This is a genomic window from Mesorhizobium sp. LSJC285A00 (assembly GCF_000503155.1).
GTDB lineage: Bacteria > Pseudomonadota > Alphaproteobacteria > Rhizobiales > Rhizobiaceae > Mesorhizobium.
On record NZ_AYVK01000009.1, the window covers coordinates 109,870 to 215,084 of the forward strand.

At 59.2% G+C, this 105,215-nt stretch carries 87 protein-coding genes, 4 tRNA genes and 6 pseudogenes (1 of these 97 running past the window's edge); 47 read left to right on the top strand and 50 right to left on the bottom strand.

Annotated features, from left to right (window positions below; translation table 11 throughout):
* The 5 genes from X726_RS158445 to X726_RS158425 form a co-directional block, all read left to right on the top strand.
* Nucleotides 1-778, top strand: partial view of an ROK family transcriptional regulator gene (locus tag X726_RS158445; RefSeq protein WP_023669141.1) — the 3' portion only. It extends 389 nt beyond the left edge of the window; 778 of the gene's 1,167 nt are visible here — the last part of the coding sequence; the start codon falls outside the window, past its left edge; its stop codon occupies nucleotides 776-778.
* Nucleotides 775-1,539, top strand: a complete 765-nt coding sequence (locus tag X726_RS158440; protein ID WP_023669142.1) for an ATP-binding cassette domain-containing protein — start codon at nucleotides 775-777, stop codon at nucleotides 1,537-1,539. Before X726_RS158445 ends, X726_RS158440 begins: the two co-directional genes overlap by 4 nt.
* A gap of 41 nt (nucleotides 1,540-1,580) precedes the next feature.
* The gene (locus X726_RS158435) at nucleotides 1,581-2,621 is read left to right on the top strand and encodes a sugar ABC transporter substrate-binding protein (RefSeq protein ID WP_023669143.1); all 1,041 of its coding nucleotides are present in this window, start codon (nucleotides 1,581-1,583) and stop codon (nucleotides 2,619-2,621) included.
* A 149-nt stretch (nucleotides 2,622-2,770) separates the two neighbouring features.
* Complete coding sequence (locus X726_RS158430) at nucleotides 2,771-3,766, top strand: ABC transporter permease (RefSeq protein WP_023669144.1); 996 nt, start codon at nucleotides 2,771-2,773, stop codon at nucleotides 3,764-3,766.
* Between the two features lie 47 nt (nucleotides 3,767-3,813).
* Nucleotides 3,814-4,584, top strand: a complete 771-nt coding sequence (locus tag X726_RS158425) for an SDR family NAD(P)-dependent oxidoreductase (RefSeq protein ID WP_023669145.1) — start codon at nucleotides 3,814-3,816, stop codon at nucleotides 4,582-4,584.
* Here X726_RS158425 and X726_RS158420 read toward each other — a convergent pair whose 3' ends face one another.
* Nucleotides 4,585-5,406: a M15 family metallopeptidase gene (locus tag X726_RS158420; protein ID WP_023669146.1), complete on the bottom strand. Its 822-nt coding sequence runs from the start codon at nucleotides 5,404-5,406 to the stop codon at nucleotides 4,585-4,587.
* Nucleotides 5,407-5,493: 87 nt separating this feature from the next.
* Between X726_RS158420 and X726_RS158415 the strand changes: the two genes are divergently transcribed.
* On the top strand, nucleotides 5,494-6,045 hold the full coding sequence (locus tag X726_RS158415; protein WP_031214786.1) for a hypothetical protein: 552 nt from the start codon (nucleotides 5,494-5,496) through the stop codon (nucleotides 6,043-6,045).
* A gap of 59 nt (nucleotides 6,046-6,104) precedes the next feature.
* Here X726_RS158415 and X726_RS158410 read toward each other — a convergent pair.
* Nucleotides 6,105-6,180, bottom strand: a tRNA-Val gene (locus tag X726_RS158410).
* Nucleotides 6,181-6,398: 218 nt separating this feature from the next.
* Between X726_RS158410 and X726_RS158405 the strand changes: the two genes are divergently transcribed.
* Nucleotides 6,399-6,475, top strand: a tRNA-Asp gene (locus X726_RS158405).
* Between the two features lie 45 nt (nucleotides 6,476-6,520).
* On the opposite strand, the gene X726_RS158400 is transcribed toward X726_RS158405, so the two are convergent.
* From X726_RS158400 to X726_RS158390, 4 genes are all read right to left on the bottom strand, one after another.
* The gene (locus X726_RS158400) at nucleotides 6,521-7,708 is read right to left on the bottom strand and encodes a hypothetical protein (protein ID WP_050588517.1); all 1,188 of its coding nucleotides are present in this window, start codon (nucleotides 7,706-7,708) and stop codon (nucleotides 6,521-6,523) included.
* Entirely contained in the window at nucleotides 7,701-7,991 is a 291-nt protein-coding gene (locus tag X726_RS0134840; protein ID WP_050588518.1) for a hypothetical protein, read from the bottom strand. Before X726_RS0134840 ends, X726_RS158400 begins: the two co-directional genes overlap by 8 nt.
* A gap of 463 nt (nucleotides 7,992-8,454) precedes the next feature.
* A complete protein-coding gene (locus X726_RS158395; protein WP_023704336.1) occupies nucleotides 8,455-9,570 on the bottom strand; it encodes a redoxin family protein in 1,116 nt (371 codons plus the stop codon).
* A 105-nt stretch (nucleotides 9,571-9,675) separates the two neighbouring features.
* Entirely contained in the window at nucleotides 9,676-9,951 is a 276-nt protein-coding gene (locus X726_RS158390; RefSeq protein WP_023669154.1) for a hypothetical protein, read from the bottom strand.
* Between the two features lie 87 nt (nucleotides 9,952-10,038).
* Between X726_RS158390 and X726_RS1000000170400 the strand changes: the two genes are divergently transcribed.
* On the top strand, nucleotides 10,039-10,224 hold the full coding sequence (locus X726_RS1000000170400) for a hypothetical protein (protein ID WP_156940624.1): 186 nt from the start codon (nucleotides 10,039-10,041) through the stop codon (nucleotides 10,222-10,224).
* 130 nt (nucleotides 10,225-10,354) lie between these two features.
* Here X726_RS1000000170400 and X726_RS1000000170405 read toward each other — a convergent pair whose 3' ends face one another.
* Nucleotides 10,355-10,501 carry a hypothetical protein gene (locus tag X726_RS1000000170405; protein ID WP_023669155.1) on the bottom strand — a complete coding sequence of 49 codons (147 nt, stop codon included), beginning with the start codon at nucleotides 10,499-10,501 and terminating at the stop codon, nucleotides 10,355-10,357.
* 473 nt (nucleotides 10,502-10,974) lie between these two features.
* Complete coding sequence (locus X726_RS158385) at nucleotides 10,975-11,892, bottom strand: LysR family transcriptional regulator (RefSeq protein WP_023669156.1); 918 nt, start codon at nucleotides 11,890-11,892, stop codon at nucleotides 10,975-10,977.
* Nucleotides 11,893-12,162: 270 nt separating this feature from the next.
* Here X726_RS158385 and X726_RS158380 point away from each other — a divergent pair, with 270 nt between their 5' ends.
* From X726_RS158380 to X726_RS158365, 4 genes are all read left to right on the top strand, one after another.
* Entirely contained in the window at nucleotides 12,163-12,822 is a 660-nt protein-coding gene (locus tag X726_RS158380) for an ABC transporter permease subunit (protein WP_023669157.1), read from the top strand.
* Nucleotides 12,823-12,835: 13 nt separating this feature from the next.
* Nucleotides 12,836-13,588: an ABC transporter permease subunit gene (locus tag X726_RS158375; protein WP_023669158.1), complete on the top strand. Its 753-nt coding sequence runs from the start codon at nucleotides 12,836-12,838 to the stop codon at nucleotides 13,586-13,588.
* 52 nt (nucleotides 13,589-13,640) lie between these two features.
* A complete protein-coding gene (locus X726_RS158370) occupies nucleotides 13,641-14,489 on the top strand; it encodes a transporter substrate-binding domain-containing protein (protein WP_023669159.1) in 849 nt (282 codons plus the stop codon).
* 74 nt (nucleotides 14,490-14,563) lie between these two features.
* Nucleotides 14,564-15,817, top strand: a complete 1,254-nt coding sequence (locus X726_RS158365) for a CapA family protein (protein WP_023669160.1) — start codon at nucleotides 14,564-14,566, stop codon at nucleotides 15,815-15,817.
* Nucleotides 15,818-15,833: 16 nt separating this feature from the next.
* Here X726_RS158365 and X726_RS0134850 read toward each other — a convergent pair whose 3' ends face one another.
* Nucleotides 15,834-16,346, bottom strand: coding sequence for a helix-turn-helix transcriptional regulator (locus tag X726_RS0134850; protein WP_245272089.1), 513 nt, complete (start codon nucleotides 16,344-16,346; stop codon nucleotides 15,834-15,836).
* 165 nt (nucleotides 16,347-16,511) lie between these two features.
* Between X726_RS0134850 and X726_RS158360 the strand changes: the two genes are divergently transcribed.
* Both X726_RS158360 and X726_RS1000000168685 read left to right on the top strand, forming a co-directional pair.
* Nucleotides 16,512-16,748, top strand: coding sequence for a helix-turn-helix domain-containing protein (locus X726_RS158360; RefSeq protein ID WP_023669162.1), 237 nt, complete (start codon nucleotides 16,512-16,514; stop codon nucleotides 16,746-16,748).
* A 249-nt stretch (nucleotides 16,749-16,997) separates the two neighbouring features.
* On the top strand, nucleotides 16,998-17,237 hold the full coding sequence (locus X726_RS1000000168685; protein ID WP_245265603.1) for a helix-turn-helix transcriptional regulator: 240 nt from the start codon (nucleotides 16,998-17,000) through the stop codon (nucleotides 17,235-17,237).
* A 233-nt stretch (nucleotides 17,238-17,470) separates the two neighbouring features.
* Here X726_RS1000000168685 and qatC read toward each other — a convergent pair whose 3' ends face one another.
* From qatC to X726_RS158350, 3 genes are all read right to left on the bottom strand, one after another.
* Nucleotides 17,471-18,502, bottom strand: coding sequence for a Qat anti-phage system QueC-like protein QatC (gene qatC / locus X726_RS158355; protein ID WP_023669164.1), 1,032 nt, complete (start codon nucleotides 18,500-18,502; stop codon nucleotides 17,471-17,473).
* Nucleotides 18,499-19,257: a Qat anti-phage system associated protein QatB gene (qatB, locus tag X726_RS1000000172360; protein WP_348626751.1), complete on the bottom strand. Its 759-nt coding sequence runs from the start codon at nucleotides 19,255-19,257 to the stop codon at nucleotides 18,499-18,501. Before qatB ends, qatC begins: the two co-directional genes overlap by 4 nt.
* Before the next feature lie 138 nt (nucleotides 19,258-19,395).
* Nucleotides 19,396-21,276: a P-loop NTPase fold protein gene (locus X726_RS158350; RefSeq protein ID WP_023669166.1), complete on the bottom strand. Its 1,881-nt coding sequence runs from the start codon at nucleotides 21,274-21,276 to the stop codon at nucleotides 19,396-19,398.
* Nucleotides 21,277-21,509: 233 nt separating this feature from the next.
* Between X726_RS158350 and X726_RS158345 the strand changes: the two genes are divergently transcribed.
* The 3 genes from X726_RS158345 to X726_RS158340 all read left to right on the top strand — a co-directional run bounded on the left by X726_RS158345 (nucleotide 21,510) and on the right by X726_RS158340 (nucleotide 28,382).
* On the top strand, nucleotides 21,510-22,091 hold the full coding sequence (locus X726_RS158345) for a hypothetical protein (protein WP_023669167.1): 582 nt from the start codon (nucleotides 21,510-21,512) through the stop codon (nucleotides 22,089-22,091).
* A gap of 227 nt (nucleotides 22,092-22,318) precedes the next feature.
* The gene (locus X726_RS21440) at nucleotides 22,319-26,875 is read left to right on the top strand and encodes a hypothetical protein (RefSeq protein WP_023669168.1); all 4,557 of its coding nucleotides are present in this window, start codon (nucleotides 22,319-22,321) and stop codon (nucleotides 26,873-26,875) included.
* 361 nt (nucleotides 26,876-27,236) lie between these two features.
* Complete coding sequence (locus X726_RS158340; RefSeq protein ID WP_156940626.1) at nucleotides 27,237-28,382, top strand: hypothetical protein; 1,146 nt, start codon at nucleotides 27,237-27,239, stop codon at nucleotides 28,380-28,382.
* Nucleotides 28,383-28,438: 56 nt separating this feature from the next.
* On the opposite strand, the gene X726_RS158335 is transcribed toward X726_RS158340, so the two are convergent.
* The 4 genes from X726_RS158335 to X726_RS1000000167995 all read right to left on the bottom strand — a co-directional run bounded on the left by X726_RS158335 (nucleotide 28,439) and on the right by X726_RS1000000167995 (nucleotide 31,114).
* A tRNA-OTHER gene (locus tag X726_RS158335) sits at nucleotides 28,439-28,534 on the bottom strand.
* Between the two features lie 528 nt (nucleotides 28,535-29,062).
* A tRNA-Arg gene (locus tag X726_RS1000000170410) sits at nucleotides 29,063-29,159 on the bottom strand.
* 33 nt (nucleotides 29,160-29,192) lie between these two features.
* Entirely contained in the window at nucleotides 29,193-30,455 is a 1,263-nt protein-coding gene (locus X726_RS158330; protein WP_023669171.1) for a hypothetical protein, read from the bottom strand.
* A gap of 344 nt (nucleotides 30,456-30,799) precedes the next feature.
* A complete protein-coding gene (locus X726_RS1000000167995) occupies nucleotides 30,800-31,114 on the bottom strand; it encodes a hypothetical protein (RefSeq protein ID WP_023669173.1) in 315 nt (104 codons plus the stop codon).
* Between the two features lie 759 nt (nucleotides 31,115-31,873).
* Between X726_RS1000000167995 and X726_RS1000000168695 the strand changes: the two genes are divergently transcribed.
* Nucleotides 31,874-32,002, top strand: coding sequence for a KTSC domain-containing protein (locus X726_RS1000000168695; protein WP_081731574.1), 129 nt, complete (start codon nucleotides 31,874-31,876; stop codon nucleotides 32,000-32,002).
* Nucleotides 32,003-32,395: 393 nt separating this feature from the next.
* Here the strand turns inward: X726_RS1000000168695 and X726_RS1000000168700 are convergent.
* From X726_RS1000000168700 to X726_RS1000000171555, 3 genes and pseudogenes are all read right to left on the bottom strand, one after another.
* A pseudogene (locus X726_RS1000000168700) lies at nucleotides 32,396-32,648 on the bottom strand (heavy metal translocating P-type ATPase); the annotation flags it as partial.
* A gap of 152 nt (nucleotides 32,649-32,800) precedes the next feature.
* Entirely contained in the window at nucleotides 32,801-33,256 is a 456-nt protein-coding gene (locus X726_RS158320; RefSeq protein ID WP_023669176.1) for a VOC family protein, read from the bottom strand.
* Between the two features lie 365 nt (nucleotides 33,257-33,621).
* Nucleotides 33,622-33,812 (bottom strand): annotated as a pseudogene (locus X726_RS1000000171555) (enoyl-CoA hydratase/isomerase family protein); the annotation flags it as partial.
* Between the two features lie 354 nt (nucleotides 33,813-34,166).
* On the opposite strand from X726_RS1000000171555, the gene X726_RS158310 reads away from it, so the two are divergent.
* Nucleotides 34,167-34,538 carry a hypothetical protein gene (locus X726_RS158310; RefSeq protein WP_023669178.1) on the top strand — a complete coding sequence of 124 codons (372 nt, stop codon included), beginning with the start codon at nucleotides 34,167-34,169 and terminating at the stop codon, nucleotides 34,536-34,538.
* Between the two features lie 83 nt (nucleotides 34,539-34,621).
* Nucleotides 34,622-35,137, top strand: coding sequence for a hypothetical protein (locus X726_RS158305; protein ID WP_023669179.1), 516 nt, complete (start codon nucleotides 34,622-34,624; stop codon nucleotides 35,135-35,137).
* Nucleotides 35,138-35,181: 44 nt separating this feature from the next.
* Here the strand turns inward: X726_RS158305 and X726_RS158300 are convergent, their stop codons facing one another.
* The 7 genes and pseudogenes from X726_RS158300 to X726_RS158275 all read right to left on the bottom strand — a co-directional run bounded on the left by X726_RS158300 (nucleotide 35,182) and on the right by X726_RS158275 (nucleotide 39,980).
* Entirely contained in the window at nucleotides 35,182-36,060 is an 879-nt protein-coding gene (locus X726_RS158300) for a DUF4198 domain-containing protein (RefSeq protein ID WP_050589071.1), read from the bottom strand.
* Nucleotides 36,061-36,069: 9 nt separating this feature from the next.
* Complete coding sequence (locus tag X726_RS158295; protein WP_023669181.1) at nucleotides 36,070-36,555, bottom strand: hypothetical protein; 486 nt, start codon at nucleotides 36,553-36,555, stop codon at nucleotides 36,070-36,072.
* Nucleotides 36,552-37,139, bottom strand: a complete 588-nt coding sequence (locus X726_RS158290) for a HupE/UreJ family protein (protein WP_023669182.1) — start codon at nucleotides 37,137-37,139, stop codon at nucleotides 36,552-36,554. The genes X726_RS158295 and X726_RS158290 overlap by 4 nt, the downstream gene beginning before the upstream one ends.
* Nucleotides 37,140-37,168: 29 nt before the next feature.
* Nucleotides 37,169-38,293: a hypothetical protein gene (locus X726_RS158285; protein ID WP_023669183.1), complete on the bottom strand. Its 1,125-nt coding sequence runs from the start codon at nucleotides 38,291-38,293 to the stop codon at nucleotides 37,169-37,171.
* Between the two features lie 232 nt (nucleotides 38,294-38,525).
* Nucleotides 38,526-38,748 (bottom strand): annotated as a pseudogene (locus X726_RS1000000171560) (enoyl-CoA hydratase-related protein); the annotation flags it as partial.
* 259 nt (nucleotides 38,749-39,007) lie between these two features.
* On the bottom strand, nucleotides 39,008-39,244 hold the full coding sequence (locus X726_RS158280) for a 4-oxalocrotonate tautomerase family protein (protein WP_023669184.1): 237 nt from the start codon (nucleotides 39,242-39,244) through the stop codon (nucleotides 39,008-39,010).
* Between the two features lie 25 nt (nucleotides 39,245-39,269).
* Complete coding sequence (locus tag X726_RS158275; RefSeq protein ID WP_023669185.1) at nucleotides 39,270-39,980, bottom strand: SDR family oxidoreductase; 711 nt, start codon at nucleotides 39,978-39,980, stop codon at nucleotides 39,270-39,272.
* Between the two features lie 391 nt (nucleotides 39,981-40,371).
* Here X726_RS158275 and X726_RS1000000168000 point away from each other — a divergent pair, with 391 nt between their 5' ends.
* A complete protein-coding gene (locus X726_RS1000000168000; protein ID WP_023669186.1) occupies nucleotides 40,372-41,004 on the top strand; it encodes a sensor histidine kinase in 633 nt (210 codons plus the stop codon).
* Nucleotides 41,005-41,258: 254 nt separating this feature from the next.
* Here the strand turns inward: X726_RS1000000168000 and X726_RS158270 are convergent, their stop codons facing one another.
* On the bottom strand, nucleotides 41,259-41,774 hold the full coding sequence (locus tag X726_RS158270; protein ID WP_023669187.1) for a DNA starvation/stationary phase protection protein: 516 nt from the start codon (nucleotides 41,772-41,774) through the stop codon (nucleotides 41,259-41,261).
* A gap of 538 nt (nucleotides 41,775-42,312) precedes the next feature.
* Here X726_RS158270 and X726_RS01000000166795 point away from each other — a divergent pair.
* The 9 genes and pseudogenes from X726_RS01000000166795 to ugpC all read left to right on the top strand — a co-directional run bounded on the left by X726_RS01000000166795 (nucleotide 42,313) and on the right by ugpC (nucleotide 53,039).
* Nucleotides 42,313-43,939 (top strand): annotated as a pseudogene (locus X726_RS01000000166795) (ABC transporter ATP-binding protein/permease).
* Between the two features lie 324 nt (nucleotides 43,940-44,263).
* Nucleotides 44,264-45,103 (top strand): enoyl-CoA hydratase/isomerase family protein, encoded by an 840-nt coding sequence (locus tag X726_RS0134880; protein ID WP_023698538.1) that lies wholly within the window; start codon nucleotides 44,264-44,266, stop codon nucleotides 45,101-45,103.
* Between the two features lie 47 nt (nucleotides 45,104-45,150).
* On the top strand, nucleotides 45,151-45,543 hold the full coding sequence (locus tag X726_RS158265) for a heme-binding protein (protein ID WP_023669188.1): 393 nt from the start codon (nucleotides 45,151-45,153) through the stop codon (nucleotides 45,541-45,543).
* Nucleotides 45,544-45,707: 164 nt separating this feature from the next.
* Nucleotides 45,708-46,724: a LacI family DNA-binding transcriptional regulator gene (locus tag X726_RS158260; RefSeq protein ID WP_023669189.1), complete on the top strand. Its 1,017-nt coding sequence runs from the start codon at nucleotides 45,708-45,710 to the stop codon at nucleotides 46,722-46,724.
* 36 nt (nucleotides 46,725-46,760) lie between these two features.
* Nucleotides 46,761-48,080: an extracellular solute-binding protein gene (locus X726_RS158255; RefSeq protein ID WP_023706328.1), complete on the top strand. Its 1,320-nt coding sequence runs from the start codon at nucleotides 46,761-46,763 to the stop codon at nucleotides 48,078-48,080.
* Nucleotides 48,081-48,127: 47 nt separating this feature from the next.
* Nucleotides 48,128-48,973 carry a sugar ABC transporter permease gene (locus X726_RS158250; RefSeq protein WP_023669191.1) on the top strand — a complete coding sequence of 282 codons (846 nt, stop codon included), beginning with the start codon at nucleotides 48,128-48,130 and terminating at the stop codon, nucleotides 48,971-48,973.
* The gene (locus X726_RS158245; protein ID WP_023669192.1) at nucleotides 48,970-49,803 is read left to right on the top strand and encodes a carbohydrate ABC transporter permease; all 834 of its coding nucleotides are present in this window, start codon (nucleotides 48,970-48,972) and stop codon (nucleotides 49,801-49,803) included. Before X726_RS158250 ends, X726_RS158245 begins: the two co-directional genes overlap by 4 nt.
* 30 nt (nucleotides 49,804-49,833) lie before the next feature.
* The gene (locus X726_RS158240; RefSeq protein WP_023669193.1) at nucleotides 49,834-51,942 is read left to right on the top strand and encodes an ADP-ribosylglycohydrolase family protein; all 2,109 of its coding nucleotides are present in this window, start codon (nucleotides 49,834-49,836) and stop codon (nucleotides 51,940-51,942) included.
* Nucleotides 51,942-53,039 (top strand): sn-glycerol-3-phosphate ABC transporter ATP-binding protein UgpC, encoded by a 1,098-nt coding sequence (gene ugpC, locus X726_RS158235; RefSeq protein WP_023669194.1) that lies wholly within the window; start codon nucleotides 51,942-51,944, stop codon nucleotides 53,037-53,039. The genes X726_RS158240 and ugpC overlap by 1 nt, the downstream gene beginning before the upstream one ends.
* Here the strand turns inward: ugpC and X726_RS158230 are convergent.
* A complete protein-coding gene (locus tag X726_RS158230; RefSeq protein WP_023669195.1) occupies nucleotides 53,014-54,090 on the bottom strand; it encodes a tellurite resistance protein TehA in 1,077 nt (358 codons plus the stop codon). The two genes, ugpC and X726_RS158230, sit on opposite strands and share 26 nt — an antisense overlap.
* A 77-nt stretch (nucleotides 54,091-54,167) precedes the next feature.
* Nucleotides 54,168-54,893: an ATP-binding protein gene (locus X726_RS158225; RefSeq protein ID WP_023669196.1), complete on the bottom strand. Its 726-nt coding sequence runs from the start codon at nucleotides 54,891-54,893 to the stop codon at nucleotides 54,168-54,170.
* Between the two features lie 572 nt (nucleotides 54,894-55,465).
* Here X726_RS158225 and X726_RS158220 point away from each other — a divergent pair.
* The gene (locus X726_RS158220; protein WP_023669197.1) at nucleotides 55,466-57,229 is read left to right on the top strand and encodes an MOSC and FAD-binding oxidoreductase domain-containing protein; all 1,764 of its coding nucleotides are present in this window, start codon (nucleotides 55,466-55,468) and stop codon (nucleotides 57,227-57,229) included.
* 56 nt (nucleotides 57,230-57,285) lie between these two features.
* Here the strand turns inward: X726_RS158220 and X726_RS158215 are convergent, their stop codons facing one another.
* The 3 genes from X726_RS158215 to X726_RS158205 form a co-directional block, all read right to left on the bottom strand.
* Complete coding sequence (locus X726_RS158215) at nucleotides 57,286-58,347, bottom strand: alpha/beta hydrolase (protein WP_023698541.1); 1,062 nt, start codon at nucleotides 58,345-58,347, stop codon at nucleotides 57,286-57,288.
* Between the two features lie 129 nt (nucleotides 58,348-58,476).
* Nucleotides 58,477-59,769 carry an epoxide hydrolase gene (locus tag X726_RS158210; protein ID WP_023669199.1) on the bottom strand — a complete coding sequence of 431 codons (1,293 nt, stop codon included), beginning with the start codon at nucleotides 59,767-59,769 and terminating at the stop codon, nucleotides 58,477-58,479.
* Between the two features lie 219 nt (nucleotides 59,770-59,988).
* Complete coding sequence (locus tag X726_RS158205) at nucleotides 59,989-60,636, bottom strand: VOC family protein (protein ID WP_023669200.1); 648 nt, start codon at nucleotides 60,634-60,636, stop codon at nucleotides 59,989-59,991.
* A 635-nt stretch (nucleotides 60,637-61,271) separates the two neighbouring features.
* Between X726_RS158205 and X726_RS158200 the strand changes: the two genes are divergently transcribed.
* The 4 genes from X726_RS158200 to X726_RS158185 all read left to right on the top strand — a co-directional run bounded on the left by X726_RS158200 (nucleotide 61,272) and on the right by X726_RS158185 (nucleotide 66,948).
* Nucleotides 61,272-61,565, top strand: a complete 294-nt coding sequence (locus tag X726_RS158200) for a hypothetical protein (protein WP_023669202.1) — start codon at nucleotides 61,272-61,274, stop codon at nucleotides 61,563-61,565.
* 1,299 nt (nucleotides 61,566-62,864) lie between these two features.
* Nucleotides 62,865-63,938: an MBL fold metallo-hydrolase gene (locus X726_RS158195; protein ID WP_023669203.1), complete on the top strand. Its 1,074-nt coding sequence runs from the start codon at nucleotides 62,865-62,867 to the stop codon at nucleotides 63,936-63,938.
* Nucleotides 63,939-64,210: 272 nt separating this feature from the next.
* Entirely contained in the window at nucleotides 64,211-65,353 is a 1,143-nt protein-coding gene (locus X726_RS158190) for an HlyD family secretion protein (protein ID WP_245272090.1), read from the top strand.
* The gene (locus X726_RS158185; RefSeq protein WP_023669205.1) at nucleotides 65,350-66,948 is read left to right on the top strand and encodes an MFS transporter; all 1,599 of its coding nucleotides are present in this window, start codon (nucleotides 65,350-65,352) and stop codon (nucleotides 66,946-66,948) included. The genes X726_RS158190 and X726_RS158185 overlap by 4 nt, the downstream gene beginning before the upstream one ends.
* Before the next feature lie 515 nt (nucleotides 66,949-67,463).
* Here X726_RS158185 and X726_RS0134885 read toward each other — a convergent pair.
* The 7 genes from X726_RS0134885 to X726_RS1000000170420 all read right to left on the bottom strand — a co-directional run bounded on the left by X726_RS0134885 (nucleotide 67,464) and on the right by X726_RS1000000170420 (nucleotide 74,745).
* A complete protein-coding gene (locus X726_RS0134885; RefSeq protein WP_023669207.1) occupies nucleotides 67,464-68,267 on the bottom strand; it encodes an aquaporin in 804 nt (267 codons plus the stop codon).
* Nucleotides 68,268-68,360: 93 nt separating this feature from the next.
* Nucleotides 68,361-69,767 carry a class II fumarate hydratase gene (gene fumC / locus X726_RS158180; protein WP_023669208.1) on the bottom strand — a complete coding sequence of 469 codons (1,407 nt, stop codon included), beginning with the start codon at nucleotides 69,765-69,767 and terminating at the stop codon, nucleotides 68,361-68,363.
* 53 nt (nucleotides 69,768-69,820) lie between these two features.
* Complete coding sequence (locus X726_RS158175; RefSeq protein WP_084624951.1) at nucleotides 69,821-70,783, bottom strand: enoyl-CoA hydratase/isomerase family protein; 963 nt, start codon at nucleotides 70,781-70,783, stop codon at nucleotides 69,821-69,823.
* 292 nt (nucleotides 70,784-71,075) lie between these two features.
* On the bottom strand, nucleotides 71,076-71,744 hold the full coding sequence (locus X726_RS158170; protein WP_023669210.1) for a response regulator: 669 nt from the start codon (nucleotides 71,742-71,744) through the stop codon (nucleotides 71,076-71,078).
* Nucleotides 71,745-71,786: 42 nt separating this feature from the next.
* Nucleotides 71,787-72,161: a response regulator gene (locus X726_RS158165; protein WP_023669211.1), complete on the bottom strand. Its 375-nt coding sequence runs from the start codon at nucleotides 72,159-72,161 to the stop codon at nucleotides 71,787-71,789.
* Nucleotides 72,158-74,596 carry a PAS domain-containing protein gene (locus tag X726_RS158160; protein WP_156940629.1) on the bottom strand — a complete coding sequence of 813 codons (2,439 nt, stop codon included), beginning with the start codon at nucleotides 74,594-74,596 and terminating at the stop codon, nucleotides 72,158-72,160. The genes X726_RS158165 and X726_RS158160 overlap by 4 nt, the downstream gene beginning before the upstream one ends.
* On the bottom strand, nucleotides 74,593-74,745 hold the full coding sequence (locus X726_RS1000000170420) for a hypothetical protein (protein ID WP_023669213.1): 153 nt from the start codon (nucleotides 74,743-74,745) through the stop codon (nucleotides 74,593-74,595). The genes X726_RS158160 and X726_RS1000000170420 overlap by 4 nt, the downstream gene beginning before the upstream one ends.
* 433 nt (nucleotides 74,746-75,178) lie before the next feature.
* Here X726_RS1000000170420 and X726_RS158155 point away from each other — a divergent pair, with 433 nt between their 5' ends.
* Together X726_RS158155 and X726_RS158150 are read left to right on the top strand one after the other, a co-directional pair.
* A complete protein-coding gene (locus tag X726_RS158155) occupies nucleotides 75,179-75,775 on the top strand; it encodes a redoxin domain-containing protein (protein WP_023669214.1) in 597 nt (198 codons plus the stop codon).
* Between the two features lie 94 nt (nucleotides 75,776-75,869).
* Nucleotides 75,870-76,250: a nuclear transport factor 2 family protein gene (locus tag X726_RS158150; protein ID WP_023669215.1), complete on the top strand. Its 381-nt coding sequence runs from the start codon at nucleotides 75,870-75,872 to the stop codon at nucleotides 76,248-76,250.
* A 99-nt stretch (nucleotides 76,251-76,349) separates the two neighbouring features.
* On the opposite strand, the gene X726_RS1000000171565 is transcribed toward X726_RS158150, so the two are convergent.
* The 5 genes from X726_RS1000000171565 to X726_RS158125 form a co-directional block, all read right to left on the bottom strand.
* Nucleotides 76,350-76,598, bottom strand: coding sequence for a hypothetical protein (locus X726_RS1000000171565; RefSeq protein ID WP_245272091.1), 249 nt, complete (start codon nucleotides 76,596-76,598; stop codon nucleotides 76,350-76,352).
* Nucleotides 76,599-77,157: 559 nt separating this feature from the next.
* The gene (locus X726_RS158145) at nucleotides 77,158-77,523 is read right to left on the bottom strand and encodes a response regulator (protein ID WP_023669218.1); all 366 of its coding nucleotides are present in this window, start codon (nucleotides 77,521-77,523) and stop codon (nucleotides 77,158-77,160) included.
* 42 nt (nucleotides 77,524-77,565) lie between these two features.
* Nucleotides 77,566-80,337 (bottom strand): PAS domain-containing protein, encoded by a 2,772-nt coding sequence (locus X726_RS158140; RefSeq protein ID WP_023698553.1) that lies wholly within the window; start codon nucleotides 80,335-80,337, stop codon nucleotides 77,566-77,568.
* Nucleotides 80,338-81,457: 1,120 nt separating this feature from the next.
* Nucleotides 81,458-82,756 carry an epoxide hydrolase family protein gene (locus tag X726_RS158130; RefSeq protein ID WP_023669221.1) on the bottom strand — a complete coding sequence of 433 codons (1,299 nt, stop codon included), beginning with the start codon at nucleotides 82,754-82,756 and terminating at the stop codon, nucleotides 81,458-81,460.
* Between the two features lie 695 nt (nucleotides 82,757-83,451).
* Nucleotides 83,452-88,920 (bottom strand): trifunctional serine/threonine-protein kinase/ATP-binding protein/sensor histidine kinase, encoded by a 5,469-nt coding sequence (locus tag X726_RS158125; RefSeq protein WP_032995840.1) that lies wholly within the window; start codon nucleotides 88,918-88,920, stop codon nucleotides 83,452-83,454.
* A 489-nt stretch (nucleotides 88,921-89,409) separates the two neighbouring features.
* Here X726_RS158125 and X726_RS1000000171570 point away from each other — a divergent pair.
* The 7 genes and pseudogenes from X726_RS1000000171570 to X726_RS158105 form a co-directional block, all read left to right on the top strand.
* A pseudogene (locus X726_RS1000000171570) lies at nucleotides 89,410-89,496 on the top strand (quinol oxidase); the annotation flags it as partial.
* A 518-nt stretch (nucleotides 89,497-90,014) separates the two neighbouring features.
* Nucleotides 90,015-90,275, top strand: coding sequence for a hypothetical protein (locus tag X726_RS1000000170425; RefSeq protein WP_023669224.1), 261 nt, complete (start codon nucleotides 90,015-90,017; stop codon nucleotides 90,273-90,275).
* A 1,835-nt stretch (nucleotides 90,276-92,110) separates the two neighbouring features.
* Nucleotides 92,111-92,410: a DUF1236 domain-containing protein gene (locus X726_RS158110; RefSeq protein WP_023669226.1), complete on the top strand. Its 300-nt coding sequence runs from the start codon at nucleotides 92,111-92,113 to the stop codon at nucleotides 92,408-92,410.
* A 324-nt stretch (nucleotides 92,411-92,734) separates the two neighbouring features.
* Nucleotides 92,735-93,028: a helix-turn-helix transcriptional regulator gene (locus X726_RS1000000168730; protein WP_084630682.1), complete on the top strand. Its 294-nt coding sequence runs from the start codon at nucleotides 92,735-92,737 to the stop codon at nucleotides 93,026-93,028.
* A 352-nt stretch (nucleotides 93,029-93,380) separates the two neighbouring features.
* Nucleotides 93,381-94,712, top strand: a complete 1,332-nt coding sequence (locus X726_RS0134895) for an adenylate cyclase (RefSeq protein WP_245272092.1) — start codon at nucleotides 93,381-93,383, stop codon at nucleotides 94,710-94,712.
* Between the two features lie 281 nt (nucleotides 94,713-94,993).
* Complete coding sequence (locus tag X726_RS1000000172235) at nucleotides 94,994-95,827, top strand: thermonuclease family protein (RefSeq protein WP_280940452.1); 834 nt, start codon at nucleotides 94,994-94,996, stop codon at nucleotides 95,825-95,827.
* 239 nt (nucleotides 95,828-96,066) lie between these two features.
* Entirely contained in the window at nucleotides 96,067-96,759 is a 693-nt protein-coding gene (locus X726_RS158105; protein WP_023669228.1) for an SOS response-associated peptidase, read from the top strand.
* A gap of 202 nt (nucleotides 96,760-96,961) precedes the next feature.
* Here the strand turns inward: X726_RS158105 and X726_RS158100 are convergent, their stop codons facing one another.
* Together X726_RS158100 and X726_RS158095 are read right to left on the bottom strand one after the other, a co-directional pair.
* The gene (locus tag X726_RS158100; protein WP_245272093.1) at nucleotides 96,962-97,804 is read right to left on the bottom strand and encodes a plasmid partitioning protein RepB C-terminal domain-containing protein; all 843 of its coding nucleotides are present in this window, start codon (nucleotides 97,802-97,804) and stop codon (nucleotides 96,962-96,964) included.
* Nucleotides 97,798-99,363 carry a recombinase family protein gene (locus tag X726_RS158095; RefSeq protein WP_348626753.1) on the bottom strand — a complete coding sequence of 522 codons (1,566 nt, stop codon included), beginning with the start codon at nucleotides 99,361-99,363 and terminating at the stop codon, nucleotides 97,798-97,800. The genes X726_RS158100 and X726_RS158095 overlap by 7 nt, the downstream gene beginning before the upstream one ends.
* A 152-nt stretch (nucleotides 99,364-99,515) precedes the next feature.
* Between X726_RS158095 and X726_RS158090 the strand changes: the two genes are divergently transcribed.
* The 3 genes from X726_RS158090 to X726_RS1000000170430 all read left to right on the top strand — a co-directional run bounded on the left by X726_RS158090 (nucleotide 99,516) and on the right by X726_RS1000000170430 (nucleotide 101,134).
* The gene (locus tag X726_RS158090; protein WP_023669231.1) at nucleotides 99,516-99,917 is read left to right on the top strand and encodes a type II toxin-antitoxin system HicB family antitoxin; all 402 of its coding nucleotides are present in this window, start codon (nucleotides 99,516-99,518) and stop codon (nucleotides 99,915-99,917) included.
* 199 nt (nucleotides 99,918-100,116) lie between these two features.
* The gene (locus X726_RS158085; protein ID WP_023669232.1) at nucleotides 100,117-100,434 is read left to right on the top strand and encodes a YMGG-like glycine zipper-containing protein; all 318 of its coding nucleotides are present in this window, start codon (nucleotides 100,117-100,119) and stop codon (nucleotides 100,432-100,434) included.
* A 532-nt stretch (nucleotides 100,435-100,966) separates the two neighbouring features.
* Nucleotides 100,967-101,134 (top strand): hypothetical protein, encoded by a 168-nt coding sequence (locus X726_RS1000000170430; protein WP_023669234.1) that lies wholly within the window; start codon nucleotides 100,967-100,969, stop codon nucleotides 101,132-101,134.
* 217 nt (nucleotides 101,135-101,351) lie between these two features.
* Here X726_RS1000000170430 and X726_RS1000000171585 read toward each other — a convergent pair whose 3' ends face one another.
* The 4 genes and pseudogenes from X726_RS1000000171585 to X726_RS158065 all read right to left on the bottom strand — a co-directional run bounded on the left by X726_RS1000000171585 (nucleotide 101,352) and on the right by X726_RS158065 (nucleotide 104,498).
* On the bottom strand, nucleotides 101,352-101,537 hold the full coding sequence (locus tag X726_RS1000000171585; protein ID WP_348626754.1) for a YhjD/YihY/BrkB family envelope integrity protein: 186 nt from the start codon (nucleotides 101,535-101,537) through the stop codon (nucleotides 101,352-101,354).
* A 73-nt stretch (nucleotides 101,538-101,610) separates the two neighbouring features.
* Nucleotides 101,611-101,928: pseudogene (locus tag X726_RS1000000171590) on the bottom strand (YhjD/YihY/BrkB family envelope integrity protein); the annotation flags it as partial.
* A gap of 230 nt (nucleotides 101,929-102,158) precedes the next feature.
* Complete coding sequence (locus X726_RS158075) at nucleotides 102,159-102,368, bottom strand: hypothetical protein (protein ID WP_023669236.1); 210 nt, start codon at nucleotides 102,366-102,368, stop codon at nucleotides 102,159-102,161.
* A gap of 1,380 nt (nucleotides 102,369-103,748) precedes the next feature.
* On the bottom strand, nucleotides 103,749-104,498 hold the full coding sequence (locus tag X726_RS158065) for a hypothetical protein (RefSeq protein ID WP_023669239.1): 750 nt from the start codon (nucleotides 104,496-104,498) through the stop codon (nucleotides 103,749-103,751).
* Between the last annotated feature and the right edge of the window lie 717 nt (nucleotides 104,499-105,215).

The window sequence follows — 105,215 nt, forward strand, 5'->3', positions numbered from 1 at the left end:
CGAGTTGACTGCGCTGCGGCCCGGCGGGCGCGTGCTCGGCATCGGCATGGCGCTGCCTGGACCGTTCGGCGTGGAGTCGATGAGCTTCGTCGGCCCGACGACCATGGCCGGCTGGAAGGATGTCGCGCTGCCGGAACGGCTGGCGGCGTCGACCGGGCTGCCGGCCTTCTTCGAAACCGACATGGCGGCGGCGGCCATGGGCGAACGGCTTTACGGTCTTGGCTCCGGTTATTCCGAATACTACTACCTCTATTTCGGCGTCGGCCTCGGCGGCGTCATCGTGCATGACGGCGCGGTGATGCGCGGCGCCTGGGGCAATGCCGGCGAAATCGGACACATCCCTGCCGTTCCCAGTGGCGAGCCTTGCCCATGCGGTAACAGCGGCTGCCTCGAACGGTATCTCTCGCTCGAAGCACGTCGCCGCCGCAACATCAGCGACGCCGCCTGGGTGGCCGAGATCGCGCCGATCTTCCGCAACGCCATCGTCACCATCGAGAATGTGTTCGACCCGGAAACCGTCATCCTCGGCGGGCTTGCGCCCACCGACCTGCTCGAAAAGCTGGTCGGCGCGGCGGGACAGCTTCCCAATTCGGTCTCGGCGCGGCGCGACCGCAAGACACCGCGCGTGACGGTGGCGACCGGCGGCAAGCATTCGGTGCTGCGCGGCGCTGCCGCATTAGCCGTTTCGGGCGTGCTGTCGCCGCGCTTCGGCCAGATGTTCATTGCCGAGCGCGAGCGCCGGTCCGACCTCATGCACAGCAAGGGAGTGGCGGCATGACCGAACCGCTGCTGGTACTCGAAAACGTCACCAAGAATTACGGCGCCATTCATGCGCTGAGGGGCATCAGCTTCTCGATCGGCAAGGGCGAAGTCGTGGCGCTGCTCGGCGACAACGGCGCCGGCAAGTCGACACTGGTCAAGATCATCGCCGGCGGCCTCGAGCCGAGCTCCGGCCGCATGCTGTTCGAGGGCAAGGAATTCCTGGCGAAAACGCCGGCCGAGGCCAAGGCTGCCGGCATCGAGACCGTCTACCAGGACCTGTCGCTCTGCACCAATGTCGACGTCGTCGCCAATTTCTTCATGGGCCGCGAAATCACCCGCAAGGTTCTCGGTGTCCCCATCCTCGACGAGCGCGCCATGGAGGCCGTGGTCGGCAAGGCGCTGGCAAGTGCGGGCACCCGCATCCCGTCGCTGCGCACCAATGTCGAGCATCTCTCGGGCGGCCAGCGCCAGGCCATCGAGCTCAACCGCTTCGTGCACTGGGGCGGCAAGCTGGTGCTGCTTGACGAGCCGTTCGCGGCACTCGGCGTCGAGCAGACCAGGCGCGGTCTCGAGATGATCCGCCAGGTGGCCAACCAGGGCATCGGCGTCGTCATCATCACCCACATCATGCAACAGGCTTTCCAGGTCGCCGACCGGATCGTGGTGATCCGGCAAGGCGTCGTGGCCGGCGATGTCGCACGCAACAAAACAAGTCCCGATGCGGTGATCAACATGATCACCGGTGAGACGCTTGCCGGTGCCGGACCGGCAGGTTGAGGGACAAAAGAGGGGTCCGGTATAAAAGAGGAGCGAACGACATGAAGCGAATACTGGTTCTTGTCTTCGGTATCCTGGCACTGGCTCTTGCCTCGCTCACGCCGGCAATGTCCCAGACCAAGGGCACCGTCTATTATATGGTCCCGACCCTGCTCGATGAATTCCAGACCGGCTCGGTGAGCGCGCTGGAGCTGTTCCTCAAGCAGGTCGGCTATGAGGTGAAAACACTCAACGCCGACAACAAGACCGACGCGCAGCAATCGCAGATGAACGACGTCATTGCGCTGAAGCCGGCGGCGATCATCCTGGCCGCCGTCGATTTCAACGCGCTGAAGCCGTCCATCGAAGCGGCGCGTGCGGCCGGCATCCCGGTGGTCGAGTTCGACCGCCAGATCACCTCGACCCCGTCCGATTTCACCTCGGTGGCGGGCACGGTCGAGATCGGCTACGTCGCCGCCGAGCAGGCGCAAAAGCTTCTGACCGCCAAGAACGGTTCTGTGAAGGGCAAGATCCTGCAGGTGCTCGGCGATCCCGGCGATCCCTACACGCTCGACATCCAGAAGGGTTTCGAGGAGAAGTTGAAGGCGTTTCCTGACGTCAAGATCATCTCGCTGCCGGCCATGCAATGGGAAGCCAGCAACGCCGGCACGATCGTTGCCGACCAGATGCTCGCCAACCCCGACATCGACCTGATCTTCAGCCATGCCGCGCACCTGTCGGTCGCAGCCGTCGCCTCGCTCGAGGCCGCCGGCAAGAAGCCGGGCGACGTCATGCTGATGAGCTCGAACGGCGCTCCGGTCGGTCTCGACCTGATCCGCAAGGGCTGGCTCAATGTCGAAGTCGAGCAGCCGCTCTACGCGCAGGCCGCAGCCGTCGCCATGTTCATGGACAAGATCGCCGGCAAGCAGGAAATCAAGCCCGGCGAGTATGACGTGCTCGGCTTGAAGTCGACCGTGACCAGGGAAGCCTGGGGCCCCAACATCAAGATCCCGGGTGCCGCCATCACCAAGGACAACGTCGACAATCCGGCCTTCTGGGGCAACCAGAAGCCGCCGACGGACACGATCAAGTCGGTCGAATAGTCGCTTAGCGAAGCGCTCCGGGCCATCGCGGCCCGGAGCCTGACCTTCCGCAACGCCGCGTCCGATAGGGACGCCTTGGCGAACTTAAATCCGCGCCTGTCCCGACGAAATCAAGGTGATTTCGCGGGGGGCGCCAACCGGATCAGCCCATGAACCCGCGCACCCGCAAAGCCCTGGAGTTCGTCCTCGACAACCTCGTCTGGTTCATGCTGATCTTTGTGCTGGTTGTCTTTTCGATCTTCGTCCCGAACTATTTCCAGCTCGGCATCTTTGCCAACATCATCGAGGCCTCGAGCGTTCTCGGCGTGATGTCGATCGGCCTGTCGCTGGTCATCATTGCCGGCCATATGGACCTGTCGGTGGAATCGGTGGCCGCGCTCAGCGCCATGGCGGTCGGCATCCTGTTCTGCTCGTCGGGCATCGGCATGGGCATACAGCTCAATCCGCAGTGGCTGATGGTTCCGGTTTCGCTGCTCGTTGCGCTCGCCGTCGGCGGCCTCATCGGCGCCTTCAACGGCTATCTCGTGGTCAAGGTGAAGATGAGCGCCTTCATCATCACGCTGGCGTCCTACATCTGGGTGCGCGGCCTGGTGCTTGTGATTTCCGGCGGCCGCTCGGCACAGGATCTGGCGCCGGCCATCCGCTGGTTCGGCATCCAGCGGCTGGCCGGCCTGCCGCTGACCGCCTGGATCGCTGTCGCCTGTTTCGCCCTGTTCTCGCTGATCATGGCCAAGACGCCGTTCGGCCGCCACCTCGTGATGATCGGCGGCAACGAGACCGCGACCTTCCGCGCCGGCATCCGCGTCAACCGCAATCTGATCATCGCCTTCGTGCTTGCCGGCGCCATTGCCGGGCTCGCCGGCTGGCTGCTCGCCATCCGCACCTCGGGCGCCACCGCCAATCTCGGCACCGGGCTGCTGTTCAACGCCTTTGCCGCCGTCGTCATCGGCGGCGTCAGCCTGAAAGGCGGTGTCGGCACCTTGCCCGGCGTCTATGCCGGCGTGCTGCTGCTCTCCTCCATCAACACGGCGATCAATCTGATGGGCCTGCCGGCCAATTTCACCCAGGTGATCCATGGCCTGCTGGTGCTCGCCGCCGTGCTGCTCGACGCCTTCAAGCAAACCATTCGTCAAAGACTGGCATAGGAGAACGACCCGCATGACAGGAGAGTTGGCATGACAGGAGAGCTGGCATGACCGGACGGCTGCAAGACAAGGTCGCGCTTATCGTCGGTAGCGCGCGCGGCATCGGCAAGGGCATTGCGCAGCGCTTCGCCGAGGAAGGCGCAAGGCTGGTCCTGGCCGACAGCGAGGCCCAGGCCGGTCAAGCGACCGCCAACGAGCTCGGCGCTGCCTTCATCCGCACCGACATCTCGCAAATAGTTGATGCAGAAGCCGCGGTAGCGCTGGCGTTGAGCCGCCATGGCCGCCTCGACATCGTCGTGCAGAATGCCGGCATCTATCCCTGGCAGCTCATCGAAAATACCAGCCCGGACGATTGGGACCGGGTGATGGCGGTCAATCTGCGCGGCACGTTCAACGCCACGCTGGCAGCGCTGGCGCCGATGAAGGCGCAGCATTACGGGCGCATGCTCTACACCTCGTCGATCACCGGTCCGCACGTCACCAGCCCCGGCCACGGCCACTATGCCGCCAGCAAGGCCGGCATCAACGGCTTCATCCGCTCGGCGGCGCTGGAATTTTCGGGCTACGGCATCACCGTCAACGGCGTCGAGCCCGGCAACATCCTGACCGAAGCGATCGAGCTGCATCGCGGCGCCGCCTACATCAAGAACATGGAGGATTCGATCCCGCTCGGACGCCTCGGCAGTCCGCGCGACGTCGCCAACGCCTTCCTGTTCCTCGCCTCTGACGATGCCAGCTACATCACCGGCACCACCATCGTCGTCGACGGCGGCCAGTTGCTGCCCGAAGGCAAGGATTTCCGGCTGCTGCCGCCGTGATCAGCCGGATTTCTTGTACAGCAGCAACTCAGGCCGGTACTCGAAGTGCATGGTGTCGTAGTGATACCAGCGCCCGCCCCAGATGAAGCCGTTTTTCTCGAACAATTCCACGATTTCCAGCGGAATCCGGTTCTTGAAGGGAATGTGGGCCTTCGGGTTGGTTTTGTTCCTGTTGTTGTACCAATAGTCGGAGAAGCCGACATTGATATCGAAGGCCGCTCCGAACGAGTGAACGCTCAACCGGTCGGTGCCGGCGATCGGCCGCCAGACAAAGCCGCCGCCGGGCTTGAGCCCGTAACGGCTCAGCTCCGCGGGCATCGCCTCAAGCGCAGCGGAGACCTTGCCCAGCCGGTCGTTGATGCCGAAAACCCTGGTGACCTGCACGGTCTTCTTGCCGAGCTTCGGCAACCATTTGACGTTGGCGACGTGCTTGCCCACCTCGGCGGCACTTGCCCCGTAGAGCTTCTCGAAGAAAGGTTCATTGCGGATACGGCCGGGATCGAAATCCTCCGCCGGGACCAGCGCGCCCTCGGCTGCTCTGGGATAGACGTAGCGAAACATGTCTTCGATGTCGGGGCTCTCCAGCAGCGCGTCGGCGTCGCGCGCCTTGCCGTCGTTCCACACCATGGTGGTGCCGTCGGTCCAGGTCAGGACATTGCCCGAAATGGTGAAAAGGCCGGGATAGGCCTTGAGCAAGGCTGCCTTGGCCGCCGGCTGGTCGACGCCGTCGCCCACATTCCCCGCATAGGCGAAGCGCCCAATACCAGAGATTGCCAATGCCAATAGCAGCTGTAACATCAGCCGCCGTGGATGGTCGATCATTGTGCTGCCTCCGCGAGGGCTTTCATTCATCGTGCATTTAACAAGGCAGCTGTACCATGCTGGTCGAATCGAACGGGAGACAAAATCATGTCAAAAACCTTCACTGCTTTGATCCGGATGACGTTTACATTCATTTGCCTGGTCGGCCTGGCCTCGTCAGTTTCTATCCTTTTCCCCGCCACCGCGTCGGCCCAGCGCATGCAGAAATGCGCCGATGAAGGCGGCACGTGCCGCCTGCCCTACCCCTCGGAAGTGGTCTACGGCGCGCGCGGCCAGACCACCTCCCGCTTCTTCGATCGTCGTTCCGTGCCTTGCTCGAATCGCGTCTTCGGCGACCCGGCGCCCGGCCGCGACAAGGCCTGCTATATCGTGAAGCGCGGCGGCGGTAACGACTATGGCGACAACGATGACGACGACGACAATTACGGCGATGATGATTACGGCCAGGGCCGCGGCAGATGGGTGGCCTGCGCCCGAGAGAATCAGTTCTGTGATTTCCGTGGCCGCCAAGTGGTCAGATACGGAGCGCGCGGTCGGTTCACGCAAGGCGTTTTCAGGAACGGCGTGCGCTGCGGCAACGATGCCTTTGACGAGGATCCCGCTCCCCGTGCGAAGAAGACCTGCTACATCAGGAAGTAGACTGGTGCCGGCATGAAAGGGGGGTGCGGCTTTGAGGCCGCGCCCGGAATCCGGGATCTTGGTGGGCGATGACGGGCTCGAACCGCCGACATCTTCGGTGTAAACGAAGCGCTCTACCAACTGAGCTAATCGCCCGCTCCGGCCGGACCTTTAAGCGGTCGCAACCGGCTTCGCAAGGCCAAATGAACAGCTGCGAGCTTAGCCGCACAGTGGTTTTCGCGGGCAAAGTGCCGCCCGTCAAAAAACCTTCTCCTGTTTGCGTTTATGCTGTCCAGCTGCGCTTGACACCCGGTGGCGAACCCCTTATCCACCGCCCCAACGACGAACACGGCTGACACGTGCTCGTCCAATGCGCGGGTGTAGCTCAGTTGGTTAGAGTGCCGGCCTGTCACGCCGGAGGTCGCGGGTTCGAGCCCCGTCACTCGCGCCATTAATTTCAAGGGGTTAGCTACCGCCCCTTGAAAAGTTTCAACTCTCATTCTGCGGAGAGTTTCAACTTTCTGTATTCGTTCCGTTCCAGGCCAAGCAGCTTTCTGCCCTTGCGGCGGCTGGCGTCAGCTGAGCGGACGGCGGCCAGATTGACCGGCATATAGGTCTTCTGCAGCGCCTTGTTCCCGTCGATCGAATTGCCCATCTTGGCCGAGATTGCCTCGACCGACGCGCCTCCGGCATTTGCCTCGACCGCGCCGGAACGCCGCATGTCCATCAGCCGCCGCTTCTCCGATGTCCCGAACACCAGCGTGCGCAGATCGGCAAAGTCGTCGACCAGAGAATCCTTGGTGTAAGGCACGCCGGCGCGCGGCCGGCCGCCCTTCGGGCCCGGCGCGAAACCGCGCGAGCGAAAGATCGGCGCATCGTCAAGCAGGGTGACGCCTAGTGATTCGACATAGGCCAGCACCAGGCGCTGCGTGCGTGACGACAGCGTGCCGAAAGCCGCCTCGCCACTCTTGCTGCGTGCAATCAGAAAACCCCATTCCTGTGCTGTCTGCATTGCCTGCGCCGGTGTGAGCGTGCGTACGTCGACGGGTGAGAAGCTCGTGTCCCACGCAACGGCGATGACGCAGGCCAGTCCGCGGTAGCCGGCGCGCCAGGCGCCCTTGACCATGCGCACCGCCTCGCCTGCCGTCCAGGTCTGGTGGCGCGGTGGTGGCGTCTGGCGGCGGATCGCCTGCGATGGGTCGGAGCCGGGCGGGCATAGCTTCATGCCGGCCATGACATTATAGAGCGAACGCCACGTCTTTACGGCACGGTAGGCGATGTCGACACCTTTGACCCGGAGCAGACGGCCATACCAGTCGTCGAGCAGCTCGAGGGTGATGTCGGCTGGCGGCAGGTCGGCGAAGTACGGCTCGATGAAGGTCCAGCCGCGTTCCCAATCCTCGCGGGTGCGCGGTGGCTTGCGCTTCCATGCATCCATGCGGCGATAGCGTGCAAAGGCGTCTCCGATGGAATCCTTTGGCCATACATGCAGGCGCGACGGCTCCCTGCCCTTGCGGAGTTCCTGCCAGCGGTCTTCCCACTCCCTGGCTATCGTCCAAGCCTCAGGCCCGTCGATTCCACAGGAAATGCATCTGAAGCCAGCTTCGACCATCTTCGGCGTCGGCAGCCAGTAGCCGTACCTGCCCTTACGGATGACGTAGTGCTTCAACTTGATCTTACCCAAGGGTCGCCAGCCTCGCTCTTGCAATGTCAATGCTAGACTGCCCGCCGGATCCCGATCCTGCAAGACCCGAGCGTCGATCGAGCCAGGAGTCGATCGCAACCAGGTCGTAGTTGCCGGTAATTGGGCAGGACTTGGGAAAGCCTTGATCCTGCAACGAGGGCAGCAATTCCATGAATTCCCGCAGCGTCAGGTGCAGATAACGCGCCGCCTTGATCGCCGGTACCAGCCGCGGTTGCACCGGGAAGCGGATAGATGACGGTTGTAGTGTGTGGGTTTGGCTCATGACACCACAACTCTATTCACCATCCATCGGGCAGGGGATGGGCGCCTTGTCGCATAGCATGCGATTTTCCTACTCCGTGATCTCGTTATTCCTGCATCGAAGGTGAACGAGGCTTAGAATAGCGGCCTTTCTCCCCCATGCCTATTCATCCAATTCTTAATCGCAGAATCGGCAGCCACAGGGCGAGAATACTTATAATCGGCGGCTTCGGAGCCGCTACGCCCGGGCGCCACAGGCGGCATATTCGCGGCACCAGCTTTCCTGATGCTCTGCCCTAAATATCGCGGATAAGGTTATGGTTGAATGAGCCAGCGTTAGCTTTGACGCCTCTAGACAGCTGTTATTCAAGATGATGAAAAGAAGGAATTTCCGCGCCCAATTGAGAGAATGGAGCGTCCACTGGTAATCCCGCTTTTGCTCGGCTCGATCAAGGAGGTCGCGGGGATCGGCGACAGCTTGGTAATCAGCCAAACGTGAAGCAGAATACCTCGACGCCGGGGCCAAAAAATTCGATGTCGAATTGGCGATCTACGATCGGCCCTAGTTGTCGGATAAGCTGGAACAGGCGTTGTTCGCTTACCGTTCCGTTGCCGTGTTCATCAACGTCAAGTCCGTGAGATCCGCCTGGTGGGTGACCATCGACAAGGACGCGGAACTCTACGGACGATCCCGGCGATGCCGGCCCCATAACAAGATGCAGATCGCGGGCGTGAAAGCGGTACGTTATGCGGCCATTGGCCCTTTTCGCCGACACGCCGTCGCTTCCCATGATCCAGTCGCCCGTAAGCGCCCATTCGTTCGGGCGCAACTGTGCCGGCGCTTCGAAGAGATGCGGCTTGTTGCGAATTACTCCGCCAAGGGACGCAAAGCCTTGGGTACGTTCATAGCCAACATAATTTTCCCGAGACTTCAGGTTGGCTTTGTCGGCTGCGGCTTCGAGGCCGCGCGCATCGACCGACACCAGATCACTGCCTCCGACCTCGTTGCCACCCTCTGCCAGCAATCGCTGAATGATCTTCTCGGACTCGTTGTAGGATCCTTCACCGAAATGCTGATCACGCACTCGCCCTTGAGCATCGATGAAATAGAATGCCGGCCAGAAGTTGTTGTTGAAAGCGCTCCAGATCGCTCCCTTGCTGTCGACGGCGACGGGATAGTCGACCCCCAGCGCTTTCACCTCTCGGCGGACGTTGTCGATGTTCTTCTCAAACCGGAACTCCGGCGAGTGGACGCCGATCACGACCAACCCCTGGTTTCGGTATTTTTCCGACCAAGCGCGGAGATAGGGCTGTGCGCGCATCCAGTTGATACAGGTGTAAGTCCAGAAACTGACAAGGACGACTTTTCCACGGAGTGCCGTCGGCGTCAGTGGTGGCGAATTGAGCCACTCTTCGGCTTGCGTGATTGACGCCAACTCCGATTGGCCGGCAAACCAGCCGAAAATCGAGCCCTGGACGGATGAGCCCTGCGATCCTTTGGAACTCATCGATAGTCCCATAGCGTCGGCCCCAAAACTGCCATTCGGCAGCCCAATCGAAGTGATGAGTAGGAACGAGGCCAACAAGAGGTTCGTCTTCATGCGCGAACTCCCTCCATGGTTTGATTGTGGTCTTCCGCGCGGAAAATTGATGGCGGGCTTGCCCGCCATCATTTTAGGCGCCGTTCGCGGGGGCAATGACGGGGACTATTTCATCCCGCCGAGGGCATTCACGTTGGCGCAGAACTCGGCGTAGGGCTTGCTCATCGCCGCGTCGTTGCATTCGCGCATGATCATTTCGCGCATGGGCTTCGGCTTGGCCATGAAGACCGCCTTGAACTCAGGCATAGGCTTCAGGGCCTTCATCGAGGCGTCAGTGTAGAATGGCCCGATGTTGTCGACGACGTCGAGTGCGCCGGCGAGGGCTGTGCTGCCGACACAAAAAAGTGCAAATGCACCGAGACCAATCGCTTTGATGTTCATGGTGTAGACCTCTCTTGTTTTCGCCATCGTCCCAATGACGATGGGCGTCCAAAGGTACATCTGACGAGGGTCAGAAGTGATATGGAGATGACCTACGCAATCTTTTGGATGCTATTGCACGTTGGTATCGGCAATACTTTTGTACCGACGCCCACCTCGCCGCCCGATTGCCGTCCCGAATGGAACGCCGCGCAATTCCCAGCGCTCCATCGACGTTTTGTCGATCAGCCGCCAATGCCCGAGGCAGGTGCCGGCATTGGCGATAATGCCTGAAACCCGCTGGTGTACCTCGTGCGCAATCGATGCGGTCAGAGCAGCACAGGCTCATGATCCGAGTAGTGCGTGCAGTTCGGATCGGACTTTCTCCAGCGCCCTGGCTGCACTCACAGCCGGGGTCATTTCTTCACCCGAGGATCATGCCCGCAGCGGGAACCAAGATCCACAATCCGAACAGCGGAATGAGTATCCACCGCGCCTGATTGACGCTGACTTCGTTCTTCGTTTTGATGATTGCTGCGACACGTGAATTGCTAAGCCCTTGATCGCGCATGGCATATCTCCTGTGTTGAATGCGCTAGTAATCGACTGACGGCGGCCGCAAATCCATTGAACGATAGTGTCGGCAATACTTATGTGCTGGTCTACGAATAAGTGAAGAGTATCGCTGCCAAGAGAATACCTCAGATGCAGTCGGTGATCCTCGGGTGGCCCGCAGGCTCCGATCCTAATCGGTCCTATCTCTTGTTCCTCGAGCCAATATCCAAAGAAATCCAATAAGTGAGGACCTCGCGGGCAAGCAGGAGCAACAGGGCAGCCTTAATCGCCGCCATTTTCCAACACCTGCTGGCGTTCCTTTGTAATCGCGCCGTTATCAGGTGGTCCTGACAGACGTCACCGTTCAAGCGCGCCTAACCAGAAGCCAGGCGGTAAGCTCCGGCGGACACGTCACCATCTCCAGCAGTGAAAAGGACCCCGGGGAAGCCGGAGACGCAGTATCGCAGGCCACCATCCCTCACGAGATATTCACCCTCTCGTAGTCGGCATATTCGAAAACGCAGCGATTGTGGCCTCGAGAGATACATTCAACGCGTTGGAAAAGGTCCTGCCCCTCTGCCAAATCGCAACGTAGTGATAGAGCGCGGACGGTTCTACTGGCCTTACTCCCAGCTGAAACGCCGCGTACTCACGCGCGATGATCTCGTTTGTGATCGAAATGCCCAGGCCAGCCGAGACGTATCCGGCTTCGTGACCGTTGCAATCGAATTCCACCAGTATGTCTGGCTCAACGCCGGCGAAGCGCAAGGCGTTGAAGTTCATTTGATGAGCGGCGAACTGGGGATCGATATCGACGATCGTCTCGCCTGCCAGGTCTTGCGCCTCGATACAGGTCTGTTTCGAAAAGCGGTGGTCGGGATGGAAGATGCATACGTTGCGAGCCGACCCAAGCGGCGCCCACTCAAACAGACGTGGATCCAGCGGCAGTCTCGAGATGCCGAGATCGGCACGGCCGGCCAGGATGTGTTCGCCGATCTGCTCGTAGCTTCCAGAAATCGACCGGACATTCGAAGCGGTCTTTGAGTGGATGATCGCCACGACCTTGGGCAAGGTCACGAAACCGAAAACAGAAGGCGCGGCAATCGCGATCCGTTGCTTTTCCTCGTTCTTCATTGCGAAGATCGACGCTTCCAGCCGATCCAGGGACGTCAGGGCAAGTTCCACGTTTCGCAGGAGTTCCCAGGCTTCCTGCAAGGGGACGATGCGGTTGGCTGATCGCTTGAACAGTGTGATGCCGAGCGTGGTCTCGAGCTGCTTCACATGTTGACTGACGGCCGGCTGGCTTATCCCGAGCGCAACCGCTGCTCGCCGTGTCGAACCGGCCCGCAACACTTCCCGGAAGACCTTCAACTGACGGAGCTTGAGGTCGCTCTGCAGAAGCTCCATCCCCGCGCACCTTTCCCTGACAACGCTACCCGGGAAGCGGATCACGCCAACCTAGGAGCAACGAACCGCCTTAGTATATAACGGTTGGTTATAGATTAAATAATAAAAATTATAGATTGAGTGTGTAATTTCAAGCGCTAGAATTAGCCAACACCCTAAATTAACTCCAGATTACAAATATAACAATCCGCAACCTTGGGTTATACGACTTGGTCTGAGTGACAAAGGCCGGCGTAACCTTCGGTAATTGCGAGTCGAGGAAAGCGCCCCATGGGTGGTTTTACTACTCAGTTTGTTGTCGCACTCACCGTGACCATCAGCCTGGCCCTAGTCAGCGGCTGCCTGGGTACGGCATTTGGCTTGTTTTTGGCGATTTCGAAGGGCACGGCAAAACCGCGCCTCAACGCGGTCGTGACCGCCTACACCACAGTCGTCCGGGGTGTACCAGAACTTCTGATTATCCTGCTCATCTACTTCGGCGGAACCACGCTCGCCAGCAAGATCGCCGGCCGGTATGTCGAGGTGAACGCATTCACCGCAGGCGTTGTCGCGCTCTCGGTCGTTTTCAGCGGTTATGCGACCGAAGTGTTTCGCGGAGCGATCGCGGCGGTGCCAGCGGGTCAAACCGAAGCGGCAAAGTCGCTTGGCCTGAACGCCTGGCAACGCTGGATGTTCGTCATCGGACCTCAAATGCTGCGGCTGGCGCTGCCTGCCTACGGCAATCTATGGATCTCGCTCTTCAAGGATACCGCACTGGTTTCGATCGTCGGCCTGACCGACATCATGCGCGTTGCGTATGTGGGGGCCGGATCCTTGCGCGCACCGTTGACCTTCTACCTTGCGGCCTCCGCTCTCTATCTCTCGCTGACCACCGTCACGCTGCTTTCGATCCGGCTGGCTGAGCGGCGCTATCCGGCACTCGGCCGGTAGGAGGGAGCGACCCATGAACCTCGGCTTGATGTTCGACGCAATGGTTGTCCTGCCTTCGGGCGTTGGTCTCACATTGACCCTGACGGTCCTGTCGCTGACGGCCGGATTTCTTCTGTCCGTGCCGCTGGCCTTCATGCGCGCTTTCGGACGCCCCGGCCTCTCGCTCTCGGTGCTCTCATACACCTATGTGATCCGCGGAACGCCGATGCTTGTTCAGCTCTTCTTGCTCTATTACGGCCTCGCTCAGATCGAGGGGGTGCGGGCCAGCATCTTCTGGGTCATCCTGCGGGATCCTTTCTGGTGCGCCCTTCTGACATTTTCGCTGAACAGCGCGGCACACACCACCGAGATCCTGTGCCGTGGTCTCCAGTCCGTGCCTAAGGGTGTCACCGAGGCGGCCACGTCTCTCGGCTTGAAACGCTTCCAGATCGCTCGCCTGGTCACCTTCCCGATCGCTTTCAGGATATCGCTCCCGGCCTACGGCAACGAGATCGTCGGGATGATCAAGGGTTCGTCCCTTGCGAGCACCGTAACGCTGCTCGAGATCACCGGCATGGCGAGACAGATGGTGTCGACCACGTTCGCGCCGTACGAGATCTTCATCGTCGCCGGAGCGATCTACCTATCGCTCACCTCGATCGCCGTAAAAGCGATCCAGCTTCTGGAGCGATGGCTTTCGACCGACGGCCATCCGGTGCATCGACGAAAGCAGCGCTTGCGCCCGGCCTTGCCTGATCACGAGATCACGATGCCACCCCTGCCCTGACGCCGCGGCTTTTGAACTGCCCTTCCCATCCAAACCAACGAAGAGGTGCATCATGCGCATACCCGTAGCTATTGCCGTTTCTATCGCGTCCCTGATGTCGGTATTCCCGGCCGGCGCGCAAAGCCAGCGCGTCATTTCGATCGCCTCCGAAGGTGCTTCGCCGCCTTGGGACTCTACCGACGCGAACGGTCAACTTTACGGCTACGATATCGATGTCGGACAGGAGCTGTGTCGTCGCATCGAGATCAAATGTACCTTTGTCCCGCAGGATTGGGACGGGATCATCCCGGCACTGCTTGTCGGCAAGTTCGACGTGATCATGTCTGGCATGGCGATCACGGAAAAACGCAAGCAGAAGATCGCGTTCTCAGTTCCCTACGCCACCGGCTTCAACCAGTTCGTTGTGCGCAAGGACCTGGGTCTCGATCCTGGCGACATCAAGCAGAAGGTCAACCTCTCGAGCATCGGCGACAAGGAAAAGGCGACAATCGAACGCCTCAGATCGACACTCGCCGGCAGGGCGATCGGGGCCTTGCGCTCGTCAAATTCGGAAGCAGTCGTGAAGGAAATGCTGGGCGATGTCGTGACCATTCGCAGTTATGACAGCCAGGACAACATGAAGCTCGATCTTGCCGCAGGTCGCATCGACGGCGGTCTGGCCGACTATTTCACCTGGCGGGATTTTCTGGAGACGCCTTCCGGCTCGGATGTGGTGTTTTTCGGCCCTGAACTGAAAGGCGGGCTCTGGGGACCAGGCGTCGGCGCCGGCATGCGCAAGGACGATACCGACCTTCTCGCCAAGTTCAACGCGGCGATCGACGCGGCCACCAAGGATGGGACGATCAAGGGGCTGAGCCTGAAATGGTTCAAGAGCGATATCTCGCCGGCCATCTCGCAATAGGCGGCAACCGACTTCGACATTGACGTGGCGCCAGCTTGAACGCTGGCGCCCTCCCCTCCTTCAAGGCGAGTTCCATGAAAGACCAGTTCTGCGCGGTCGTTACCGGCCAATCCCTGATCAAGCACGACATCCGTGACCTCAAAGACGAACGCTTCATCGCGGTTACGGACTTTCTGCGCCAAGGCGACGTCGTCTTCACCAACTTCGAGTCGACGATCCTCGGCAAGCACGGCGGGTGGCCGACCAAGGGCAAATACTTCGGATATTCCAGGGCTGAAGTGCTCGACGCATTGCAAGCGATCGGTTTCAACGCGCTTGCGCTCGCAAACAACCACGCCTTCGATCTCGGAGCTGGCGGCATCCTCTCGACGCTGGAAGAGGTGGAAGCGCGCGGTTTCCTGCATGCCGGCATCGGAGCCAACGAGACGGACGCGAGGAAACCGGGCCGCCACCGGCTGGGCGCGTGCGAGGTCGCGCTTCTGGCGATGGATGCAGGCCCCGGCCCGACCAACATGTATGCCGAAGACCGCACGGCCTTCCGGCCGGCTCGGCCCGGCGTCAATCGTCTGAACACCGTTCGCAAGATGGGGGTGCCGGACGGGCATTTCAGCAGACTGGCAAGGCTGGGCGCGCATTTGCAAAGCTCCCCCTTTGAACTGGCCAATTATGCGCAACCGGAGGACCCGGTGGCGGTGTCGGCCGGCACGGAGATCAATTTCTACGGCACGGTGTTCACGCAAGCCGCAGATTTCGGCCGTCTGATCGAAGTCGATCAGCGAAGCGCGAGTGTCCACCTGTCCGCCATCCGGCATGCCGCGGCACAAGGCGATTTCGTCATCGCCTATCTGCATCACCATCATTGGGAACCAGGTTGGCAGGACGTGCCGCGCTGGGTGCAGACCTTTGCCAGGATGTGCATAGACGCCGGCGCCAACCTCTTCGTCAGCCACGGCGCGCCGGTGCTGCAGGCCGTGGAAATCTACAATGGCTCGCCGATCTTCTACGGCCTCGGAAATTTCCTATTCCACGTGCATCCCGGCGAAACCGAATGGGATCCACCGGAAGTCTGGCAAAGCATCGTCGCCGCCTGCCGCTATGATGCGGGCGGAAACCTCGCAGAAATAGACCTCCTGCCCGTTGCGATCGGCGCGGAAGCTCAGTCTCTCGGATCGGCAACGGGCAGATTGGTACCCGTCGCCGTCACTGGAAGCGCGGCGCGAGAGATCCTCGAAGGATTCGCGACCCGCTCGCGGGCGTTCGGCGTCGAAATCGAAATGTCCTCGGCTTGCGGCCGCATCGCCCTGCCCGCTGCCCAAAAATTCGGCTGACGGACCCGACCTGTCGTCAGAAGGTCCTGCATTCGGCCGGCGGGGATTCGCCGGGCGTCTCGCTATCCGCCTTTGTGTCTAGCAGGGCCAGTTCTTCTCCTAACGCTGCGATCAGGGACGAGACGCGACCGCGCACACGCGGCGGAAGGTGCACAAGCCCCTCGATCAGGCGCCGCCCTTCCGCGCTGGCAATGAAATCCAGGCGCTCATCGACCGGCAGGGGCCGCGCCTCGATGCAGGTCTCATCGTTTCCCGGCAGGCCGTCGAAGAAGCGGCTGACGGGAACGTCTAGCGACGTAGCGATCTCGTAGAGCATCGACGCGCTCACGCGGTTCCTCGCGTTCTCGTATTTCTGGAGCTGCTGGAAACTGATGCCGATGGACCGGGCAAGTTGGGCTTGGGAGACGTCCGATTGGACGCGAATCGTCGCAATCTGCCTGCCGACATGCTGGTCGGCGGGATGAGGGTCACTCTCGATCTTTGGCTTCGGCCCCGTCCGAAGGAGAACGGAGCGTTGCGGTTTCAACAAGGCCTTTCGATCCTCCACTAGTCAGCAGATAGAGAGTCTGTCGCGTACGCTCCGGGCTCTTCGCACCGATGTTATCTACAGGTCGAATCGCCGTTTAATATACCTTATTGGGTGCAAAATAACCCTATAGGTGGCAAAGAAAATCTGCCTGCCGATTGTGGACTCATGGTCAGTCCACGACAGATTCGAGCCGCACGAGCCTTGCTTGGTTGGTCGCAGCAGGAGCTTGCTGACAAGGCAATTGTGTCGCTGAATGCGCTGGCCCGGTTGGAAAACGGCAAAGTAGATTCTCGGATCAGCACTTTGCAGGCCATCGAGGCGGCCCTGATAAAGGCGGGCGTCGAATTCTTGTCCGCTGGTCAAAAGGGTGAAGGTGTTCGGCTCTTAGATCCTCAGGTTTGAATGTCCCGTTCGCGGAAAGATAGGGTTTCTCGCAATTGCAATCTCCACAAGTCCCCTCCTGCGGGTGACGAGAGGCAAAGTCGTGATATTGTCGGAATCAGCCATGATCCGAGCTCGCTGAAGTTTGGTTGTGGTTGGCCTGGGCAGATGCTGCACCATCCGTCCGTCAACCAGATTGCAAATTGTCTAACGTCCGTCATTTAAGCTGACATTCGCTCCAAAGTCAACCAAAAAGTCTGATTTTAACTGATGAGCCAAATTTCCGTGGAGCAATGCAGAGGCGCCAGAGCGATGCTAGGCTGGAGCCAAGCTGAACTAGCAGAATCTGCAAGTGTTTCGCGCGCTACGGTTGTGGATTTCGAACGAGGATTGCGCGTCCCACATCGCAACAACCTCGGTGCCATTCGTGAAGCGCTCGAAGCTGCCGGTATAGAATTTATTCCGGAGAACGGCGGCGGTGCTGGCGTGCGCCTGGCCAAACGGCGCTAGCGGCGGCGAACGCACCGTTTCGTGCGATTTGCCCAAATCTGAAGCCATCCTGGTGTGCGAATTGAAGACAAATACTTCGGTTTAGGTGACCCGTTGCAGACACCAACTTCCGGCCCCTTGGTAGTGTGCTGAGAGTTCTGCAAATTCGCTGAGAGGGGGCGGTCATGGCAGGCTGGTGATTGTTCACGTCACCTGATTCCCGCGAAGGAACGCCACCATGACCAAGACTGAAGTTAAGACCGCCAGCGCTGCGAGCGCCTTACCAAACATGGCACACAGCGACCGCACTGACGGAAGCCGGTGCGGGCATAGCGGCCGCAGCTGGTGGAAGATCCGATGAGTTGCTGCAGAAGCGGCTGGTTCTTGCAATCGGCGAGCATCTCCCCTTTCGTCTTGTATTGGTACGGATTGACCAGCTTCACGTTCAGCCCTGCGGCATTGAGTACCTCTTGAATCTTCGCGAGGTAGAACGGATGGGTCGTGCGTGTGCTCAGCGAACCAAGACGCATCGGCGTTAGCGGCACGTTGAGGCTGATAAACCCGTTCTCGGGGACGAAAAGCTCAACAGCCGCGCCCTTCCCGTAGCTTTGGAGGCATGTTGCGGCGAGAATCCCTATACCGAAAAACATCATAGATCGTGCGCGTTGCGATCTTTCCGACGGCCCCGGTGGTGAGGCGTTGTGATTTACTTGCAGGTGCATCGCCTGCTTGGCAATCCGCTGAGCGAAGGCGCGTTGGTCGTGCTTGTCGCCCTTGGCAATCTGGCTGACCAAGAAAGGCACGTGACCTGCCGCCACAAGATCGATCGCACCGATTAGGCTGTCCATGCCACCGGACAGCAAGCAGACGACATCTTCGTTACGGACTTTGATCGGATTGGGCGGCCCCGGGAGGTATCCTCCTTCGATGAATTCCAGCTTCCAAATGTCGGCGGTCAAGAAGCGAAGAGCTTCCTCAAGTCGCGGCGCGGCAGTGTTCCAAAAATGTGGATCGATCACAGCAACCGTTAGCTTGATCTGACGTGTCCATCCATCAGCGCTTGTCGTTCGGGTTGTGCTTTCGTCTGCGGCGATCACGGAAAGCGCGATCGACAAGAAATCCCAGGCGCGTGCCGCAGGACTCAGACCGAGCGCTCGTACTACCGGCGGGATTGTTGCTCCGACAGCTCCGATATTTGGCGAGGGTCGATGGCCGTACAGGACGAAGGGGGTATCAATGCCGAGCGGCAATGGCGTCCCGGCTGGAGCGCAACCAACTGTTGTCATAGGTAGCTCTCGAAAATTTCGAATGTGCCGCGCAGGATCGCATTGGACATCGCCGTCGCATTCTGTCTGTTCATTGGCTGCGCGGCTCGCTGCGCCCTGAAAGCACGGGCTACCTCCTGACGCACATAAGACTTCATCTCCTGCAGCCGTTCGACGCCTTCCGAATAGGAATCCGCCTTGTCGAGGACCGCCTTTCCGACATCGAGTTCGATACGATGAGCAAGATCGTGCGCGATATAGCCCTCAACCACCGCATCGATCTGCGCCGCATTCAGATTTGTGAGTTCGGCGTTAGGATCTGTGTCGAGCAACTCAGAGAGCGATCGGGACACTGAATCGCGCGCTGCCTCGCCATCTTGAGTTCCGTCGACGGGAGCAAGTGCGCTGGCAATAATATCTGCGATTTCGCTCTGCGATTTGCCTACGAGTTGTGCCGGGTCCACCGCCACTCCTGGCGGGATTGGCGTTCCTGTCCGGAGCGCGTCGAGCACGCCAAAGAGCCCGCCTGCTCTCTGGGCCGTTCCGCCCATACGCCGCGCGGCCGTGGATGATCCGCCGAGACCGCTACGGGAATAATGACCAAGGCCACGCCTGAGGTCATCCTGCGAGCCGCTACGGGCGAAGCGCCCAAGATTGGTGCGCGCCTGCTGGAATCGCCGCGGCGGCGCTTTCGGAACGGGTGGCGGCAACGGCGGAGGCTGTGGAGGTTCAGGTGGTGGAGGCGGCGGCGCAGGCGGCGATGGTTGACCGGGCACTCCGGGAACGGCGGGAGTCGGTTGCGGCGGCTGGGGTTGCGGCNTGCGGCGGCTGCGGTTGCCCGGGCGCTGCCGGAACCCACTCGGGAACTAGTGGGACATCTTTACCCGGCCCACGGCTAGACGTGGAGGTGCCCATTATTTCCCCGCTTTCTTCGACGCCGCGGCGATGGCTCTTTTCACAGGGTCCTTGATATCGGCTTTGCTTGCCCAGCCGCTCAAGACGGACGTTGCCCATGGCTTATCGGCAAGCAGAGGCACAATCGCCGCCGTAAGTTGCGGGCCAGGTAGCCCAGCGAGAAATCTTGTGATCGTCTGGACATGTTCGCCGGTCGCTTGGGCAAGCGTCAGCAATCCGAACAACTCGTTCGGTGTGCCCCATGTATTGAGCGTTCTGGACCGCCCGAGAATGCGCTCGGTAATGATCCCAAGCTCTTGCGCAGGAAGAGCCTTCAGTTTCGTGCCGACAGCCGCGCTCTCCGCGTTGAGCTTTACGACAGCCTCAAGAAGTTCTGCGCCTTCCGACGAAAGCCTGTCGGCTGCTGTGATGATCGGCGTGTGCTCTCTGCTTACATAGACCACGCCTTGCAGATTCAGATCTGCAAGCGGCGGCTGCAGCGCCAGCCACTCGCGTACGAACTCGCTATTCCAATCCCCTTCGAGCTTCGGGATTTCCGCATTCTTGCGGGCAGCTTCCTCCCAAGGTGCCAGAAAGACCGGCTTTCCATCGCTGCTCTCGTTGATGGCGGCAAGGAGCTCGGCATATGCCTTTTCCGATCCGCAGCGCTCGAACAACAACATCTTCGCCAAGGCCGTCTCGTCCACGCTGACCTTCTGGGCACGAGCCATCGACATGCGAATGGATAGTGTGTTCAGAAAACGCTTTATCAGGCGAGGATTACCCGCAATCTTCGACGAAGTCGTTAGAATCGGAGCGATGCGGTCTGCCAAATCCAGTTGGGCCGACAGGATAGGCGTGGCCCCGGAAATCTGAGAGGCCACGAATGCGCGATCGACCCGCTTGCCGGTCCATGTTTCGCCAAGGCGTTCACTAATTGCAGTGCGAACCTTGTCGTTTTCTGTTTGCGGCAGCGTGCTGTTCTCGACGAAGAGCATCATGAGATATGCGCGGACGTCCTGCGTCCCGAGGGGTGGGACGCGAATTGGCACCTGGATCAGCTTGTCGAAGTAATTAGTGACTAGGTCATCATTCAGCGTCATGCCTTTGAAATGCGCGCGCACGGCCTCGCGGATGACAGCGTCATCGGCTGCGATGACAAACGCTGTCTTCTTCAAGAATAGAAAGAGTCGCATCGCCTCAAGCGTCGCAATCGCGGCAGGCGGAAGACAGCGATCGAGATCGTCGATCAGAACCACCAGGGTTACATCCAGCTCGCGAAGCGTGTCCTCCAAGGCATCGCGAAAATCATGAATGGCCTGCGGAGGTGTCGGACCTGCGGGAACGACCGCCGGACCCATCAAACCCTTTCCGCCTTCTGCGGCCTTTAACGCCACGTCAGCGGCTTGATCGATGTCTTTCTGACCTGCTGAGCCATCGAAAAGCCCTTTGAAAGCAGAAAGTCCTTCCGCCAGCAGCCCAATCGGCGGCAGGCCTACCGCGAGAGACGCCACTGTGGTTGCGCTTACACTGGCAAGGCGGAACCAATTTACGCGGGCAAGCAGGCCCTTCGCCTTTTCGACCGCCTTGCCGACAGTACCTTTCTGCTCCTCGGCCCGCGCCAGGATCGCGCGGGCGATAATTTCCATTAGAGCAGCTCTGGTATCGTCAAAGCCTTGATAGAGCCACGCGTTGAATTCGACGAATAGGAATTTGTCGTTGCTTTTCTCCCGGAGGGATTGCGCAAGCAGCTTCATCATCGACGATTTGCCGACGCCCCAGCTCCCAGACACGCCGAGCGAAAGTGGCCGACCATCGGCCTGTGCAATCATCTCAGCCGCGATGTCGGCGACATAACGAAAATTAAGAAAGTCACGATCAGTTTCGTTATCCGACCACATCAGCCCCCCCGGAGTACTTGTTCGCATTCGCGCTTTTGTATGTTTGTTGACCACAGTCTAGTCATAGATTTAATACAATGAAAGCGTTCGATCCGACTTGCGTGCACAACCCCTCTCGTGGCTCACTTATCCTCAGGGAAGGCCCCCAGACCGTTGTAGGTTACCCACCAGACATACGCTGAACCGAGGCAACCAGAACTCAGTACCCAACCCAAGTCAGAACCGGTGCCCACATGACCGAAATAAAACAGGAGCCGAAGATCGCTATACTGGGATGGGGTTCGCTCATATGGGACAAGCACCTGGAATTCGACGCGCACCATGACGGGTGGCTGCCAGGTGGCCCAGTTCTGCAACTAGAATTCTCTCGTATTTCCGAAAGCCGGAAAGGCGCGCTAACGCTGGTAGTCGACAACGAACACGGCACAGCCTGCGAGACTAGTTATGCTGTCAGCTCAAGGAAAAATCCGGATGACGCTGTGGCGGATCTGCGCTGCCGGGAAAGCACTATCCTGTCATGGATCGGCTATCATTTCGCTAACGGAAGCCGGACTTGTAGTCCGCAAGTTCCGGAGACGGTCGCTCCTTGGGGTGCCGACAAAGGGTTTGACGTCGTAGTTTGGACGGGGCTGGCTAGCAATTTCAAGAAAGTTACACACAGGGATTTCTCTATTCCAAACGCCATGGCTCACCTGCAATCGTTGTCTCCCGAGGGCAAGGCTATGGCGGCTACATACATCTGGCGCGCGCCCGAGGTAGTAAAGACAAATCTGCGGACGGCACTCCAGTTAGAGCCTTGGTTTGCCGGCACGTGATGTGATTTCAACAAGCCGTTTCAGACCGCCGGCCACAGTGGCACCCCGCACGGAAACACCCGCCGGCTAGCGAAGATTGAATTGCGCTATCGAGCCTGGATCCGGGCGTCAACTATCGAGCATCGCGTACGAAACGCGGGAGCCAAAGACCTGTCCAAATTTCCCCTGCCTGATTCATGCTATCACGAGGGCCAGAAGACGTCGCACCGACTCTCGAAGGAGGAGGTATGGATAAGTTCGTGTCGTCAACTAGAGCATTGATCGGCATCAACCTGGACTCTGAAACAGCCGGACGCCAGGCGATCGCAGGTTTCCTTCTCCAGATCCTGCGGAGCATCAAACTTGGTCTGGACATGAGCCTGACTTTGTCGCCGCTTAGCGACGGCACTCAGATGGTCCTTCACCTCGAGCCAGTTGACGGTGGCGACCATCAGGTCGTTGGCGGTCCGCGAGACATCGTCGAGCAGGTGAAGATGCGCGCCAGCCGCCGCAAATGGACAAGTGGTGAGATCGCCGCGAAAGTCTTTCCGGACCTGCTCAAGGCAGTTCGACTGAACGCCGACCAGCAATTCCGTTTCGTGACGAATAACGCAGAGGGGCTTGCGCCGCTCCAATCCTACCTCGCCTCGCGAGATCCAAACTCTCACCGCCGGCATCGCTGGGGCAATGCTCGTCTCACAACGGCCGCGTTCAAGCAGCGCCTGGCAGAGTCCGCCGGTCTCACCACTATAAGTGCCGAGCTGCAGCATCTGCTCGACCGATTTGAGATCGAGATCATCGCAGCCGAGGCCACTCAGAATGGAATCGACAAGGCGCTGACGCCCCTGCTCAAGCCAGGCGAGGTCGCCAGCGACAAGCGCTTTCAGCTTGTCGGGCAGTTGATGACGCTCTCGACGGATGGCGCGAAGTTGACACCTGCGGAGCTACTCGCGCTGATCAATCCGCAGGCCCATCGCCTACTCGCCCATATCCAGTCGTTGCCAACACTTCTCGCCCGTCATGTCGACAAGGATGCCGATCTCATCGGCTACGTGCCAGAGCAACAAGCGCGTCGAGCACTTCCGATGGTGACCTCCACCTTCGCGACCCTTTCCGGGGAATCCGGGCAGGGAAAAACCTGGACGCTCGCCCAGCTAGCGTTCAACCAGATCGCGAGCGGGGAGCTCGCGATCGTGATGCGCTCGCCCAAGAAGATCGAAGAGGTCGCCGACGGCATCAGCGAACGTATTTGGCAACCAGCACATTCAGAGCGCGGGACGATCGCGGTCATGGCGAAGAACCTGGGAGACGCGTTCCGCAACGACGACGGCATCTGGCTAACTGTCTATATTGATGACGTGCAGGATCGTGAGTTCGCGCAGCGACTCGCCCGATCGAAGTGGGACGAATATGGTGTGCGCGTCGTAGTTTCCGCCCAGCCGCGCATCACCTACGTGATCCAGTCGATCCGCCAGGGTGTTCAGGTCATCGATATCGGCAACTTCCGTAGTGCGGATCTGCATCGCTTCCTGAAGCATCACGGCCGTGCCGAGTCGTTGGAGACGATGCCGGACGACGTCTTCGAGTTGCTCTTGAAGCCGGTCCATGCGAGCATCTTTGTGCAGCTCCCGAAGCGCGTATCCTGGGCCGGCGTTTCCGAATATGAGCTCTTCAGTGCTTACTGGGAGTATGCGAGCCTTCAGGCGCGCGAACAGTCCGACCATCCAAGCGACAAATATGCCTTGCGGTCGCTCGCGGCTCAGTTGCTGACCGGGAAGAGCCACTATCCATGGCGCATCGCCGACTTGCGCGCGGTGAACCTCGATGATCAGGCGGTGTTGAGGCTTGAGCAGGTCGGCCTGCTTCGCCGGCCCGTGCCCGACCGCATCCTGTTTGCATCAGACCGGATGCTTAATTGGGCGATCGCAGAGTCGCTGGCGGACAAGATCCAGGAGGATGAGCTTTCACCCGCGCAGGCTGAAGCGCTTTTCGCCTCGATCAATGGGCTCCAGACAAAGAAGAAGGAGCCGATCGGTTCGCGTTTGGGCTATGTCTATTTCGACGCGCTGTGGCTGCTCGCGCGCGAATGTGAACCCGAATTCGTTGCCCACCTCATCTGGGAACATGTTGCGCGGCTTCCTCAGGATTCCCGCGCAGAGGATCAGTGGCGAAACGGGTTCGGCAGTCTCGGAGCCGAGATTCTGCCTGCGCTGGAGATTGTTGCGTCCGGTGCGTTCGATGAAGAGCGGGACCGGGACATCCCACGGAACATCCCGTTCGCCCTTGCGGCTGTCGCGGTGTCTGATCCTTGGCCGTTCGGGGAACTGATCGCCCGCCTAGTCGCCGCGGAGGTCGAGCGCAAGGTGGATATGGGCTTACGTGCGGCCCGCCTGGTTCCCGCGCCCGCCGCACTCGACGCGATCTGGAATGAACATCTCTCCCGCGCGACCGCCTACGATCAGGTCAGAGCTGGCAGAGACGTCGATGCGCGCGCGCCTGCTATGTTCCGGCAGCAGTTGAGTTCGGATGCGCTTCACCTCGCTATCAGCGCGAAACCCGGTTGGCTCGACGCCAAGCTTGCTACCGAGACGAACGTCATCGCGATCAATCAATTGGTCTGGATGCTCAAGGATGAGAAAACCGTCGACAGCGACCTGGCGGCGGAAATCTGGGAGCGGCATCGTGATCGGATCGTAGCGCTGATGCCGACTCCGAGCACCGCGCTCATCGAAGCAATCGGCTATTTTCGCGAATCGTCACTCACCCCTGTGCTGGATGCTATCCCGGACTCGGAAGACTGGACGCAAGATCGCGTCTTACGAAGCCGCGCCCGCCTCGCACCTCAAGACGCAATTCGCCAGATCGCGGAGGGCAGCGACGATTACGGTTGGAGGGCTGCTAACTGGTGGTTCGATGAGCTCGCCGCGGCGGACCCTGATGGGCTTGCTACCGCGATCCGCGCGCGCGCCGCCACCAGCGATGATCCGCTCACGAACATTATCCTCTATTACAGCTTGAATCCTGAAGCGATGGATGCACGGACGCTTGACGAGGTGCTCGACGCCTTTACCGAGAAGCTGCGGGTCTTCAATGACAACAACACCCACCCCGACGGTCTAGAAGGGCGGCTTCACCACCCGTTGAGCTTTCTGCCGCGCCTTTGCGAGCGTTGGCAGTTCGAGGCGTTGCGTAATCGCGCCGGCACAGAGCTGGAGGCGCAGCTCGTGCGGTTCGCCGCCGCCCGAAGGGGGCGCACGTCGATGACACGCGATATCACGGGCAACGAGTGCGAGCGGATTCTCGCAATGATCGCGGGGGACGGTTACGACGGGTTGGTCCTTGCGGAGCTAGCTAGGCCGAACGTTTTCGGTCGTCAGGACGGCTTCATCGCTGCACGCTGGTCTAGCGATGACCGGGTTGCGGCCGCGCTCGCAGAGTCGCCCGCTGATCCCGACACCCAATCCTTCGACCAAGTCGTGCGAATGGAAGCGCTGGCGGTGCACTGCTGCGACCCACAGCTCGAGGCGATGGTTCGTGCCGGTACTCCGATCTACGTGAACGCGGCAGAAATGCGCGGCTCGATCCATCGCGACATGTCGGGTTTGCGCACTCGCATTGCTGATCTACTCGCAGCGGGGGGTCCACAGTCGCGCGACATGGCTGCAGCCCTCACGGGCTTCCTCGAGGACGCCGAGGACGCACTCCCACTGGTCCCAATTTATGTAGCACCAGCGACAACCGACCACGTTCGGCACAGGATTCTGGCCTCCTTCCGCGCGCTTCGCTTTTACAGCCCCGAGCTACTCCCGCTTGCGCGCAAGATGCTTGCGGACAAGATCGACGAGGAAGCGCAGTTCGTCGCGACGTATTTGGCCGAGGCCGGCGACGATGAAGCGAGGCAAACCGTGATTGACTGGCTTTCGGGCCGAGACCTCGGCAGCGCCTCTACGTCGCCGAGGAGGTATCTGACGGCACTTCTCGATCATGCCGCCGGGAAAGCTGCGGTGGTGGAGTATCTTCGACGATCGCGAGCGAATGGTCATCTGGTGGTGGATGGTGGTCAGCTGCGGCTGCTCGCCGCTGCCGGCGACAGCTGGGCGCAAGAGGAACTGGTGCGCGCGAGCTATCGCTATTCTGGCTTCGACCGCGGGAATGCGATCACGGCCATCGACTATCTGCGGGAGGAAGAGCCCGACGAGGCCTATTTCGCCGCACAGCGACTACTCAGCCGTCATGCGGTCGCGACAGCGGCCGATCTCATGCTTGAAATCGACCCAGCGCGGGCTGGCCCCGAGCTACTTGAGCGCTATCGACATGCAAAGCCTTCGCTGCGCCTCCAAGTCGAACGCCGGCTGCGCGTGCATTTGGGAGGCGATGCTCTGGCCGCTCTCGTGACCCCTCTCGCGAGCGCCGCGCGCGCAAGTGACCGCAAAATAGCGGCAGGCTTGGCCGCTGCGGTTCCCCCTGGCGTCCCACTACCCTGGCTTCAGCAACTGGCGAGTGACGCCTCGCCCACTGTACAGCAAGCCGCCCGCACGGCGCTTCGTCAACGCCGCCTCGAAGCGGCAGCGATCGCTCACCGTGATCTTTTGTTATCGTCCCCAAAGCCGCTTCAGTGGGCGAAGGTTTCGACGATTCTCGAGCTGGTCGATCCGTTCTATCTCTGGGCTCGTGACGACCCCGCGAATCTGAGGGAGGTGTTGGACGCACTTCCGTTTGAGTTCCTCGAAGAGGGACGCCAGCTTCGCAAGAAGCAGCTCAAGCAGCGGGAGGACTCAGCCGCAAAGGCTGATAAAGATCATTGAAACCTCGGGGGACTGCCGTCAGCTATGTCCGCTTTCGGGAAGATTGTGGTTCGGTTCGGACCGAATGAGGCGCATTGCCGCCCGGCAGCCTTTGGGGCCGCCAGCGGACTATCCGCTTTGGGCATCGGACCTCGAAAAGCAGGCGCTGGAGTAACTTTCGGTCTGACGCGGTTTCCCGCAGCCGGACGATTGTGCTGCTGGAGCCATTGAACTTAATCGTACGTTGTCGTTCAATTGGGTCGGTACGAGGAATCGACATAGGTTTTCACGAACTCTAACGAATTTCACGTATGCCGGAAGGATGATGCTCTCGAGGCTGGCCCCATACATTAAATCTCACTTGCCGATCCCGATTGACTTGATGATCGAGGCTTTCAATACGGCCGCGTGTGCCCGAGACGATTCGGAGTATCGTCATGCCGCCGAGGAGATCATGTCCGAGGCAGGCGTCTATCTGCACCCGCTTGAACTGTCCTGGTTTATCTCTGCCCGGGGGACAGATGATGAGGCCCTAGAGGCAATTCGCCACCGAAAGGCTTACCTCACGCGAGCTGCTTCTCTGATTCCAGTTCTCTTGTCTTTTTTTGATGTGAAAGACAGCGGAAGTCTGGAGTCTGTTCTTCGCCGGATCGATGACTTTTGCAGGGATTTTCCTGCCATCAAGGCGACGCCTCACGAGAAAAGAGCTCGCAAAGAGATCGCCACGGGCCTTCAGCGCGTTTTACGTGCAGTCTCGGACCTTGCCGTGCGGCTCGACGAGCTCGGACATCACCTCGACATTGAGTTCAATCACCACAAGACAGCTAATGCTCGGGTGCCCGAACTCGATCGCTTTGGGGACTCCTTTGAGCCATTCCTGGCCGATCTGAAGCGGCTATCTGTAGTCACAGAGATAGTGCTGTACCGTGAGCGCGTCGGGAGCAGTGGTTTCATTGTCACGGACAACAGGCCAAAATTTCAGGCTGTCGAGTGTATCTACCAGATTTCACTTTGGCAGAACGCACCTGCTTTCGTCACCACGCCAGGTTCGGATTTTGCGACAGCATGCAGCCTCCTGTATGAGATCGCCAGTAGTGAATATGACGTCGGACTCGCGGGAGCGATCAACAGGTTTGCGAAGAGCGCGAGCCGGAAAGAGATTCTCGAGGAAGAACAGTCATTCCGGTGGGATAACAGCGACGAAGGAATGCGTGCGTACGAGACGGATAACTTCGCGGCCGTCAAAGAGCGGACCGCAAAGCTGAAGAGTGAGTTCACATTCTGGGAGGAGATCGTCGAGTCCCGCGACTGGGATGTCTTCTCCCGACGCGAGCTGCTCGAACGCAGAGCCGATGTCCTGGAAAGACTACAACGAACGCTTCTTGAAAACGGTCCCCACTTAGTCTGGGGTTCACAGATGATGCGCGCCCACGGACCCGCTTTCGAGGACCTGGAGGAAATGCACAATCGGCTTGTGAAAGCTGAAATTGCGCTCGGCAGGTCTCGTCGCCTAGCGCGTAATGCTTGATTATTTTGGCGCCATTCACACTCGGCAGGGCCGGCATCCTCAGTATCCGATATCGTACGCGACGGTAGGATTCGAACCTACAGCCTCACCACCCCCGACCGGCGCCGCCAGCCGAGTAGAAGCGGAGTGTTCTTCCGTTGAACTACGTCGCGTCACGGTGCTTCCACCGATGCGCACTCAGTATCAGATAGCGTTGGTCGAGTGTTGACGCGAAACGAAAGTTGGTTTTGGATTCATGTCGACTGCTGTATAGAGCGGCGTCGTTTCCCGGCGGGCGAGAGCCGCCAACAGCGTCGGGTTCGGATGCGAGCGGAAAGGAAAGAGGGTCATTGGTGCGCACTCTATATGCGCGAGCCATGAGAACGCACCTGATCTTGGATGGCCTTAAGCTGAAATGCTGGCCCATGGAGAAGCGACATACGACCGGCTTATGTTACAAGTTCGTTTCGGACACACATCGTGAAACCCACCTGCGCATCACAAAATTCGATAGCGTCGCTGTCACGGCACCGACAGGGTTTCCGCACTTCGGGCGTTTCGTCTGACCTGCAGTCGCATCCTGGGCTTAATAAAATCGATCATTCTGGACACGATCAGCGCGATGACTCCAGAACATCTGAGCAAGACATTCAGCAAGAGCTCAAGTAGCCAACCACTTTGCGCTTTCCGCGCGGTGATCGACGCAGCGGCAGGACTTGAACCTGCATCTTCCCGCCCTGTCGCCGCGTTTGCGACGGCAGTAGAAAGCGGGAACTCTATCCGTTGAGCTACGCTGCGTGATGTGCTCGGCGTGCCGAACATGGACTTTCTCTACCGCGGCTTTCCGCCGCCGTGTTGATCCCGTTTTTGCCCTTTGGCCAAAATGAGATCAACCGACCGCTGCTTCCTGCCGGTCTCAATTTCCAATTGGAGCAGCGCTGCTTCCCTTTCGCGCTCTTGGAGGACAAAGCGCGCAAGCTCAACTTCGTCGATCGGATCGCTCCAGACCCGGTGTGGGCCATGGCGCTGATTGGCGTCCTGGATGTCTTCCAAAACAGCGAGGAGCCTCCGGCTGAGATGATACTTGGCGGCATCATCCCACGCGCGGCTTTCCATCATCGCCTTCCAGAAGCGAGCTTCGCCCGTCAGCTCCTCGATCCTCCTTGTGACGTGGAGGAAATTATCTTCCACGTGCGGTTTCAAATAATCGTCGCTGTTTTCCTGCCGCGATTCTTCTGCATCGGAATCGAGTTTTTTGCGAAGAGCGCTTCGGGCAAATTTACTGATGGCGCCGGCTAGGCTGGCGTCTTGCCCGCCGCCTGCAAGCTCAAACAGCAGCGCACATAAGAACGAAAAATCCGAACCCGGCGTGGTGACGAAAGCTGGCCGCCCATACCAGATCGCCATGTCGTATGCGCATTCAACGACATGCGTCTTGGCCTTATTGTCGCCGACATAGAATCCATTTTCCCCAACATCATCGCGATAGAGCGCGATGTCGGCAGCGACCCGCAGCCAATCAAGCTGTTGGTTGAGCACCTCGACACCCGAGCTTGGTACCCCCTGTTGCTCGTCCCTCAGGATCGCGACGTGCTGCTCAAGCTCATGATTGATATGCGTTTCCGCTTTCTCCAAGGTAGCCCGCAGTTCCTGCGCCAAATTTCTGATTTGGGCGATATCCGTCCGAATTGCCTTCCTGACTTTTTTCTCGTGAGCTGATTTTGCTACGATCGGAAAGTCATGGCAGCAATCGTCGATCCGCAGCATTATGGAGTTGAGGTTGCGCCCTTCGCGGACTCCAAGGATTTTCAGGATGCTTGGCAGTAGATACCGCATCCTTTCCAGATACTTCTTCCTGCTGGAGATGATCGCGACCGCTTCTGTCTGTGGCAGCTTTCCAGAAATGAAGTCGGAGAGATAACCCCGCCTTGGCAGGTAATCGCCGGCACCGCTTAGAATCTCGTTTGCTGCAAGTCGCCGGGGTTCGCCATCGGCACGATCATGTACGCCATTCAGCAGCCGCAGCATCATATCGCCAGGGATGGTTTTCCCATTGTCGACGAACGGCAGAAGCTTGAGAAGCTCGGTGTCCATTACACTAGATCCAGACTAGGTGAGATGACCTTCATCTTTTACTACCCAGATTCTACGAAACGCGAATATCAGGTGACTGCTTCTCCGCATCCACGGCAGCCCCAGTTTCTTCAGTACCTTCGACCATCTTCGCGAACGAACGGTTACAGAAGGCCATTTTGGAGGCTGCAAGAGCTATAGCAGGGCGGTTGATCGCTAAGTGCGCCATAGTGCCTTCCGGCGCCCCGCCTGTGATGACCCCTTTTAGGAAGCGGCGAAGCCGGTCGCTACGATCGACATGAGGCGCGAAGCAGCCATTCGCCATCCGACGTATACATCCCAGGGCTGGAAGCGCATAAAACATTTCAGGAAAAAGCCCATTCCTCATCGGCCGGCTTGACCAACCCCTGCCGCAGCCGGCTGTGAAGTTCATGCCACGACGGGTCTGACACGAAGCCCTTCATGCTTCCACATGCCTCGGCGAAGGAAATGTCGCCCAAACGGTCGATAAGATCGCTCATCGCGCCGTTCCTGCCATTCAGGAATAGCTCGAGCGGATCATCATCACATTCGATTACCCGATGTCCCCAAGCGCCCGGTACGTCGTCGGTTGCGAGAGCCCGCCGAAGATCTTCATCCACGCCTGCGGCCTCGAGCGCCCGGCACACGACATAGCGCATCAGGGGGTAGTAGATCGGCTGATAGCTGCCTCCAAGCGCGCGCACGCCGGGCAGGATCGACNGACGACATAGCGCATCAGGGGGTAGTAGATCGGCTGATAGCTGCCTCCAAGCGCGCGCACGCCGGGCAGGATCGACAAAACCAGAAACATCAGCAGGAGATTCGGGACAAGGCTGCGGTTTGCCAGCCGCTCGAGGATGTCGGGGGCTTTGAAGCACGCCACCTTCATACCGGTCGCAGGATCGATGAGTTCTCCGGCGACCAGACGCAGCGGAAGGCGTTTGCCATTTTCATAGAACCAGAAGAAATCGGTACCGCGCGCGAGCCAGCCACTCCAGGGGCCGGACGCGATCGCGTCAGCTACGTTAACCACGTCAAAGGTATCGTCGAGCGTCCAGGTGCAATCGCGGCAGCCGAAACGGTGTTTGCACGCGCCGGCATTACGGCTTTGCAAGGCGTGGAAGGACTGTTCGCGTTGGAAGGCTGGGATATCAAAGGCTTTCCAGAAGACGACAAGCCTACCGAGGACGAGGATCGCGCTGCCACGGTCTGGTTGGAAGCCGATGAGGCTGCGGCTACGGCATGTTGCGCGGGCTGGCCGGCGGAAAAAGTTCCGCACCCTCAGGTCATGGAACTGATCAACGTCCCCGCACGAAGTTGCAAGCCGAGGCGATTCCCGACACCTGGCCGGAGCGCCGGCAGCTCTATCCTGACGTCGTCAAGCGGCTGGCCAGCGGGAAACACTACGAGTTCTTGACGTGCCGGTTGAGGCCTTTGCTGCGTTCAAATCTGCCTTTGCAAAAGGTCGTCATTTCAACAGCCACATCCGCAATCGTTATGCATTCCGGCTCGCGGAAGGCGCGGCAACAGGCCCGTCGGGCGATTGACACAATTTCGGATCCGAAGCGGCCCACGCCACCCCAGGAAGGAAAGCGCGGCCCCGACCGTTGCCGTTGGTCGACAGCGGGAAGGCATCCATTGCGGACCGCTGCAGACGGAGCTTGAGACGATTATTTTCGTGCGATGACGTGGCCGATTATGTCGTCGTCTGGTTCTGTCGGTTAGCTTTTAAAAGAGTCGCCTGGCATGTTCAGCCCATCGAGCCTCAGCGCGGCTCCAGCCTGTCCAGATCAGCGGGATCAAGGCGCTGCAAAAGCGCGTTCCTTGTCGTGTCAAGATGTAGATCCATAGCGCTCTCCTAAGGGATGAGAGCACGCTTCTCTCAGCCGCCGGCGAGTTGAACGATGCCAGATATAAGGGCGCGACCATAGCGTACAGTTCTAATTCAGCAAACGCATGGCGTTGGCCGTCGCAAGCACCGTCGCGCCGGTATCGGCCAGAGTGGCGGGCCACAGGCCAGTTAAGCCGGCTATGGTGGTCACCAGAAACACCGCCTTCAGCCCCAGCGCCATCGTGATGTTCTGCCGTTGGCCATAATCGCTTGAGACAGGCTTATCATCGCAGCGACGTCTCTGACGCGGCCATGCAACACAGCCCATCTGCCGTTTCCAACGCGACATCCGTGCCGCCGCCGAAATGGTTCAGAAAGCCCGGTGGGGTAACATAGATAATACTACGCGCCGGGCTCCGGACCGCTCGGCCCCGCGCCGACAAACCCCTCGCCGTACAGCCCAGCAATCTATAGTGAAAAGCGGATCTTTGCGGACTGGTGCGTCCTTCCAAGGCTAACCGTAAACGACACCCGGCTTACTCTGACCCACTTCGATGATGTAGCCGTCTGGATCGCGAATGTAGCAGCGAGTCTCGCCGTACTTTTCCATCGGCTCTGTGATGAATTCAGCGCCCCGGGCTTGCCAGCGTTCATAGCAGCCGTGGATGTCAGCAACGCGGATGTTCATGAAGCTGCTGAATGAATCAAGATCGCGGGGAACACCGAGCGTCACCGACGGTTTGTCAGGTGTGGGGCCGCCCCCGATGTTGACGATGAGCCACGTGTTGGCGATCTGTATGTATCCCGGCGCGCCACTGCTATCGCCCAGGCTCAGGATGCGGCCTCCGAAGACCATCTCATAGAATCGTGCCGAGCGTTCAATGTCGGCGACTGTCAGAAAATGCGCGACAATAAAGCCGTTGTGCGGGGGCATTTCATAGATTTCATCCTCAACGCGTACTTGGGGCATCCGCGACTCCTATTGAGAGAGTTTTCAAAGTCTTCCCGGGCCGCCACGGCGCGCGCCGACAGGTTTAATGTGGCTTCCCTGATACGGGTTTTAAGTTGGCCTTTGGTCTCGGTCCGTCTCTGACCCGGCGCGGGCGACGCCTTGGCACGCCGAGAACCTACCTCAATAGGGGTCCTGTGCCGCGCCTCAGAACGAGAAGGGCGAAGGTGGTGGTGCGGGCCCTACCCCCTTGGCTCTTCGCGTCGCCTCTTCAATCGTTACTGATACTTTCGTCCTATGGCCTCAGTGCCGGATTTGATGCGCGCCATGAAAGGGGCATCGTGGCCGGCCTGGCTCGGCAGATCGCGGTGGCTGTAGCCGAGATCTTCGCTGCCGACGCCCGACGCCCGGCCACGGATCGAGACGATCGACACAACCGGCGCCCGGCTCAGCCGCACGAAAAGATCAGGCAGTGCCGGTAAGCGGCCGGACGTCAGAACGCGCGCTAACTCCGGTCCCGCGTCGGGCCAGAGATATTGAAGGGCAGCCGATTGATGGTCACTCGCCAATAGGCCGGGTGACACGTGTAATACGGAACTGCTTATCATCCGCTGGCTTGGTATCGGAGACGGTGCCGACCACCGATCTAGCGGCCACTGAACTAATTCACCGCCACCAGGCAGCCTAGCCCCGCGAGCGCGAGGATCACCGTACTTTGAATGCTATCGTTCACTCCGTTCTTTTACCGAAAACCCGATCTCAAGAATTGGGTCGATCGAACGACGTACACAATCACACCCTTCGTATTGGAGCTCAGATACCTTTTCGAAGCAATACCAAGGAACAATAGCCCTATCAACATTCGCTACGATCTCCCATCCTGAAGAAGGTCTTGATCTCCGACGGAGGGCGAGTGACCCGGGCAATAAAGATGATCACCGTTTTTACGTTTCAGGCGCCCGTCGCGTTTGCCGGAGCGGCTCGCGGACAATCAGCTGGTACGACTGGGATCTCTACGGATGCCGAGGATGATGGGTCGGCGGCCGGGCCTCCTTCGGCGCCGAACCAAGTTGGCGAGCCAATCGGGTTGGGCGGCGACTGGCTTGGTTTGAAGCCCCTCCTCGCAAGCGAGGGCATCATTGTCAGCAGCCACTACATCTCGGAAGCAGCGTGGAACTACACGGGTGGGCGACGCCAGAAAGTCGATGAGACCGAGGAGTTCAATGTCGGCGCCCAAATGAAGGGCCTGATCGCCGGCGGGCCGAGCGGCGAACTGGGTTCGGCATTGCCCGAACCCACATAAGCGGCCGCTTGGCCGAGCGGGGCCGGGCTGAAGGAGCGAGCTGACATTCTAAAGGCCAAGACGGCCTGGACGAGGAGACCAAAATGTCGCTGCAAGACGCTGCCTCCCTCGGCCAGGTAATTGCGGCACTCGGGGTGCTGGGTTCGCTGTTCTTCGTCGGACTTCAGGTTCGGCAAAGCGTGCGTTTTCAAAAACTAGCGGTCATCGACTCGCTTTCCACGTCGATCGCCTGCCTCAATATTCCGGGGATGGAAGCGCCGGCCCTGGGCGAAGCCTTGGCGATTGTAACTCAGGATTGGAACGCGTCGAGCCGCGAGCAACGGATCATCGCGCATTACTTCCTTTTCTCCTATTTCAAGCTCGCGGAGAATGCCTGGTACCAGCGCGAGGCTGGGATTCTGGAGCCGGCTCAATGGCACGGCTGGGAAAATATGGTCCGCATGTATTATCATAGCCCTGGTGTGCAAAGCGTATGGTGGCCGCGGCGTCACGATGCTTATTCGCACCCGTTTCAGCTCTATCTGGCCCGCACCCGGCCACCAGAGGATTTTGGAGCCATGAACGACGTCTTTCGTGACCATGCGCTGGCAGCAACGTAGCTCGCACACGGCAGCTGGCGCTTCCGAGGCTCAAGCCGCCATGGCTAAGGAACCCGAACTGCCCGGTTCGGTGAAAAACCGAAGCTCAGGCTGGAAAACGTCGTGTCGAAATCGGTCTCGGCCGAGCTCGGCTGGACCCTTGTCCAAATGACATTCAGCAACCAAGTCCCACCGGACGGCATGGCGAAGGTGGCGCGTCCCGCGTGATCCGTGCGGTGCATCTCGAACGGCACGGCGTCGTCCTCCAAGCGCGTCAGCTTCACCAACGCGCCCACCAGCGGCCGCCCGAGATAAAGAACGCGCACGGGAAGCGTGGTGGATCGTGGCAGCGCATAGGGGCTGCGATCCGGTACGATCTCGAGGGGCAAGCCTAAGATACGGGTGGCCTGCGACTGGTTACCCTCAACTGCGCCCCCCACCTGCACGATCGACTTCGCGCACCGGCTGTAATTCTCCGATCCGTCGCGGTCCATCCGATTGAGCCGAACCCGTAGGTCTATCGCCGGCGTCAATCCTTCGGCCTTGATGTAATCGTTGAATCTGATGAACGGGAGGTGCACTTGGGCGCGATCGTCCGTCTGGAAGACGATTACATGGGCACCGGACTTCTGCAAGACGAAGGATCCATCTGCTGACGGCGCGCCCAATTGCAATCGCTCTTTGAGATCGACCCTGGACCCATCTGGAGCAAACGCTTCATATCGTATGATGCGGCGAAGCGTGATCGGTGAACGCTGGCGGGCAGGACCGTGTCCTACCTGCAGCGTCATGGTCGTGATGGCCGTGGGCGACAGCCAAAACGCGCTTGGCTGGACCCAGAAGTCATGGGCATTAACCGGCGCGCCACCGCAGCACAGCACGATTGCGAGCGCCAAGCGCGCGCGTCGGCGTCGAATGGAGCGTTTGGGATGATCAAGGTTCATGGCGGCGCTCTATTCGAGATGATCGGGCAAGTAGCCCGGTGTAACGGGGAGGAACGGCAGCGTGGCGCACAGAATGGCGATGGCGATGAGCCAACTCGACCCGACCTTGACGGCGATTGGCGCCCGCCGAGCGACCAGCCAGCCGGCGGGTATCAGCACGATCAACATCAAGCACGCCTTTGGCAGGTCCGATGGCGAGCCGGCGAGCCGGACCACTGCGGTGACCCACACCCCCGAGTTGAGCGAGAGGGCGAGCCCGCTACGCCACCCAACACCGCCGGGCAAGTGCACAGTGGCGGCATTCACCACGGTGGTTGCCCAGCACCCGAGAAAGGCGATCTCCAACCAGCCGCGCGGAAGCTCCAGTTGGGACAGCGCGCCAAGCGTGATGGCCAACGCAATGAGGCTGACGATCCGAACGCGCGGCGTGGCAAAAGCGAGCGCGAGAGCCAGCGCCGCCAGCAGCAGGGCTGGAGGAAGTGCTCCGCCCCTCACACGCTCACCGCCGCTTGGAGAAACCACAAGCCGGCAGCGGCGATAAGACCGCCCACCAGGCGTACCGCAATACTACCCCAGCGATAAGCATTCAGCGCGCCGATGCCGATGCCCGCAACGTGCAACAGGCCGGTCGCGAGGACGAAACCTGCGCTGTAGGCGACGGGATCGGCTGCCGACGGCAGCTCCCTGCCATGGGCGTACCCATGGAACAGCGCAAAGGCAGCCACCACGATGGCCGCGGCCCATACGGGAGCCCTGATGGCCAGGGCGATGCAACTCCCGAGCACCAGAACCGATAGCGCGATGCCGATCTCCACCGATGGTGCCGGCAACCCGACCATGCCGAGTACCGCGCCGACTGCCATGACCGTTGGGAAGACCACCGGCAGCAGGTAAATGAGAGGGCGCCCCAGGAACGCGCCCCAAAGACCCACCGACACCATTGCCAGCAGATGGTCAGCGCCGCTCAGGGGATGCCAAAACCCCCAACCGAATCCCCCGGGCAGTCCGGTTCCCGTATGCGCTTGCGCCGAACCGGACATCAGCAGCACACCGGCGACGGCCGCCACCGCCGCGGACATTCGAAAGTTTCGGTCGGACATCCTCACGGTCAATGGTCCACGCCCTTGGGATCGGGCGGCGCCAGGAACGGGAAGATCGTCGCCGAAGCCGGATACTCGTCGCCACGCAAGCCGTCCCAGGCGATACCGTGCGTCGTCCCGCTGACCAGCAACGACCGCCACATGTTTGGCGTGTCGTAGGTCGGGCTGCGACCACCGCAATCGCCGTCGAACTGCGAAAGTTTGGCCAGTGATGCGAGCTCGACCGCTAGAAACTGCCGGCAGACCCGCGCCGCACTGTTCACCCATAGGCGATCGTCCACGAACATGGTGGCAAGGGCATGGTAGCGTTGTGCCGGTGCCGGGGACCTTTCCGTAAGCAACTGATTGCCGCACTTGCCGTCGAGGCTGTCCTGGAACGCCAGAGATTTCTCGATCCGCGCCATATACGACATCCTGGCTTTCGCGCTCGCCGTGTTGAACGCTTCCCGCTCGTCACCGCTCGCATCATCAGTTGAGAAGGGTGAAACGCCGAGCAGCGTGTTGCCCACGAACGGCCGCGCCATCCGATCGAGAGTCTTGGCCGATGTTGTCGATGAACCCCTCACCGCCAGTATCGCCCCGCCCTTCGACACGACCGCAAGGTCGACCGAGACGACGATGGCGGAGGCGGTCCAGTTGGCGAGGAGGTTCGTGGCCGGGCCGCCGTCGGTATGGCGCCATTGGTCGCCAACCTTTGCGATGGTTTCCTCGTCCAGCTGCGGACATCCGGCTTCGTCGGGTTGCGCGGCACCGCTCTTTAGCGCGGCCAACACAACCCCATAGGCGGCCAATGACCCCTTGACGTTGTTGTAGAACGGATCGTCCCGCAACCCGGCGAACAACCGGAAGTGACCGTTGCGGCTCTCCAGCCCCTCCGCGTCGCTGGCATCGCCTTCCACTGAATCCACGGTGCCCAATTGGCAGCTTGCCATTTTTGGCGCGGGAAACCGGCAGATGATCTCCGTCGAGGCAGTAGTGCGGCCAAACGCCTTCCCGCTGTCAATGCGAAATATGTACTGGAGCCGGTCCGAGAAGGTGTGCCCGACAACGGTCATGCCCAGGTTCAACCGATCGCCCTCTGACGCTGTCCAGGCATAGACATCGCCGATATCTGCCTGCGGGTTGCCGGTCATGGCCGGAGAGTCGAAATGGTCGGAGCTTCGCCCGGGTTGGCCGCTGCTGACCACCAACGCTACCGCCGAAACTGCGGTCGCTAAACCTCGCACGGCAGGCCATTTTTGTCGGCGCATTGCGATCACTCCTATTTTCGTTGTGTCGCAGAGTTAGGCTGGCGCAGGAGACCTTTCATATTGGACGAACGTGTCGGCGATACCTTGGTCTATTGAAGCGCCTTGGTCTGATCCCGGGCAGCGCCCGATTCACATGGCCGTAGCGCTTCGCCAACTCACCGTTGAATTCGCCGGCCCCACCAGCATCTCCATAGCGCGGCTACCCCAATCACGCGTGGCACCTGGGGCATTGGCCCGCCGCCTGGGGCAAATACCGCGCCGACATCGAATTGCGAAATAATTACCTTTTCGCGGCAGGCGAAGCGTATGTCCGCGGCCAGCGCCACTTCACTGCCAATACGGCTGAAACCAGGATAGTCGGGCGCAACGAAGTGATAGCGGGTCGGCGAGCAGCGGCAGCGGCGAATCCTAGATGCGCGACGACGACGGGAAGCGGTGGAGCAGCAGGATGGTCAACGCATCGCACGGGCCCGCTTCACGGTAGAATAGTCCCAACCGATCCACCTCGACGGTGGGATACGTCACGGTCGCCGACGTCGAAGGCAAACCATGTCAACTGAAACACCGGCATGCCTTTCGGGGGAGACGCAGTGGGACTCAAACGCCCTTTACTGCCAACAGCTTGCGGTATTCGGCGACGGGCATTCCGCCCCAACCCCAATTCTCCATCTCCACTTCCTCAAACACTACCCACGTCCAGTCCAGCGGCTTCCCGAGAACGTCGAGCAGTACCTCGCTCACGCCCATGTAGATGGCTGCTTTCTGCTCCTTTGTAACATGGTCCACACCGGGCTCGGTGCCCTCGCGCGTGAGCTGGACGGTAACAATAGGCATGAAGACTCTCCTTTGACTGGTGGGGTCAGTGGCCAGCGCTCTGGCCGCCGTCGACATGAAGGGTTTCCCCCGTCACGAAAGGGGCATCCTCCAGGTAGAGGACCGCGCCGACGATGTCGGAAATCTCACCAAGGCGGCCGAGCGGATGCAGGCCCGCCAGCGCCTCGTACGTCTCCGGCGCATGCATCGGCGTCCTGATGACGCCCGGCGACACGGCGTTCACCCGGATTCCGCTGCGGGCATATTCGATCGCCAGACTCCGGGTCGCAGCGTCGAGCCCGCCCTTTGTCAGCGAAGCGAGCACCGATGGCACCTTTGAACTGGCCTGCTTAACAAGGCTCGTTGTGATATTGACGACGTGGCCGCCGCCCTGACGTTCCATTGCGGCGATCACGGCTTGCGTGGCGAAGAAGAAACCGGTCAGGTTGGTCGCGACCGCGCGGCCGTAATCCTCTGCCGAGTAATGCGTGAAACTGCTAGCAAGGAAGATGCCGGCGTTGTTTATCAGCGTGTCGACCCGCCCGAAACGCTGGAGTGTTTCCTCGACCACCCTCGGCCCCGTAGAGGGGTTGCCGATATCGCCCGCGATCGCGAGTAAATCCGATCGATCGGAAGGTTTGATAGAGCGAGAGGTGGCAACGACGCGATAGTTCCGGCCGAGATAGGCCTCAACCAGCGCCGCGCCAATGCCTTGCGACCCGCCGGTGATGAGAACCACTTTTTGTTCAGTTTGCATCACAGACCTCGATGATGTTGGGGACCACGGACCCAGCTGCGCCGCGTCTCTTCCCGGAGTGAACATGTGGACAATCAAGGCCTGCAACCATTGTCCAATGGTGTCGCGGATACTTTGATATTGGCGGTAATAACGTGACTGTCGCCACATTATTGGTAATCGAGCGGCGCCCCACAGTGCCGACCAATATGGGGCGGAGATTTGTCTTAATTCGCCCGCACGGGCTTTGCCCGGAGATACTCAGAGCGCCAATCCACGCGGCGTACCTCCGTCTTAAGTATTGCCGACACCTTGGCGCAATGGAACGTTTCGACGGGGTCTGCTGTGGTCTTTTACAGAACATCGCGAATGGCGCTCTTGTGGTGGGGCGGCGTTACCGGAGGATCTGGCCATGCTAACTGGATTTGCGAATCCATCACCCGCGTCGGACCAGCCGCTGGCATCGCATCTGTTCGAAGAGATCAGCCACCGGGTGATCAACGAATATAGCGAAGCGATCGCGATCCTGTCGCTGGCCGCGTCCCGGGGAGAAGCGACGGCCGCGCCAGCGTTGAGGCGCGCCGCGGACCGTCTGCATGCGATGGCTGAGGCGCATCGATCCCTTCTCGTACCGATCGCCGAGGAAAACATCGACCTCGGTCATCATGTCGGGAAGTTGTGCTCCAGCCTGTCGCGCGCATACCTCAGCGAGCGGGGCATTCAGCTGACCGTTGCAATGGACGAAATCCCGCTCGAGGCCGCGCGGTGCTGGCGCGTCGGTCTGATCGTCTCCGAACTTGTCCGCAACGCGGCTCGCCGTGGCCTGAAGGATCGCCAGGGTTCCATCCGTGTCACACTGAACAGGAGTGGCAGCAGCGCCTGGTGCGTTGTCTGCGACGACGGATGCGCCGCCTCTGATCCGCCTGAGGGACATGAGTGGCGGTTGATACGCGCGCTGACGGCGGAACTTGGCGGCTCTGTGCAGTGGAAATTCACCCCGTGTGGATCGGTTGCGGGTGTGCGCTTCCCTCTGATCACGCCTTAGCTTCTGCACCCGAAAGCTTCTACACCAAAACTGCCAGCAACGCGGTCTGCGCTCTTATCAGAACGCGCGCGTTTCCATGAGCTTGAGCCAACTTCGCGCAGGAAAGTCGATGCGGATCAATGCCACCCGACCAGCGGTCAGCAAAATGCCCCCGACCGCGTTGCACTCCAACTGGAGGACGTTGCATCAGCACCGAATGCGCGATCCTTGCCGGGCGTGCAGAATCGCATCCGCCGCCTTGCCCGCTTTTTCGCTCAGGCGCGGCAAATCTCGTAGAGAAACCAACCGCGCCGTTCGCTTTCGTCGATCCATCCTTCGATCAGGCTCGCGGTGGCAATGTCCGAATAGCTATCGCACAGCTCATGGACGCGACGCAGCTCGGCCACCAACTGCTTATTGTCGCCGTGAAGCTCGGCGAGCATGTCCTGCGGATCAACATAGTCGGCATTGTTGTCGAGGATGCGCTGGCGTCCCGCGATATCGGAGATCGAACGGATCGTGGTGCCGCCGATTTTGCGCGCGCGCTCGGCGATCGCGTCGGTCATCTCGAAGATCTGATCGCCATGCTCGTCGAGCAGGAGGTGATAGTCCCGGAAATTCGGACCACTCATGTGCCAGTGAAAATTCTTGGTCTTAAGATACAAGGTGAAGACGTCAGCGAGCAGACCGGCCAGGCCGGCAGCGATGTCGCGGGTCGCGTCGGAACCAAGATCTGTCGGAGTGCGCAGGAAGCGATCCGAGCCGGCTGTCTTGCTCAACTGTTGCGTCATGATCCCAGGTCTCTCTACAGGCCGCGCACCGGCGTCTTTTCGATACGTCAGAATACGAAATGCCGTGTTCTGATCCAATCAGACGAAGGTATAGGCGCGCTCGCAGGGACGCGATTGCATCTTAGTCAGGCCTTCACGAGCGAATTGACGCAAGCCGGATTTGACCGCAATCACCGTAACCACGCCTGAAGACTTACCGCATCGGGATGGCGGCCCTCAACCTGCCACCGACACCAAGGTGCTATGGACAGTGTCGGGCAGTACGGGCATCGTGTCGGCATCGCTGAACCGACATCCAAGTGACCGAAGTCCATGTCGCCGACAGCGCTCGGCCGCCGGGCCGAGGGACGTAGGCGCGGCAGTATCGTCTCGCCACGTGGAACCTTCGTGATCAAGGTGGAAAATTGCGTCGCCCGGAATTTACCGAACGTGTCTGTAGTTCTGGGGTGGCGGACTGGTTGGGGAGCGGCGGCCGTCGGCTCTCTTCATCTGGTTCAGCATCGCACATGAACGCAAGGATCTCGGTAAGACTGACCAAATGGACAATCAGGCCACTGTTCAGCCGATCACCGTAGCCGTGGAAGCCAGCAGCCTGCGCGATCAGGTGGCGACGATCAAACGGGCGCTGATAGGCTCACCGGTGCGCAAGTGGCTGGTCTGGACGTCGGTCGGCATTATGGCGNCATCGGCGTCAATCCCGACCAGCGCATGCAGCAGGATGCCGCGCATCTGTCCGATCTGTCGACGGACCTCGGCGTCGGCCTGCTGCAATCCTTCATCCTGCTGGTGTCGTTCGTCGGCGTGCTTTGGCAACTCTCGTCGGGCTTCGTCTTCCACATCAACGGCTGGTCGCTGGCGATACCGGGCTACATGGTCTGGGCCGCGTTCCTCTATGCCGGCATCGCCTCCTGGCTGAGCTGGCTGGTCGGGCGGCCGCTGATCCGCCTCAACAGCGACCGCTACACCCGCGAGGCCGAGCTGCGTTCCGGGATGGTGCGCGTCAACGAGAATGTNTCCGCCTCAACAGCGACCGCTACACCCGCGAGGCCGAGCTGCGTTCCGGGATGGTGCGCGTCAACGAGAATGTAGACGCCATCGCGCTCTATCACGGCGAAGCCGATGCCAAGAGACGGCTCGAAATCGACCTTGGCACGGTGCTGGGCGCGATGCGAAACATCTACAAAGCGCAGATCAACCTGTCCTGGGTGACCGATACCTATGGCTGGATCACCGTGGTGGCGCCGATCCTGGTGGCATCGCCGGTCTATTTTTCGGGCGATATCAGTTTCGGCGGGCTGATGATGGCGGTCGGTGCCTTCAACCAGGTGCATTCGTCCCTGCGCTGGTTCATCAACAACATCGGCGGCATCGCCGACTGGCGCGCCACGCTGATGCGTGTTGCCGACTTCCGCATCGCGCTCGATGAAACCGATGTGCTGCACGACAAGGAAAAGCGGATCGAATTCGGCGACAACGCCAATGGCAGCCTGACGTTCGAGAAGCTCCAAGTGGCCTCGCCGGAGGGCTGCACCAAACTTTCAGACAGCCATGTCGAGATCCGTCCCGGCGAGCGCGTGATGATCACCGGTGAGCCAGGCGCCGGCAAGACGCTGTTCTTCCGCGCCATAGCGGGCCTGTGGCCATGGGGCAGAGGGAAAATCGGCCTGCCCGCTGGAGAAACCCTCATCTTCGTGCCGCGTGTCCCGTATTTGCCGGCCGGCACGTTGCGAGAGGTGCTCAATCACGCGAATGGGCATGCGCCCGCCAACGATGCCGACATTTCGGCCGTTCTGGCCGAGGTTGGTCTTGAACGGCTGTCATCTTCGCTCGACCGCGTGGGGCGCTGGGACCATGAGTTGGCCGATGACGAACAGCGCCTGCTGGGCGTGGCCAGGCTCGCGTTGCGGCAGCCGAAGTGGGTGATCATCGACGAAGCGATGGATGCGTTCGACGGACCCTCGCTGAGGCGCGTGCTGGCGATGCTGGAAAAGCATCTGAAGGGAGCCGCGATCATCAATATCGGGCGCGGCCAGCACAACACTCAGTTCTTTCCGCGCGGCCTGACGATCGTAAAGGATTCCGGTGCGCCGGCGCTTAAGCCCCCTCGCGTCAGGGCCGGCGCCATCGACCCTCCGCCGAAGGCGGCCGTGCGGCGAAAGAAGTAGACCGGTATTCAGATTCGCGCCGGGCTGCGCCATCGCCTGTTCGGTTGGCCACCGTCCCTTACGTCCCTATGTTGCACGATGACCACACAGTTCGCCCGAGGCAGCGCTTATCCCGGTGGAGGTCTGTTAGAAGAAGTTTGCAGCGCGATGGCGACGGCACGGCCACTGTTCAGACGGGTCGGTAGTCCGTTTGATCACCGAGCGGTCGGCCCTGCCCTGCCAGACCGACACCATGGTCTTGGCGATACGTTCGTCCACTCGCGGGCCTGGAGCCAATGCCTCATGTTCGAGGCATCGAGCATGTAAACATCGAAGGAGTTTCCAGTGGACGCCAAGACAACTACCTCGCAGATTCGCCTGACACGCCGGACGCCCACCTATTGGCGAGTCACGTTCGACAATGCCCCGCTCAATGTCATGGGTCCACAGATGGTGCAAGAATTCACACATCTGATTGACGCCATTGAGGCTGACGAAGACGTTCGGGTCGTGGTGTTCGACAGTAGCGTCGACGGATACTTCCTCAACCATTCAGACTTCAAGGCGCGGATCGAGGATATGCTCGCGCTGCCGCCCGGGCCGACGGGCCTGCCGCCCTGGCCGGATTTTCTTGTGCGGCTGACGCGCGCGCCGGTCGCCTCGATCGCCCTCATCCGGGGTCGCGCTACGGGCAACGGGAGCGAGATCACCCTTTCCTGCGACATGGCTTTCGCTAGCAAGGAAAAGGCCATTATTTCCCAGTGGGAGGTTGGCGTGGGTATGGTCGCCGGCGGTGGACCGATGGCCCGCCTGCCGCATCTCATCGGTCGCAATCGCGCCATGGAGGTTCTGTTGTCCTCTGAGGACATCCGTGGCGAACAGGCAGAGGCGTATGGCTACGTGAACAAGGCGCTGCCCGACGCAGAGCTCGACGCCTATGTCGATGCGCTCGCCACGCGGATCTCCAGGTTCGACAAGTGGGCGATCGCGCAGACCAAGCGCTTGGTCAACACCAGCCTGAGTCCGGATGTCGAGCTAGGCGCCGGCTGGGAATCCTGCATAGCTTCACTGAGCCGGCCCGCCGCCCAGGAGGGGATCAAAGCGCTGACCGCCAAGGGCTTCCAGGCGCCGGGAGATGTCGAGAATCGGCTGGCTTTCCACCTAGGCGAGTTGCCGCCGCGATAGACCGCTGCCGATGGCGACGGCACCCCCTCAAAGAAAGGAACAATCCCATGGATCTGCTCACGAAAGCGAAGTCACTGGCCGAACGTGTGGAGGCAGAGGCGACAAAGGCCAATGTGCCCGTTGCGGTGTGCATCATCGATGTTCATGGCAATCTGGTGCTTCAGCACCGGATGACCGGGGCGCCCGTCTTCGCGCTCGAGATTTCCGAGCGGAAAGCGTATACCTCGGCCCTCGTGCGCCTGCGCACGGCTGACATCCTGCCGCTCGTGCAGCCGGGACAATCGCTGTATGCGCTGACCACAGTGGGCGGCGGCCGTTTTTGCCCCATGGGTGGAGGCATTCCTGTGGTTGACGAAGATGGCAAGGTGTATGCTGGTGTCGGCGTCAGCGGCGGCACTGCCGAAGAGGATGTCGCCATCGCCGAGGCCGCTGTCCGCTAAGCGCAACGCAAGCAAATTCGCCAGAGGTCCGGTGGCCGAGGTCGGGAGTCGACGTAAAGCGATGCCCCGGCTGCGCCGTAACTATGTAATCGACCGAGCTTGACACCCAAAGGAAACCCGGTAGGAGTGATACGTATCAGTAATACGTATCAACAAGGGTGGGAATGGCAAACGGCAGGGCGACGCAGAAGGATGTGGCAAGGGCAGCCGGGGTTTCGCAGGCCACGGTTTCCATGGTGCTGGGCGGTGGTAGCGCTTCTTCGATCCCAGCGGATACGTGGGCTCGCATCACGAAGGCCGCCAAGGACCTTGGCTACGTCCCAAACCGCTTTGCGCAAGCGCTGAAGACGAGCCGTTCGATGACCATTGCCTGCATCGTGCCCGACATCACGAATCCTTTCTATCCATCGCTGATCCGCGGCATCCAATCCGTGACGGACGGCCTGAGCTACGACGTCATCGCAGTTAACACCGATGGCACACCTGAACGCGAGCGGCACTTCCTCGACTGGGCGCGGCAGGGTCGCGTCGATGGCGTGATCGGCGTTTTCTTTACCTTGCGTGCCAACGATTTCAGCCCTCTGGTCGAAGCAGGGGTTCCGGTGGTGCGGATCGAGTCTTCCAAGAAACGCGGCGGCGAAATCGTCGTCGATGACATCTATGTCGACAGCCGGGCAGCCGCGCTAGCGGTCACCGACCACCTGATCGGCCAGGGTCACGAGCGCATTGCCATGGTAGCGGGCCGAGGCGGCCCCCAGGCCACGCGTATCGACGGCTATCGCTCGGCCCTAGCCAAGGTGGGATATCCCGCGCATGTGATCATCGACGAGGAATTCTCGGAGATCGGCGGCACGCGCGCCGCCGAAGCAATACTCGCAAGCACGTTTAAGCCAACAGCGATATTCGCCGCGAATGACCTGATGGCCGTCGGCGTCATGCAGGCGCTGCGCGAGCGCGCCATCGAGATACCCAGAGAGATCGCTGTCGTCGGCTTCGATGACATTCCTGCAGCGAAGCTGGTGACGCCGCCGCTGACCACAGTCGCGCAGTTTCAATGGCAAATGGGCGCGCGCGCGGCACAGACACTGATGGAGCGGCTTCGCGGCGCCAAGACCGGTGCGGGAACCGCGCTGGAAATGCCCTTTGAACTTATCCAACGAGGCTCGACACGAGCCATCTAGATGCTGGCCGTCTTACAAAACTGGGAGGAAGAAACCATGCAACGCCGTACAATTCTGAAAGCCGGACTTGGTCTGGCAAGCCTGCCGCTCCTGCCGCGCCTCGCCTATTCGGCCGATCAGAAGCCCGTGGCCTTCTGGTATGAATCGGCATCGCCGGAAAATCAGGACAATCTCAAGACTCTGCTTGTGGACCCGTTCAACGCGGCCCATCCGGAAGAACTCCTGAGCATTGACTTCCGCGGCTCCGATCTCGACAAGCAGCTTCGTGTCGCCATGCTCTCGGGCACCGGACCCGACGTCGTCTTCACCGCAGGCCCGAGTTATGTCGCCGCCATGGCGCAGGCCGGACAACTCCTGTCACTCGACGATTATGCCAAGAAATACGGTTGGAACGAACGGCTGCTGCCTCTGTTCCTCGATCTCGGCCGCTACCAAGGCAAGCTCTACGCGCTTGCCAAGACCTATGAGACGCTGGGGCTTTTCTACAACAAGACGCTGTTCGCCAAGAACAACTGGAAAGCACCTACGACGATTGCGGAACTTGAAGCACTCGCCGATGAAATGAAGGGCAAGGCCCTTGTACCGTTCGGCGCCGGCAATGCCGATTGGCGTCCGGCAAACGAGTGGCACGTCTCGATAGCCATGAATTCGATCGCTGGCCCGGAAACCGTGCATAAGGCATTGGCGGGATCGATTCAATGGACAGATCCGGCCTTCGTCGCGTCAATCGACAAGCTGGCCGAGTGGTGGGACAAGGGTTATTATGGCGACAATTACTTCTCCCTGACCTCCGAGCAGGCCTTCGCTCAGATTGCGACCGGTCAAGCGGGCATGGCGCCCACGGGCACCTGGAGCTTCACCAACGTCAAGCCATATTTCCCCGACAACGATGCCGAGCCGGGCTTTGTCGGCTTCCCCAGCGCGTCGGGCGACCCGATCTTTCCGCTCGGCATCGGCTCGACGCTTTCGGTCAATGCCAAGTCGGAAAACCCGGACGGTGCTGCCGCCGTGCTTGACTACATGTTCCAGGACGATTTCTACAGCAAGATGAACTCGGTCTGGCAAGGCGAATGGAACCTGCCGCTTGCCGATCTCTCCAAGGTGAAGCTGTCGGACAATGTACTGCCGCTCTACACCGAAGCGATGAGGGAGCTGTCCACCGCCGTGGGCGCTGGCAAGTATGGCTATACGACGTGGACTTTCCTGCCACCCGCGACTGACACCTATCTGGTCAGCGGCATGGAAGAGGTTTGGCTCAAGAAAACCTCGTCCGCCGATTTCCTTAAGAAGCTCGACGAGACCTTCAAGCAGGAAAAGGACGCGGGCAAGGTGCCTGCAATCCCGCCCCGCGCCTGACCGCTCAGGGTGGCGCGATATGCGTCGCCCTTCCCCGGAGGAACTCCATGCATCGACTCTACATCGTTCCGACGATGATCATCAACGTCGTCATCGTGCTCGTTCCGGCACTACTGACGGCCGCTCTCGCCTTCTGCAATTGGGACGGCATCTCAGCGCCGACCTTTGCCGGCCTCGGCAATTTCCGGGCATTGGCGGCGGATCGCGTCTTCTGGTCGGCGCTCGGCAACAACATGGTCTGGACGCTCGTCTTCCTGACCGTGCCGATCCTCATGGGTCTCGCCGCCGCATCGATGCTGTTGATCGTGCGCCGCGGCAGTAACTTCTTCCAGACAGTCTATTTCCTCCCCGTCGTCATTGCCACCGCCATCACCGCACGCGTCTGGCAGGGCATGATCTACAGCCCGGTGACAGGGATCTTCGGCATCCTCAAGAAATACGGCATGCCAATCCCCAACCCGCTGACGCAGCCGCCGCTTGCGCTGTTCGGCGTCGCGACTGTCGATCTCTGGCACTGGTGGGGTTTCCTTTGCGTCATCTTCTTCGCCGCGCTCCGCCAGGTTCCGCAGGAACAGATCGAGGCCGCGAAAGTCGAGGGCGCCACGTATTTCCAGATGATGCGTTACGTCTTGTTGCCCGGTATCCGGCCGACGTTGACACTCATGATGATCATGACGGTGATCTGGTCGTTCCTCGCCTTCGACTTCGTCTACATCATGACCCAGGGCGGCCCGGCATTTTCGAGCGAGCTCCTGTCTACCCTCGCCTACCGAAAAGCGTTCTATGACCTGAATGTCGGGCAAGCGGCGGCGGCGGCGCTCGTCATCAGCCTGTTCGGGCTGGTCGGCACCTTCTTCTACGTCCGCATCCAGACGCGGGAGGGGGAGCAATGAGCCTTGTCGAAAGCCGCCTGACGCTAATCGTTTCCTATGCGCTTCTTAGCCTGTTCGCCTTCATCGCTCTGTTTCCGATCGCACTTCTGGTACTCAACTCCCTGAAGCCGGCTGCTGAGATTGTACAAAATCCGCTGGGCCTGCCAGGACCGATCCGCTGGCAGAATTTCGTCAATGCCTGGAACCATGCGAAGTTTTCGAAGACCTTCGTGAACTCCCTTGTCGTTAGCGGCACGACGATCGTGCTGGTCTGCTCGACCTCGTCGCTGACAGCGTATGTGCTGGCCCGCAAGAAGGTCAAATCCTGGAAGATTTTCACCTTCTACCTGCTTGCAACGACGACGGCGCCGATCCAGCTCTACATCTTCCCGCTCTATTTCGGCTTCGCCAAGCTCGGCCTGATCAACAATATTTTCGGAGTTTCGCTGATCTACACGGCACTCTACAGCCCGTTCGCGGTGATGCTGCTTAGGACCTACTTCATCGCAGTTCCGAAGGAACTCGAGGAAGCGGCGATCGTCGATGGTGCCACCTCCTGGCAGGTTTTCTGGCGGGTAATGCTGCCGATCGTCTCGCCCGGCATCCTCACGGTGGCGCTCATCATCGGCCTCAATTCGTGGAACGAGTTTCTGATAGCGACGACCTTCCTGCAGAGGCAGGAGAATGTCACCGCCGTCATCGCCTTCTATCTGCTCTCAGGCCAGTACAGTTCCGACTGGGGTGAGATCATGGCCGCCGCCCTTATCATCGTCGTGCCCGTCGTCCTGCTCTTCGTCTTCATGCAGAAGCGTTTCATCGAGGGCATGGCCGGTGGCTCGGTGAAGGGCTAATCAATCCCGTTTCGAATTGTGGAGTGAACGATGCAGTTGCCCAATGATTATCTCGAACGCGTCTATGCCGGCGTCCTCGGCAAGCTGGTGGGGGTATATCTCGGCCGCCCTTTCGAGGGCTGGACGTACCAGAAGATCATGGATGAGCTCGGCCCGATCGAATACTACGTGCATGAGCGTTTAAACCAGCCGCTCGTCGTCACCGACGACGATGTCGCCGGTACCTTCACCTTCGTTCGTGCCCTGGAGGACTATGGCATCAAGGCAAGCCTTTCGGCCGAGGAAATCGGCAAGGCCTGGCTCAACTACATCGTTGAGGAGCGCGCTATCCTGTGGTGGGGCGGCAACGGCAATTCCACTGAACACACCGCATGGCTTAACCTCAAGAAGGGTATTTCGGCCCCGCATTCCGGTTCGATTGCAACCAACGGCCAGGCGGTTGCTGAACAGATCGGTGCACAGATCTTCATCGATGGTTGGGCCATGGTCGCGCCGCGCCAGCCGGAACTTGCCGCAAGGCTCGCCGAACAGGCTGGCAAGGTCAGCCATGATGGCGAGTCGGTCTACGCCGCGATGCTTTGGGCGGCGATGGAGGCCGAAGCTTTCGGCTCGTCGGACATCGACCACCTGATCGATACCGGTTTGAGCCAGATACCTCAGGATTGCCTGATCGCCAGTCTGATCGCCAATATCAGGGCCTGGCACAAGGCGCATCCCGACTGGCGCGACACCCGCCAGAAGATCGAACAACACTACGGCTACGACAAATATCCCGGCAACTGCCACGTCGTCCCGAACCATGCGCTGATGATCATGGCTGTGCTCTATGCACCGCAGGATTTCCAGCGGGCGCAGATGATCGTCAACACGTCGGGCTGGGATACGGATTGCAATGCCGGCAATGTCGGCTGCCTGCTCGGCATCATGAATGGGCTCGAAGGGCTGGACGAAGGCCCGGACTGGCGCGGGCCGATCGCTGACCGCTTGCTGATCTCGTCCGCAGATGGCGGCAACTCGATCAACGACGCGGTTCGCCAGGCCTATTTCCTCGCCAACCTCGGCCTGCAATTGGCCGGCAGGCAAAAATTTGATGCTCCCAAGGCCGGCGCGCAGTTCCATTTCTCGCTGCCGGGCAGCCAGCAAGGCTTCAGGCCGCAGACCGGCCTCGATGTCAGCTCTGCGCTGCGCATCGGCAATGCCGAGTTCGAAGCCGCCCGTGCTCTCGCAATCGACTATGAAGCCTTGCGGCCTACTCAGGTCGCAGTCGTAACCACTCCGACCTTCTCGCCGCGCGAAATGCTCAACATGCGCACCTACGACCTGATGGCAACGCCGCTTGTCTATCCCGGTCAGGTCGTGCGCGCTCGCGTCGTTGCCGATCAAAAGAACCGCGGCGCTGTCGAGGTAAGATTGCGGGCACGCGTTTACGACGAGCATGACGAATGGCGCAATGTCGACGGCTGTTCGGTGATCATCGAGCCGGGCAAGGAGGCCGTTTTGGAATGGGCTTTGCCGGACACGGGCGGCCAGCCGATTGCCGAACTCGGCCTGGCGATTTCTAGCACAGGCAAGCGCGCTGATGGCCGCTTGCTTGTCGACTACGTCAGATGGGATGGCACGCCCGAGCTGACGCTGAAGCGCCCGGCGGGCGACGGCGATTTCTGGCGCTTGTCCTGGGTCAACGCCGCAGACTTCTTCTCCAAGCGCTATCCGGCGGCATTCCGGATCTCGCAGAATAGCGGCGAAGGAATCATCATCCATGGCACGCGCCAGTGGGCCGATTACCAGGTGTGCGGCGACGTGATGTTACATCTCGGCAACTATGGCGGTTTCGCCGTCCGGGCGCAGGGCCTGCGCCGCTATTATGGTGCCCGCGTCACCCGCGACGGCAGGATGCAGATCGTGCGCGTCCGAGACGAGAGCACCGACGTGCTCGCCGAGACCGCCTTCAATACCGAATTCGAAAAATCGATATCGATGAAAGTGGCGGCCAAGGGCGAGCGCATCACTTTCGAGGCGGACGGCATATCGCTTTTTGCGGAAGACTGCAGCCCCGAGGCTTTCCATGATGGCGGCATTGGCCTGCTGGTGCATGAAGGCGCCTTGTCATGCAACGAAATTCGGGTCGGAGCGGTCTGATGGCGAATGTCACGATCGATAAGGCCCGCAAGGCATATGGTCCGGTAGAGGTGCTTCATGGCGTCTCCGTCGACATTCGAGACGGCGAGTTCGTGGTGCTCGTCGGCCCGTCCGGTTGCGGAAAATCCACGCTGCTGCGGATGATCGCGGGGCTGGAAAACATCACTGGCGGGACGATCGGCATCGGCGGGCGGGTCGTCAACGATCTGGCTCCCAAACAACGCGACATCTCGATGGTGTTCCAGAATTACGCGCTCTATCCGCATATGACGGTGGCCGAGAACATGGCGTTTTCACTGACGCTGTCCGGTGCGCCCAAGGCGGAGAAGCAGAAGCGTGTTGCGGACGCCGCTGAGATACTGGGGCTGACGCCGCTGCTCGATCGCTATCCGCGCCAGCTGTCAGGCGGCCAACGCCAGCGCGTGGCCATGGGTCGGTCGATCGTGCGCAAACCGCAGGTCTTCCTGTTCGACGAGCCGTTGTCTAATCTGGACGCCAAGCTACGCGTCGCCATGCGCGCCGAGATCAAGAGCCTGCATCGCCGTCTTGCCACCACCACGATCTATGTCACCCACGACCAGGTCGAGGCAATGACCATGGCCGACCGGATCGTGGTGATGAATGGCGGCCATGTCGAGCAGGTTGGCCGGCCGCTCGACCTCTACGATGATCCGCAGAGCATGTTCGTTGCCGAATTCATCGGCTCGCCGTCGATGAACCTTCTGAAAGGCCGTTTCGACAGCGCCGACGGCCAGCCCGTTTTCATAGCCGATGCCGGCATCGTACTGCCGCTGCCCGACAACGTTTCAAGGCCCTCCGGCACGGAAGCGTTCTACGGTATCAGACCGGAATATTTCACTATCGCCCCGATAGGCTCGGGTATCCCGGCCGGGGTCCTAGTCGTCGAGCCCCTCGGCCCGGAAACGCAAGTGACCGCGAGCGTCGGAGGACAGACCGTGGTGACTATGTTTCACGAGCGGATCAACGTGCAACCCGACGATATGATCTGGCTTCGGGTGCAGCCCAATCGCGTCTGTTTGTTCGACACCGCTGGACGACGGTTTCAGCCTGCTATCGCTCCTTTTGCCCACCTATAGGCGCCGGAAGTAAAGAGCCGGTCATGGCCAGAATGATCGTTCTAACGGCTAGCCACATAATTAGCAGGTTTGCGGCCGCAAAAACTGGAAGAGCCAACCACCCAGCAAAGCCTGACTCCCCACGGATCGCCAGTTTTTCAATCGTGGTTGCCAATGCCGTGGCGCCGAAGCTGACGCTCCAAAGACCGGCAGAAAAACGGCGGACAATTCGCGGCAGTACGCCGCCGACGATAACAGCCTGGAGCATTGCGTAACCGATCAGACAGTGAACAAAAACGTCTTCGCTGGTACCTGACAAGTTAACATAGGCGAGCGAGCACACCGCCGGAGGCGCGAGTTGAACTCCCAAGGTAGACCGGATCTGGTCTCGCAGTGGCTCGCCAAAATAGAGCCGGTAGAACAAAACGGAATCGATTGTTAGCCACGAGAAGAGCCCCGCACCCAAAGCCAGTTGAGCCCATTCAGAATGTCCGAATGTCGATAGGCCGATGCTGAGAACGAATGACGCGGCCGCAACAGGCAAGTATAAGGCAGGCGTCGCGTCGGACAGAGCGATGGTCGTTTTCCAGATCAATTGCGAATGCCAAAGCCCGAATGCCACTGCAAACGCCCCGCCGATGCACAGCAGTATAGCGGCCACTGTCGCACTGAAGGGCAATACACTCACGGCGGTCAGCATCATCCCGACACCCGCAAGACCAGGAAAGCAGTTCTGAACGGGATCCGCGAGTTCCGCCTGCACGGCCAACGGTGCTAACCACAACTTCAAACCATATAAAGTCAAAAGAGCTGTCCATATGCCCATGGCCAGTATCATAACCCCAACAACAATTCCTACCGGCATCGCCCACAGTTGTTGCGCAACCTCCCACATAACGGCAAAAGAACTTGCCCCGAGGCCGATAGCAAAGAACGAGGCTGGAAACCGGGCTATTAGAGATCCCTCTGCCGACAGACCGAGAACAGCCTGACACTTCAATGCGGTTATTTCCTTGGAGCAGAGTCCACTCCCTTGCGCTGCGCCGACGTCAGATTGGGACCACTCTTTCATAACTGCACCTCACGAATCTGCCCTGAAATCACACAGGCTTGCAACCAAACTCCTGATCGCACTCCCCGAACGAGTTCCTAATGCATTGCGGGCAATTTCAGCGTCACGACTGTGCCTGACCCGAGGATGCTTTTTAGATCGATGCTTCCTCCCGCTTCTTCAACGAAGCGTTTGACCATCGGCAATCCAACACCACCCAATCCCTCGCCCTTTGTCGTAAAGAAGAGATCAAATGCTCGCACCATGGTCTCGTTGGTCATCCCAATTCCGCGGTCTTCAACCCGAACATCCACCCCCTTGGAATTCTCCGATACCAACGCGTGAACTGAAATCAAACCGCCGTCGGGCATCGCATCGCGGGCATTGAGCAGAAGGTTGAGGACTGCATTTTGCAACCCGACGCGATCGCACCTTACCAAAGGAAGGTTGGAGCCGACGCAAACCTCGACACGGATGTTTTCATCCCAAGCACTTCGAACAAAAGCTTCGACGTCGGCCAGGCAAATGCCCACGTTAGCATTTGAAATTACGCCTTCGATTTCTCTGGCTGTCCTGATGGTCTGCCTGACAAGACAACCGGCTCTCTCCAGAGCGGTCTTGGCGCCAGCAATTACCACCCCTGCGCCCGGAGCCGTTGCGATATTCGGGTCTCGACCCAGGTGGTTCAACGCAGATGAAGCCACCTGAATGAGATTACCAAGGTCATGGACGATACCGGCAGTCGAGATCTGCAGGGCGAGACCACCTTGCGGATTGTTCCCCCGGACGTCGAATATGCTTTCATCTACTTGGAGACTTGACATTCCATTCCTCCGTTTGCTGAACAAACATTTTTTTGCGTTCCGAAGCGGACGCACCATCGCTGGCCTGCCCTGACCGAGGACAAGCTAACCGGATGCCAGGAGCACTCTCCTCGCCGTTTGTTTCAGACAACTCCCGCGCACAATCCGACGCAGCGCGTGCAAAAGGAGCCCCAAACGGCGTCGCCCGGCTTCGTAAAGGCATAGACATCAGTGAGATCCAGACGCGCATCTCCCCGTGGGAACACAAAATTGGGACCTGAATAATGATGTGACATCGTCATATCCTCCTCAAGGGAAAATTGGTTGACAAGGTCGAAACCCAGAATTCCAGCGTTTACGTCTTCAAAACAGATACTCCGCACCGGCATCAATCAACGGTGTTCACCCAACTGAGTACTGACAGCTGTCAAAGTTGGAATATATTGAACGATGGTATTACCAATACTTTGGTGTCGATCGCTTCCATGCTTACACGTGCTAGTTTGCGATAGTAAGCGCTGACGGTGAGCATCCCTCTTTGGTTGCTCGGTGAGCGGAACGGGCTGGCAGTGGCTGGCAGAAAGGGCGCAGTGATGGCTCGCTTGCTGTCGGTCAATGTGGGCTTGCCGCGTGGCATTCCTTGGCAAGGAAAGACCGTCAACACCGCAGTCTGGAAAACATCGGTTGAAGGCCCACGTCAGGTACGACGGCTCAACGTCGATGGCGACAGGCAGGGAGACCTGGCGGGGCACGGCGGCGAGCAAAGGGCGGTTTTGGTCTACCAATCGGAATCCTATCATTATTGGCAACGCGAGCTGGGCCGCGAGAACTTTTCCTACGGCCAGTTTGGGGAGAATTTCACAGTCGATGGCCTGTCGGACGATGAGGTATGCATCGGCGACCGCTATCGGATTGGGAGCGCCTTGTTCGAAGTGACCCAACCGCGCGTCACTTGCTACCGGGTCGGTATTCGCATGAACGAGCCGCGCATGGCCGCGCTGCTGGTTGCGCGAGGCAGGCCCGGCTTCTATCTGCGCGTCCTGGAAGAAGGCCAGGTCGAGGCTGGAGATGAGATCGTCCAGGTCGGGATCGGCCCTGAACGGATGACTGTGTCAGAGGTCAATGCGCTGCTATATTTGCCAGGCCACCCTCACAGCCAGATCGAGCGGGCGTTGCGCATCCCGGCGCTAAGCGAAGGCTGGCAGGGATCCTTCCGGGCGATGCTAGCACAAAACGAAGACCGCGATGCCAGGACAGGCAATGCCGGACTTGATCCAATGTCTGGACCACCACCTGCGTGGACAGGATTTCGCCCGCTACGCGTGGTGCACAAGATCCCCGAAAGCGTTAGTGTGATGTCGCTGGTGCTAGAGTCCGTTGATGGATCCCGCCTCACAGCAGCACTCCCTGGACAGTTTGTCGTGCTGCGCCTGCAGGTGGCGTCCGACGGCCCGGCCCTAATGCGCAGTTATTCTTTGTCGGGCGGACCTGGTGAGCGCTGCTACCGAATAAGCGTAAAGCGGGAACTCCATGGAGTGGTGAGTGCCTACATAGACGACCGGGTCAAAATGGGCGACGTGCTCGACGTAAGCGCACCACGCGGCAGCTTCACTCTTCGGACGGACGATCGTCCAATCGTCCTTCTAAGTGCCGGGGTGGGCGTCACGCCCGTGATTGCGATGCTCCATGCACTGGCGGAAACAGGTTCGACGAGGGAAGTCTGGTGGCTCCACGGCACTCGATGTAGCCGTGAGCATGCCTTTGCCCAAGAGGTTCGAGACTTGCTGAAAGTCTTGCCCAACAGTCACAGCCATATAAGCTACAGCGCGCCCGATCCAGATGACAGGCAAGGTGTCGATTTTGATGCCCTCGGACGCCTGGACATCGAGGTACTTCGAAAACTGGACATTCCGCGCCATGCCAATTTCTATCTGTGCGGACCATCCGCCTTTACGGGCAACCTGAGCGCGGCGCTTGCAGCCTGGGGCGTCGGCGCCGACCGGGTCTACACGGAGCTGTTCGGCCCAGGTCCTTCTAGTACCCCGGGCATTGCCGCCGCTCCAGGCCGGGCGCCGCATCTACCTGCCGAAACCGACGGTACGGGACCTCTGGTTTCGTTCGCACGGAGCGGCCTGAGCGTCCGCTGGGGCTCAGGATTCCAGAGTCTGCTTGAGATTGCTGAAGCGTGCGACGTCCCCACGCGATGGTCGTGCCGCACAGGGGTCTGTCACATTTGCCAGACCGGGCTTGTGGCTGGAACAGTCGCCTATCGGCCCGATCCAATCGATCCGCCAACAAGCGGCAACATCTTGATCTGCTGTTCCCAGCCAAATGGAGACGTCGTCCTTGATCTCTAAGGCAGCGGATAGGAATTGTTTGGGTGCATGTGGAAGAAAATTTCCGTGTCGGGCAATCACGTGACCGCACCGACCTCGATTACGGCCTCGGCGAAAGCCAGCGGAGCTTCCTGGGGTAGATTGTGCCCTATGCCGCCCGTGATCAGTCGATGAGAGTACCTCCCTGAGAACATCTTCGCGTAGGCGCTGGCTTCCGGGTGAGGAGCACCATTGGCGTCGCCCTCCAGCGTTATTGTAGGCACGGTGATGACGGGCGCCTGCGCAAGCCGCTTCTCCAGGTTCTCATATTGAGGTTCGCCCTCGGCCAGGCCGAGACGCCAGCGGTAGTTATGGATCACGATCGCCACATGATCGGGATTGTCAAACGCGGCAGCACTACGGTCGAAGGTCGCATCGTCGAAATTCCATTGCGGCGATGCAAGACGCCAGATCAGCTTTGCGAAATCGCGCGTAAATTTCCGATAGCCGGCCTGCCCACGATCGGTTGCAAAGTAATACTGATACCACCATTGCAGTTCCGCGCTCGGTGGCAGCGGCTGCCTACCTGCCTGCTGATTACCTATCAAATAGCCGCTCACTGAAACCATTCCTTTGCACCGCTCTGGCCATAGCGCAGCGACAATATTGGCGGTTCTGGCGCCCCAGTCACAGCCGGCAAGAATAGCCTGTTCTATTCTGAGGGCATCCATCAGCGCAATGACGTCCAAGGCAACTGCGGACTGCTGCCCGTTGCGCATGGTGCCATCGGAAAGGAACCGTGTTGTGCCGTACCCTCGTAGATACGGTACGATCACGCGATAACCTTTAGAGGCCAACAAAGGCGCGACACCGACATAAGTTTGGATGTCGTATGGCCATCCATGAAGGAGGATCACCGGTGCGCCGGTCATAGATCCCATCTCCGCGTATCCGATGTTAAGCAAACCGGCGTCAATTTGCCTTAATGAACCCAACAGCTCTTGTACCGCTTTCTTGGGGAGTTCTTTGCTTGTACTTCTGACAGCGGATCTCGCCGCCGCTGGCTTCTCGATCCCCAGTTCAAAGGCAGTCATCGCGGCAAAGGCCGTGCCTAGTAAGCGGCGGCGATTGTGGTCAATTTGTTGTGGGATGCTGTCCATTTTCAAACCTCCTCAGGAAATGGTTTGTCCGTTGTTGCCCCACGTGCAACTAAAATGCGCGGCCGGGTGGGGGGCGACCCGGCCGCGCTACTGGGCGAAGACGATGCGGGGAGAATCGCCTCTTTCGCCTCAGATTGCTCGGCGTAGCGGTCTGAACGCCTCTCTGAGCTCGTTAGAGAAGACGTAAGGCTGCTCCCACGCCGCGAAATGACCGCCTCTATCCACTTCATTCCAGTAAATGACGTTACCGAAGCTTCTATCGCCCCAACTCCTCGGTGCGCGGTAGATTTCGGCCGGATAGACGGTGACCGCTACAGGGACCTTCGGGATGTCGAACGCATCAAACGGACCACCGCCTGCTTGCGCGCCTTCCCAATACGACCGCGATGATGAAGCTCCTGAGTTGGTAAACCAGTAGAAGGAGATGGCATCCAGCATCTCGTTATACGTGAAGATCCGTTCCGGCTCTCCGTCGCTATCGGTCCACTCCGCGAACTTGTCGTAGAAGTAAGCTGCCATTGCGACCGGAGAATCGGAGAGGGCATAGCCGATGGTTTGCGGGCTCTGATTCATCATAGCCGCATAACCGAAACCGTCGCGGTAGAAATGCAGCAGCCGATCGTAGGCGCTCTTCTCCCGATCCGATAATTCCACCGGGGCCGGGTCGAAATTACGGAGATGCCGAAGAATGCTCGGGGGTACAGTCCCGGGCATGTTAACGTGAATGCCGAGAAGACCTTTCGGAGCCTGAACGGCCAGCACCTGCGAGACGATCGCGCCCCAGTCGCCTCCCTGGGAGACGTATTCGTTGTAATCCAGCCTGAGCATTAGCTCGTGAAACGCGCCAGCTATCCGCGCCGGACCCCAACCGGTCGCAGACGGCTTACCCGAGAAGCCGTAACCCGGCATGGTCGGAAGGACGAGGTGAAATGCATCTTCTATCCGCCCTCCATGCGCAGTGGGATTGGTCAGGGGGCCTATGACTTTCAAAAGCTCCACAATCGAGCCTGGCCAACCATGCATCATAAGCAAGGGCATTGCCCCCTCGTGTGGGGAGCGGACGTGCGCGAATTGAATATCTACTCCATCAACACTAGTAATGAATTGCGGCAATTTATTCAGTTTCGTCTCCACCTTGCGCCAGTCATAACGACTCCCCCAATACTCGACCAGCGTTTGCAGCTTTGCTAGTTGGACCCCCTGGGAGCGATCATTGACGGTCTCCCGTTCCGGCCATCTTATAGCTTTGATACGCCGGCGAAGATCTGCAAGCGCCCAAGTCGGGACATGAATACTGAACGGACGGATAGATTCTTGCCCGACCGCTGCTTGCAGAGCCCTAGGCACCAGATTGGCCGCTCCAACTGCGGCGGCTGCAACAATGACATCACGTCGAGTTGGTGATAGCGATATCGCTGACATCATTTGTTCCTCGATAAACCCAATTTATTCACATAAGTTAAGTATATACCTAAAACAGCCTAAATCCATCACACCTTTGTATCAACAATACTTTACGATTGGTCACAGACAAGCAACCAATGATCACCGATCCGTGTCGGCGCCGTACCGTCATGGTCTCGCGCGGCATACGGCAAACACAGCTATCCTGCATCGCGCCAGGAGCAACTACGCCCCTGCTCACGTCGGCAGCGGCTGCCCGATCTGTTCCGCTGCCATGTATTCGGCGTACCAGTCGGGCCAGTTCTCATCGCGTGTTCCGCCTGTCCGCTTCTCGTGCTCGCCATGCGCGGCCGCGGTGCGCCGGAGTGCACCTGCAAGCTCATTCAACGAGGTGAATGTCGTGTCGCCGGCCTCCACGCGTCCCGGCAGCCGCACAGTGATTTCCTGCAACAACCACCCGTTGCCGTCCGGGTCCTTGAAAGAGGCGAACGAGGAATAACTGCGCCCCTCTGGATCCTTGCCGCTAATTGCCGGCTGTCCAGGACCAGCACGGTGGAACACTTCGCTGGCGTCGGCCCCGCGCGCCACAAGCTCGGCGCGCGCTGCTTCGATATCGGACACAATGAGATAAAGTCCCTGTGCCGAGCCGGGCGCGGCCGACGTGAGGCCGGTGCCGAAGTGGATCGAGGCCGGTGAACCCGGGGGCGTAAATTGTACAACCCGAAACGTGTCACCGACAGGGAAGTCGGCGTCGAGCCGCCACCCCAGGCCGCCATAGAAACGCTTGGCACGATCGACGTCCGAAACGGGGATAACCACGGCCTCGAACTTCAGGTCGATCATCGCTGTTTTCGCAGTTTTGCTGCGCACTACATCGTCACTCATGTCGAGCTCCTTAGTTTGGCGGCAGGGCATGCCCAAGTACATCTGCGTGAGCAGTGCCAGCGACCGCGTCAATTACTCAATGCTATCGCCGCATGACTTTCCATTGATCACGACTTCGGCTTTCATCGACATGCGGGGCGCCACCTCAGAGGAACCCTCGCGACGCCATGCTTCAACCGTCCCCGGAAGCGCGCCGATGATCCCGACAATCGCCGTCGCGGCGAGCAACTCACGTTGTGTGGCCGTTAGTGATCTTGCTGGCATCGCGCCGCGCTCCGTCCGTGCTCCTCGCTCCGAACACAGCATCCAGTTTCGGTGGAGATTAGTCTATTGCACGTTGGTATCGGCAGGGTTGCAGTGTTCCCGACGCATCGCGGGCCAGCGATTGGAAAGCTAAGCAGATCGGTCGATCGAACCGAATTACTCCTCGGCATTCGGCAAGCGCAGTACCACGGATCGGCATTTTTCCCACCGACCTATGCCAAAGTGTGGACGATACCATCGCACAATATATTCATTCCTATCCGCAGGTAGATAACAGTCCGTCCGGAGAGTATCGGCCAGTGGAAGTTATCAATAGATCACCATCGCGATCGTCGAGTAGGCGGTTGTCTCATCGAGGAGAAGAATTCGTTATGAACACCAAAACTACATGCCTCGTCCTAGCGTTTACTCTTTCGGCTCTCGGCAGGGATGCGTTGGCTGGCGCGCTTGATGTTATCGACCCCATCAACAAGCAGTCGTTTTACACCAGTTCTATCAAGGAGCCCGTCCACACGAATCCCATCATGAGAGGCAGATTCAAGGCAGCCTTCAAAACCCTGCCGCACGCGAAGCGTATGGCGATGATGAGAGAGTGCCAGGACGCGGCAATGACAAAGCCTTATGCGGAATTCTGTGCCGATCTGAATGCCCTTGCCGGCTCATGATCCTCCAAGCCAGGGTGATGAACCCTGTTGAGCCGGACAATGGCGGGCCTAGTGCCCGCCATTTTGTATCCATGCTTGCTGTGGCTGGAAAACCTGCCGTCTGTGCCCATGGCTTTGCCCCTTGGAAACCGGCCTGGTGACATCAGTCGATGTCTCGCTGTGAGGCCGCGCAATGCGAAGCTGGTTCCAACGCATTGCCCCTCATCAAGCGAGGGCCGCAGCCGCCGATTTGTCTCACCGGTCAATCCCAATGTATCGCCGATACCATCGTCAAGATGCCCTTGCCGTTTCGTGACCCACCGAGTCAAAGGGAGCGAATATGATGGCGACCAAAATGCTCGCCATCATATCGGCACGCCTTCAGCTAAAAGGCTGTGATACATTGCTGCTTTGCTTCATTTGCAATCCCTCTGCAATGGCATGCTTTGAAGTCGCCATGATGGACCTGACCTACCGCTCAACCGCTCTTGAAGCGCTTGTCGTAAGAACAAAACATCCCGCCGTCCCACCTCCCGGTGGTTCTCCGCAGGTGTGGCACCGGAGAGGCATCGGGCCGCCTGGTATCCACAACCCAAATAGCGGCACCAGGATCCACCGCGCTTGCCTCACACTGTTTCTCTGTCGGTCTGGAATACCCATCGCGCACTCTGTTGGTTCCCATTTCGCTGTCGCGTTGCGCAAGATCGTCTGCCATTGGCTCAGACTTGGCAGAATTGTAGGAGAAGCGTCCCCCCCCGGTATCTGTGTGTCCCGAATGTTGCCGTTATGCCGCGCAAACCCTCCAACGCTGCAACGTCGGTGACATGAGTTCCTCCCAATTGCCCACAGTGGGCGATTCGCGGCCCGGTCAGGCTCACTGCGCCGAGAATTTCGCGCCGGTCGGTCAAGAAATCGGAGCCCTATCAGGTAGAGCGCAGATCGACCTGCAGTAGCGGCAAAATCTATTGTACGATAGCCTCGGCAATATTTTGTGGCACTCGGCGGGGCAGGTCGGCAGGTCAGAACGATCATAGAGACGCTGGCCGCCCGCCGGCGAGGAGGCCATGTGATCTGACATCAAGTCCGACCGCATTTTGGGCCATACGAAAGACGAGGAAGCGACAGCGGTGAGATTTCTCGCGCCGCATCCGCCCGACAAACTCAAGACCATACCAGGGCGATTGTTCGAAGGCGTGGGCTGGTGCCGAGGGCCGCAGGGTATTTCTAATACCATGGTACCCGCGACACCTAAGCATAATAACCAATCTTCGAATTTTCGACAAATGTCCCTGCAGACATCAATCAACCAGGAGATTTGTTATGTTTCTCTTCCGTTCGAATCTTTTGGCGGTAGCGGCGAAGGTCGGCTCCGTCGCGATCACTGTCGGACTCAGTTCGGCGCCATTCCAAAGCGCCCGCGCCGAGACCTTGCCAGGACAGTCTGGCGCCCCTTACCAGAGTATGCCATCGCTGGCGCCGATAGGTACGCGCGTTGACCACTATCTTCCGATTCCCAAGGAAGACGTAACCCCGGCCATCGAGACGAAGAAGGGATACCGGAGCCAAGAGTTGGGCCGTGGCCTCTACATGGTCACCGACAACGGCTACCAGTCGATGTTCCTGGTGTACGAAACCGGCGTCGTCGTGGTCGACGCACCTCCGGGATACTCGGCCCACATACGTCAGGCTATCACCGAGGTGACCGACAGACCAATCACACATATCGTCTACAGCCATGCGCACGTAGATCATATTGGGGGCGTAATCGACCTCGGCGGTCATCCAATCATCATCGCCCAAGAAGAGACCCTGCGGCTGCTCGAACGAGCCAAGGATCCGAGGCGGCCTTTGCCTACGGTCACGTTCAAGGATCACTACACCCTGAACGTCGGTAGCCAGGTTCTCGACCTGAGCTATCCCGGCAGCAGCCCCCATGAGCCAGGAAACATCTTCATCTATGCTCCCGAGCAGAAGGTCCTGATGGTGGTCGACGTGATCTTCCCTGGCTGGATGCCGTGGCGTCGCTTTGCGCTTGCCAAGGACATCCCCGGTTACTTCGACCAGGTGGCGTACATCGACACATTGCCGTTCGAAACGCTCGTCGGAGGTCATGTCAATCGCGTGGGTACTCATTCCGATGTACGTACGCAGCTCGAGTTCATGAATGACCTGAAGTCAGCTGCCGTTGCTGCCCTCAAATCAACGCCCCCAGGCGAGGAAATGGAAGCCGAGGACAAGCCCAATCTCTGGGCCGTCTACGACAACTACATCGACCGCGTCGTTGTGAAATGCGTCAATGCCGTCACGCCCAAGTGGCAGTCCCGACTGGCCGGCTATGACGTATTCATCTGGGACCAGTGTTACGCGATGGAGCAGAGCCTTCGTATCGACTGACGACCTGGCAACCCGGGAGCTCAGCCGGGGGTCGTAGCTATGTGACGATCCGCGGGGGGGTAGCGCGAAGCGTGGTCTCAGAGGATTTGCCGGAGAGTCAGCCCGCTCTGCGCGTAGCCGGCAATCCTCGGAGCATGGTCAGACAATTTGTAAGATCGACTGCCCCGCATGTTGGAGATTGGATCGTTGAGATGCTCCGAGCTGAAGGCTTTGAAGGACCCACGCAATCGGCTTTGAGGAGTGACAACGGACCGCAACCGGCGGCGTCTCCTGTGTTCGGCCTGGTGGCTTCGCAGAAATCAACGCAAGCACCAATAGGCTGGGCTCGAAAGACCGCTATTCTAGTGGTGGCGACTGTGACGATGTCGCTGTCGGCAGCCTGGGTCTGGCAATGGTATTTCCACGGCCGTTCCGAAGAGTCTACCGACAACGCTTATGTCCGCGGCGATATAACGAGTATCGCGCCCAAGCTCTCCGGCTATGTGGTGGAAGTTGCAGTTGGCGACAACGCCGACGTTAGCAAAGGGAGCTTTCTGTTTCGCATCGACGACAGTGATTACCGAGCGAAACTCGACGAAGCCATTGCCACTCTTGCGACCCGACAGGCCGAGATCGCAAACATTGAAGCAACGCAGAAACTGCAAGATGCCTTGATCGAACAAGCGGTGGCGCAGCAGCGCTCGGTCTCAGCGGATTTGCTGTTGTCGAGCGCCAATCTTGACCGCTACATGGCTCTGCGAAAGAGCGGGACGGCCAGCGAACAAAAACTCCAGGATGCGCAGACCGCGTTCGCAAAAGCCGAGGCGGGGGACAAAGCCCAGGCGGCCAATACTCTGGCGCAGAGGCTGAAGCTTGGTGTGCTCGACGCCCAACTCGCCGGCGCCCAAGCAGCGATGGCTCTGGCGAAAGCTTCCGTTAGTCTGGCCAGGATGGATCTCGCCAATACCGTCATCCTGTCGCCGATCGACGGTGTCATCGGCAACCGGCAAGTTCGCGTCGGACGCTACGTCACGCCTGGCACCCCGGCGATGGACGTTGTTCCGGTCAAGGGTATATGGGTCGTCGCCAATTTCAAGGAGACCCAGCTTGGCCGAATGGAGGTTGGACAGCCTGTTCAGGTGGTGATCGACGAGTACCCTGACGTTCATATCGATGGTATCGTCGACAGCTTCGCCCCGGGTAGCGGGGCTGCCTTCAGCGTGCTGCCACCGGACAATGCGACGGGTAACTTCATCCGCGTCGTCCAGCGCGTTCCAGTCAAGATAAGACTTACACACAATCCGTTGCCTGGTCGGCTGGTTCCCGGACTTTCAGCCCGCATTGCCGTCCGGGTGGGCAGAGGAACCGATCCCGCGACCACCACTTCGAACCCGGTCGGCGACCTTGCGGATAATCGGCCCGGTACGGCACAATGAGCCGTCAGATCGAACCGCCACCGTTACTGACTAAGCCCGAGGTGCTCGGCGCCGCGATGGTCTTGACCGGAGTTGTACTGACAGCCGTCATGGATTCGATCGCCAGCACGGCGCTCTCTATTGGGCGCTTGGATATGCTGGGCGACATACATGCCACGACCGACGAATTCGCGACTTTCGACATCGCATTTCTCGCGGCCAAGCTGACCGGCTTTTTGGTCGCGCCGCTGTTTGTTGCAGCGCTAAAGCCTACGCCCTGTTTGCGCGCCGGCACGGTCGCGCTTCTCTTGGCATCTGCCGCAATGATCTCTTCCGTCGATATTGCCTGGATTGACGTCTGCCGCATCGTTCAGGGTTTTGCCGGCGCGACCGTGCTCGTGGCAGGCCAGACACTGCTGTTCCTTCGTTTCCCGAGCCGTCAGCAACCGATTGTGCAAGCTCTCTTAGCCCTCGGCTCCGTCATGGCCCCAACGACATTGACACCAGCGCTCCAAGGTTGGGTTGTCGACCACCTTTCGTGGGACTGGATATTCCTGAGCAACGTGCCGATGGGCATTCTCGCCCTCGTCATGCTCGCGGCGGACCGCGGACAAACGGTCCGCCACAGAATCCGCATCCCCTACATCCAGATCGCGCTGGCTGGAATCGCCGCAGCCTCTTTGACCTATGTGTCGCAACAAGGCAGCAGGTTCAATTGGTTCGACGACGGGCACATCATCCTTCTCACCCTGACCGGTCTGCTGGCGGTCATCCTGCTGCTGCTGTGGGAGTTCCAATTTGCATCGGATCGTCTGATACTTCCCGCGTCGCCCTTAGGCGATCCCGACTATTGCTTCGCCCTTGTCGCCAGTCTGGTAGCCGGATTTGCCCTATCCGGCAGCGCCTTTCTCATCCCCGCCTTTGCCTTGAACGTCCTCAACTTCACAGCTACGGATGCTGGAACTCTTCTCCTGCCGAGTGGAGCAATGTTGGGCTGCTCGCTGGTAATTGCAGGAATCGGCGTAAAAAAAAGCGGAATAAGTCCGTTTGCTCTGGCTCCTGTCGGGATCGTGTTTTTCGCCTCGTCAATGTGGCTCATGTCGGGTTCGACAAGCGACAGCGGAGCTGTGGATTTGGAGTTTCCACTGCTCCTGCGCGGCTTTGGACTGGGTTTCCTGTTCGTGAGCTTGACGCTGATTGCGTTCATGCAACTTCCTGCGACAGCGCTGCCCTTCGGCATCGGTCTTTTCGATCTTGGCAAGCAGGTTGGTGGTCTGGCTGGCACGGCTCTCCTGCAGACTTATCTCGATCGACAACTTGCCTATAATCGGACGGTACTGGCATCGCACCTGGATGTTGGCGATGTTGTCCTCGAAGAGCGCCTGAAGGCAGTGGCGGGCCAACTTGGAGCTAGGGGGCTCGACGGTGTTGCTGCTGGTAAAGGCGCACTGCTGGTTCTGCGGCAGGCCGTGGACAGGCAAGCCGTCACCATTTCCTTCAACGAGGCCTTCTTGGCGATTGTGCTGTTGTTCTTGGTCGCGGCGCCTTGCCTTATCCTCTCCAGGAGGTTGCTTGGCCGTCGATCCTCAGTCCCGGTAGGTGGATCGAGGGTCTGATGCATGTCGCGCAAAAGTGCGCAGCGGTTTTGTGATGACGACATGCATGAAAACAGATCCTAAAGCGCGTCGCCTGAATCCGTTCAAACGTGACGCGCTCTTGGCCGCTATCGCTGCCAACCGTCGGGTCAATAGCTCTTACGCCTCAAGGAGGTTTCGCACTTAGAAAGCGGCCTGTGAGATACTACCTTGGTGCCGTGGCGGCGCGCTCCAGGCTGCCGGCTGGATTGGCCAAATCGACGAAAGCGAATTCAATGTTCGGTTTCGTGGTCGGAGTAATCCCGATTGCGGTCCACCGGCGAGGACGAACGGAATGGCGCCTCGAGGCCAGAAAGGTCTTTCTTGCCGAGTTATGCGTCTTCGCTAAGATCAATAGCTCCTTTGCGGACTGGATGGTGTTGGTCCGCAGAACGCGTTCTCCAGCGTGAGCACGTCAAGGGACCCAGATCTGCTCAAAGACCCTACGGGTTATGACATCCTATCCTCGACGGATGGCGCGAAGGTCCGCCGAATGCTCAGGCCTCACCCCGCGGCGTTCCCATTGCTGCCTGGGCTTCCTGAGCCGTGGCCGGGCCGCGGAGCACGTTGGCTACCAGAACGGCAACAATTGTGCCGGTCACCGGTCCCAAAACATAGACCCACCAGGTGGACAGATCGCCGCGGGCCAGGTCGGGACCGAAGGCGCGGGCGGGATTCATCGCGCCTCCTTCGTACGGGCCGCCCAACGTCCCGAGCGACATCACGTAAGCACCCACCGCAATGGGGATGAACTGGCCATTAAGCTTAGGGCCATTTGCCATCGAAAGCACCATCAAAACCATGCCAAACGTAAGGATGGCCTCGAAGAAAACCGCCTGCATGGCCTGCCCAGCTTGCGGGACGGTGGCTGCCAGGTTGCCTTCAATGCCAAAAAACGAGCGGGCAAGAAATGATCCGGCTGCGGCCGCGACTAACTGCACAACGACATAGGCCGCGCACATTGGCCAACCCATGTCGCCGCGCAATGCAAAGGCAAATGTCATGACAGGATTGAAGTGCGAACTGATATCACCGAGGAAATAGATGGCCACGACCAGCCAAAGCGCGGAAATCGCCGATAGGATAAATGCAGCGATGATGGGCTCAACCTTTATTCCGCCGTACAGTACGAGGATGGCAGCGCCAGCCGACAATACGAAGGTCAATCCTGCCGTGCCGATGAACTCGGACAGCAGGCGCCGAAATCGATGCTCGGAACTTTTCCAGTTGGCGTTGAATCGAGGTTGACCAATCTGCAACGCGAGTGCCGCCTCGCCGAACACGACAGGGGGGATGCTCATGGGTCCTCCTAGAAATCCTGGGTTGAAGTGATGACTGCCTCTGCCGAGGCCGGCAGCGGATCCGAATCCCGCGTCTGACGAACTGACGCGATCCTAGGCGCAGGTTGCGACGAAAGGTTTGACCATTTTCTCCGGGTCAACCACTCGGTCGAACAACGCTTCGGAAACGAAGCCGAGCTTCAGCGCGGCCGCCTTGAGCGTCATATCGTTGTCCATCGCATAGTGCGCGATCTTCGAAGCCTTATCATAGCCGACAACAGGCGAGAGCGCGGTCACGAGCATCAGCGACTCGCTCACATATTGGGCGATCTTGTCCTTGTTGGGCTGCGTGCCCTCGACCAGAAACTTGCGGAAATTCGTGCAACTGTCGGCCATGATCGTGATCGAATGAATGATGTTGTGGATGATCAGGGGCTTGTAGACGTTCATCTCGAGGTAGCCGCTCGCTCCGCCAAATCCGACCGCGACGTCATTGGCCATCACTTGCACAGCCACCATGGTTAGTGCTTCGGCCTGGGTGGGATTCACCTTGCCTGGCATGATGGACGAGCCCGGCTCGTTCGCCGGTATTATGAGTTCGGCGAAGCCGGCCCGCGGTCCGCACGACATGAGACGGACGTCGTTGCCGATCTTGTACAGGGAAATTGCCAGCGTGCGCATCGTGCCAGAAAACTGCACAAGCGCATCGTGAGCGCCCTGAACGGCGAACTTGTTCGGCGCCGTTACGAAGGGAAGCCCGGTCAGCCTCGCGATTTCCGCTGCGGCCGCTTCTGCGAAACCTGGTGCCGAATTGATCCCCGTGCCCACCGCGGTACCGCCAAGGGCGAGGCGATAGACGCCATCCAGCGAAGTCTCGAGCCGATCCAGATCGTCGGCGAGCATTTCGGCATATCCCGACCATTCCTGGCCCAAGGTCAGCGGCGTCGCATCCTGCATGTGGGTGCGGCCGATCTTGACGATGTCCTTCCATTCCTCCGATTTGCAGCGGAGAGCTTCGTAGAGCTGCTTGACCGCCGGCATCAGTCGCTGTTTGGCATTGCTCGCCGTAGCGATGTACATCGCGGAAGGGAATGAATCGTTCGACGACTGCGCCATGTTGACATGGTCGTTCGGATGTACCGGTGTATTGCTGCCAAGGACCGTCCCGACCAGCTGGCAGCACCGGTTAGAAATCACTTCATTGACATTCATATTGAACTGGGTGCCGCTACCCGTCATCCAGACATGCAGGGGAAACATGTCTTGATGTCGCCCGGCAAGGATCTCGTCACATGTCTGGACGATCAGTCGATGGACCTGATCATCGAGTCGCCCACCAGTGTAGTTTGCATTGGCAGCGCCTTTCTTAAGGACGGCATAAGCCGCGATCATCTCGCGAGGGATCAAATCCTTCCCTATGGAAAAGTACTCGAGAGACCTTTGCGTTTGGGCTCCCCAGAGCCTATCGGCTGGCACATCCACCTCGCCCAGACTATCAGTCTCCTTGCGCATTTGAATCATGATCAGTCCTTTTCACACGCCTCACGTCGCTCCATCGAATTCCACGTTGCAAATTACTCCTGATACTTGGCGGTATATTGCTCCAGGTTCTTCTCGACATCCCCAGGCTGCTGCAGCCCTTCATCGACAAGGACCTTCACACGCGCCTGAGCCGCAGGTCGTTGTACAGAAGTGATGAATGCGTCCCAGCCCGGCTGCATTTCGGAGTCCGGGGGCAAACTGGCCTGGTTGATCAGGTTCTTGGTGTCGGCAATCGCCTGCCCATCGAACGAAGCAATGCGCGTCGCCAAGGCGTCGACAAAACCGTCCAATTCTGAATCGGGCAGCGCCCGGTTCACATAGCCGTAACGCTCGGCAAGTTCGCCATCAAAGCCCTCGGCACCGATTAACATTTCTATAGCGCGGCCGCGGCCGACCAACCGAGGCAGTCGCGCCATAGGGCCGCCCCCAGGGACGAAGCCGGCGCCAACTTCAAACTGCGACACGACCGCCTTTTCCCGACTTGCAAAGCGCATGTCTGCCGCTAGCGCAAGCTCGCTCCCGATGCCACTCGCCCGTCCGCGAATTGAAACAATCGTCACCGCCCTCAGGCGGCTGAGGCGCACCATGATATCCGGCACGGGATGCATGCCCGTTGGCCCCGGCTTCATACCGCTGGAGTCCTTAAGAGGACTCAAAAGGTCGTAATGAGCGATGAAATAGTCCGGCACCGCGCTGTCAAACACCACGACCTTGACCCTCGGATCCGCTTCGATCTGGCCCACAATTTTTGCAAGCTCGCGGACTTCGGACGGGCCAACTATATTGAGCGGCGGATTATCGAAAGTGACTTCCCAGTAGGCCTCACTCTTCCGCGTCAGGCGGATCTTCGCCGTCTTCGTAGTTGGCGTCGTTGCAAGCAGCGTGCTATAATCACTGGATTGCTTTGAATTCTGCCCGAACACACTAATTGAGAAGCATAACAATGCAATAATGGAAAACAGTATCACTGGTTTTCTAGGTTTAGAGTTGTCCATTGCTATCTCCACCTCATTGGTCGTCGAGATCGACACCGTTGAAAGAGATTAACTTTCGACACCGATACATATTTAACAATGCCAAACACCATCTCTCTCGAAAATACTGACGAACACCCCCCTGCCTCGCCAGCCGGTCTGCCAACAATTCCACATTACTTCGAAACTATGGATATAGGTGCAGGAACATTGTCGCCAAAGCGATAGGACGATGGTGTCGCCAATACCTTGGCATTGATGAGACTTCTCACCGCGATGGCGATTGCACGATAGTTCGCGCGCGGAGAAACCTCTACTCAGTGATGCGCAGTCGGGCCGCCATGTTCACCAATTCGGCCAGCGAGCGGGCCTGCATCTTCCGCATAGCCTGGCCACGGTGTGCCTTGACTGTGATTTCGCTGATGCCAAGCTCAAAGCCGACCTGCTTGTTCAAGAGACCACGCACGACCAGCGTCATAACCTCTTGCTCGCGTCGGCTGAGCGATACATAACGATCCCTAAGGACGTGCAACTCAGAGTCCAGAGCAAGTGCGGTCTTACTTCTTTCGAGTGCCAGCTTGATCGCACCCAAAAGTTCCTCGTCGTTGAATGGTTTGGTGAGAAACTCGGCAGCCCCAGCTTTCATCGCTTTTACCGTCATCGGTACGTCGCCATAGCCGGTTATGAAGATGATGGGCATGTCGGTACGGTCGACAGATATGAGCTTCTGCAGGTCGAGCCCACTCAGATCAGGAAGATTCACGTCGAGGATCAGACAGTTCGCAACCAGCGAACGTGACCGCTCGAGGAATGCCTTTGCTGAGGCGAACGTCTCTGGTCGCCAGCCCACAGAGCAGATGAGTAGTTCCAACGATTCGCGTACCGAAACGTCGTCGTCGACAATGAATACGACAGGTGTTTCGTCCGACATGGTTGACGATCTCGCCGCACCGTCTCGTTGAACCGCCAGATAAGAGTACATCGCAAATTATCCTCCTGAGATGGCATTAACAATCTACCAGGTTCAAGGATCACGGAGCGCCGAAATAAGCGCGTCCTGAAGAACCTGATCGCTGAACGGCTTGAACAGACACTCCACTGCACCCTGTTCGATGAGACGCTGGCGGATCGTGCTATCCCTTTGCGCGGTGATATAGATGATCGGGATCATCTTGCTGCGACGTGCCAGCTCGACTTGCAGCTCGGGTCCCGTCATGCCAGGCATGGCAACATCGAGAATGAGGCACTTGGTCTTATCGACGGCATCAGATGCGAGGAACTCCTTCCCTGAAGAGAATGCCTTCACGCTAAAGCCGAACTCCTGCAGCAAATCTGGTAGGGACTCACGTACGGATTGATCGTCATCGACCACCGACACGAGTGCATGCGTAAGCTTCATCTAACCCCCACACTGACCTTTGAGCGTCGCCGACCTCGGACACCCGCGCTTAGAGCCACGTCCCCTGCTGACAACTGGCACTTGGAATACTCGGGTACGGAAAACGTAAACGTAGCCCCCGGGCCGTCATTCGCTGCCGCCCACAGGCGCCCGCAATGGTTATCGATAATGGAGCGGCTGACGGACAAACCTATCCCCATGCCTTCATTCTTGGTTGTGTAGAAAGCCTCGAATACCCGCTCCGGACCATCGGCGCCGAACCCCGTACCTGCATCTTCTACCGAGAGACGCACAGAATCCTCTCCGTCGGGTTCAGTTTTAATCACCAACCGCTTGGGCCGATCTTCGACGCCGCTCATCGCATCCGCAGCATTTCGCAACAGGTTCATAATCACTTGCTGAAGTTGAACACGGTCGCCTGCGACGAGGGGAAGCCCCTCAGGGAATTGGGAGGTCAGAACCACGCGACTTCTCTGAAGGTCGCCCGCCGACAATGCTATTACCTCGCGTGCAGCCTCGTTCAAATCTACCGGCTCGATCGTAGGGGCTTGTTTGCTGAAGAGCGCACGCAGTCGCGCGATCACATCGGCGGCAAGGTTGCCGTCGCGTATCGTGCGACGTGCCGTCACACGTGCGCCGTCAACATTTGGCGGATCGGCGGCCAACATCCGAAGGCAGGTGCTCGCGTTGGTGATGATGCCCGACAGCGGCTGATTGACTTCATGTGCTATCGAGGCGGTCAACGCTCCGAGACTCGTAACCCTGGTGACATGTGCGAGTTCAGACCGAGCCTTGCCAAGGGCTTCTTCCGCCTGCCGGCGCTCTGTGACGTCCTGAACTGCAGTAAGGCATTCCATCCGGCCATCCTGATGACGGATGACCCGGCCGAAAGTGCGGAGATACTTTACCCTGTTGTCCGACATCCGTAGCCGAATCTCGTAGCCCAGATAGCTCTGACCGCTGCGAATCCGGGTCATTTGCGTAGTTAGTGACGGAATGTCGTCCGCGTGGATTCGCCCACTGATGTGGTCGAGCGTCACAGGGACATTCGGGTCAAATTCAAAGATACGATAAAGTTCCTCGGAAAATGCGATCTCGTCTGTGTCCAAGCGCCACGAGAACGCACCAGTTGAACTCAGACGTTGAGCTTCCGAGAGCAAAGTTTCGGTCCGCTTAAGCGCTGCTTCGGTCAGGGAACGCTCGATAGCGATGCTGGCGATCTGCGTTGCGTGCGCAATGAGATCCTGGTGGTGCGGCGATGGGGCCGCTGGCTTTCGTTGGACGATGCAAAAGGTGGCTAACACCCGCCCTTCCCTGGAACAGACCGGCGTACTCCAGACCGATCTGTATCCGTGCTGCAGAACATGGGACCGAACAGGCGACGTATACCAGCGCGGATCGGATTCGATGTCCACCGCTACCACCTGTATCTTTTGAGAAGCCGCTATGCCACATGGCAAAAGCTCACCGCTGACGGGCATCCCCGCAATCGGGTCGCTGTAGGCGGAAGGCAGAGAAGGAGCCACGGCATATTCAAATGTCGAGTTGCTCCAATTGATCAGGTGAACATCACATACGCAATCAGGCGCGGCCCCTTCAATAAATTCGCACAATGCGCTTAGAACATCGCGAAGCAAACTGCCCGATGCGATCATCTCCAGCAGTTGCTTTTCGCCCGCGAGGAACGCTTCCGCCTGCTTTCGACCCTCAATATCATGGCTCATGCCGTACCAGCGGGTCACTTTACCGGCGTCGTCGTGGAGCGGCACGCGACGGGCCATGTGCCAGCGATACGTACCATCGACCGCTCGCACTCGGTATTCATGTTCGAACGGTTCTCCAGCCGTGACACATGCGCGCCATTTGCTCTCTTCAAGTCCGATGTCATCTGGGTGGATTGCGCCTCTCCACCTACCATTCGTCACATCCTCAGCAGAGAGCCCCGTGAACTCGCGTCCCCGCCTGTTGATAGAAATTCGCGAGCCATCCGCGTTATAGGTCGCAACCAGCGCCGGTATGCCGTCGATAGTCCGTTGTAGCTCGCCCTCAGCTTCGATGGCCTTGTCCTCAGCCCGCTTCCGCTCATCGATGTCAGTGTTCGCCCCATACCATTTGACGATGTTGCCAGTCTCATCCCGCAACGGGTTAACGCGGATAAGAAACCACCGATAACTTCCATCAAATCGGCGCAATCGCGCTTCGGTCTCCCCGGCCTTACCCGAGGCTATGATTGTCTGCCATATGGTGATCAGCCCATCCAGGTCGTCAGAATGGACCGCGGCCGTCCAGCCCCAACCCCTCGCCTGCTCAATGGATTGACCCGTGTACTCAAGATAGGGATGGCTTAGAAACTCAATGGGGCCGTCGGGCCGAGCTGACCACGCCATCGCAGGAATGGTATCGATGATGAGTTTAAAATTGTGCTGACTTGTCACGACCACTTCTTCGCTTTTGCACAGTGCTTCTTCTGTTCTGCGGCAATCACGCGAAACGCCTCGTCATCGCCGTTGAAGAAAGCACGGCCATGACGCGCTCCGCCGAGTTCATATCCGGCGAAGGAAGCGGATGCGTCGGTTTTCTCCATGGCCGTTGTCGCCTAACAGAACGGGTCTACGTCGTGGCGGACCATGCCCCCGGACAACACGAACGTCTATTATGCCTTGGTGTCGATTTTGGTGACGGAGATCGAAACGCGCGATGGGAAAAAGCCAACTCAAACGCTTCAAGGCAATGACGGGCAATGTCTGCGACCCGCGATGCATTCACCATCAAGTGGAGCAAACCCTGAACAAGCCGGCGGCCGGCGCCGAACCTTTGGCTTGGCAAGCGGTGCATTGTGCTAAGACTCAGCAACCTCAGCCTTAGCCTAGCGACCTATATTCGATGCTGGAGTAACCATTATTCCATGGTATCGGCGACACCATCGGATAATGGATTTTGATACCTCTTCCGGCTTTTCATTGGTCCGTCCGGCCAAAATGGTTCTCAACCTCCGGGACACTCAGTGAGGCTTTCAGATGCGTTCCGACATCATTCCAGGATCGATTTTTCCGGATTATGAGTTACCGGATCATGGCGCCGTGCGACGAAGGCTTTCCGAATTGCAGGGGGAAGACCCCATGGTCCTGGTTCTCGGCAGAGGTGGGTACTGTCCTAGGGACCGACGGCAGGCGGAAGGGCTTGTTCAGCTCTATCACGAAATGGCGGTGGGTTATTGCCGGCTCGTCACCATCACCACGGATAATCTCCTAGAGACAAACGAGTATCGATTGAGCGCTGGCGCTCATTGGCCTTTTCTTTCCGACTCGCGGCGCGTGATCCAGAAGGACCTCGACATCGCCGAGTACACGGATCCCGCGCACAACCCCATGATCCCTCACGTTATCGTCATGGAACCCGGCCTCATCGTCTCCAAGGTCTACAATGGGTATTGGTTTTTCGGGCGACCCACCGTGGAGGAACTGCGGCAGGACATGCGAGCGGTGACCGTGAAATGCCGACCGGATTGGGACATCACCAGCCCGGAACTCAAGGCTGCGTGGCAGACGGGTCGTAAGGAGCTCTTCTATCCCTATGGAAAGACGCGCGCTCAAACACTTCGCGAAATGAAATGAATTCGAAGATTGTCGGGGCGCGAGAGCGGGCTGGCAAGGTGACGAGCTTTAGTCGCTGTGCGAGGTTAGGCCTTAGGGGGTAAGAAGATCTGATATGGAAGACCGGGAGATACGAGCGGCTCTGGATCGCCACTGGGCCGCCTCCGATGCGAACGATCTCGAGGCGGAACATCAGGTTTATCGGGAGGACGCGGTGCTCGATTATCCGCAATCGGGCGAGCGCATTCGCGGATTGCGATGCATTCAGTCGTCCCGCGCCGCGCAGCCGAACAAGAAACGCTTCACGGTGCGGCGCATCATCGGCACGGGCGACCTCTGGGTCACGGAATTTGTCCTGACCTATGACGGGCGGCCGTCCTACGCAGTGAGCATCATGGAGTTTCTCGATGGCAAGGTGGCTCGCGAGACCCAGTACTTCGGCGATCCGTTCGAGCCGGGGCCTTCGCGTGCGGAATGGGTCGAGCGGATTCCCTGAACCCTGGCCGCCATAAAGGATGGTCATCCGCCGCCCACTCGCCCGCCCCCGGAGCTGCCGAACGATACGGCCGCCCTCGCCCGCTATCTCATTGGCAAGTTAGTGGTTCGCGAGTTGCCGGAAGGCGTCGCCAGCGGTCGCATCCTCGAGACCGAAGCCTATGTCATCGGCGACGCCGCCGGCCACGGCTATCGCGGGATGACGCCGCGCAACCGCTCGCTGTTCCTCGAGCGCGGGCATGCCTATGTCTATCTCGCCTACGGCACCTTCTATGCTCAACGTCTCGAACGAGACGCCGGGCACCGGCATCGGCGTCCTGATCACGGCGTTCGAGCCGCTCGAACGCATCGAGATCATCCGGGCAAATGTCGAAGCATTGAGCGCTTGCGCGACTTGGCGCGAGGACCGGGAAGGCTCGCCCAAGCGCTGCGGATTGATCGTTCGCTCGACGGGCTCGATCTTTGCCGGAAGGCCTCGATGACTTGGACGCGATCACCACGGCATCGCATGCGGTAGCCATGAACCCGGTGAAATTGGGCAGAGCAACGCGATCGGCATTTTGAAGGATGCGAGCGCCTGCCGCGATTTTTGTGTCAGGGAGAGTCCGTTCGTCAGCGACCCAGGAGTACGGGGGAAAAGACGGCCGCCCGTGCTTCCCAAAACGAAAAGCCGGCTTGAAATTCCCATGGCCCGAAGGCGAACCCTCTCACTAAATGAAATCCTTGGCTGCACAATGCTTCAGTGCCATCCCGCCGAGTAGGATCGGTCATCGCGAGGCGCAGAACGACATGTCCGCGGCCATTCTCCGCGTCAACAATCATGACGGCGAAGACTTCGCGAAAGTTTCGGAGGTACTTGGGCAGCGGTTAGAGCACGGGTCTGCGACGTCCGCAACATCCTGAACCGGTCAGTGGAGAACAGCGTTGAGAGCATCAAGCAGCGCAGTGTCAGTAAACGGTTTTAGCAGACATTCGACTGTCCCGCTCTGACGCAGACGCTGACAGACCCGGTCATCACCATGTGCTGTGATAAAAACGATCGGAATCTGCCGACCTTGGAGCGCCAGCTCGCGTTGGAGCTCGATGCCGGACATACCAGGCATTGCGATGTCAAGAACCAAACACTTAGTTTGATCGACCCGTTTAGAAGCCAGGAATTCCTCCGCCGAGGAGAATGCCTCGGCCTCATGCCCAAAGACACCGATTAGATCCGGCAGAGACTCGCGAACGGACTCATCATCGTCAACAACAGCGATGTAGGCTCGTGGTATCATTGTGCATTTCCAGAATTATCGCCCAAACTCGGCGGAACGTGTTTAAGAATTGGTGACGGATATTCCCGCAATCAGAGAAGGAACGGAGAAGTAGAATGCGGAGCCAAGGTCATCATTACGTTCGGCCCAAACACGCCCCTGATGATTCTCGATTATGGTTTTGCTAACCGACAAGCCGATGCCCATTCCGTTGCTTTTGGTCGTATAGAACGAGCCGAAGAGCTTCTCGGCTACAGCAGGATCGAAACCGCCGCCCGCGTCCTTGACCGAAACCCTAACATGGCCCGTTCGTTCCAGCTCCGTCGAGACCAACAATTCTCTCGGCCGATCCATTACTTCATCCATCGCTTCGGCGCCATTCAGTATGAAGTTTAGGATTACTTGCTGCAGCTGAACGCGGTCACCCATAACGTGTGGCAGATTTTGGGTAAAATTGACGCGAAGGCTTACATTGCGTTTATGTAATTCGTTCGATGATAGTGCAACTACCTCTTGTGCGGCGGTATTCAGATCTACGACCTCAGAAATCGTGGTTCTTTTGGTGAAGAGGGCCCGTAGCCGAGAGATTACCTCCGATGCGCGCTGAGCATCTCTGATTGTTCTCGTTGCGGTTTCACGAGCTCCGTCGACGTTCGGCGGATCGGCGGTCAGCATGCGCAGGGCCGTACCGGCGTTCGTCATGATGCCGGCCAAAGGCTGATTTAGCTCGTGGGCAATCGATGCTGTAAGCTGACTCATGGTCATCACGCGCGTTAAGTGAGCGAGCGCCGCCTGGGTCTCGCGGAGTTCGTCTTGCGCCTCTTTCCAATCATGCATGTCGACACATACGCCATGCCACTTGAGGATACGCCCTTCTTCATCACGCAGCGGCAGGCCTGTGGTTAGACACCAGCGAAACGAACAGTCGGCAGCGTGGACGAGGCGCGCTTCCACCTGATATGGCGTTCCAGTCTCGATACTCGTGGACCACGCGCGCGCAGTTTGGGCGAGATCATCGGCATGAACGACACTTTTCCAACCGTCGCCCGTGATTTTGCCGGCAGCCAATCCGGTATAGTCGAGCAAACGCGTGTTGCAGTAGTCAATCGCCCCGTCAGGTCTGGCGCTCCATAGCATCTGAGGAATGGTCTCCGTGAGATGACGCAGATTCCATTCGCTGGCGCGCAACCTTTCCTCTGCACGCTTCAATTCCTCGATATCTATCGTAACTCCGAACCACTTGACGGCTCCCGCTCCATCCCGAAGCGGATTTGCCCGAAACAAAAACCAACGGTACTCCCCATCGAAACGACGGAACCGGGCTTGTACTTCACCAGCGCGCCCCGAAACCAACAAGTCCTTCCAAACACCGGCGCTTGCCTCACGATCGTCCGGATGGACCACAGCCGACCAGGGCCAGTCCTGCATCTGATCCCGCCCAATTCCGAGATATTCGAGATAGCCGCTACTGAGAAAATCGGTGCTACCATCGGCACTAGCCGACCAAACGTAGACCGGAATCGTATCGATGATTTGTGCGAGGGTCCGCTCGCTCGCTGCAATAGCTGATTCAGCCTCCTTTCGATCATGGATGTCGATACAACTACCGTACCATCGCAGGATTCGACCGAAGTCGTCATGGAGTGGCAACGCATTGGTCAAGACCCAGCGATAACTGCCGTCGGCAGCATGAAACGTCCGCACTTCGACCTGATAGGGCGCACCATTCTCAATGCAAGCAAGCCACACTTTGCGGGCCCGTTCGACATCGTCGGCGTGTAGCATTTTGGTCCAACCACCGCCGATGATTTCATCGACCGAGAACCCGGTGTAATCCAACAAACGCGCATTGCAGTAGTCAATGGATCCATCCGGCGTAGCGCTCCACAGCATCTGAGGGATGGTTTCGGTTAGCTGACGAAGGTTCCACTCCCCGGCGCGCAACGCTTCCTCGGTCTTTTTGCGATCTTCGATGTCGACGTTGACACCAAACCATTTGACAAGGCCGCCGGCCTCGTCGTGCAGAGGATTTGTGCGAAACAGAAACCAGCGGTACTCCCCGTCGAAGCGCTTGAGCCGAGCCTCCGCTTCGCCCGCCTGACGTGAAGCCAACATTGCATGCCAACTCGCAATCAACCCCTCTAGATCCTCCGGATGAACTGCCTTCACCCAGCCCGCCCCAAGCGCCTCGTCGACCGTAAGCCCAACGTAGTCGAGGTAGTGCTGGTTGAAGAACTCGGCCGAGCCGTCGATCCGGGCCGACCACGCTAGACCGGGAATCGTGTTTAGGAATTGTGCAAGATTACGTTCGTTTGCAGCGAGCGCTTGCTCTGCATGGGCAAAGCGTTTCTGTTCGCTAATTTGTAAAGCCGCCTGCAAGCCGATCGTCGCCTGGGCGGCCGCGACTCTCAGGAGAACTGTCTCGGTGTCGCGCGGGAAATCCTCCCGCCGCGATCCCGTCACCAGCAGCCCGAACTCTCCAAGCACGCCGAGGCGCATAGGCAGGATCGTAAGAACACTGCCGCCAGCCGTAAGTCGTTGCGGCGCCTCGGCGGTCGTCAAGGGCGCGAGCATCGCCCCGAAATTCTCCGATGTGGCCACGCTGCGCGCCCATTGTGACAGCCGCGTTACCTTTAGTGGCGAGTCGTTGCTGGCGCTCTTCAAGTGTAAGTGTGCGAAGTCGAGGTCCAACATGCCGAGGACTAACTCGAGGAATTGACCGGCGATCAGGGATGACTCGCCGCCAACCCAGTCGCTGGACAGCGCCATAACACTGCCCAAGTCCCTGAGACAGCGCTGAAGCCGTTTATTCTCGGCGAGAACATCGGTATACATGATCAGCTTGCGGTTCGGTGCGAGAGCGCTTTGTCGGTACCGCGTTGCAGAAGTCCTTGAAGAAACTCCTGCGTGGTGGCTAAGAACGGATTTTGCTCAACGATATCGAACTGACCGACGCATCGGTCGGCGCCAGCAGCTGTGCGAGGAGTCAACTCGTCAATGCGCTCCGTCGACATGGCGTCGATCCCGTCGGGATCCCATTGGCAACTAAGGTGACCAGGACCACAAAGACCCGCCATCTGAACCACTCGATGGTCGCGGTCAAAGCGATTCTTTATCCATGGCATGAAAACGCGATACCCTTGGTCCCCGCATTGAAGAATACACAAACACTAGCCACTCGATACAGTTGAGCGCCCTAAAAGCACCATAGGCTACGCTGACGTACCCACGCAACTCCACAAGCACTGGACTTTAATGCGCCAATGCTAACGCTGGCCCCTGCTATTCCGAAAATCCATAGCACCTTGGTATTGGTCTGGGGTTTTTTGTCGGTCGACGGGCAAACGCTCGATCAAAAAGGATGCAAAAACGTTCGCGTCCTCTCTCCCACTCTTTAGGAGATGATTTCCTTGAGACGCAGCATTTCCGCTGTTCCCGTTTCAAACGCATCAATCGGAGCCAACGAAATTGCCAAATATGGCAACGTTCGAAAATCCGGCCGAGGAGGCCAAGCACCTTCAGGGATCGATGAGAGATCTTCTCAATCTCACAGCGCTTAGCCTCGCACATTCGCTGGAAGGACCCTTCGGCCAGGCGAGATTTGGCACTGGCGTCGTCCGGGCGCCCGAAGGCTTGTTATACAGTGACCGGCTGTCGGACGTATCGACGTTGGCGACGCAGAGTTCTCGATCGCGACAGTGCACAATGGGGGAGCGAGCATCTCATTTGCCATTCCTTACATCGGGAACAAATCCGCATGAAACCGCTGCATACGCAAAACCCGGCTACCCAGTCACACCTTTAGAGGACAGCGCCGTTGACCAACCATCCGCCGATGACGATTCATCGACGATGACGTCATGAAGCAGAGGCCGCCGCCCCGCCTACAGGACGGCGGGCCGCCGCGCACATCTCCCTTACCTGGGCCCGAGGCAGGTCTGCAGCGGCGCACTGGTCAGGCGCTACGCAACGACCCGAACGCGGCCCGAAGCTCGCTGGCGAAAACCTGCGGCTGTTCCCAGGCCGCGAAATGACCTCCCTTCGGGAGACGGTTGTAGTAGATCAGCTTGGGATACGCCTTCTCGGTCCAGCTCCGCGGCGCCGTGTAGATCTCGTCTGGAAACGCACTCACGGCGGTGGGCAGGGGTACGCCTTTCGGCGCGAAGAAGGCGAGCTTGCTTTCCCAGTAAAGGCGCGCCGATGAGACCGCGGTGTTGGTCAGCCAGTAGAGTGCGATGTTGTCGACGACGTCTTCCTTGGACAGACCCTCGGACTTTCCGTCGAAGACGCGGGCAATCAGGTCATAGCTGCGTGCATCGTGGTCGAGCATCCAGGCTGCCAGCCCGATAGGTGAATCGGCCAGCGCGTACAGCGTCTGTGGCCGGTTCGCCATCTCTTGGGCGTAGGCCAGCCCATGCTTCCAAAAGAAGTCAAGCTGATCCCAGGCATAGCGTTCGTCGGCCGATAACCCCGACGGCGCGAGGCCACCCGCAGCAAGCGCACTCGATACTTCATCGGGCAAGGTGGCCGGCATATTCGTGTGGATGCCGACAAGACCCGGCGGCGTCTGCAAGGCCATCTGCTCGGTGACGGCATTTCCCCAATCGCCGCCCTGCGCCACATATCGCGTGTACCCTAGGCGCGTCATTAGTTGGCCCCAGGCTCGCGCGACCCGGATTGGGTCCCAGCCCGCCGCCGTCGGCTTCCCCGAGAAGCCGTGACCCGGCAGCGAAGGGATGACCACGTCGAAGGCGTCGGCGGCGCTGCCCCCGTGGGCCGTCGGATCGGTCAGGGGGCCGATGATCTTCAGCTGCTCGATGATCGAGCCGGGCCACCCATGGGTAACGATGATCGGCAATGCGTTGGTATGCTTGGAGCGGACGTGGATGAAGTGGATGTCCAGCCCGTCGATTTCGGTAACGAATTGCGGCAGCCCGTTCAGATAGGCCTCGCATTTGCGCCAGTCGTATTCGGTCTCCCAATAATGCGTAAGCGCCTGCATCGTCGCGAGCCGAACGCCTTGGGTGGTGTCGTTCACCGTCTCGCGCTCGGGCCAACGCGTGGCTTTGAGACGCCGCTTGAGGTCGACGAGATCGGCGTCCGCAACATGGATACGGAACGGGCGGATGGCGGCAGATCCGCCACTCGTCGAAATCGTCCCGGCGACACCCGCCGAGGCAATCATTGCAATAGCCCCTGCGGCGGATGCTACGAGAACTTCCCGGCGCGTGGACATTGAAGATAATGGTGACATCTGTACCTCCTCATAATTTGGCGAAAGCTGCTCGCGTCGAGCCAGCATCAACCCATGAGGCCAGTAAGTGCCGGTCGGCTCTATTGGACGTTGGTATCGCCGATACCTTGGTATGCTCCCGCGTCAAGCGCATCTCACCGCACCCCGAGGCTCCGCCACGTGACCTCTGGACTGATGCCTGAGGCGCTTGCGGCACGACAGCGCCAAGGGCGGGCGCATCCACGCCGTCCTCGTCGGTACAAATGTATCGGCGATACCTGGGGTCCAATGGATGCGTGTCTGGCGGCGCGCGAGGCCAAACGTTGTGCGCTCGCATGGCCGAGTGGTCACCTGAATGCTGGTTCTGTCAGCTTCTGTCACGGATTGTAGAGCCGAGCCATTGCGCCATCGAGCTGGCGCGCTGGCATAGGCACGGAATATATGCGGCGGCACGGTTGCCGTACGGGTAGCCCCCGGCCTCCAATGAAAACGTATGGCCTCTATCTGCAACTGGAGCTGTGCTTACGCACTGTCGTCATCGCCCCGGCAACCTGTCATCGGTTTGAGGAAAGGGCTTTTCTGGAATCGTGAGGTCGCTGGCCGTAGTCAGAGCGTTACAGCTGGCGCGAATTCCAACTAGCACGCCGCTGATTTCGGTAGTTTCGGCGGCCCAACCAGTTGCGTTCGCCTTTAGCGGCCCTAGCCGCAGATGGGTTCTAAGCCGATTCTTTTCCGATTGGCAGCATCACGCAAAACACGGCGCCACGAGGTTTGTTAGGCGTTGCCCAGAGACGGCCGCCATGCGCTTCCACGATCGAGCGGCAGATCGGCAATCCCATCCCTAAACCGCTGGACTTGGTCGTGTAGAACGCCTCGAAGATGCTATCGGGATTGGCCTGAGACAGACCCGGACCCGTATCGCTTACCGCGACCAGCACTCCGTCTGGCTCAGCCTTGCTGGTCCTGATCGACAATTCGCGCAGTCCCTGCCCAACCTCGCTCATCGCTTCGATGGCGTTCATGATCAAGTTCAGGATCACTTGCTGCAATTGGACTCTGTCCCCCAAAATGTGCGGCAGGCCCTCTGCCAGTTGCATCTTCTGCAAGACCCCTCTCTCTGACATTGGGATGCGGGCTAGGGCCGCAATTTCCAAAATTGCTTCGTTGACATCCAAGTCTTCCTTTCGTGCCGGCGCATTCCTGGAGAAGTCACGAATCCGGCTCACAATATCAGCGGTTCGCTTTCCGTCCCTGATAATCCGGTCGATCGCGTACTTGGCCCCTTCCAAATTTGGCGGCTGACGGTCGAGCAAGCGCATCGCGGTTCCAGCATTCATAAGCGTAGCAGCAATAGGTTGATTGACTTCGTGGACGATGGACGCGGCGAGTTGGCCCATCGTTGCCACGCGGTTGGCGTGCACCACCTCTGCCTCGGCGCGTTTTCGCTCCGTCAGGTCCAAAACGAAGGCCACGCCCTGATGTCGGAGTTCGTCGAAGGTCGCCCCACCCACAAGCACGGGCACGAGGCTGTTGTCTTTCCGAACAAGGTCCTTTTCGTAAGGTCTGCAGGTGCCAGTAGAAGCCATATCCGCCAAGGCTCGTTCGTCTGCTCCCCTCCATTCGGCCGGAGTCAAGGAGCTCCAGCTCAGGCTGCCCGAAATAACAACTTCGCGGTTATATCCCACGAGCTGAAGAAAGGCCTCGTTGGCCTCCAGGATGGGGCCGTCAAGATCAAAGATGCATATCCCAATTATATTGGAGTCGACAAGGCGTCGAACCTTCGCCTCCCGTTCTTGGAGATCGCTATAGAGGCGTGTGTTCTCGAGCGAGATCGCCGCTTGCGCCGCCAGCATTTCCAACACAGTAATTCGTGCCGGTGTGAACGCGTGTGAAGTCAGCGCATTTTCAAGGAGAAGAATTCCGGTCAACTCTCCTTGTTTGATGAGCGGCACGCAGAGGATAGACTTCGATTGTCGTTTACGCAGATAGTCATCAACGGAGAACAGGTTGGGTTTGGAGGCATCATCGAGAATCACGCTTTCGCGTGTACGGATGACGTATCGGACGAGCGATTCTGGACAGGTGATCGGTGTGATCGGTTCTTGACGCATCATGACGTCGATCTGATCTGCGCTCGCTCGCGCCTCCGCTTGGATCAGATATTCATCCCCTGATGGCAGAATCAACAGGCCGCGATCCGCGCCTGCATTCTCGATTAAGGTCTTCATCAGCCGCTCGATCAAACGGGGCAACTCGATCTCACTGGACAAAGCCTGAGAGGCTATTACGACACTCGCAGCATCCAGATGTTGAACCGGCGAGCCAACGATTGCGGCATCATGTTGTCCTTCTGGGGCGGCCAGGTGTGGATAAAGCCGATCGAGCTGCGCCGTCTTGCCGTGGGCGCCCCAGCGGAGATAACAACGCCGGGCCTTGTGCAGATGGGCATTGGCGGATGTCTCGGAGCCGCGCGCGTTGTAAAACCCGGCCGCCAACTCATAGGCCAGCCCCTCGTTCTGTACGAAACCTTGGTCGCGCGCCGAGGAAATAGCCCGCTCGTAAAGGTGCATGGCCGCGGCGTCCCGTCCTTCAATACGGGCGATCTCCGCAGCCAGCAGTGCATGCCTGTCACCGAACGTTGGTGGGTATATTTCGGCCCACTCTCTCAGTTGCTCCAGATGCACCGCCAGGAGATCATCCCATGTTCGCTTCTCGCCGGCGGAAGCGTTCTCATACAATGATGCCATCGCCAGCGCGCTGTAATAGAAGTAGTCGAGCCGCTGGAAATGAACGGGTGCGGCCCAAAGCAGTTCTTTCGCCCGCTCGGCTGACGCTAGCGCCTCGACGCAGTCGCCCGACAGAAACCGGGATTGTAACTTGAGGACCCAGTATAGGCACGCCGCGGTCGCCGTTGCGTCAGCCGCGATCTGCGTTTCGAAGTCCGCTTCGTCAAACTGCGCATCACTGAAGGTGGAGAAGGTGAAGGTACGGCCCTGCATGGTAGCAATGAAGCGTTGCTGGGCCACGATAACGGTAGCGACGTCGTGGAACCGAGCTTTCCGGACAAAGTCCAGGGCCATTTCCGACTCACGCCACACCGCGTCGAGCGGATCGTTCCGCATCAGAGAATTGGTGACGGACTTGTCCATGCAGTAGCAGGCGACGGTCAGGTCACCGGTGTCGGTCGCTATGCGAAAGGCCGTTCGCAGAAAATCTATCGAGGTTGAGATCGGTTGCGTCCAGACGGCGACTACACCTTTCGCGTGGTAGGCCTTTCCACGGTACGCCGCGAAGTTGTGTCTATCAACGATGTGGCAGGCGAGCTCCGCGAATCGATAACCCTCGCTGTAACGGCGAAATACTGGTCCAAGGATTTGACCGAGATCCGCAAAGCCATGGGCAGATGCGCCGCTTGTGCCGTGCTCCATGGTCACCTTCGCTATCCGGCACGCGAGTAAACACCACAAATGGAAGTCAGTATGGTTAGCTGGGGAGAGGAGCACTGAGAGCACGTCCATCGCGGCCAGCATTTCTGGATCCGTCATCAGTGGCAGATCAAGCAAGCTTTCGATCGGGCGTCCGCCGAGGGTCTGCCAGACCATCTCGTATTCGGCCTGGACCTGCGCCGGGGTTGGGTGCGCCGCGACGTCAATGCCGAACAGCCGCAAACACGAGAGTGCGCTCTCGACTGCTTGGGCGTTTTCCGATTTCAGAGTGTGGAGAAGGACTTTCAGACGGTAGGTGATCGCAAGATCGACTTTCGACGCCGCGCGTTGCGAAAATTCTACTAACAATTGCTCGGCTTCTTCGAAATCGCCGATCAAAAAATTGCACTCCGCACGTTCGAGCCAGAGGCTGAACGTCAGCTCGTACAGGCTGTCCCAGCTTTTTTCGTCAAGCATGGCCAGTCCGGCTGCAAGATACACGCCCGCAGACGCATAGGCAGCCGACGCTTTGGCCTTTCTCCCGGCGCGCAGGTTGAGTGTCGCCAGTTGGGCTTTCTCCCGCGAGTCGGTCAGCACTGCAGCGCCCCGATTGAGCTGAGCAACGACATTGAACAGATGGTCGGCGAGTTGATCACCCGACATGTTCGCCAGCAGCTTGCGGCCGATGAGTAGGTGGGTGTCAACGCGGTGCTCGTCGGGAATGAGCGAATAAACCGCCTGTTGAATTCGATCATGCAGGAACCTGTACGCGCCATCCAGCTGATCGATAAGACCAGTATAGACAGCCTCCCGGAGTGTCGCGTGCATTGCTTCCTCTGGTCCATTCTGTACCAGAGTCAGGGTGGCGGTGTCGGCGACGTGGCCTAAACAAGCGAGTTGTTTCAGCACTTCCAGGGTAGGCGGAGAAAGACGCTTCAGCTTTTCCACCATGAGATCCACCACGTTGTCAGTATAACCCTTTGCGTGGATGCGATCGAGTTCCCAACGCCAAGCTTGCGCGACGGGGTCAAACATCAGCAGACCCTCATCAGCCAACTCGGCCATGAATTGGATTGCAAAGAATGGATTTCCGCCAGTCTTTTCCTGAACGAGCTGCGACAACGGCCGTGCCCGCTCGATGTCACACTGCATCGCACTCGCGATAAGCTGATCGACGTCTTTTAGACCGAGGGGAGCCAAGATTATCTCACCCACCCTCGCATCTGTTTTTTTGATTGCAACCAGTGTTCGCAAAAGAAGGTGTGCGGGACCGACCTCGTCATCCCGATAGGCGCCAACCAGTAGAAGGTGGCGCACTTCCGAATGCGTGATCAAATGCTCGATGAGGTCGAGCGTGGCCGTATCCAGCCATTGCAGATCATCGAGGAACAAGACGAGCGGATGATCCGGCTTGGCGAACACGCAAAGGAAGCGGCGGAACACCACCTTAAATCGATTCTGCGCTTCTTGGGGTGGCAGGTCGGAAACGGCCGGTTGTTTGCCGATGAGGAACTCGACTTCGGGAACGAGGTTGACGATCAGCTGTCCGTACGATCCAACCGCCTCAGCCAAGGCACGCCGCCATTGGTCCACTTCCGATTCGCTTTTGACGAGAATCTGCCGGACCAGATTCTGGAAGGCCTGTGCGAGGGTCGAGTATGGGATGTCGCGCTTGAACTGGTCGAACTTGCCTGCTGCGAAAAGTCCGCGCGACGGGACAAGGACCTTATGCAATTCGCTCACCACGGAGGATTTGCCGACGCCGGAATAGCCCGATATCAGGACGAGTTCCGAGACTCCTTCGGCCACGACCCGATCAAAGGACGCGATCAAGGAATTGATTTCACGTTCCCGCCCATAGAGCTGCTCCGGGATCATCAACTGGTCCGACATGTCGTGCGCGGCGAGCGAGAATGGTTCGATGCGACCATGCAGCTGCCATTCCATCAAACAGCGACGCAGGTCAGCCTCGACACCCCCGGCGGTCTGATAGCGTTCCTCTGCGGTCTTCAGGAGAAGCTTCATCACGATTGACGAAAGCACCTGTGGAATTTGGCTTATCCTCTCACTGGGCGAGTCGGCGCGCCTCGCAATGTGGCAATGAACCCACTCCATCGGATCTGAAGCGGTGAACGGGAGCCGGCTGGTCAAGACTTCGTACAGCGTGACACCCAGAGAATAGAGATCACTCCGAGAATCGATAGAACGGTTCATCCGCCCGGTCTGTTCGGGAGCCATATATGGGAGTGATCCAGCGATAAATTCGGGCGCCTCGGGCGCCTGACGCTGGCGGGGGACCCGCGACGCGACCCCAAAACCGGTGAGCCACACGCGACCAAAGTCGTCCACAAGTGCGTTCGCCGGCCTAATGTCCCTATGGATGAGGCCTTGCCGGTGGACTTGACCAAGCGCGGCTGCCAGGCCGATGGCTACATGCAGGCAGCGGACCAGGTCGATCGGGTGCCCCTTGTGCTGCTCAACTGTCTGATCCAGGGGTTTACCACCTGGGTCCTCAAGAATGAGGAGCATTCGGCCTTGAAGACGAATCATTCCGAGGGGCAGAGCCGCCCACGCTGAATCGAGTTCGCTCGCCAACGAGTATTCGTGTTCGAGCCGCCGGAGATTCTGAATCGACGGCTGCTCACCAGCTACCGTTACCGCCAAGATCGGCATGTGGTTGCCATGCTCTCTTCCGCGGTAAAGCGTGAACTCCGCGCCTTCTCGAAGCAACTCTAACGCGTACTTCGAACCCTCAGGCATCACGATTCTTCTTGCTATGGGATGAGCCGTTGTCCACACAGTGAACTCGGCCGCGCAAATTCGCAAATCCCGTGTGGAGCTTCAGCCAATCTGGCGAAGCGATCAACCGTGAAATTCTGCGAAGAGTAGGCGTAATCAGGCTTTAAGTCTTTCAGGACTTAGGTCCATTTGGAGGTTCGGCGGAAAGGCTACCATGATCGCCGCGACCGCAACAGCGAACAAGGTCAATGCCTTGGCGTACGTTCCCGTTGTCGCCCTGTCGAAGTGCCCGCCAGTCACCAGAGCTACGGCGGAAGCCCGCCCTCGCCTGTACCCTAGGAGGGGCTGGCCCAGGGTTTCGCTCAGGACGCAGCCGACGGCCGGCGGCCCGATCCCCCGGCGGGCAAGGGGCGCGCTAAGTTGCCGCGGCCAACCTGCCGCAGAGCCTCGCCCGAGGCATAGCCGACGAGCCCGCCAGAACCGGGATCCCCAGCACGGTCCCGATCACACCATTTCGAAAAGGATCTCGCCATAGCGGGCGGCATGTTCGTCCTGGCCATAGCCGGCGCCGGCGCGATATCTCTCGACAGGGTGCTGAACGGCCTCGTGAAGCGCCGGCAACAGGACAGAGAGACGGTTGCGGCGCTGATANATATCTCTCGACAGGGTGCTGAACGGCCTCGTGAAGCGCCGGCAACAGGACAGAGAGACGGTTGCGGCGCTGATAGCGGCCGGTAGGCCTCTCTCGGTCGGCGAAATCAAGCTTCCATTCTAAACCGGCCAACACGCCGGCATCATACAACCCGACCGCCGATCGGCACCCAAGTACACTGCCTTGTGACGTCACCTCAGGGCATACCTTGATGTTATCAGCGATTACCCGTCGGCCAAGGCACCGGTTTTGAAATTCGCTTGATGGCGTCCCTGCCCTTGCCCTTCAACTCCGTCGAGTCCTTGTGTGTCAATTTGTTGCGACGAGAGCTAGTCCCTGTCGTGCTGGTCCGTCTCGTCTCATCTCCTGGCTCTGCAAAAACCGTAGCAGCATGTTCGCAACCTGTTCACCCATGTTGATTTCACGAGTTTCCGAGTGTCGGCATATAAGAGGGAGAGGTCCGATGGATTTCAAGTTGATGGTGAACATTGCCGGCGGCATCCTTCTGGCCATCGCGATCCCCTCGGTGTGTCTCGGCGATGGCTGTTTTGCCGTTCCGGATCGGAACGATTTGAAAGGCGAAAGCTGTGACAATGAAAAGCCCGCCACCGTGCCAGGCCAGAAAACTCATATTTTAGCACCTGCGAAACAAAGCTCGTTATTCCGCGTTGAGGCTCGTCGAACAACGGAGCTTCACGAATGGATCCGGCAACTGCAGCTGTGATGATTTTGCTTTCTTGCAGTCCCGCCCAGAGAGTCTGCAAGCCACTCGACACATCACCGTCCATGTTCGGATCGCTTGACAGATGCCAGTTGGCGTTAGCCGTGAGGCTCGAGGGCGCTCCCAACGGGGAGATCGTGGGGCGATGCAGTTCGATCGATCCCTCCGCTACAGGTTCCGTTCCAGCCGGGTATAGCACGATTGTCGTCACGCGGGGCACAGGGGCGGGTGCGGTGAGCAGTCGCTACATCGTGCCACACAAAAACTGAAGCCAGCCACGGTGAGGCAGCGGGCTGCTCATTCTCGACCGGAAAGTTATAGGCCTTGCCCTCCCTCTATGAACCCAGGGCAATCATAATCGGCATCGTCGGCTTCGGGCTCGTCGTCGCCTTCCCTGTCATCGGTGCCGACGACTTCGATGCCACCGGACAGATACGGTTCAAGATCCGTGTCGGGGCTCTACGAAGTCGAGCAGTGAGATCAGGCGTTCAATCTCATCTTCCATCGAGCGACGGACCGCCATGTCCGAAAGGCGAAGGTTCGTGGCTGGATAACGAAGAAGCGCACACGCCTTCCCTTCATTCGCATGGTTCGCAGAGATTAGCATGATCACATACTCTCATCTGATCCGGCGTCGTCTCCCTCAAAGCAGCGCCGGTAAGGCTCGGCGCCCTTCTTGGTCTGTCCCCGTGTGTCAGAAGGAGGTCGCCGGGCCTACCCGGCCCGTTGCTCATCGTTTGCGGGGTGCTCCTGATGGCTGCGCTTGGCCCCGCGGCCTAACGGCCAGAATCAAGCTTCCGAAAACCTTTCGCTGCATAAGAGCATCGTCAGACCGCTCCTGGCGCACCACAGCGACACCCCAAGAGCACAGCGACACCCCAAGAGCTGTACGTCAGGCCCACCGGCCCTGCTGATGAGTGCCCTTGGACAGATGGATTGCGTTTGTCACCAAAAGGAATCGTACCGGCCCGTTCTCAGCACGTTAGCCGGAACGGGCCATGGGGAGAACAGCCAACTGGCTAAAATCGCAAGACGACCGAAGGACCACGTCGGCGATAGCACCGGACCCGACGGCGCCCGTGTCGCCAGTAACTACGGCAGACTCTTCTCCAGCCCCGCCGGCGGCGGCGGCGCCGGTGGTAGTAATCTGGGTCGTAGTCTGGGTCGTAATCTTGGTCGTAGTAGCGCCGATGGTTGACCGGCTCCACTTCCGCGTGAGTACCTTCGTTGTCGAAGGCGTCTGGCGCGTCGAGTTCTTCGAGAATACCGCTTTTGGCCGCTGGAACACCGGCCAATGCGTTGATAGGCCGGACCGCGCTTGCAAAGGCTGCTGCCCCGGCAACGCCACATATCGCTGTCAAAAAGGATCGCCGATCCATAGTAAACCTCCCAAGTTACATGAGATGAACGAAGCGCCCCGCCTGCTGAAGGAGCAGGCCTAGCGCACTTAAAATAGAGGATTCGCCAGCCGCTCAAGCAACTCGCGAATCCTATCAGCGCAGGAAGGGACCTGGCTGCGCCGATCCAAGACATGTCAGCTAAGGACGACCGCCATTACCAGAAAGGTAACGGCTGTTGCAAAAATCGGTGCGAGCAACCAAAGCGCCTGGCCAACACTTTGATCCATTTGTTCTCTCCCGTTGTGGAGAACCAACAACCTGAAGCCCTAATCCGTTCCGCCTAGTCCAAAGGTAAGACCATTGCGTTGTACGGTCGGACTTTAGACCATTCGGATTAGACAAAGGTGCGTAGGCGGGAACGTTTACCCCGGTTCAAAGTTGGTTGCCGGGCAGTGCGGACGATGATCGTCGTGTGCCGGTCCTTGCAGGAGAGAAGATATGAAGATGCACTTTGTGAACACCGCCGCAGCCATGTTGCTCTTGGCGGGGATCGGCTCCGCCGCCGCTGACGACATTATCATCCAGCCGGAACAGGACACGGTCATCCGTGAGTATGTCAAGAAGCAGCCCTTGGCTTCGGTGAACCTTCCCGGCGTGGAATTGAACGTCGGGACAGCTCTGCCGGAAACTGTGGAGATCCACGAGGTCCCGAACGTCAAATACCGTTACGTGGTGGTCGACAACCGCACGGTCCTGGTCGATCCGGGCACCCGCAAGATCGTGAAAGTTTACGACTGAGATTTCGAACGAACCCACGCTCGCCACCCTTGGGTGGCGAATGTGTGCATTCAAACGCTACTCAGCCGGACAAATTCAAATTGCCACTCAGCTGGACAATGAACATGACGAACCCTGAACTCGAGAGGACGCAAGCCCTGGTTGCCCGCTTGGCTGATCTCCAAGCAAGAATGCAGGCAGCACGTCTTGTTGGAGCCGAGGTAACAACCGTCCGAAAGGTTGCAGCTACAATCAATGACGGCTTGCGACAGGCCGGCCTCACACCGTTAGAAATCGCAGAGGGTCAAGAGGAACAGTTTAGCGATACTAAATGTTCGACTTGCTATGGAACGCCGAACTCTCCTCTCAGCAGATCAAGTCAGAGCGGCACGAGCCCTACTGAACTGGCCGCGTGTGCGACTTGCCGCCAAGGCCAATCTTAGCGAGATGGTGATCAGCGATCTTGAGAACGGATACAGGAAACCGCGTCCCCACAACATGGCCGCCATCCGCAAAGCGTTTGAGGATGCCGGAATCGTTTTCACCGTCCAAGGCACTCCATCGTTAACCCGCTCAGAAGGTGATAGCGGCCTAGCCGCCGATAATAGACGGTGGCGCGGCCGGGAGAAAAAAGGATAAAGGGGAAAAGCCCGTGTACCCTCTGCACCCGATCTCTAAAGCGGCCTCTAACAAGGGCGGTTGTTCACTGACTTTGTGCTGGCGCTCACCTTTCTGAGGTGCCGCTCGAATATGGCCAGCTTCTCTTCGTAGCCGAGCCGCACTCTGGACCTGCAACTATCGCATTTGAAACCGGCAATCGTTTTCAGCCAGGATCCCCTTCTCACCATNCCGCACTCTGGACCTGCAACTATCGCATTTGAAACCGGCAATCGTTTTCAGCCAGGATCCCCTTCTCACCATTGGCTCGAACAGGAGGGGCATTGGAATTCTATAGGTACGTCGCGCAGTTCATTTGATAGAGGCACTGTGCATGTTCGCCTCAGCGGCACGGCCACTGCAACAAAGTAGAAGGAGAAATGTTTCCGGCTACGGCCATTTGCGCGGAGCAATCAGACGTAAGTCCTGGCCGGGAACCGCCGTTGAGGAAGGCAACCTTACGGTCCAAATAGCGACACTGAGAAAGGCACTCGGTCCGGCTGACAACGGCGGCGAGTGGATCGCCACGGTGCCTCGCGTCGGCTACCGCTTCACCGGGACTGTCGAGCCGGTGGCGAGCGCATCCCGCAGACCGATACCAGGGTCCGGCAAGCCGTCGATTGCGGTCCTGCCTTTTGCCAATTTGAGCGGCGATCAGGACCAGCAGTATCTCAGCGATGGCATAACCGAGGACATAATTACGGAGCTGGCCAGGTTCCGCTCCCTCCTTGTCATCGCGCGGAATTCATCTTTTCAGTTTCGCTATCCGGCATTGGACATTGCCGAAGTCCATCGCAAACTCGGAGTTCGCTACCTCGTCGAAGGCAGCATACGAAAGCTCGGTGATCGCATTCGGATCACCACACAGTTGATTGACGCTTCCACCGGTACCCACCTGTGGGCCCAACGCTACGACAGGGCCCTCGACGACATCTTCGCATTGCAAGACGAGGTTGCGGTTCTCATCGCCTCGATGGTCGAAGGCCAGGCGGAGGCCGATTCGACGAGCAGGACCAGACGCAAGCCTCCGGCCGATTGGGATGCATACGACTGCTACCTGCAGGGGCGCGCACAGTTCTACCGGTATGAACTGGACATGGCCGAGCCCCTATTCGTCCGGTGTGTCGAGCTCGATGCGACGTTCGCTCGAGGCCACGCCTTCCTCGCGCAGGCGCTCGTCGGCAGATTTTGGTACGACAACGATCCGCGGACGCTACAGAACGCCTGGGACTCGGCACGAACGGCGCTCGCTCTCGACAGGAGCGATGGCGTCTGTCACCAGAGCATGGGCCTGGTGCTTACGCACATGCGCCAGCACAGCGACGCGGGAGTGCATTTCGAGCAAGCGCGCTCATTAAACCCGTTGGACGTGAACATAGCGGGGGACTACGCAAGCTGGCTCAACTACGGCGGCCGGGCCGAGAGCGCGCTGAACGTGCTTGAATCTGCGCTGCTGCGCGACCCGTTACCTCCAATATGGTTCTGGGAGGTGAAGGGCAGCTCCCTCTTCCTGCTAAGAAGGTACTCGGAGGCCGTCGGTTCGTATCAGAAGGCCGGCGACCAATTCTTCATTCATGTCTTTCTCGCAGCGGCGTACGCTCATTTGGGGGAGACGCAGAAGGCGCGTGCTGAAGTTCAGGAAGCACAGATGAGGAACACGACCTGACTATCCGGCTAATTTCACGTCTCCCGTTCGCCCACCAAGTCGACCTCGAGCTTTTCACGTCAGGCTTCAGAAAGGCCGGTTTTCCCGCGTGAACGCACCTTCGGCGCGCGCCGGTCAGGCCCGACAGCCGAATGCACCCCAACAGGTCATCGAACCCCCTTAACCGAGATCGAAGTCGAGGGGGGCGTCGGCACGCATCGGCTTCGGGGCTAGCATTCCGCGCGTCTCGTCTTCTGGACTCTTCGTTGAAACAGTCGCATCCTCTCTGCGGGGATGAGGGCGTGGACAAATACCGATACGACAATCGATCTGATCGCTGGCGAAAGCGAACCGGTGCCAAGCATAGCCGTGCGCACCGATGGGCGAATGTGCCGCGGCGCCTGATTTTGGTGACTGCGGTAGCGGCTGGCGCTCTGGTCGCGCAAACCGCCATCCAGCACAGCGAAAGTTTGCCAGAGATCAATGCCTCGAATTGGTTCGGCTCGAAGCCGGCGCCGATCGCCGGTGTCGCGTCTGTGATCGACGGCGACACGATCGAGATCCACGGACAGCGCATCCGCTTCAACGGCATCGATGCGCCCGAGAGTAAGCAATATTGCGAAGACGCTAAGGGCTTCGAATACGCCTGCGGGCGCCATGCTGCCCAAGCCTTGGACGAGTTCCTGGCTGCATCGCGTCCGTTGCATTGCAGCTTTGTTAACCGAGACCGGTACGGCCGGCTTGTTGGGGATTGCGATCGCGCCGACGGTCGCAACGTCCAGAGCTGGCTTGTCGAGCGGGGCTTGGCACTAGATTGGCCGCGCTACAGCCACGGAGCCTACGCAAGACAGCAGGCGAAGGCCCAGGCGGCGAAGGTCGGTCTGTGGGCTGGAGCGTTTCAGGCGCCATGGGATTGGCGCGCAGAGCATGCGAACGGCACCACCAGGCCGTCAGCAAAACAACCACTCGGTATCATGCGTAATGGGCAGGTGGCGCAGAGCTATTCTTGTCAGCCACAGCGAACCTGTCCCCAGATCAGCTCATGCAACGAGGCGAACTGGTATTTGGCCAACTGCTCTTGGGGCGGCAAGCTCGACCGCGACAAGGACGGCATTCCTTGCGAGAGCCTTTGCTAAGTCCGCAGTGAGAGGGACATGGCATGATCGTCGTCGACTTTGCCCTTTTTGCCTCCACGGCGCACACCAAGGGGAACTCTGTGGTCGCCCAGAGCCTTCCGCAAGGCTACTGGCGAAGGCAATCAATCGGTCACCGCCGCCAAGATACGCGGCGTCTGGCGCCGCAGCGACGAGTATAGGAGAATTCCGACCTTGGCCCGCTCAGCGTGCCTGAACTCCTGCGCAACTGAGGCAGAGCGATGTGCGGACGTTACACCAAATATCTGTCGTGGTCGGAAATCCACCGGCTCTACCGCCTGACTGCGCCGGCGGAGACGGGCCGCAACGACGAGCCCCGGTACAACATCGCGCCGACTCAGGATGTCCCATTCGTCACTGCCGGTGAGGATGGCAACCACAGGCTCCGTGAAGGGCGCTGGTGGCTGGTCCCTTTCTGGGCAAAGGAAATGCCCAAGGCGGCTATGTTCAATGCGAGGATTGAGGGCATCGATACAGCGCCCGCCTTCCGCGACGCCTACAAGTCCAAGCGCTGCCTGATCCCTGCCGATGGCTTCTACGAGTGGACGATATCGCCAGCCGACGGCAAGAAAGACCCTTGGCACATCTACCAGCCAGGCCACGCGCCTTTCTCGTTCGCCGGGCTTTGGGCTTACAATTCCAATCTCAACATAACCAGCTGCACCATCATCACCGAGCCTGCCGCAGAACCGATGAAGCAGTTGCATGATCGGCAGCCTCTCATTCTCGACCCGGCCTACTATGACGCCTGGCTGGACCCGGTGACGCCCAAGGACAGCCTCAAGGACATTCTCAGCCACGACATCGACGGTCAGCTGCAGTTCAATCGCGTTGGGCGTGAGGTGAACACCAGCGCCGTCAACAAGTTGCCCAACGACCATCCCGGCCTCGTTGGGCCGATCAACCCGCTATGAGCAACGAACCGGGTCGGCTTGCCGAAGACATGACAGCGATTCCGCGCGGCCGAGAGCCGATCGAAAATCGCTTTGCGAGCATTCTGGCTGCGGCAAGCTCGGCGGGTTTGGCTTTTCGAGGCCTGGACAGAAGTCACATTGGTTCTGTTGTTTGCATCCCGGCGACGGCGATCGGTTTGTATAGGAGTTGACGTCCGACCATCTAGCGCCCCTGTTCGAGGCATGGCATCGAGAAGCTGTGAAACTCTTCAAAATGCCCCGGAAAGGTCCGGGCGAGATACCGCACCACTCTGGAATTATCCATCAACCGGTCGAAAAAGCGGTTGGCTGCGACAAGCTCCAGGCCCACCTGGCCATGACGTTCCGCGGCGCTGAGAACCGCAAGGCTTAGCGCGCCGACATCGAGCACCATCGCGCCGCGCTGGTCTTCCGCCTGTGTGGTGATCGTTGAGAGATCAAAACCCTCGACCAGCAGGGCTTGCGGTGTCAGAGCGACGAGTAGTCTCGCGTAGGTGATCCTGACCCGGTCCATCGCCACCATCAGCCGGGCAATCTCCAATTGCCTGGCTGGCAGCACCTTCTGGAGCAACCCGAAGATTTTTGTTTTCACCGGCGCGTCCCGAAGCAGGTCGAGGACATCAGGGCAAATTCCGTTAACGGCTTTCCGGTTCTCGCCTGTCTCGGAAGCGGGTTTTCCGGGAGAGCAGAACATTTGCGGCTCGCGGGTCGCGCCACGCAACCTATGTGCCAGTAGGCTTGGCATTGTCCTGAAGCCCTCGGACACCAGCGTGGCGCAGAATTGCTTGTCGCGCATCATCAGGTGGAGCGCCGCTACTATCCGGTCTAGGCTCTGTTCAGACTTAGCCGCTTGCGTGACGAAATCGCGCATGCGTTTGCATTCCGTATCGTAGGTCGCCAAAAATTCGTGTGAACGAAGCCTCTTCTTGGACCCTAATGCGCCAGCAACAATATTGCTCGCATGTCTGTCGCCACCCTTTTCCAACGCACGGTAGGCGGCGTCCTTGGGTAAGCGCTTGACTACCAAGCCACGCCCCCCACAGGCTCTCGCTCTGCCAGCCTGACAATGGGATTGAGCGTGGGAAAAATATAGCTGTCCAGCGGTATCCCATTGATGGCATGCAGTTCCGATTTGCCAGCGATCTCATGCGCAGGCGCAATCAAATAATCCCGGACGGTCAGGTCGCCGGGATTCATACGGATCAGGACGAAAATGTCGGGTAGTGGCCGTTTATCGGCCTTGGAAAACCAGCGTGGATAGCCGAAGCCGGAAACCCTGCATCGGCCCATTGTAATCGCCACCGTGATCTCCTCGTTTATCCGCAGGAGGTCCATCGCCATGTCATGGGCAGCAACCCCGCCCTGCTTATCAATCGCGCCCACAAGATCCCGGATAATCTGCAGCCTCATTGATTCCAGGTGCCGGTTCACGCCGATGAAGCGGTAGTTTTTGGATGGCTCGTATCCGATCAGTTCATAGGCTTTGACAATGGTTCCAAAACGCCACTGGTAGCGTTGGGCCGGCGGGCACCCCGGATCGGCGTCGATCATGGCCAACGACAAGGCGCCACGGCGAGCCAGAAGTGCCCTAAGAGCAGCCAGCATCTCGTCGTTGGTCATGTGGCGATAGATGGTCTTGAGCACGATCTGCGCCCGGTCGAACAGTTTGCGGTCGACGATCGGCTCCAGGACGTTTTCCACCCGCACCCACTGTTCGGGGGGATTACGGACTTGATGGCTTCTCAGCCGGGCCGAATGCTTGTTCCAGACGCTGTTGCCAATGTAATTTTCGTTGGTCAGCACCGAGTGGACGGATTCCCGCGTCCATGGTCGCCGCAAATCGCTGAGCACGCCGCGCTTGTTGAGCAGTCTTGCCATCTCCAGCTCTGTCTTGCGTGTTCTGACAAAGTGACTGAAGATCCACTTCACTGTCGCAATCTCGTCAGGTGGGCCGAGCACCAGAACTATTCGATCCGTCTGCTGGCTCTTGTATTCGTGGGATGAAAGGATGCCTTTTGAACGGCCGTGTTGATCGACAAGCAGGCGCCGCAGGCCAAAGGCGGCCTTCCCGCCCTGCCGGAAGCCCAGCCGGATCAACCTCGCCTGGCCGATGAAGACTTTTTGCGAGAGCATTCTGCTCTGCTCGGCAGCCATGCTCCGTTTGATTGCTTTGAGGACGTCTGACCCGATGCTGCCGTCGTTTGCGAATTGCTCGGCGCAAAATTCGATACGGACGCCGGCCATCTGGCATCGGTATTCGTAGGCTGCGCTTTCATCAATGTTCTGAAAACGCCCCCAACGGCTTACATCATAGACCACAACCGTCTCAAAATCGGCTCGCCCACTTTCGACATCGGCCAACAGCTTCTGAAGACCGGGGCGCCCTCCAAGGTTTAAACCGCTGCGACCGAGGTCCTCGTAAGTGGCGACAATGTCGTAAGCCATGATGTCGGCATAGTCGCGAATGGCATCCGCTTGGTTGTCGATCGAGTAGGTCTGGTGTTCCGTCGACATGCGCACGTACTGCGCGGCGCGAACTCTAGGCACAGTCTGGTTCCCGCCATCTAACTTTGGCACTTTCCCCACACTCTCGACCGTTGCCCAGGCAATGTCTGCCTGGGGCATGCCCAACCTACTAGGCAGCTTCCTACGGTCCCATTAGGAATACCTCGACAGTTTGTGTCGAATGGCTCGATAGTCTGATCGAGCCTCGAAGCCGCTCCTTGGGGAACCGACCCGTGCGTCACTATATCGGACTGATCCACAAGCAAGCGGACAGCGACTTCGGCGTATCCTTTCCCGATTTTCCGGGCGTGGTCACCGCCGGCACCAGCCTGGACGACGCCCGCGCCATGGCCGAAGAGGCCCTGGCCTTCCATCTCGAAGGCCTTGTCGAGGATGGCGAAGCCATTCCCGAGCCATCGTCCCTGGAAGATGTCGTGTCGAACAATGACAATCTCAACCGGGCCGCCGTCCTGGTTGCCCTGAAAGCCGAGGCGAAGAAGGTCGTGCGCGTCAACGTCACCATCCCGGAAGATGTCCTCAACCACATCGATCAATATGCGGAACGGCATGGCTGCAGCCGATCTGGATTCCTGATCGCCGCCGCGCAAAAGGCGATGCGCAACGAGGCAGCGTAGCTGCTCCTCAAGCGGATTCAAACCGATGCGCTATTGACCTGTTCGCGCAGGCCGTTTCCGCTTTGGCAACCATTGTCTTCAAGGCCCGAGAAACCACGTCTCATTTCGTGAGCGGGCGTGCCGCCGTTTGGCCGCAATGCGCCAGCAACTGGCAACCATTCGCCCCGATCCGCGTTTGGGGCTCCAAAGGAGTTCCAAGATGATCATCAGACAAACCATTGCCGCCGTGCTCATGACTGCAGCACTTGCAGGCTGCGCGACTCAAACCGAACAGCAGCAGAGGGCAACCACAGGCGCACTCATTGGCGGCGGTGTCGGCGCCCTCGCCGGCCAGGCACTGGGCGGCAACACCGAAAGCACGGTCGTGGGTGCCGCCGGCGGCGCCTTGCTCGGCGCCGTCATCGGCCAGTCGACCACGCCGCAGCGCCGCGGCGAAGAGCTTTGCCGTTACCAGGACCGCCGCGGCCGGATCTACACGGCGCCTTGCGATGATCGCTATTACAACAACGACTATTGATCCAGCCTCCCTGGAAGTGCGGCTCTCTGACGTTTGCTGCCGCCCTTCCAGGGACCCGGGATCCGTTCGGCGTTTCACAATATGAGAACGCCCGCTAAGTCCATTACACCCTCTGCCTGATGAGCTTGCGCTTGGTGCTTGCAAGGATCCCATTTCGCGGAAGCAACGTGAAGAGCTGATTTCTTGGCGCCAACAATGACATCGCATTGCCGCAGCTGAAATTGCCGACAGCGACTATCGGCTGCGGCTGAAGAGCAGGGGTGACGGTCACGGTGCCAAGCATCAAGGCGCCAAGCGCGCCTTGGCCAAGCCGAACGGCTTGCGCTGCATGCACAAAACGTGGGATAATTTGTTTGGTGGAGATTCTCGCTCACACCATCCAAAGGCCTCCTTCCGAGGCCTTTTTCATGTCATGGTAGCTGGCAACTGAGTGCCACAACCAATGGGTGACAGTCCCTGCCTAGGCGAAGAATTGCACTGCCGCCAAGGTCCTTCGACCGCTTTCACGTCGTAAGCTTGGAGAACAATCCCGATGCTCAACAGCATTGCGGGCTGGCTCGATGCTGCAACTGCAATTGCCATTATTCGGCTCCTGATTGACCTCATGAACCTGTACCGCTCCGCTGCCGCCAAGAAGGCGCCGGACGGCAGGCGCGCGAGATCAAAGCCGATACGCAAGCGCCGTCCGCGTCGCCGCTGAACCGCGTCTTCCCAACCAACTCAAACTGTGACCGCGATGGTTTGACCCACCAGCGACCCGTGCACTCATCATATGGCGTCGACCGTATCCAGCTCGCGTGCCCTGCTCGGTGATGCGGTCGGCGCCGACGGGTGATGATGCGGGTGGCGTCGCGAAGGCGGCCAGCCGGCGCGCCGCGCGCCTAGTCGATTTCATCGTTAGTGGCGTATGTTGCAAGTCAAGCACTGTGAAGCACAGCGTCCAGATCGGACCTGCTGCCGTGTCGAATGGAATAGGCGCGAGTGATTTCCGCACCGAAAAGAAAAATTTCCGCCGAGTAGTAAGCCCACAGCAGGATGACGAGCAGCCCACCGGCGGCCCCATATGAGGCCGCGACCGCGCTGGAGCCTATATACCAACCGATAANTACACGACGCTCTTCCGATCTTGTTCAAAGACTGCTGTATTTCGCCGAAGACCCCGGAAGCGCTCACAAGCAAGGTGATGATGCCAATCACCGCCGCCCAGGTGCCGCCGGATGGCTTTTCGGATGCGCTCTTCAATGCGGTTTGCAGGATATTTGCGCTTTCTGTACCCATCATCCCTGTGATTTGGGCGGACAATGCCGCTTGGGCTGCCTCGTGACCGAATGCGAGACCCGCAATTGCAACCACGATGAGCAGAATTGGCGCCAACGATGTTGTGGCATAAAAAGCGATTGCNGGCTTCTCGCACCATTGCCCATGCATTTGTGATCGCGCGATGCATTTTGCGCCCCAGTCGAATTGGCGTTCACTAGCAATGCACCAGCACATGTGATGTTCCGGTTGCGGGCTACTAACGCCCTCAGGGGGAGCAGGCAACGTCAGTGGTTATGCGCCGCGGTTGATGCTCTCGAGCACCAGCACTCTTTTTCCGGTCAAATCGCTGGGCTACGAAGCGAGCGGCCTTCTAGCCGGGGACCTCGATCTGAGCGTAGGCGAGCAGCCCGAACCGGTTTGCGGCAATAAGGTTCCCGGACCTGTCTCACCGTCTGCCCTGGCGGCTAATCCTTTTGCGCATCCGCGACGCTATTGTCGTCGCGATGACGTTGACGAAGGCGCTCCAGCAGTTCGCGTGAAACTTGAATCGCCCTGCGCGATTGATCCATGTTCTGGCGAAATGTGGCGCGTTCCTCCATGGACTTCTGCCACTTCAGCAAGGTGGCCGTATTCGCAGTGGCCGCTTGAGCGATATCTATGGGCGTTGCAACCATCGCATCCTCCCAAAAAGGCAATGGTAAACACCATCTTTATAGGCCCGCCGAGACCCTTTCTTCAATCAAAACGACCGTACGGATTCGTACGGCAAAATGGCTATTCGTGGGGGCGCTCGACGGCGGCTTCGTCGACCTCGGCTTCCATCTCGTCGTTGACGGTCTGAGTGATTCCCCTACTGCCCGGTAGGGTCCGTTTCCTGGCAGCGCTCCCTTCGTTCTTCATGGAACAGCTTGGTGTGCTCGTCCCACTCAAGAGGCGCTGTTCCGCGCTCTTGAACGAACTTTCCAAACTGCTTGCGCAGGTCGGCAAGGTCCAAAGCCCAAAGATGCTCACTGCTACCGGGGTGCGACATCGCGTTCACCAATCCGCCCATTCTCTCGAACTAAGTTGGCTTCGCGGTTGAGCCTTCAAGATGGCAATGCGAGATAATTTGCTCGGTTGCTAATATGCCTATATCTTAAGCAGCGCGGGGGGCCTCATATCTTCCCGCAGTGGCCGGTGCGGTTAAGCCCCCACAAGCTGCCCAACTGCACCGGCCATTCCTACGGCTGGGTAGGGTGTTCGCGCTCGGCAATCTTTTCCAAGAGCTTCCGTGAGGCCTCTAGGATGCGGCGCGTCTCTTGGATGGTCGATTGTAGGGATTCCAGTTCTCTCTCCGCCCAGCGCTGGCTACGGCGGGCGCCTTCGATGAACTGGTGGTCGGATTCCACTGGTCTTTCATGCGACTTAGCCTCTCTTCCAGGTGGCGCATGTTTCCGTCGTCACGGCTACATCCGAGGAATCGATCGCTTAGGTAGAAATGTGTGGTCGTCGCCACGGTTCCATACAATTTTTGGAAGCCATTCCCCTACGGCTGGGTCCCAACCCGCAGTGGCCAAATAAGGAAGCGGCGGCCTATAGAAATGCGTGCCGATTAATTGCGGAGGCCAAGGATGGAAGCTGCAGTCCGGCCGTAGCATTTGCGGCGTTCAAGGCCGCCGCTATCGACCAGCGCTTGCTGCAGACGGCCAAGACCGAGTCTGGCGCTCGGCATGGCGGACAACGTGCCATAAACCATCGTGATGATGAACCGCCGTCCCCTAGTATCAAATATGGACCGACACATGGGATCTCGCTTGGTCGCGCGACGATGGGCTCGCACCGTACCGGGGCAGGTGTGATGCGAGCCCGGCCGAGTCTTGCGGGACCTCGACCAGCAGCGAACACCCACTCGCTGCCGTTCTATCAACAAGCCCCCAAATTTCAGGTTCCGCTTATGTACAAAAAAGCCGGTGAACGGAGCTTGGCTCATCGCTGCGTAACGCTTTCCCTGAGGGGTTCCGTAGAGCCACCAAAAGCCGCCGGGGGGGTGTGACCCGGCGGCTTGAACGTTCGGCTTACGGTGTTGGCTCAGGAGCCTGTTTGGCAGCCATCTCGTCGATCTTCTCGGCAAGCACGCCGTTGGCCCATTCGGTGACCTCGGCGTCTACCGGCTTGTTGGCCATATCGGCGAGCGCGTCATCCAGCGATGGGACGGCGGCAGCAGCATCGGTAGCCGCTATATTGGCGGCATCGAGCGCCGCCTGCGCTGCGTCAATCTGCTCCTGGGTCGGGACTTGGTCGGCCGGAGTATTCGGGTCGTTCAATTTGGCGTTCAACGCGTCGACTTCGGCTTGGGCGGCATCCACCGCGGCTTGGGCGCTCTTCGCGGCCGCCGACGCTGTCACATAAGCCTGAATGCCGGCGAATTTCTTGCTCTTGGAGTTCATATATGCGTTGATGTTGCGCTGCAGCGAGTTCAGCCGGCCAAGCTTGGCGTGAATGTTCTTGTCCTTAGGCGTCGCGGCGACCTCAATGTCGTCGACGGCGACCTGGTCGTCGGCCGAGGCCTTCTTTCCGGCGTGAGCCGATGCCGACTTGCCGTGCGAAGCGCTGTTGCCGGACTTCCCGCCGCTGTTGCCGGACTTGCCGCTATTGCCGTGACCACCGCCATTGCCGTGACCACCGCCACTGCCGTGACCACCGCCATTGCCGTGACCACCACCATTGCCGTGACCACCTCCGTTTCCACCCGCGCCAGCGAAAGCAGGAGCGGTCACTAGCGCAAGCGCGGCAAGCGCTGCCAACAGCGTTTTTCGGGATGTCATGGTACCTCCTCAGTCGAATAGCCACCTCGCCGATTCGTTATAGAGCGGCTTATAAGAGTTTCCTAATTCGACTGAATGAACTTTAGATAAATGCTTGTTGCAATGAGCGACTGACGACTGCGAAGCGCTTTGTAACCCTCTGAAATCTAGCAAAAAATCCGGAGTCGCAGACCGTATCGCCCTTTGCGCGACTGAAGTCCCATACCGATCGGACCTTGGTCGGGCGATGCACAACCGCGGAATGCTTGCGGCATTTCGGAGTATGGCGTCACCGTGTGGCTGTGACTGCGCATTGGTAGACAACTCGCCGGGCGAAGACCCCAACTACCTCGAGCCCGGCGAGCCTTACACCTGATCAGAGTACGCGATCAGGACCGGGGATCAGCCGGCGAAAGATGTGGGTGCAATATGGGTGCCAAACTATTCGTCCCGAATTGGGACCATGCTGCGGCCTGCAAGCTGCGCTTAGGTCTCATAAAAGGCTTAGGCGTTCGCATCGGAAATGGCGATAGCTGGTTAGATCTTCCTTCCTCCGTTTGTATGATTCGTGGGCATTGGCAGGCGTGCGATATTGTTTGCCGGCGGGCGCTGAGTCTCACCGGTCGGGCCCAGCGGCCCGCCCGCCGCAAGGTGTCCCCCCGCGAGGTAGTGTGCTGAGAGTTCTGCAAATTCGCTGAGAGGGGGCGGTCATGGCAGGCTGGTGATTGTTCACGTCAC

Bases quoted from the DNA above. Each gene is read 5' to 3' on its own strand.
- X726_RS158165 (WP_023669211.1), bottom strand. From the start codon at position 72,161: ATGAAGCTTACGCATGCACTCGTGTCGGTGGTCGATGACGATCAATCC.
- X726_RS158415 (WP_031214786.1), top strand. From the start codon at position 5,494: ATGTCAAAAACCTTCACTGCTTTGATCCGGATGACGTTTACATTCATT.
- X726_RS158155 (WP_023669214.1), top strand. From the start codon at position 75,179: ATGCGTTCCGACATCATTCCAGGATCGATTTTTCCGGATTATGAGTTA.
- X726_RS158140 (WP_023698553.1), bottom strand. From the start codon at position 80,337: ATGTATACCGATGTTCTCGCCGAGAATAAACGGCTTCAGCGCTGTCTC.
- X726_RS158145 (WP_023669218.1), bottom strand. From the start codon at position 77,523: ATGATACCACGAGCCTACATCGCTGTTGTTGACGATGATGAGTCCGTT.
- X726_RS158360 (WP_023669162.1), top strand. From the start codon at position 16,512: ATGGTCAGTCCACGACAGATTCGAGCCGCACGAGCCTTGCTTGGTTGG.
- X726_RS158385 (WP_023669156.1), bottom strand. From the start codon at position 11,892: ATGGAGCTTCTGCAGAGCGACCTCAAGCTCCGTCAGTTGAAGGTCTTC.
- X726_RS158270 (WP_023669187.1), bottom strand. From the start codon at position 41,774: ATGACGCAACAGTTGAGCAAGACAGCCGGCTCGGATCGCTTCCTGCGC.
- X726_RS158395 (WP_023704336.1), bottom strand. From the start codon at position 9,570: ATGAAGACGAACCTCTTGTTGGCCTCGTTCCTACTCATCACTTCGATT.
- X726_RS158130 (WP_023669221.1), bottom strand. From the start codon at position 82,756: ATGTCACCATTATCTTCAATGTCCACGCGCCGGGAAGTTCTCGTAGCA.
- X726_RS158345 (WP_023669167.1), top strand. From the start codon at position 21,510: ATGACCGAAATAAAACAGGAGCCGAAGATCGCTATACTGGGATGGGGT.
- X726_RS158280 (WP_023669184.1), bottom strand. From the start codon at position 39,244: ATGCCTATTGTTACCGTCCAGCTCACGCGCGAGGGCACCGAGCCCGGT.
- X726_RS158350 (WP_023669166.1), bottom strand. From the start codon at position 21,276: ATGTGGTCGGATAACGAAACTGATCGTGACTTTCTTAATTTTCGTTAT.
- X726_RS158255 (WP_023706328.1), top strand. From the start codon at position 46,761: ATGCAACGCCGTACAATTCTGAAAGCCGGACTTGGTCTGGCAAGCCTG.
- X726_RS0134895 (WP_245272092.1), top strand. From the start codon at position 93,381: ATGTTCGCCTCAGCGGCACGGCCACTGCAACAAAGTAGAAGGAGAAAT.
- X726_RS158185 (WP_023669205.1), top strand. From the start codon at position 65,350: ATGAGCCGTCAGATCGAACCGCCACCGTTACTGACTAAGCCCGAGGTG.
- X726_RS1000000170400 (WP_156940624.1), top strand. From the start codon at position 10,039: ATGACCTACGCAATCTTTTGGATGCTATTGCACGTTGGTATCGGCAAT.
- X726_RS158330 (WP_023669171.1), bottom strand. From the start codon at position 30,455: ATGGACACCGAGCTTCTCAAGCTTCTGCCGTTCGTCGACAATGGGAAA.
- X726_RS158200 (WP_023669202.1), top strand. From the start codon at position 61,272: ATGAACACCAAAACTACATGCCTCGTCCTAGCGTTTACTCTTTCGGCT.
- X726_RS158260 (WP_023669189.1), top strand. From the start codon at position 45,708: ATGGCAAACGGCAGGGCGACGCAGAAGGATGTGGCAAGGGCAGCCGGG.
- X726_RS158195 (WP_023669203.1), top strand. From the start codon at position 62,865: ATGTTTCTCTTCCGTTCGAATCTTTTGGCGGTAGCGGCGAAGGTCGGC.
- X726_RS158220 (WP_023669197.1), top strand. From the start codon at position 55,466: ATGGCTCGCTTGCTGTCGGTCAATGTGGGCTTGCCGCGTGGCATTCCT.
- X726_RS158150 (WP_023669215.1), top strand. From the start codon at position 75,870: ATGGAAGACCGGGAGATACGAGCGGCTCTGGATCGCCACTGGGCCGCC.
- X726_RS1000000168730 (WP_084630682.1), top strand. From the start codon at position 92,735: ATGGAACGCCGAACTCTCCTCTCAGCAGATCAAGTCAGAGCGGCACGA.
- X726_RS158110 (WP_023669226.1), top strand. From the start codon at position 92,111: ATGAAGATGCACTTTGTGAACACCGCCGCAGCCATGTTGCTCTTGGCG.
- X726_RS158275 (WP_023669185.1), bottom strand. From the start codon at position 39,980: ATGCAAACTGAACAAAAAGTGGTTCTCATCACCGGCGGGTCGCAAGGC.
- X726_RS158215 (WP_023698541.1), bottom strand. From the start codon at position 58,347: ATGGACAGCATCCCACAACAAATTGACCACAATCGCCGCCGCTTACTA.
- X726_RS158420 (WP_023669146.1), bottom strand. From the start codon at position 5,406: ATGATCGACCATCCACGGCGGCTGATGTTACAGCTGCTATTGGCATTG.
- X726_RS158300 (WP_050589071.1), bottom strand. From the start codon at position 36,060: ATGAACCTTGATCATCCCAAACGCTCCATTCGACGCCGACGCGCGCGC.
- X726_RS158365 (WP_023669160.1), top strand. From the start codon at position 14,564: ATGAAAGACCAGTTCTGCGCGGTCGTTACCGGCCAATCCCTGATCAAG.
- X726_RS1000000167995 (WP_023669173.1), bottom strand. From the start codon at position 31,114: ATGCGCTATGTCGTGTGCCGGGCGCTCGAGGCCGCAGGCGTGGATGAA.
- X726_RS158230 (WP_023669195.1), bottom strand. From the start codon at position 54,090: ATGAAAGAGTGGTCCCAATCTGACGTCGGCGCAGCGCAAGGGAGTGGA.
- X726_RS158305 (WP_023669179.1), top strand. From the start codon at position 34,622: ATGTCGCTGCAAGACGCTGCCTCCCTCGGCCAGGTAATTGCGGCACTC.
- X726_RS1000000171565 (WP_245272091.1), bottom strand. From the start codon at position 76,598: ATGCGTTCGAGCGGCTCGAACGCCGTGATCAGGACGCCGATGCCGGTG.
- X726_RS1000000170430 (WP_023669234.1), top strand. From the start codon at position 100,967: ATGCTCAACAGCATTGCGGGCTGGCTCGATGCTGCAACTGCAATTGCC.
- X726_RS1000000168685 (WP_245265603.1), top strand. From the start codon at position 16,998: ATGAGCCAAATTTCCGTGGAGCAATGCAGAGGCGCCAGAGCGATGCTA.
- X726_RS158265 (WP_023669188.1), top strand. From the start codon at position 45,151: ATGGATCTGCTCACGAAAGCGAAGTCACTGGCCGAACGTGTGGAGGCA.
- X726_RS158210 (WP_023669199.1), bottom strand. From the start codon at position 59,769: ATGTCAGCGATATCGCTATCACCAACTCGACGTGATGTCATTGTTGCA.
- X726_RS158065 (WP_023669239.1), bottom strand. From the start codon at position 104,498: ATGACATCCCGAAAAACGCTGTTGGCAGCGCTTGCCGCGCTTGCGCTA.
- X726_RS1000000170425 (WP_023669224.1), top strand. From the start codon at position 90,015: ATGGATTTCAAGTTGATGGTGAACATTGCCGGCGGCATCCTTCTGGCC.
- X726_RS158435 (WP_023669143.1), top strand. From the start codon at position 1,581: ATGAAGCGAATACTGGTTCTTGTCTTCGGTATCCTGGCACTGGCTCTT.
- X726_RS1000000170420 (WP_023669213.1), bottom strand. From the start codon at position 74,745: ATGGAGAAAACCGACGCATCCGCTTCCTTCGCCGGATATGAACTCGGC.
- X726_RS158225 (WP_023669196.1), bottom strand. From the start codon at position 54,893: ATGTCAAGTCTCCAAGTAGATGAAAGCATATTCGACGTCCGGGGGAAC.
- X726_RS158085 (WP_023669232.1), top strand. From the start codon at position 100,117: ATGATCATCAGACAAACCATTGCCGCCGTGCTCATGACTGCAGCACTT.
- X726_RS158425 (WP_023669145.1), top strand. From the start codon at position 3,814: ATGACCGGACGGCTGCAAGACAAGGTCGCGCTTATCGTCGGTAGCGCG.
- X726_RS158125 (WP_032995840.1), bottom strand. From the start codon at position 88,920: ATGCCTGAGGGTTCGAAGTACGCGTTAGAGTTGCTTCGAGAAGGCGCG.
- X726_RS158250 (WP_023669191.1), top strand. From the start codon at position 48,128: ATGCATCGACTCTACATCGTTCCGACGATGATCATCAACGTCGTCATC.
- X726_RS158320 (WP_023669176.1), bottom strand. From the start codon at position 33,256: ATGCCCCAAGTACGCGTTGAGGATGAAATCTATGAAATGCCCCCGCAC.
- X726_RS0134885 (WP_023669207.1), bottom strand. From the start codon at position 68,267: ATGAGCATCCCCCCTGTCGTGTTCGGCGAGGCGGCACTCGCGTTGCAG.
- X726_RS1000000170405 (WP_023669155.1), bottom strand. From the start codon at position 10,501: ATGCGCGATCAAGGGCTTAGCAATTCACGTGTCGCAGCAATCATCAAA.
- X726_RS158375 (WP_023669158.1), top strand. From the start codon at position 12,836: ATGAACCTCGGCTTGATGTTCGACGCAATGGTTGTCCTGCCTTCGGGC.
- ugpC (WP_023669194.1), top strand. From the start codon at position 51,942: ATGGCGAATGTCACGATCGATAAGGCCCGCAAGGCATATGGTCCGGTA.
- qatC (WP_023669164.1), bottom strand. From the start codon at position 18,502: ATGACAACAGTTGGTTGCGCTCCAGCCGGGACGCCATTGCCGCTCGGC.
- X726_RS158440 (WP_023669142.1), top strand. From the start codon at position 775: ATGACCGAACCGCTGCTGGTACTCGAAAACGTCACCAAGAATTACGGC.
- X726_RS158205 (WP_023669200.1), bottom strand. From the start codon at position 60,636: ATGAGTGACGATGTAGTGCGCAGCAAAACTGCGAAAACAGCGATGATC.
- X726_RS158370 (WP_023669159.1), top strand. From the start codon at position 13,641: ATGCGCATACCCGTAGCTATTGCCGTTTCTATCGCGTCCCTGATGTCG.
- X726_RS158430 (WP_023669144.1), top strand. From the start codon at position 2,771: ATGAACCCGCGCACCCGCAAAGCCCTGGAGTTCGTCCTCGACAACCTC.
- X726_RS158170 (WP_023669210.1), bottom strand. From the start codon at position 71,744: ATGTACTCTTATCTGGCGGTTCAACGAGACGGTGCGGCGAGATCGTCA.
- X726_RS158240 (WP_023669193.1), top strand. From the start codon at position 49,834: ATGCAGTTGCCCAATGATTATCTCGAACGCGTCTATGCCGGCGTCCTC.
- X726_RS158310 (WP_023669178.1), top strand. From the start codon at position 34,167: ATGATCACCGTTTTTACGTTTCAGGCGCCCGTCGCGTTTGCCGGAGCG.
- X726_RS21440 (WP_023669168.1), top strand. From the start codon at position 22,319: ATGGATAAGTTCGTGTCGTCAACTAGAGCATTGATCGGCATCAACCTG.
- X726_RS158075 (WP_023669236.1), bottom strand. From the start codon at position 102,368: ATGGTTGCAACGCCCATAGATATCGCTCAAGCGGCCACTGCGAATACG.
- X726_RS158105 (WP_023669228.1), top strand. From the start codon at position 96,067: ATGTGCGGACGTTACACCAAATATCTGTCGTGGTCGGAAATCCACCGG.
- X726_RS1000000168000 (WP_023669186.1), top strand. From the start codon at position 40,372: ATGCTAACTGGATTTGCGAATCCATCACCCGCGTCGGACCAGCCGCTG.
- X726_RS158380 (WP_023669157.1), top strand. From the start codon at position 12,163: ATGGGTGGTTTTACTACTCAGTTTGTTGTCGCACTCACCGTGACCATC.
- X726_RS158340 (WP_156940626.1), top strand. From the start codon at position 27,237: ATGATCGAGGCTTTCAATACGGCCGCGTGTGCCCGAGACGATTCGGAG.
- X726_RS158285 (WP_023669183.1), bottom strand. From the start codon at position 38,293: ATGACCGGCAACCCGCAGGCAGATATCGGCGATGTCTATGCCTGGACA.
- X726_RS158245 (WP_023669192.1), top strand. From the start codon at position 48,970: ATGAGCCTTGTCGAAAGCCGCCTGACGCTAATCGTTTCCTATGCGCTT.
- X726_RS158290 (WP_023669182.1), bottom strand. From the start codon at position 37,139: ATGTCCGCGGCGGTGGCGGCCGTCGCCGGTGTGCTGCTGATGTCCGGT.
- X726_RS0134840 (WP_050588518.1), bottom strand. From the start codon at position 7,991: ATGAGCCAAACCCACACACTACAACCGTCATCTATCCGCTTCCCGGTG.
- X726_RS158175 (WP_084624951.1), bottom strand. From the start codon at position 70,783: ATGGACAACTCTAAACCTAGAAAACCAGTGATACTGTTTTCCATTATT.
- X726_RS158390 (WP_023669154.1), bottom strand. From the start codon at position 9,951: ATGAACATCAAAGCGATTGGTCTCGGTGCATTTGCACTTTTTTGTGTC.
- fumC (WP_023669208.1), bottom strand. From the start codon at position 69,767: ATGATTCAAATGCGCAAGGAGACTGATAGTCTGGGCGAGGTGGATGTG.